Origin of the sequence: Flavobacterium sp. KACC 22758 (assembly GCF_028736135.1) — a bacterium.
GTDB classification, from domain to species: domain Bacteria; phylum Bacteroidota; class Bacteroidia; order Flavobacteriales; family Flavobacteriaceae; genus Flavobacterium; species Flavobacterium johnsoniae.
In genome coordinates, this window is sequence record NZ_CP117878.1 from 4,554,835 (window position 1) to 4,670,177 (window position 115,343).

Here is a 115,343-nt window from a genome sequence, read left to right on the forward strand (position 1 = left end):
CTTTACCGTCTTTAGAAGGAAAATTAACTTCTAATGCTATCAGAGTTCCCGTACCCAATGGTTCTTTAGTGGTTTTAAATTTAGAGGTTAAAAAAGCAACATCAATTGCTGGTATCAACAAAATCATGAAAAAATATGCTCTTGAAGGAGAACTGGTAGAGCAGATAAAATATTCATTGAATAATGAATTAGTTTCATCTGATATTGTTGGAACTTCGGCTCCATCTATTTATGACAGCAATGCCAGTATTGTTTCAAAAGATGGAAAAAATATTGTACTTTATATTTGGTACGACAATGAATATGGTTACAGTCATCAAGTTATTCGTTTAGCAAAATATATTGCTAAAGTAAGACGTTATACTTATTATTAATTCACAACCAAACTAACTTTTTTCTAAAACCATCAGGATATCCTGGTGGTTTTTCTTTTCTTTAAATAGGAAGCACTGTTGTACTCTTTACTTCTGAAATGACAAAAACGGTATTTATTAAAGAAACCTCAGGCAGAACCGATAATTTTTTTTGATGAAAATAATGGTAACTTTCCATGTCAGGAATTATAATTTTCAGCATATAATCGAAATTTCCTGAAACATAATTACATTCTACAACTTCAGGAAGATTCAAAATCGACTGATTAAAGCCTTCTGATGTATCATAAGTTTGTTTTGTCAGCGTAACCTGGCAATAAACTGTCAAATTATTTCCAAGTTTTTTCTTGTCTAAAAGTGTCACATATTTTTCGATAATACCATCTTTTTCAAGGCGTTTCACTCGATCATGAACTGGTGTTAAAGACAAATTTATTTTGTTTGCAATGTCTTTTAAAGTGTAATGTGCATCTTCCTGTAAAAGACGTAAGATTTTTTTGTCAATTTCATCTAAAGCCATAACGAAAACGTTTTATTAAAATTAGTATGATTTAGTCTTTTTTTCTTTTTAAAGAATAAAATTCACCTTTAAACAGAATATTTTTCTGTAAAATTAAAAAATAAAATAATATTTTCTTATTTATTATACGTTAAACCATAATTTATTCTCTATCTGTAGATTTGTAAAACAATTTCAATAAAAACAAAAAAATATAACAAAATGATAATAGGTGTTCCTAAAGAAATAAAAAATAACGAAAACAGAGTTGCCTTAACTCCTGCAGGTGTTTCTGAAATGAAAAAACATGGACATACAGTTTATGTTCAATCTACTGCTGGTTTAGGAAGTGGTTTTGCTGATGCAGAATATGCTGAAGCTGGTGCAGTTGTTTTACCAACTATTGAAGAAGTTTATTCTATTGCAGAGATGATCATTAAAGTAAAAGAGCCAATTGCTTCTGAATATCCATTGATCAAAAAAGATCAATTATTATTCACATACTTCCACTTTGCTTCTTCAGAAGAATTAACGCATGCAATGTTAGAAAAAGGAGCTGTTTGTTTAGCTTACGAAACTGTAGAAAAAACAGACAGAAGTTTACCATTATTAGTTCCAATGTCTGAAGTTGCCGGTCGTATGGCAATTCAACAAGGAGCAAAATACCTTGAAAAACCATTAAAAGGAAGAGGAATTCTTTTAGGAGGTGTTCCTGGTGTTCCGCCTGCAAAAGTATTAGTTCTAGGTGGAGGAATCGTAGGAACTCAAGCTGCAAAAATGGCTGCTGGTTTAGGTGCGCAAGTTACTATTATGGATTTAAGTTTACCACGTTTACGTCAATTAGATGACATTATGCCTGCGAACGTAAATACAGAAATGTCTAACCACTATAATATCACAAGAGCAATTAAAGATGCTGACTTAATTGTTGGAGCTGTTTTAATTCCGGGAGCAAAAGCACCTCACTTAATTACTCGCGATATGCTTAAATTAATGCGTCCAGGAACTGTTGTTGTTGACGTTGCTGTAGATCAAGGTGGATGTATTGAAACTTGTACTCCTACAACTCACGAAAACCCAACTTTCATTATCGATGATATCGTTCACTACTGTGTAGCTAATATGCCGGGAGCTGTTCCTTACACTTCTACATTAGCTTTAACAAACGCAACTTTACCATATGCTGTTCAATTAGCAAACAAAGGGTGGGAAAAAGCATGTGCTGAAAATGAAGAATTGAAAAAAGGATTAAACGTAGCTAATGGAAAAATCCTTTACAAAGGAGTTGCAGAAGCTTGGAACTTACCTTTTAACGAAGAAATAGTATTAGCAAACGCATAGTGCTAATACTTAAATAAGTGCTTACTAAGTCACTATTACAAAGGCTTTTCTTAATTGAAAAGCCTTTTTTTATGGCATAAAAAAAACCTGCCATCAAGACAGGTTTTTCATTATAGTATACTTTTTTATTTCTTATTATCTAAAACTTCAGTCATAACTTTTGCTTCAGTTCCATTTGGGAAAGTAACTTTAATCTTTTGTGCTATCGTTGGAGCAATTTCCGTAATGGCTTTTTTATCGTAAGACTCTCCTTTCTTAATATTCCAACCGTAGAAAATAGCTGGAACATGTGTATCATAGCTGTAAATTGTTCCGTGTGAGGTTCCTGTTGGAGTATATTCTATCATACCTGGTTTATCTACAATAACTAAATCACCATTTTGTGTAACATCGTAACCTTTTGCAACAAAATTAAGAGCATAATCATTTCCTGCATTAGCTAAAACATCCTCTTCTGTGTACACTTTTTTAACTTGTGGCTGCGTAATTAAAAACTCTTTAAAAGCCTGTTTTACTTTTGAAAGTTCTAATCCTTTCTCTTTAATAATTTGTTTATTGAAGAAAACATTAAAATTTGAATAATTTTGAATTAAATCCACTCCAAAAGTTTTTGTAGAAAAATCCTGAAGAGTTTTCTTAACTTCTTTTGAAGGATAATTATCCACATTATACTTATGATCTTTTAAATAAATTACATTTTCTGCACCTGCGTGATCTGCTGTTAAGAAAAGCAAATAATTTCCTTTACCAACCGTTTTATCAAGATAAGCTAAAAAGTCAGCAATTGTCTGATCTAATCTCAAATAGGTATCTTGAAGTTCCATTGATCTTGGTCCAAGCAAATGGCCAACGTAATCTGTAGAAGAGAAACTAACAGTAAGGAAGTCTGTAATATTATCTTTTCCTAATTCCTCCTTCTCGATTGCTCTTTTAGCAAATTCAGCCAGCAAATCATTCCCAAAAGGGGTGGCACGGATAACTCCGGCATCATTTTTCTCATACATTGATTTTAAATCATATGGAAAAACTGGTGCAGTACTTCCATATAATTTTCCTTCATATGGATTATTATCTGGAAGACTTTCATTGTAAACCGAAGCAGGTTTGTACAAATCCCATCCTTTATTAATATATTTTAAGTAGTTTTTTTCATTATTGAACTCAGTAACCCAGTCAGGCAGTTTATCACCATAAAAAGTACTAGAAATAAATGAACCTGTTTTACTGTACCAAAATGCCCAATTAGCAAAATGACCAGCCGGTAATATAGCTCCACGATCTTTTAAGCTCATTCCAATCACTTTTCCATTAAAATTGGTAGCCATTCTAACTTCATCTGTAATCGTTGTACTTTGAAGATTTTTAGGAGACATTGCACCTTCTTCCGCAGTACCGTCTCCTACAGTTTTAACTCCTGCATCATCGGTACAATACATTTCTTTTCCAAGAGTTCTGCTGAACCATTCATTACCAACAATTCCATGAGTAGCTGGTGTTGTACCAGTATAAATTGAAGCATGTCCAGGAGCAGTGTAAGTTGGCATGTAATTGTAATGCATATTCTGGAAAGTAAATCCATCATTCATTAATCTCTTAAAGCCGTTTGGAGAAAAATCATCAGAAAATCGATATAAATATTCCATTTTCATTTGATCGACAACTATACCCACAACCAATTTAGGACGTTGTTGTGCACTCAAACTTGTGATAACAAAAAGTGCCAACAGTAAAATACTTTTCTTCATGTTTAATAAAATAATTTAAACACAAAAATACTCATTCAAGTTCTAAAATTCTAAAGTATCTATACCTAAGACAGACAATTGACTATAATTTAACAAAAATTGAACGCTACATCTTCCTAAACATAAATTATCAGAAGATTTTAAAACTTTATAATAGAAATAATTTGGTTTTATTTCCCTTCTGGTGAGCTATATTAAAAACCTTTTCTGTGGTTTCAGCCACAGGAAATCCTCTTATATATTATGATTAAATTCGAGCAGTATTTAAAAAGGTTTACAACCGGCAAAGATTTTGGTTTTTAACAAAAACAAAAAATCCCCATCAAATAAATGATGAGGATTCTTAAAAGAAAGGCGACGACATACTCTCCCACAAAACTGCAGTACCATCTGCGCAGGCGGGCTTAACTTCTCTGTTCGGGATGGGAAGAGGTGAGCCCCGCCGCAATAACCACCTTAAGGTTTTTAGTAATTAGTGCATAGTAATTAGTGCTTAGACTCTTTACTATTTACTTTTAACTAGTTACTGCTCTTGCGTCGAGCAAATATTTTAACATACTGAGATAAAGAAAAGTAAGTTTTTGTTTTAGAAAGTTTCCTCCCGAGCCTTTCGGCCCGGGAAAAGGGTGTACATAAGCTTACGGATTATTAGTACTACTCGACTATGACATTACTGCCTTTACATCTATAGCCTATCAACGTGGTCATCTTCCACGATCCTTAAAAGAAATCTCATCTTGTGGTGGGTTTCGCGCTTATATGCTTTCAGCGCTTATCCCTTCCCAACGTAGCTACTCTGCGGTGCCCCTGGCGGGACAACAGATACACTAGAGGTTAGTCCAATTCGGTCCTCTCGTACTAGAATCAGATCCACTCAAATTTCTAACGCCCGCAGTAGATAGAGACCGAACTGTCTCACGACGTTCTGAACCCAGCTCGCGTGCCACTTTAATGGGCGAACAGCCCAACCCTTGGGACCTTCTCCAGCCCCAGGATGTGACGAGCCGACATCGAGGTGCCAAACCCCCCCGTCGATATGAGCTCTTGGGGGAGATCAGCCTGTTATCCCCGGCGTACCTTTTATCCTTTGAGCGATGGCCCTTCCATGCGGAACCACCGGATCACTATGCTCTACTTTCGTACCTGATCGACCTGTATGTCTCTCAGTCAAGCTCCCTTATGCCATTGCACTCTACGCACGGTTACCAAGCGTACTGAGGGAACCTTTAGAAGCCTCCGTTACTCTTTTGGAGGCGACCACCCCAGTCAAACTACCCACCAAGCACTGTCCCCCGCAGCACGGGGTTAGGCCTCAGATAAACAAAGGGTTGTATTTCAACAATGACTCCACAACGCCTGGCGACGCCGCTTCATAGTCTCCAACCTATCCTACACATCATTTATCCAAGGTCAATACTAAGCTATAGTAAAGGTGCACAGGGTCTTTTCGTCCCACTGCGGGTAAACGGCATCTTCACCGTTACTACAATTTCACCGAGCTCATGGCTGAGACAGTGTCCAGATCGTTACACCATTCGTGCAGGTCGGAACTTACCCGACAAGGAATTTCGCTACCTTAGGACCGTTATAGTTACGGCCGCCGTTTACTGGGGCTTCAATTCAATGCTTCTCCGAAGATAACATCTCCTCTTAACCTTCCAGCACCGGGCAGGTGTCAGGCCCTATACTTCATCTTACGATTTTGCAGAGCCCTGTGTTTTTGATAAACAGTCGCCTGGACCTCTTCACTGCGGCCCTGATTGCTCAGGGCGACCTTTCTCCCGAAGTTACAGGTCTATTTTGCCTAATTCCTTAGCCATGAATCTCTCGAGCACCTTAGGATTCTCTCCTCAACTACCTGTGTCGGTTTACGGTACTGGTACTAATTACCTGAAGTTTAGAGGTTTTTCTTGGAAGCCCTTAGGCGCACTATCTCTTTGTCCGAAGACTCCGAGTACTATCGTATTTCACCAGTTCCTGCGCATTTTACTACAGGACCTATAGCTAGGTACTTCAACGAACTATTCCGTCAGTTCGCGGCGCTTTCATCACTCCGTCACCCCATCACAGTAATTAGTAGTACGGGAATATTAACCCGTTGGCCATCGACTGTCCCTTTCGGGTTCGCCTTAGGACCAGACTAACCCACAGCTGATTAGCATAGCTGTGGAAACCTTAGTTTTTCGGTGTGCGGGTTTCTCGCCCGCATTATCGTTACTTATGCCTACATTTTCTTTTCTAACCAGTCCAGCCCTCCTTACGAAAAACCTTCAACCCTGTTAGAATGCTCCCCTACCACTTGCAATTACTTGCAAATCCATAGCTTCGGTAATATGCTTATGCCCGATTATTATCCATGCTCGTCCGCTCGACTAGTGAGCTGTTACGCACTCTTTAAATGAATGGCTGCTTCCAAGCCAACATCCTAGCTGTCTGGGCAGACAAACCTCGTTCTTTCAACTTAGCATATATTTGGGGACCTTAGCTGATGGTCTGGGTTCTTTCCCTCTCGGACTTGGACCTTAGCACCCAAGCCCTCACTGTTAGTGAACATTATACAGCATTCGGAGTTTGTCAGGAATTGGTAGGCGGTGAAGCCCCCGCATCCAATCAGTAGCTCTACCTCTGTATAACTTTATAACCAACGCTGCACCTAAATGCATTTCGGGGAGTACGAGCTATTTCCGAGTTTGATTGGCCTTTCACCCCTACCCACAGGTCATCCGAAGACTTTTCAACGTCAACCGGTTCGGTCCTCCACTGTGTGTTACCACAGCTTCAACCTGCCCATGGGTAGATCACACGGTTTCGCGTCTAACACTACTGACTAAAGCGCCCTATTCAGACTCGCTTTCGCTGCGGATCCATACCTGAAGTACTTATCCTTGCCAGCAGCGTTAACTCGTAGGCTCATTATGCAAAAGGCACGCCGTCACCCCACGAAAGGGCTCCGACCGCTTGTAAGCGTATGGTTTCAGGATCTATTTCACTCCGTTATTCACGGTTCTTTTCACCTTTCCCTCACGGTACTGGTTCACTATCGGTCTCTCAGGAGTATTTAGCCTTAGCGGATGGTCCCGCCGAATTCAGACAGGGTTTCACGTGCCCCGCCCTACTCAGGATACCACTATCTATTACATTTATTACCCATACGGGGCTATCACCCTCTATGGCGTCACTTTCCAGTAACTTCCGGTTCTGCATGCATAAAATGTCGTGGTCCTACAACCCCAGCACTGCCGTAACAGCACTGGTTTGGGCTAATCCGCGTTCGCTCGCCACTACTTACGGAATCACTTTTGTTTTCTTCTCCTCCGCCTACTTAGATGTTTCAGTTCAGCGGGTTTGCCCACCTATCGGTGTGCTATATCTTCAATATAGCGGGTTGCCCCATTCGGATACCTGCGGATCAATCTGTGTGTGCCAGTCCCCGCAGCTTTTCGCAGCTTATCACGTCCTTCATCGCCTCTGAGAGCCTAGGCATTCCCCATACGCCCTTATTTTGCTTATTGTACCAATCTTGTTACTTAAAACAAGACCGTTTTTTTTTGTTTTTGTTAGTTATAACAAAAACGCTTTCTACTTTCTTATTATTTTCTTATCTCAATATGTCAATGAACTTTAACAATTAATAATTATCAATTGATAATTGCCAATTATTTTGTGGAGAATAACGGAGTCGAACCGTTGACCTCCTGCGTGCAAGGCAGGCGCTCTAGCCAGCTGAGCTAATCCCCCAATCTAATTATGAATTGTGAATTATGAATTAGGAATTATTTGTAATCCGTAATCTTTCAACTCTAGAATTTCCTTCTTTTTAAGCTTTTCAGTCTTTTTAATTAGCAATTAACAATTATTAATTGTCAATTCTTAAAAAGTAGTCCCGGGCAGACTCGAACTGCCGACCCCTACATTATCAGTGTAGTACTCTAACCAGCTGAGCTACGAGACTCTGTTTTACTTAATTTTTATCATTTTTTTTAAATTAACAGCAAGAGTAATACAATCTAAAATTCAAAACCTTTAAATTTCATCTTTTTTCCCAAGCGTGCATTACTGCTAACACCCAGGCTCTAGAAAGGAGGTGTTCCAGCCGCACCTTCCGGTACGGCTACCTTGTTACGACTTAGCCCTAGTTACCAGTTTTACCCTAGGCAGCTCCTTGCGGTCACCGACTTCAGGCACCCCCAGCTTCCATGGCTTGACGGGCGGTGTGTACAAGGCCCGGGAACGTATTCACCGGATCATGGCTGATATCCGATTACTAGCGATTCCAGCTTCACGGAGTCGAGTTGCAGACTCCGATCCGAACTGTGACCGGCTTTATAGATTCGCTCCTGGTCACCCAGTGGCTGCTCTCTGTACCGGCCATTGTAGCACGTGTGTAGCCCAAGGCGTAAGGGCCGTGATGATTTGACGTCATCCCCACCTTCCTCACAGTTTGCACTGGCAGTCTTGTTAGAGTTCCCGACACTACTCGCTGGCAACTAACAACAGGGGTTGCGCTCGTTATAGGACTTAACCTGACACCTCACGGCACGAGCTGACGACAACCATGCAGCACCTTGTAAACTGTCTTGCGAAAGATCTGTTTCCAAATCGGTCAGTCTGCATTTAAGCCTTGGTAAGGTTCCTCGCGTATCATCGAATTAAACCACATGCTCCACCGCTTGTGCGGGCCCCCGTCAATTCCTTTGAGTTTCAAACTTGCGTTCGTACTCCCCAGGTGGGATACTTATCACTTTCGCTTAGCCACTGAACTTGCGCCCAACAGCTAGTATCCATCGTTTACGGCGTGGACTACCAGGGTATCTAATCCTGTTCGCTCCCCACGCTTTCGTCCATCAGCGTCAATAAACTGGTAGTAACCTGCCTTCGCAATTGGTATTCCATGTAATATCTAAGCATTTCACCGCTACACTACATATTCTAGTTACTTCCCAGTAATTCAAGTTCAGCAGTATCAATGGCCGTTCCACCGTTGAGCGATGGGCTTTCACCACTGACTTACTAAACCGCCTACGGACCCTTTAAACCCAATGATTCCGGATAACGCTTGGATCCTCCGTATTACCGCGGCTGCTGGCACGGAGTTAGCCGATCCTTATTCTTACGATACCGTCAAGTCCCGACACGTCGGGATGTTTCTTCTCGTACAAAAGCAGTTTACAATCCATAGGACCGTCATCCTGCACGCGGCATGGCTGGTTCAGACTTGCGTCCATTGACCAATATTCCTCACTGCTGCCTCCCGTAGGAGTCTGGTCCGTGTCTCAGTACCAGTGTGGGGGATCTCCCTCTCAGGACCCCTACCCATCGTAGCCTTGGTAAGCCGTTACCTTACCAACCAGCTAATGGGACGCATGCTCATCTTTCACCGTTGTGACTTTAATTATAAAGTGATGCCACTCCATAATACTATGAGGTATTAATCCAAATTTCTCTGGGCTATCCCTCTGTGAAAGGCAGATTGCATACGCGTTACGCACCCGTGCGCCGGTCTCTAGCACCGAAGTGCTATACCCCTCGACTTGCATGTGTTAAGCCTGCCGCTAGCGTTCATCCTGAGCCAGGATCAAACTCTTCATCGTATATTTTAATATTATATCTCGACAAATATCTATCGGTTCATTTCGAATCTTTCGATTCTATTACTCTTATTTCTTTTGTTCTAACATCTCTGTTAAAACGGCTGTCAATTCAATATGTCTACGAACGTAATTTCTTTGTCTTTCGCTTATCTCTCAAAGCGGGTGCAAAACTAAAACTTCTTTTTGTTTCTCGCAAGAAAAATTTAAAAAATTTGAAACTTTTTTTTTCGTCTCTGTTTTTCATCTTTTCCTGCCAGTCTCTCAATGAACTTTCCGTGTTTTGCGGGGTGCAAATGTAAAAAGCATTTTCAAATCCCACAAGCTTTTTCGAATCTTTTTTTTGAAAATTTCTTCTCTTTTAATTCGTATTGCCTGTCAGTATTTCTGTGAACGTTTTTCGCTGTTGCGGGTGCAAAAGTACCACCTTTATTTACATTTACAAGCCTTTTCCTTATATAATTTCAATCTTTTTTGAAACTTTTTCTTAACTAACTCATAACAGCCTCTTTACATCTTAAACTTTTTTGAATAGCTGTGAGGTTTTTCTTGGTTTAACTGTGGATTTCGTATTTTACACGGGTTCGGGTTTGCCGATTTTACGGAGTTTTCAGCTTTTCCATCTCTTTTTATATGATTCTTGATCCTTTTAATGGCGCCTTTCCATCTAAAAGCTTCTTTCGGAAACCGATGCCCTAGCCCCGATAGAAGCGGAAATCCTTTTTGTGGCGGGGTTCGCCACAAAAAGATTGAAGCGGATAGCGGGATTTAGCTCCTAAAAATCATAATACCATACTTATATATGTATACACAAAAAAACAAACCCGACAGGTTTTCAAAAACTATAAAGCTAAAACTAGAATTACCCTTATATATAGTAGAGCAAAAACTATACTTATATATAATAGAGTAAACTTGTACATATATATTGTATGTATTTTTGTAATCATGTATATTTGCATTCACAAAATTATAAACAATGATCAAGATTACTTTACCCGATGGGTCAATTAGAGAGTTCGCTCAAGGCGTAACTCCAATGGAGGTCGCTAAAAACATTAGCGAAGGTTTTGCAAGAAATGTTATTTCTGCATCTTTTAATGGTACAACTATTGAAACCGAAACTCCATTGACGACCGACGGTAATCTTATTTTATATACTTGGAATGATGCTGAAGGTAAAAAAGCTTTCTGGCATTCGACTTCGCACGTAATGGCGCAAGCTCTTGAGGAATTGTACCCTGGAATTAAATTAACTCTTGGGCCTGCAATTGCTAATGGTTTCTATTATGATGTAGATTTTGAAGATCAGAAAATTTCTGAAGGTGATTTCAAAAAAATTGAAGACCGTATTCTTGAAATTGCAAGAGGGAAGTTTGATTTTAAAATGCGCCCTGTAACTAAAGCGGAAGCGCTGGAAATGTACAAAGACAATGTTTACAAGACTGAATTGATTTCAAATCTTGAAGACGGAACTATTACATTCTGCGACCACTCGACTTTTACTGATTTATGCCGCGGTGGACATATTCCAAACACTGGAATCATTAAGGCTGTAAAAATCATGAGTGTTGCTGGTGCTTACTGGAGAGGTGATGAGAAAAACAAACAATTGACTCGTGTTTACGGAACTTCTTTCCCTAAACAGAAAGATCTGACTGAATATCTTGAACTTCTTGAGGAAGCAAAACGTCGTGATCACCGTAAACTTGGAAAAGAGCTTGAATTATTTGCTTTCTCTCAAAAAGTGGGACAAGGTTTACCATTATGGCTGCCTAAAGGTGCTGCTTTAAGAGAACGTTTGGAGCAATTTTTAAAGAAAGCACAAAAGAAAGCTGGATACGAGCAAGTAGTTAGTCCGCATATTGGTCAAAAGGAACTTTATGTTACTTCTGGTCACTACGCTAAATATGGAGCTGATAGTTTTCAACCGATTCACACACCAGCTGAAGGAGAAGAGTTTTTATTGAAACCAATGAACTGTCCTCACCACTGTGAGATTTACAATGTAAGACCTTGGTCTTATAAAGATTTACCTAAACGCTACGCTGAATTTGGTACTGTATATAGATATGAGCAATCTGGAGAATTACATGGTTTAACTCGCGTTAGAGGGTTTACTCAAGATGATGCGCATATTTTCTGTACTCCAGAGCAATTAGATGAAGAGTTCAAAAAAGTAATCGACCTTGTATTGTATGTATTTGGTTCATTAGGTTTTGAAAACTTTACTGCTCAGATTTCATTAAGAGATCAAGAAGATAGAGAAAAATATATTGGTACTGATGAGAACTGGGAAAAGGCAGAAAATGCTATCATCAATGCCGCAAAAGACAAAGGCCTTAATACTGTTGTAGAATATGGTGAAGCTGCATTTTATGGTCCGAAACTAGATTTCATGGTAAAAGATGCATTGGGAAGACAATGGCAATTAGGAACAATTCAGGTAGATTACAACTTACCTGAGCGTTTTGATTTGACTTACAAAGGCGCTGATAATGAATTACATCGCCCTGTTATGATTCACAGAGCTCCTTTTGGATCTATGGAACGTTTTATAGCAATTTTGCTAGAGCATACGGCAGGAAATTTCCCACTTTGGCTAATGCCTGAACAAGCTATTATCTTGTCTTTGAGCGAGAAATACGAAAATTATGCTAAAAAAGTTTTAGATTTGCTAGAAAATCACGAAATTCGCGCCCTAATTGACAACCGAAATGAAACTATCGGTAAGAAAATTAGAGATGCAGAGATGCAGAAAATTCCATTTATGCTTATCGTTGGTGAGGAAGAAGAGAAAAACGGAACGATTTCTATTCGTCGTCACGGACAAGAAGGGAAAGGTAATATCACAGTTTCTATCGAAGAATTTGCTTCGATTGTAGACGAAGAAATAAAAAAGACATTAAAAGTATTTACAGTTTAACTTAAATTAGAAAGTCATAGCAATAAAAAGTAACAGAGGTTTTCAACCTCGAGTAGAAAAAAAAGATGCGCACAGAATAAACAATCTTATTCGTGTTCCTGAAGTACGTCTTGTAGGTGAAAACATTGAACCTGGGGTTTTTAAAATCGCTGACGCGTTACGTTTAGCTGACCAATTTGAATTGGATTTAGTTGAAATTTCGCCAAACGCTGAACCGCCGGTTTGTAAAATCATGGATTACAAGAAATTTGTTTACGAACAAAAGAAGCGTGATAAGGCATTAAAAGCTAAATCATCTCAAGTTGTAGTAAAAGAAATTCGTTTTGGTCCTCAAACAGATGAACATGATTATGAATTTAAAAGAAAAAATGCTGAGAAGTTCCTAAAAGAAGGAGCTAAATTAAAAGCATTCGTTTTCTTTAAAGGTCGTTCTATCATCTATAAAGATCAAGGACAAATTTTATTATTACGTCTTGCTACTGATTTAGAAGAATATGGTAAAGTTGAAGCTATGCCGGTTCTAGAAGGAAAGAGAATGATTATGTTCATTGCTCCGAAGAAGAAAAAATAAAACAGTTTGCAGTCACAGTTTTCAGTTTTCGCACTGTAAACTGAAAACCGAGACTGACAACTAAAAAAATAAGTAAGTAAGAATAAATTAAAACACTAGGAAAAATGCCTAAAATGAAAACTAAATCTAGCGCTAAGAAACGTTTTAAAGTTACTGGCTCTGGAAAGATTAAAAGAAAGCATGCTTTTAAAAGTCACATCTTGACTAAAAAATCTAAAAAACGTAAATTAGCTTTGACACACTCAGCGCTAGTTCACAAAACTGATGAGAAAAGCATCAAACAACAATTAAGAATTATCTAATTATAAGTCAAAAGTTAGAAAGTCATAAAGTTTAAAAGTCAGTATCTGACTTTAGACATTTGACTTTAAGACATTAGGCTGAAGATTTTCTTTAGGTTAAAAAATTATTTATATAACCTTGGAGTATGGCTTTCAAGTTCCTTTGATTCAATTCAGGACGCCTGCTACAAAAACACATTAAAATTATGCCAAGATCGGTAAATTCAGTTGCTAAAAGAGCAAGAAGAAAAAAAATAATGAAGCAAGCCAAAGGTTTCTTTGGAAGACGTAAAAACGTTTGGACAGTTGCTAAGAACGCGGTAGAGAAAGCAATGAGCTACGCTTACCGTGACAGAAAACAGAATAAAAGAAACTTCCGTTCATTATGGATTCAACGTATTAACGCTGGAGCTAGATTAGAAGGAATGTCTTATTCTCAATTCATGGGGAAAGTTAAAGCTAACGGAATCGAATTGAACCGTAAAGTTCTTGCAGATTTAGCTATGAACCACCCAGAAGCTTTCAAAGCAATACTTAATAAAGTAAAATAAACGTTTTATAAACTCAATTTAGATTACTTACTTATCATAAAGAAACCATTCGTTAATTCGAATGGTTTTTTGTTTTTATAATAATCTGTTTTACCTTTAAACTTCTTAAAAACAATTATTAAATGCTCACTCCTCTTTTTGATCATATACAGAAATTTATAACACTAGAACCTTCAGAAATTGATATTTTAGAATCATGTCTGGGTGCCACTAAAGTCAAAAAGAAAGAGCACTTATTACAGGAAGGACAAGTTTGCAATACCTTATATTTTATGTTAAAGGGCTGTATGCGCCAGTACATCATAAATTCTAAAGGAAGCGAGCAGACACTGCAGTTTGCAATTGAAAACTGGTGGATTACTGATTATTTGAGTTATCATAACCACATATCATCCAGTTTTTACCTGCAGGCCGTTGAAAATTCGGAAGTGATAGCTATTGATAAAACTGTTTTTGAAACACTCTTAATTGAAATTCCGAATCTGGAGAGGTATTTCAGAATCGTTACTCAAAAAAGTTTTGGCGCTATGCAAATGCGAATTAAGTACTTATTTACAATGTCAGCCGAAGAAAGGTATCATCATTTTAATGATCATTTTCCTGAATTTGTACAGCGTGTTCCACAATATATGCTTGCCTCCTATTTAGATTTTTCTGCTGAATTTATGAGTAAAATAAGAGCCGGTAAAGTCTGATTTGAATTTCTTGAAGTAGTTCAAGTTTTTGAAAGCATACATTATTGACCTTTGTAATGAACTTTTAAAACATATAAAAATGAAATCAAGAATCCTTATCCCAAACGTTGCTCCAGAAGCTTATAATGCTTTATTAAACCTGGAAAAATATATCTCATCTACTTCATTAACTCCTGTACACAAGGAATTAATTAAAATACGTGCTTCTCAAATAAATGGCTGTGCTTATTGCATAAATATGCACACTGCTGATGCAAGAAAATATGGAATTTCTGAACAGAGAATATACTTAACAAGTGCCTGGCGTGAAGCTGATGTTTATACGGAAGAAGAGAAAGCAATCTTAGCTTTAACAGAACAAGTAACTTTAATCAGCAATCATGTTTCTGATGAAGTTTATCAAGATGCAGCTCGTTTATTTGATGAAAAATATCTTGCCGAAATTATTCTGGCAATCATTACAATTAACTCTTGGAACAGATTAGCTATTACAACAGGTTTGAGAGCCGTATAATTGCTTTATAAGTATAAATTTACAACATTAGAAAACTTTAACAACCCTCCTCTGTGAGGGGTTGTTTGTATATAGCTGTAAATGAACATTAGTAAAATTAGAAAATTAACGATTTTGCAAAAACAGGTATTTATACTCTTTCACAGGAATTCAGATTTTTTATTTTTGGCACATGATGTTAAGAAATGTCCATTTTTACTGCTTTCAAGCTATTATTTTAGTTCTTTTTTCATGCCAAAAAAAGGAACCTAAATTTGATGCTTCTAACAATGAAAAGCCAAAAATTGCCGCCTTTGTAAAAAAAGCAGAGTTTTTTATTGATAAGAAAAAAACTGATAGTGCCTTCTATTATTATAATGAAGCAAAATCAATCTGCGATCCGTTAACATATCCTGACACATATGTTGTCACCCTAAATTCTATGGCCGTTATACAGCAGAATCAAAATGATTTTGTTGGCAGTAAAATTACACTAAAAGAAGCTCTGCCTTTTTTAACACTCATAACTAATTCTAAACATATTTGGGATACTTATTCAGTTTTAGGGGTTAATTACTTAAACACATATCAATTCAGAAAAGCTGAGAAATATTTCAAAAAAGCTTTAGAACTAAATATTGATGAGTTTACAAATATTGAATCACAAAAAAATATAGCCGAAGTTTTTATAGCCGAAAACAAACATCAAGAAGCAATACAGATTTTATTATTACTTATAGATAAAAAGGAAGTAAAAGATAACCAAAAAACTCATGCCGAGATACTCGACAGAATTGGATATTGTTATTACTTATCAGGCAATTCTGCAGCATATGCTTTTTTAAATGATGCATTACAAATACGAGCACAGCTAAAAGATCCTCTTGAAATTGCCAAAAGCAATTACAACTTAGCTCTTTTTTATAAAAACAAAAATCCTCTTTTGGCAAAAAAATATATGAAAACAAGTTATGAGAAATATATTTTGGCTAAGAATGTTGATGGGAGGCTTTCTGCACTTAAACTCATAATGAACAACAGTCAGAATACAGAACTCAAACAGCATTCAATTAAATATATAGATTTAGTGGACAGCATATATGAAGTGCGCCAAAAAGCGAAAAACTTATTTGCTAAAATCAAGTATAACTCTAAGAAAGAAAAAGAAGAAAATCTGATACTTAAAACCAATAAAGCAGAAAATGAACTGCAATTAGAAAAACAAAAAATAAGAAATATCATTCTATATCTTATTATTCTGCTAAGCCTAAGTTTGATTTTAGTATTGTATTTCTTTTTAACTTCTAAAGCAAACAAAGATAAAATAGAGGCCAGTTATAAGATTGAAACAAAAATCGCAAAGAAATTACATGATGAATTAGCAAATGATATCTATCATACGATGGCTTTTGCTGAGCATAAAAATCTTTCGCTTGCAGAAAATAAACAGCAGTTATTAAACAGTCTTGATGCTATTTACTCCAGAACAAAAGACATTTCTAAAGAGAATAATTATAAAATAACAGATGAAAACTATGTTTCTCATCTAAAGAAAATGATTTCAAGTTTTAACACGCCTTTTATTAATATTATCATAAATGGCTTAGATTCTATTTTCTGGGAAGATATTGATCAAAATAAAAAGAAGACGATTTATAGAATACTACAAGAATTACTTGTAAACATGAAGAAACACAGTAATGCATCTGTAGTGGGAATCAATTTTAAAACAGCCAAAAAGGATATTATAATTCATTATTATGATAATGGAAAGGGTGTAGACAATCAAGATATTATTTTTAAAAACGGCTTACATAATATCGAAAATCAAATTCTCCATTTTAAAGGAGAAATGCAAATAGATTCGGCAGCAGGTAAAGGATTTAAATTAACTTTTAAGTTTTCTCGATAAATGAGTAACAAAAGTTTTTTTATTAATCATTCCATGAAGTCTTTGTATATAGGCTTAATCCTTATCTCATTTATTGGAGCGGTTTTTTTTATAAATCCCAATGAGAAGACAGTTGAGAAAAAAAGGAAAAAGAAATATCAAGCAATAGAACTTGATAGACTTATAGAGAAAGCTGATAAATATTATGATGAAGAAAAATTAGACAGCTCTTATTATTTTTATAATAAGGTTTTGCCACTGTATGATCCAGATATTGATTATACAAAGTATGTTTATACACTGTCTTCGATGGCTGAAATACAAACGCTTATTGGTAATTTTATTGAAAGTGAAGAATTATTGACAAAAACCCTTCCTTATTTAAGTAAAATTAAAGAGCCTATTTATGCCCGAAATGTTTACAGTAATATGGGAATAAATTATTATAATACTTATGATTTTGAGAATTCCCTTTTTTACCATACAAAAGCATTAAAATTACCTGGCACACCCTATAAAAAAGCAATTGTTTTAAACGATATAGCTCATGTATATATGGGACAAAACCGTTACGATATTGCCGCTGAAATACTAGAAATGCTGACTGCAAGAAAAATAGTTTATAAAAGAGAACCTCTGCTAAGTGATTATTTTTATGCTTCCATGCAGAACAGTCTTGGAGTCTGTTATTTTAATTTAAAAAAACCTAAAGCATTAGATCTTTATCTTAAAAGTCTGGCAACCAATTTACAGGGAAGTAATAAGTTCATATTGCTTAATAATTATAAATCTCTTTCTGATTATTACTTGGAAAATAATCCAGAGCTTGCTTTACAGTACGCAAAAAAATCCTATGAAACAGCAAGGGATGTAAATGCCAACAGTGCCAAAATGGAATTACTTGCTTATTTAATAAAACTTAGTAAAGGATCAGAGTTAAAAAAATATACTATAGATTATATAAAACTAACTGACAGTGTAATTAATTCTAGAAAATCGGCTAGAAATCAATTTACAAACATCAAATATTACTCAAAAATAAATAAAGACGAGAATTTACACCTTAAAGCAGAAAAAGCAGAAAACGAACTTAAACTTCAACAGCATAAAACCAGCAATATAATTTCGGGGGTAATAATAATTTTTATTTTAATATTGTCCATCGTACTTAGTTTTTACTTATCAATAAAAGGGAGGAAACAAAAAAACAATGCCATACAAGAAAGTGAAACCCGGATTTCTAACAAATTACGCAATGAACTTTTAAATGAAGTTCAGAATGTTTTAACGTATGCAAAAAATAATGATTTAGAAGCTGCTGATAATAAAAATCAATTATTAGAAAGTCTCGAAAAAATCTATTCTCAAACCAGAAATATCTCAAAGGAAAACAGCGATATTATAACTGATAAAAGATACAGTTTGATATTGAAAAATATGATAGCTGCTTTTAAAACAACAGATACAAATGTTTTTACAAATGGCCTTGCTGATATTAACTGGATTAAAATTGATAAAAATAAAAAAATAATTATTTACAGAGTCATTCAGGAACTACTTGTAAACATGAAAAAACACAGCAACGCAACGCTTGCCGGAGTTAATTTTAAAGACAACAAAAAAAATATTCTTATAAATTATACAGATAATGGTAAAGGTGTTAACATCAACCAAGTATCTAAAAGTGGTCTTCAAATAATAGAGAATCGTATTTTAAATGTAAAAGGTGAAATTCAATTTGAATCAAATCCCGACAACGGATTTAAAATATCAATTAAAATTCCTTTTTAATATGAAGATACTTGAATTTATAAAAAATAAAACTTTTCTAAAGTATCTTATGTTTTTCCTGATTATACTTTTAATTGGGGTAGTATTACTTTATCAGCTGCATAGAAACCAGGTAATAATTATTCAACAGATTAAAAAAAACAATTCTGTTGAAATCGATAAAAATATAACTGAAGCTGATCGCTTATTTGACCAAATTAATTACGACAGCGCATATTTCTTTTATAAAAAAGCAATTGCACTTTGTGATCCTATTGATGATTATGCAGATGATTATGTCTATTCTCAATTATCTATAGCAAATTTACATCAGAACACAAACAACTATACGGCATGCGAAGAAGCTTTATTAAAAGTTTTTCCATATTTAAAAAAAACAAGCAAACCTAAATACACTTATAATACTTATACGCTCTTAGCTTACAACTATTTCTTTACATATGACAATAGTAATGCTCTGTTATACCACAGAAAAGCATTAAGACTTGCAGCAACAGCATACAAAAAATCAGTAATCATAAATGACATTGCCTTAGTTTACTTAAGACAAAATAGATATAAAGAGATAATAGATGCATTGGAGCCATTAGCCAGAATAAAAATTAAACACGAAACTGATTCTACAAAAACCGATATTAATTATTCCTTATTATTAAACAACCTGGGATTTTGTTATTTCAAGCTCGGAAATCCAAAAGCATTAGAATATTATAAAAAAAGTCTGAAGATACAGGAAAGATTAAAGTCAGATTATGAATTAATGAGCACCTATTCCAGTATGGCTATGGTTTATGCCAAAACCAATCCTAAATTATCTAAAATATATACCGAAAAACAATATCAGTCTGCCTGCAGGGCAAAGTCTGCATCATTTAAAGCAAATACCTTAGGAGATTTAATTAGAAAATCTGAAGGAAAAGAACTTAAAAAATATTCTAAAGCATACTTAAAAATAATTGACAGTATATTATCTACCAGAAAGCAAGCAAAAAATCAATTTTCAATAATTAAATACGAATCTAAAACTGATAAAGAAGAAAATCTAAAACTCAAAGCCGAAAAAGCTGAGAATGAACTGTTATTACAAAAGCATAAAAATAGAAATATTATATCCTATATCGTTATTACTTTCACGATAGCTGTTCTTTTACTTTTACCACTCTACTTATTTATAAAAGGAGAAAAAGAAAAAAAAGAAGCTGTTTTTGAAAGTGAAATGAGAATTTCTAAGAAACTGCGTAATGAATTGACAAATAAGGTACATCATGCATTGATTTTTGCACAAAATAAAGATTTAGAAAACTATGAAAATAAAAATCAGTTTTTAATAAAATTAGATGAAATATATTCTCAAACCAGAAACATTTCCAGAGAAAATAGTCCTATTGTAACAAATGAAAAGTACGATTTAGGTTTGAAGGAAATGATATCAGGTTTTAAAACTCAAAATTTGAATTTATTAGTAAATGGTCTTGATACTATAAACTGGGATAAAATTAATAAAATCAAAAAGATCATTATTTACAGAGTATTACAAGAGTTGTTTTACAATATGAAAAAATACAACGACTTGACTTTGATCGTATTATCATTTAAAATAGTCAATAAAAATATCGTAATTACCTACAGCGACAACAGTTCTAAAACGCAAAATGAAAGAATAACTTTAAAAAAAGATCTTGAAAATGTGGAAAACCGTATTAAAACCACGAATGGAACTCTTAATTTTGGCAATTATACAGAAAATGGTTTCAAAATAAGTTTCACATTCCCATTATAAAACAAGTAATATGTTTAAGAAAGTTTTAGTTGCAGAAGATTTAGATAGTATTAGTATTGCAGTTGTTCAAGTTCTCGAAGACCTTAATATTCCTGTTATTGACCATGTTAAATATTGTGACGAAGGTTTATTAAAAGTAAAAAAAGCATTAAACGAAAAAGTACCATACGATTTACTTATTACTGATTTATCTTTTAAGACTGATCATAGGAAAGCAAATATTGAAAGCGGTGATGAATTAATTGAAGCAATTAATAAAGTGCAGCCTGAATTAAAAAAAATTGTGTTTTCAATTGAAGATAAATCGTATCGCATTAAAACTCTTTTTGATGAGTTAGGAATAAATGCATATGTATCTAAAGGAAGAAATAGTATTCAGGAACTAAGGTCTGCTCTTGAAAAAACTTTTAAAAACGAAGAAAGAATACTTTCATCTGATTTAAATTTTAGTTTCAATGATAAATCACTAATAGAAATTGAATCTTATGATATCTCTATTCTATCACTTCTGGCAAAAGGTTACATATTAGAAAACATTTCAAATGAGTTTAAAGAAAAATCGATTACACCGAATGGAACCAGCAGTATAGAAAAACGAATTAACAAATTAAAAATATATTTTAAAGCAAATAACAATGTGCACTTAATTGCCATTGCAAAAGACTTTGGTCTGGTGTAGAGTTTAACACATGTGTTACGGTTTCCCGTAAGGAAATTCTCTTACATAGATTTAAGTTTGTATAAATTATTAACTGATGAAACCTAAATATAAGTTTGATCCCATTACCAAGATCAACACACCCAACAATAGAATTATTATGAAAACTATGCTTCTTTGTCTTTTTCTTTCTGTAAGTTTTGCTTTTGTTTCTGAGAAAACAGGCTGGCTTGACATTGATTGGAAACTAATTTGTATCCCGGCTCTTCTGGTTTTGCAAATTATAATTATTGGAACAGCTCTAAAAAACAGGTACAAGAAACATTAATTGTAAGTAAGCAGGAAAATAGAAATCTATATGCTATATTTGGATTTTAAAATTTAATGAAAAATAGTACATTTTATTTCCTTTTATTCCTTCTTACTTCATTCCAAGCCTTTTCTCAAACCAAATTTATTTCCTGGAATTTAGAAAACTTTGGAAAATCTAAGTCTCAAGCCTCTTTAAGTTTTATTGCAAAAACGGTACAAGAATACGACATTATAGCTATCCAAGAAGTTGTTGCCGGATACGGAGGCTCACAGGCAGTTGCAAAACTTGCTTCAATATTAAACGAAAAAGGTTCAAAATGGGATTATACAATAAGTGATCCCACAAGTGGAAACAGTTACAAAAAAGAGCGCTATGCTTTTATTTGGAAAACAAGTAAAGTAAAATTGAAAGGCAAACCCTGGCTGGAAAAAAAATATCACTTAGAAATAGACCGGGAACCTTATTTTGCAACCTTCGAAGTAAACAAAAAACTGGTTACGCTTGTTAATTTTCATGCTATAACAAAAAGTAAACAGCCTGAAACTGAAATTAAATACTTCAAATTTCTTCCGCAAGAATATCCAGATCTAAATCTGGTTTTTACAGGCGATTTTAATTGCCCCGAATCACATACCGTTTTTAATCCATTAAAAAAAATGGGGTATATTTCTGTATTTCAAAAACAAAAAACAACTTTAAAACAAAAATGTAAAGCAGAAATTTGTCTTGCCTCTGAATTTGATAATATTTTTTACAAATCAAATACGTTAAAACCTGTTAAGTCAGGAGTTGTTTTATTTTATAATAATTACGATTCACTTCAGGAAGCCAGAAAAATATCAGATCACATTCCTATTTGGTTTGAGTTCTTTTTAAATTAAAACTATGTTTTTAATTTTTTCTTTTTGGCAGCAGGAAATAAAACGTTATTTAAAATTAAACGATATCCCGGAGAATTAGGATGTAAATCCAGAACTGTGGGCGGATCACCAACCTGATGTTGAAAATCTTCAGGATCATGACCTCCAAAAAAAGTAAACATTCCTTTTCCTTTTTCGCCATGAATATATCTAGCTTCACCATTAAGTTCACAAGTTCCCATAACCAGAACATTGGATTTTATCAATGTTTCATTAAATGAAGTAGTCTGTCCCATAAAACCTTTTACCAATTGAGTATGGTTTTGACATAACATACTAGGAATAGGATCCCATTTTGCAGAATATTCCATTAAAGTAAAATAATCTTTTTCCATAGGAACTCTGCGTTTTCCGGTCATATCAATATCCGAAAATTCATAAACTTCCGGTCTTCTTTCTAAAATAAAATCTTTAAAGGCAAAAGAGTTTCCATAATTTAATTTTGCCTGATAGTTAGATTCACTTGGATCACCATCAAACATAGTTTCGCAAATATCAACTCCATCTGCAGCTAAGGCAATATCAAAACTATCTGTGGCAGAACACATAGCAAACATAAAACCGCCTCCAATAACAAAATCTCTAATCTTTTTTGCTACGGCTCCTTTTTCCTGCGAAACTTTAGAATAACCAAGTTTTGCTGCTAAAGCTTCGGAATCTCTTTTTTGTTCAATATACCAAGGTGTATTTTTATAAGCGGCATAAAACTTACCATACTGACCGGTAAAATCTTCATGATGTAAATGCAGCCAGTCATATAATAATAACTGGTCGCTCAAAACTTCTTCATCATAAATAGGCGTAAATGGAATTTCGGCATAAGTCAAAACCAACGTCACGGCATCATCCCACGGTTGTTTTCCTTTTGGTGTATAAACAGCAATTTTTGGTGCTTTTTCAAGAATTACAGATTCCATATTTTGTGACGGACTCGAAATATCATTTAAAAGAGAGGCTTCTTCAGTATCCGAAAGTACTTCAAAACTAACGCCTCTAATTTTACATTCTTTTCTTATTTCCTCAGCATCAGGCAATAAGAATGAACCTCCTCGATAATTTAACAGCCAGCTTGCTTTATAATCGCGGCTTAAACACCAATATGTTATTCCGTATGCTTTTAGATGATTTTGCTGTGTAGTCTCATCCATTGGAAGTAAAATAAAAGATGCCTTCGTTTGTAATGAAAATACCAGCAAAAAAATATACAGTAAACTCTTTTTCATCAAAAAAATATTTTAGTAAAGATAATGAGGAAGTCATTAAAAACATAACCGATCCAAAGGTTTTGCCCTAATGCTGTACGTTAAAGTTTTACGTTGGTAAAATTGACCATACTTTTCGTAAAAACAGGTAAAAACACCTGTTTTTGTACTATTTTTTCTACTTACATTTGAAATCCTTAATCTAAATAACCGCCATAAAAAAACAACAGTCATGAAGTTTAATGAAAATAATCATCAGCCTAGAGGTTTAAATGTAATGCAAAAAATTGGTCTTGGAGTTCTTGTAATTACTATTGTAGCTTATTATGTTTTATCTATTCAGTTTTTAACAAGCGGAAGTTAAAGCGTTAAAACTGCTATTTCATTTTGAATAGCATATACCACTAAACCGGCAATATTTCTTGATTCTGTTTTAAGAAGTAAATTATTTCGATGCCCTTCAACTGTTCTTGGACTTAAAAAAAGATGTTCAGCAATTTCTGAAGTTGTTTTTTGCTGACAAATAAGCTGTAAAATTTCTATTTCTCTTGGAGAAAGAAAACTTGTTTCCAGATTTCCTTTTGAATTTTTTGAAGAAACTATTGTTTCCTGAATAGTCTTCAAAACACTTTCGTTATAATAAAATCCTTTTTTATTAACTTCATTAATGGTTTTAATTAAATCTTTTGGAGTTGTATTTTTAATTAAATAGGCAACAGCGCCAACCTGAATCATATTGGCAATAAAAGATTTTGAATCGTAACTGGTAAGTGCAATAATTTTTATTTCAGGGAAAGATTTCCTAATTATTTTTGTTGCTTCAACGCCGTTTAAAACAGGCATTTTTAAATCCATGATAATAATATCTGGTTTAATTTCATTTTCAAGAAGTTTATTTACGAGGTCTTCTCCGTTTGAAGCTTCAAAAACAATCTCAATATTATCTTCCCTCTGCAATAAAAAAGCTATTCCTTTCCGGAATAAAACTTCGTCGTCGACTAAAGCTATTTTGATAATGGCATTCATTTTTTACGTTTTTGGTCGTTTGGTATATCGAAAATACGAAATATGAATCAAAAAAAGCTATTTTGCCTTATTTTATTGATGTAAAATTCGCTTTTTAACTTAAAATGTAAATATAACTTCAACTCCTTTTCCTTTTTCAGATTCAAAACTGATCGTTCCATCTAAGAAAGAAATACGGCTGTTGATGTTTTTCATTCCCAATCCTCTGTAATTTTCAAAATCTTCGCTGTCAAATCCTACTCCATTATCTTTATAATAACAGGTATTTGTTCCTTTGTCTTCTTTAAAATTAATCCAGATTTCATTAGACTTTCCATGGCGAAGAGAATTATTCATTAGTTCCTGCAAAACTCTAAAAACATGCAAATGACGATCGATTTCTTTATCATCAAAATCAAGTTCGTTTTTATAATAGGTTTTTACCGATTTACTACTCTCAAATTCCCCGCATAATTCTTCTATACCTGCATGAAGTCCAAACTTTTCGAAAACCGGAGGCAATAAATTATGCGCAATTTTCCTTGAGTTTTCTAAAGCTTTTGCCGTTAAATTTATAATGTTGTCTGTAATTTCAGTTGTTTCAGCTTCTGTTAAATTTGGCGCTGACAACAAGTGTGTATTTAGAGAAACAATATTAAGTTTAGAACTAATATCATCATGAAGATCCTGAGCAATACGTTTGCGTTCTTCTTCTTGTATCTGCAAAACAGCATGTAACTGTTCTTTTTGATACTGAAGTATTAAATCTTTCTTTTCTAATTCTTTTTGAATGATTTTTTTTCTTGAGAAATAGAAAAATACGATCAGTACGACTGAAACGATTATAAAGAAAAGTGATATATATAATATTATAGCGACAAGCTCTTTTTCTGGTATTGAGTGGGTATTCATATCAAATTTATTTCAAGGTAGTTTTATTAGGTGAAAATGCTTTTTTTGAAAAACTTTTTATCCATTCGAACAAAATAAAAAATTGATAACATAAAACTAAAAAGCTGTTTAATATCCAGGTTAAAAGCTTGACATCATCACTCAAACCTATAGAAAGATTTCCAATTAAGTACAATACTGTACTCGCTAATAAGTAAAATATGAGACCTACACTTATATAATAATATGTTTTATCTTCTGTAAGCATATTATAAAAGTGAAATAGAGCAAAAACCACAATAAGCAGATTGGTTAAGATAATTTCAAATAAATTAAACTTAAGAAATACGCTTGAATTCATACAAAATTGTATAGCTAAAACTAATAATGCAGTTATTAAACTAATTTTAATAAACATTTTTTGGCTTTTAACATTTGTCAGCGAGTTGTAAAACATTCCAAGCAGCAACATTTGTCCAGCAAAAAACATATTGACAACTACCAAATTAGTCATTCCTAAATGGTATAATAATTCCATTGACAATTGCATCACAGTTGAAAAAGCTAAATAGCAGAGAAGGAAAACATTAGCTTTTTCCTTTCGGAAAAAGCTATATGAGTAGGCTATTAAGTTTACTATTAAAACAAAATATGTAGAGTACACTAAAATATCAATCATTTTATATACTTTATAATATTTTAGAATTAAAATGGCGGACTAGGACGTATTCCGTCATAAACTACTTCTTCAGCATCATCTGCTGCAGATTTAGCCATATAAGAAGAACCTTCTCCGTAAACATCAATGTATTTACCAGTTTCCTTATCTAATCTAGCTCCAACAAAAAGTAAGGTTCTTTCGTCTTTGTCATTAATAGCAAGACATGCACGTACAACCTCAGTTTCAAGTTTTAAAACTTTTTCTAAAGTTTCTCTTGGAATTAAAAAAGATTTTACTTTGGTTTTAGGATCTTCGATGGTGGTGTCATCTTGATACCTTTTTTCCCACTCTTTGGCTATACCCAAAGGAATCAGAACTGCGTCTGGAAAGGCTTCTTCGCTCATAGTTTTTTTAAAATTTAATATTAGTTAATTTGTTTATGGTCTAGCGAAACTACCGAATTAATTTTTATGTAAGAAATATTATGGGGTAAATTATAGATTCGATTATGTAATTAATTAAAATAAAAAAAACCTTTGAAAGAACATACTTACAAAGGTTTTTATTAGGATTTTTATTCTGATTAAAACGGTACATCACTATCATCATCATCGTCATTCAGGTTACTTCCAAATGCTTCATTGGCTGATGGCAGATTTTTAGTAATAAATGGATTATCCTCGTGATTCATTTTTGAAGGTAAATCATCATAACCTCCTGTAAAATCTTCAAGGTTGTCAAACTTACCTAAGTGTCCTAAGAATTTTAAACGAATATTTTCCAATCCACCATTACGGTGTTTGGCTATAATAAACTCTGCCTGTCCTGCAGTTGGAGATGCCTCATCATCATCCCATTCTTCAATTTTATAATATTCTGGACGGTAAATAAATGATACAATATCAGCATCCTGCTCAATCGCACCAGATTCACGAAGATCCGAAAGTAACGGACGTTTACTTGATCCACGGGTCTCAACCGCACGCGATAACTGTGAAAGTGCAATTACCGGAACGTTTAGCTCTTTTGCCAGTGCTTTTAAGTTTCGGGAAATAGTCGAAATCTCCTGCTCACGGTTTCCTCCTCCTTTACCATTCCCTCCGGCAGTCATTAACTGCAAATAGTCAATAATAATTAATTTGATTCCGTGCTGCGATGCCAAACGACGGCATTTTGCACGTAAATCGAAAATTGAAAGCGAAGGCGTATCATCAATAAACAATGGGGCTTTTTCTAAATCTTTTACTTTAGTACTTAACTGCTCCCATTCGTGTTTTTCTAATTTTCCTGTTCTTAATTTTTCAGAAGACAATCCTGTTTCCGAAGAAATAAGCCTTGTAATTAACTGAACCGAAGCCATCTCCAGAGAGAAAACTGCCACCGCATGTCCAAACTGAATGGCAACGTTTCTTGCCATCGAAAGTACGAATGCGGTTTTACCCATACCCGGACGTGCCGCAATAATAATCAAATCCGAAGGCTGCCATCCCGAAGTTACTTCATCTAATTTTTCAAATCCGGTTGCAACACCACTCAAACCTTCTTTTCCTGCAATTTCTTCAATACGTTTTTTCGCCTGAAGAACCAAACTCTGAGCAGTTTCAGAACTACGTTTGATATTTCCCTGTGTTACCTCATACAATTTAGATTCGGCTTTATCCAGCAAATCGAATACATCTGTAGTTTCGTCATAAGATTCTTCAATAATTTCTGAAGAAATTCTAATCAAACTTCTTTGAATGAATTTTTGAAGAATAATACGTGAGTGAAATTCGATGTGGGCAGAAGATGCAATTTTCTGCGTTAACTGAATTAAATAAAAATCACCTCCTGCTAATTCTAATTTTCCGTTTTTCTTTAATTGTGTCGAAACTGTCAGCAAATCTATGGGCTGTGTTTCTGTAAAAAGCTGCAGAATTGCTTCAAAAATATGTTTGTGCGCATCTTTATAAAAAGCATCTGGCTGTAAAATATCAATTACATCATCTACCCCTTTTTTATCAATCATCATTGCACCAAGCACAGCTTCTTCTAAATCAAGAACCTGCGGAGGGAGTTTTCCTTTTTCGAGATTAATTATTGTGGTTTTATCGACCTTTACGGGGTTTACATTCTTGAAATTTTCCATATAGCGAAAGTAACAAAATTTAAAAAAAAATTGCTATCTAGTTATAACTATTCAGTTGTTTATAAATATGTTTTTTTTGTTGATAACCAAAAAAAAATCCGAAACCGCAGGGCTTCGGATTTATAATCATTAAATATGAATTTACTCTTTATACTCGCCCATATTACTGTATTTGTCCATTCTCTGGGCAATCAAGTCGGCTGTTGATAAGTCTTTTAATTCATTATATCCTTTAGTAATGTAATCCGCTACTGTTTTAAAAGTAGTTTCGCGGTCGTAGTGCGCTCCGCCAAGTGGTTCTGGAATTACATCATCAACTAATTTTTGTTTTTTCATGTCAGAAGAAGTCAGTTTTAAAGCTTCAGCTGCACGTTCTTTGTACTCCCAGCTTTTCCATAAAATAGAAGAGCATGATTCTGGAGAAATTACAGAGTACCAAGTGTTTTCTAACATATAAACTTTGTCTCCAACACCAATTCCTAATGCTCCTCCCGAAGCACCTTCACCTACGATAATCGTAATGATTGGCACCTGCAGACGAACCATTTCAAAAATGTTTCTGGCAATAGCTTCTCCCTGCCCTCTTTCTTCAGCTTCTAAACCTGGATATGCACCCGGGGTATCTACTAAAGTAAGAACCGGAATACCAAATTTCTCTGCCATTTTCATTAAACGCAAAGCCTTACGGTATCCCTCTGGATTTGCCATACCAAAATTACGGTACTGACGTGTTTTTGTATTGTAACCTTTTTGCTGCCCGACAATCATAAACGACTGACCGTTTATTTTACCTAAACCGCCCACCATTGCTTTATCATCTTTAAAGCCTCTGTCTCCATGAAGCTCTAAAAAAGTATCGCCGCAAATTGCTTTGATATAATCTAAAGTATAAGGTCTGTTTGGGTGTCTTGACAGTTGTACTCTCTGCCAAGCCGTAAGGTTTTTGTATATATCTTTCTTAGTCTGTTCTAATTTTTTATTGATTTCCTTGCACGTTGGTGTTACATCAACGTCAGATTCTTTTCCAATAATAACGCACTTTTCTAACTGTTCTTCAAGTTCTTTAATTGGAAGCTCAAAATCTAAATATTCCATGTATTTTTGAATTTTGTTTGTAAATCGAACCGCAAATATAAAAATATTATATCATTGGCGAAGTTAATTGTTATTTAAAGTATAAAAATGCAATTTAAAAATAAGTAAACTATTACAAGTTTTCCTTCTTGTTTTGATAATGTTTAAAAACACCGTTTAGAATAACTGTTATGATAATTATAACGGCGCCTATGTAAAATTCGACACTCATTTTTTCTTTTCCTCCTAAAATAAAATAAGCCAAAACGATCCCGTAAACAGGTTCTAAGTTCGTTGTTAGCATTACTGTATAGGGTGTTAATCGCTGCATTACTTTTACAGAAGCCGTAAAGGCATAAGCTGTACAGATTGAAGCCAAAATCAACAATAAAACCCAGTTATTTAAGGACATTTGGAAGAAATCTGCTGTAAATTTTCCCTGAAATAAAAAATAAATCGTAATGAAGAAAACTCCCGCTCCAAATTCATAAAAAGTAATAACCGAAGGTTCGTGATCTGAGATTAATTTTCCATTCATTAAAGTAAATAAAACGCCTAAAATGATCGCTGCCAAAGCATAATAAACTCCCGTAAGATATTTTATTTCAACCTGAAGAATCAGTCCCAAACCTGCAATAATAACAAGTCCGAAGAAAACTTCATACCAAAGTACTTTTCGTCCGTAAAATAACGGTTCTAATAAAGAGGCGAAAAATGCTCCTAAAGAAAATATAGAAAGGGTGATTGAAACATTAGAAACATGAATTGCCTTAAAAAAGAAAATCCAATGCAATGCAATCAATAATCCAACAAAAATCAATTTAAAAAATTCCTTTACAGGAACCTGAAAAGACTGCTTTTTAAATGCAATAAATCCGCCTAGAAAAATCATGGCGATTAACATTCTGTACCAAACTAGATTATCGGCATCAATGGTAATTAAAGCACCCAAAATGGCTGTAAAACCCCAGATAAAAACTATTAAGTGAAGATTTAAATAACTTTTTAAATTATCGTTTCGCATTACGTAATAAATAAACGGCCAAAATTCCGAAAACAATATTTGGGAACCAAACAGCTAATAAAGGTGAAAAAGTAGATTTTTCGGCAAGTGTACCGAAGATTTTATCAAAGAATACAAATGAAAATGCAATAGCAATTCCAATAGCAAGGTTCATTCCCATACCGCCGCGGCGCTTCATTGAAGAAACTGCTACAGCAATAATAGTTAAAATAAAGGCTGAAACCGGCACACTGTATTTTTTGTACAGAACCACTAAATAAGTATTAATATTTCCAGAACCTCTTTTTCTTTCTTTTTCAATAAAATCAATTAGTTTTCCCAGAGTCAGTGTTTCTGCGATATAAACAACAGGAGTCAAATCTGCAAGTTCAAATTTAAAACCTACATTTTTCTCAGGAGCTTTTTCAATAACATCATTCAAATCTCCAACTGTTCTTTTTGTATAATCGTATAAAGTGTATATTTTCTTTTTTGGATCCCATTTTATACGACTTGCAGTTATTTTGTATGTTAATTTTTCTTTTTCAAAATGCTCTAAAGTAAAATTAAAAGCTGTCTTTGACTCTTCATTAAAACTATTTACAAAAATAAAATCGTGATCGTTAATTTGTCTAAAAACATTGGTATTTTCTCCCCGCATGAGCTGTTTACCATTTCCTTTTAAATACGTGTACCTAAAATTATTAAATCCTTCACTAGCCGCAGGCACAATAAAAAATCCCATTAAAAGCACAAAAACAGAAACAATCGATGCACCAATAATATAAGGACGCAAGAAACGCGTAAAAGAAATTCCGGAACTTAAAATAGCTATAATCTCTGTATTATTCGCCAGTTTTGAAGTAAACCAGATTACCGATAAAAACAAAAAAATTGGAAACAGTGAATTGGCAAAATAAACTGTAAAATTGTAATAATAGATCGCAATTTGTGTAAACGGAATTTTGTTTTCCAGCATTTTATTTACCTTTTCCGAAACGTCTATTACAATTCCAATTGGAATAAATAACAAAATCATCACCGAAAAAGTGGCTAAATATCTTTTTAAAATATACTTGTCTATTATTGTTAACATAACAAAGTTTAATCGATTATTTGTTTAACCGTTTAACCGAATAAACGATTAAACAAATTAACGCATTTTATAGTCTTTGACTCATATTTTTAACCATCATTTCTTTCCATGGTCTAAAATCGCCCGCTAAGATATGTTTTCTAGCTTCACGAACCAACCACATATAGAAACCAAGATTATGTATTGTTGCAATTTGTTTTCCTAAATATTCATTTGCAGCAAACAAGTGACGTAAATATGCTTTTGAATATTCTGTATCAACAAAAGTATGCGCCATTTCGTCAATTGGAGAAAAATCTGCTTCCCACTTTTTGTTCTTTATATTTATTGTTCCGTTTGCTGTAAACAACATTCCGTTTCTTGCATTACGCGTTGGCATAACACAATCAAACATATCAATTCCTAACGCAATATTTTCTAATATATTTATAGGAGTACCAACTCCCATTAAATAACGAGGTTTATCTTCAGGAAGAATTTCGCAGACAACTTCTGTCATGGCATACATTTCCTCAGCAGGTTCACCAACAGAAAGTCCGCCAATTGCATTTCCCTGCTGGCCAGAATTAGCAATATATTCTGCTGACTGGCGGCGTAAATCTTTATAAGTACTTCCCTGAACGATTGGAAAAAACGTTTGTTCGTAACCGTATTTATAAGGAACTTTTTCCAAATGATTAATACAACGGTCCAACCAGCGGTGCGTCATGTGCATAGAACGCTGTGCATAACGGTAATCACAAGGATAAGGCGTACATTCATCAAAAGCCATAATAATATCGGCTCCAATCGTACGCTGAATTTCCATTACATTTTCTGGCGTAAAAAAGTGATATGAACCGTCAATATGCGATTTAAACTTCACCCCTTCTTCCTTAATTTTTCTATTTGAAGAAAGAGAATATACTTGATATCCTCCAGAATCGGTCAAAATATTACGATCCCAGTTCATGAATTTGTGCAGTCCGCCTGCCTTTTCAAGAATTTCAGTCTGCGGACGTAAATATAAATGGTAAGTGTTTCCTAGAATAATATCCGGATTTATTTCTTCTTTAAGCTCACGCTGATGCACACCTTTTACAGATGCAACCGTTCCAACCGGCATAAAAATAGGCGTTTCAATTACGCCGTGATCAGTAGTAATACTCCCCGCTCTTGCTTTCGACTGCGGATCTTTTTGTAATAAATCGAACTTCATTTGTTTCTTTTTTCAGTCGGCAAAGATAATCTAATTTCACGGAAATTTAATTAATTAGATTATTTGTCAATTATAAAATTGAGTTAATTCGAAAACAACATAAAAGCTAAACTTCAGAAATTTTTAAATTTGAGTAAAATCTATTAAAAATGAAATGTAATGCTGTCAGACAGAGTTCAGCCAAGGTCTTCACACAGTATATCCGCAACAATAAAAAATCAAATGAATTTAGCTCAAAAACTTGGATATCCCGAAAATGCCAAACTATTAATTATTCATGCTGATGACGCCGGATTATCACATTCAGAAAATCAGGCTACAATAAAAGCACTTCAAAAACGGATCTGTAAACTCTTATAGCATTATGGTTCCTTGTCCGTGGTTTTACGAAATGGCTGAATTTGCTAAAAACAATCCGGATTTTGATTGCGGTATTCATTTAACTCTGACTTGCGAATGGGAAAATTACAAGTTTGGCCCCGTCCTTCCTATTTCCGAAGTTTCTAGCTTAGCAGATCAAAACGGTTATTTTTATAAAACCAGAAAAGATTTTAAAGACAACGCTAAACTTTCTGAAATTAAAAAAGAACTTATTGCTCAAATTGAAAAAGCGCTGCAATTTGGCATTCAGCCCACACATCTTGATTCACATATGTGCAGTGTTGGTGTAACACCATAAATTTTAGATATTTATAGAGAATTAGGAAAAACATACAACTTACCGGTTTTCATTAATAAAGGTTTTGTAGAATCTATAAGTTTATCTGATAAACAATACAATTTTGAAGACACTCTTTTAGCTGATAATCTTCTTATTGGATATTATGCAGATTTCGAAAAAGGTGAACTTAGAAAATCATATGAAAAAGCCTTAGACAATATTATTTCGGGATTCAATGTTTTCCTGCTTCATCCTGCATATGATGATTTTGAAATGCAGGGAATTACGGTTAACCATCCTAATTTTGGTTCAGAATGGCGTCAAATAGATTTTGATTTTTTCACCAGCGATGAATGCAAAGCAAAACTTAAAAAAAATAACATTCAATTAATTACCTGGAAAGAAATCTCTTCCATTAGATGAATTTATATTGATGCGAATACTATAAGATTCTGATTTTAAAAATATAAGAACTCAAACCATAGATTTCATAACTTTATTAAGAACATTTTAAATATAGAAATCATGATAAACTCAGAAGATAAATTAGATGACATCAAGGATGAAAAAATTGAAAAAAACCTTGAAAACATGGATTACCCAGCAAACGAAGATATTTACAATCAAGAAGAAAGATTAGAAGATATTGACCCTCAAGATATTTCCGGAGAAAGAATAATTAACAATGACAATCACGAATGGAAACAGAACAGTGATAAAATTGGCAACGATTTAGATGTTCCAGGTTCTGAACTAGACGACCAGCAGGAAGACATTGGTTCTGAAGATGAAGAAAACAACTATTACAGCGAAAGCGATACGAATTAAAAAGTATATCAATTTCGAGAATATTTTTTGCCGCAGATTAAACGAATTCAGTTGATTTCTAAAATCATTTAATTCATTTAATCTGCGGCAAAATTTTTATATGCAATTATCAACTTCTTGTATTTTTTCCAAATCTGATAAAAAAAGAGCAAAAAAATTTAACAATTGAAACAAACTAAAGCAGAAAATCATTTGTCTCCCCACAAAATATCCGTTACTTTTGCTACAGTTTAAAATTTTACATATAAAATGAAGCCTAACACACAACAATTAAGCGATTTAACGATCCAAGTAAGAAGAGATATTCTTAGAATGGTACATGCTGTAAACTCTGGACACCCAGGTGGTTCTTTAGGTTGTACTGAATTTTTGGTAACACTATATCAAAATATAATGGACCGCAAAGAAGGTTTTGATATGGACGGAATTGGAGAAGATTTATTTTTCCTTTCAAACGGACACATCTCTCCTGTCTTTTACAGCGTTCTAGCACGCAGCGGTTATTTTCCAGTTTCAGAATTAGCTACATTCAGATTATTAGATTCTCGTTTACAGGGACACCCAACTACTCACGAAGGTTTACCTGGAGTTCGTATTGCGTCTGGCTCATTAGGACAAGGTTTATCTGTAGCTCTTGGAGCAGCGCAAGCTAAAAAATTAAACAAAGACAATCATATTGTATATAGTTTACACGGAGACGGAGAATTACAAGAAGGTCAAAACTGGGAAGCTATTATGTACGCTTCTGCTAAAAAAGTAGACAACATTATTGCAACAATCGACCTTAACGGAAAACAAATCGACGGAACAACAGATGAAGTTTTACCAATGGGAAGTATCCGCGCTAAATTTGAAGCTTTTGACTGGGATGTTTTAGAAATTAAAGAAGGAAACAGCATTGACGCTATCATCGCTGGTTTAACTGATGCTAAATCAAGAACAGGAAAAGGAAAACCAGTTTGTATTTTATTACATACAGAAATGGGTAATGGTGTAGATTTCATGATGCATACTCATGCATGGCACGGTAAAGCACCAAACAATGACCAATTGACTAGTGCTTTAGCTCAAAACGTTTCAACTTTAGCAGACTATTAAAAAGTACTCAGTTTCAGTGAACAGTTTTCAGCTTAGAAACTTAGTCACTTAGAAGCTTAGCACCTCAAAAGAAATAAAATGAAAAAATACGAAAATACAGGAAGTAAAGATACTCGTTCTGGTTTTGGAGCGGGAATGACTGAACTAGGTCAAAAAAATGAAAATGTTGTAGCATTATGTGCTGACTTAATTGGATCATTAAAATTTGATGATTTCAAAAAAAATCACCCAGAGCGTTTTTTCCAAATTGGAATTGCTGAAGCAAACATGATTGGAATCGCTGCAGGTTTAACAATTGGAGGAAAAATTCCATTTACTGGAACTTTTGCTAACTTCTCTACAGGAAGAGTTTACGATCAAATTCGTCAATCTGTTGCTTATTCAGATAAAAATGTAAAAATCTGTGCTTCTCACGCTGGTTTAACGCTGGGAGAAGATGGTGCAACTCACCAAATTTTAGAAGATATCGGATTAATGAAAATGCTTCCTGGAATGACAGTAATCAATACTTGCGATTACAACCAGACTAAAGCTGCTACAATTGCATTAGCAGACCACCACGGACCGGCTTATTTACGTTTCGGACGTCCAGTTGTAGCGAACTTTACTCCAGCTGACGAACCATTCGTAATTGGAAAAGCAATTTTATTAAACGAAGGAACAGATGTTACGATTATCGCAACAGGACACTTAGTTTGGGAAGCTCTTATTGCTGCTGAAGCTTTAGAAGCAAAAGGAATTTCTGCTGAAGTAATCAACATTCACACTATTAAACCTCTTGATGAAGAAGCAATTCTTAAATCGGTTGCTAAAACAAGATGTGTAGTAACTGCAGAAGAGCACAACTACCTAGGAGGTCTTGGAGAAAGCGTTTCAGGCGTATTAGCTTTAAACAATCCAACTCCACAAGAATTTGTTGCTGTAAAAGACAGTTTTGGTGAATCTGGAACTCCTGAGCAGTTAATGGAAAAATACAAATTAAACAATCAAGCGATTGTTGAAGCTGTAGAAAAAGTTATCAAAAGAAAGTAATCTTTTCACACATACAAAAAAGCCTCGAAACTCAAATTTCGAGGCTTTTCTTTTTTCAGCCCACATCACAATCAATTGAATTCACAATTCACCAGCAAAAACAATTGAATGTAAGTTTTTAAGGATTGAAAAATGTCATAAAAAAACCTCGAAATTTGAGTTTCGAGGTTTTTTATTCTATTTATTTCGCTCCTTAATTCTTTTTATAAGGATATGTATTATCTAAATGAATTCTTTTTCTTCCTGCAGCTAAATAATCATCTTCGACAAACTTTCTAGGATTATTAATAGATTCAGGTAAATTAGGATTTGTTAATTCTCCTGTTGGTCTTCTAGGAATACCATATAATTCTGTTTCATCATAATTTGGCGTCGCAGGATTATCAGAAACAGGATTGTATGGATAATATTTACTCACACCACCCAAAAATTCAGTTCCAGTAGGTTTTGTAATTTCAAAAAGAGTAGAATAACCGTCACCGTCATCATCTGTATCTAAGAAATCTGCTATACCGTCTTTATCTGTATCATCATCATATTGATTTGCAGGAGGAGTAGGATATTTTGTGGTATTTCTAAAATCATATACATATCCATCTCCATTAATATCTTCTTCAAAATCAAAAACACCGTCTAAATCATGATCCAAACGAGTTAAATCATATAATTTAATGCTGAAAATTAAAGGAGAATAAGCCGGGATCGCACTTGCTCCCGAACCATAATAACCTAAACCAGAAGGAATAAATAATACACCTGCACCAAAATTTTCATATTTCATACTGCCGTCAGGTTTCATTGTAGTTGTACCTGTTTTAAATTGAGGAAAAGCCTCGCTCCAGCCAGTAATCGTACCATACAAATCTAATGCATTAGTTGGAAATAAAACCTGCTCAAAAAACGTTGTTGACAAATGTTCTGCCTCAGTATCTGTTTTTGCAACGCGAGTTAAATACTCACCTCTGTATGATGTAAATGCACCGTCAGTATTCATTGGCGAAGTCCCGGTACCTTCTCTCAAAACCAAATAATACATTTGATATACAATACCATGCAAAGGCACTTGTCTTTTTAACAGCTTTGGAAATGTTGGACTATTAAGGTAAGACATTATTGAAGGCTGTGTTGAAGGATCAGTAATTTTAGTAAATGTAACATCCTGATCAGTTTGTTCTCCCGGAGCATTTGTTACTGTTATAAAATAGGTATTTAAATATTCTTCAATATTTGCATTATCAGTATTATATTGTTCTTGATAATCTCTTAGAGGCACAATCTCTTCATCATCATCTTTTTTATTACAAGATACAATTGCAAGTCCTGCGAGTAATAAAACAAAATAATATTTAAATTTATTCATTATTGTTAATTTTTTAGGTGCGCAAGATACAATATTGATTTATTTTTGTAAAGAATTTAACTTGGATTTTAGAAAAATTATGAGAATAGATAAATACTTATGGTGCGTTCGTTATTACAAAACCAGAAATATGGTAACCGAAGCTTGTAAAAAGAACCAAATTACTGTAAACGGGCTAGTTGCAAAACCATCAAAAGAGGTTTTCCCTACTGACAGAATTACCTTTAGAAAAGATCAAATTACACAAATTATAACGGTATTAGATATTCCTGAAAGCCGTGTAGGTGCAAAACTCGTTGATATATACCGAAAAAATGAAACACCGCCGGAAGCTTACGAACATTTAGAACTACTGAAACTTTCTAAAGAGCATTACCGTAAAAGCGGAACAGGAAGACCAACTAAAAAAGACAGGAGAGATATCGACGATTACGGAAATGATTTTATTGACGAAGAAAACGAAGATGAAATTTAAATTTCAATTCAAAAATCTGAATTCTACAATCTAAAATCTAAAATTGTAATCGTATTTTAGCAAAAAAAATAATCATGAGCAAAAACATCATCTTAACAAATCAGGAAATCGAACACAAAATAAAACGTATCGCTTATCAAATCTACGAAACCTTTGTTGACGAAGAAGAAGTTGTAATTGCAGGAATCGCATCTAATGGTTCTGTTTTTGCTCAAAAACTGGCAGAATCTTTACGCACAATTTCAACATTAAAAGTTTCTCTTTGCGAAGTTAAAATTGACAAACAAAACCCACAGTCCCCTATTCAGACTTCTTTAAGCAAAGAAGATTATAAAAATAAAGGACTTGTACTGGTTGATGATGTATTAAACTCAGGAACTACTTTAATTTATGCTGTCCGCCATTTCCTTGACGTTCCGCTTAAGAAATTCAAAACAGCAGTACTTGTTGACAGAAATCATAAAAAATACCCTGTAAAAGCAGATTTTAAAGGAATCTCTTTATCAACTTCTTTATTAGAACACGTTCAGGTTGTTTTTGATGAAAATGGAGACAATTATGCTTTTCTAAGCTAAAATATCCAAAATATCCTGAACCGTTTCGTCAATTGTTCTATTATCAACTGCCACTTTGTGCTGTGCGTGGTTATAATAAAAACTTCTGTCGAATAAATGCTTTGCGATAAATTCTTTCATTTCGTCTTCGTCCATATTAGCAATTAAAGGACGTTTACTTTTATTATGTACCAATCTATTATATAAAGTATCAATAGAAGCTTTTAAATAAACCGAAACAATATCGTCTCGCTGCAATAATAAATGATTATTAGCGTAACATGGAGTTCCTCCACCCAAACCTATAATAGCATTTTCTGAAGATTGAAGTAATTCAAGAAACATTTCGTGCTCTAATTTTCTAAAATAGATCTCTCCGTGCTGCTCAAAAATCTCTTTTATCGACAAATTTGCTCTTTTTTCGATACAGATATCCAAATCTAAAAACGGAATTTGGGTGATTTTTGACAAATTTTGGGCAATTGTAGACTTTCCGCAGCCCATGTAACCTAACAATACAATTTTTTTCATATTAATAAAACCTTATAAACTAAGCGATTGGAAACTTTTCCAAAAAAAAGACAAATTTATGATAAAATTGCTTGGAAACTTCAAAAAAAACTCCTTATATTTGCACCCGCATTCAAGGAATTAAATGACTCGATAGCTCAGTCGGTAGAGCACATCACTTTTAATGATGGGGTCCTGGGTTCGAGCCCCAGTCGGGTCACAAATTTTGTGATTAACAAATTAAATTTCTTGAAAGCAATGACTCGATAGCTCAGTCGGTAGAGCACATCACTTTTAATGATGGGGTCCTGGGTTCGAGCCCCAGTCGGGTCACAAAAGGTCGGGTAATTTATTTTACTCGACCTTTTTTCTTTATCGGCCATGTGGAGAAACGGTAGACTCGCCATCTTGAGGGGGTGGTGCTCGCAAGGGCGTGAGGGTTCAAATCCCTCCATGGTCACTTGACGGGACAAAGCAGAAAATCTGCTTTGTCCCGTTTTTTTTGCCTTTAAGATTCTCCCTTTATACTTCCTGAAAGTTTTAAACAGTAAAAACAACCTTCAGAAATTAGAGATTTAAAAAGAAACAAAATACCACAAAGCAGATATAATATCTGACAAAAAGATATTTTGCAGGATATTTTTTTATCTTTGAAAATCAGATTTTTTCAATCTGTACGGCTTTTATCTTTGAGCCTTTAGAAAATATATACTCATTATGGAACAAAAAATACATCAAGGAAGAAACGTAAAACGTTTTAGAGAAATGCTTAACATAAAACAAGAAGCTTTAGCGTATGATTTAGGCGAAGACTGGAGTCAAAAGAAAATTTCTTTATTGGAGCAGAAAGATGTAATTGAGGATAACCTTTTAAAACAAATTTCTGCAATATTAAAAATTCCGATGGAAGCTTTTCAGAATTTTAACGAAGAACAAGCGATCAACATTATTTCTAATACTTTTGATAATGGAGCTTTTTTAAATACAGGTTATAGCCCTACATTTAATACCAATCCAATCGACAAAATAATTCAGCTTCATGAAGAAAAAATTGCTTTGTATGAGAGGATGTTGAAGGAAAAAGACGAGATGATGCAAAGACTTGAGAAACTAATCAAATAAATAATTCAGAAAATTAGGACTTCAAATTCTGCACTTTTATTTTTACAGAAACATATTCTACTGCATAATAAGCACTTACAACTACAATCAAATTTATTATTAAAATCATTGCAAAAAAAGGTGCTATAAACTAAATAAAGTACTTATATTTGCACCCTCATTCGAGAAAACAACAGACTCGATAGCTCAGTCGGTAGAGCACATCACTTTTAATGATGGGGTCCTGGGTTCGAGCCCCAGTCGGGTCACAAAAGGTCAAGTATTTTTTACTTGGCCTTTTTTTTTATTTACTACTTTTCCTTTCATACTTTTTTTGATTTTATCACTTACACTTCTATTGTGAAAATCAGATGAAAAAATTCAGATCCAAAAATCCTCTTACAAAAAAAACTTTCTTATTTTCGTTTAGAAATAATTAAACCACTAATCCCAAATTAGTCTTATGAAAAACCTACTAGTACTATCATTTATTATGATAAGCTTTTCGTCGTGGTCACAAACCGCAGCAATTTATTTTAACAAAGCTTTTAATAAAGCTGCAGCCGGAAATTACAAAAGTGCAATCGCCGATTACACAAAAGCCATCGGCAAGGATTCTAAATTTGTTGAAGCTTATCAAAATCGAGGCGTTGCAAAATTCAAACTAAACGATTTAAAAGGCGCCATGTCTGATTTTAACAAAACAATCGAATTAGACAACATGAATGCCGATGCTTTTACAGGCCGTGCCAATGTAAACTTTAAACTATCAAACTTTAAAGAAGCAATTAGTGACTGCACCTCTTGTCTTGATTTAAACCCAAGAGACTATGTTGCCTACAACTTAAGAGGTTTGGCTTATAACAACATTGGAGACAAGAAAAATTCATGCAAAGATTTTTCAAAAGCAATCGAATTAGGAAGCCAAAGCGCCATAAAAAACAGAAACTCATTTTGTAAATAACCAAACGCAAAAAACAAGCAAAAGCAATCTGTAAAACTTTATTTACAGATTGCTTTTTTTATGCGCCAAAAAATCTTTCAAATCATTTTATTAGTTAATAATTTTAAAGTTAAAAACGACGTAACCCTCTAGTAATCTATGATTTTTAACAAGTTGCGAGGGTTTTTTGAGATTTTATTTTACTTTTGTTCACTTAACCAAAAAAAATGATAAACAATATAAAAACTGTTTTCAGTATAAAAGATCTTGAGAATTTATCCGGAATTAAAGCACATACAATTCGTATTTGGGAAAAAAGATACAACATCCTTGAACCAATGCGTACCGATACTAATATCAGGCTTTATAACCTGCAGAATTTACAGAAACTTTTAAATATTACTTTATTACACGAATACGGTTATAAAATTTCTAAAATCGCAACTTATCCCGAGGAAAAGATCCCTCAATTAGTCCGCGAAATCATATCAAAGAAAAATTCTCAAAATTATGCCATTACGTCTTTTAAAATGGCGATGATGAATTTTGACCAGGAATTATTTTTCAACACTTTTGACTGGCTTATTTCTGAGAAAACATTCAAAGAAGTTTTTAAAGAGCATTTTTTACCACTATTAAAAGAATTGGGATTGTTATGGCAGTCTGAAACCATAACTCCTGCAAATGAACATTTTATGAGTCATTTGATCAAACAGAAAATCTTAATTTATACCGAAAGCCTGCAGATTCAGAAACCAACAAAAACCGACAGAATTTTCGTGCTTTCTCTTCCGTTAAATGAAATTCATCAAATTGGTTTATTGTACCTTCAATATGAAATTTTATCAAAAGGATACAAAACTATTTATTTAGGCGAAAGCATGCCTATCGAAAACTTACAGGATTTAACCAAACATTTTGAAAACATCACTTTTGTTTCGTTTATGACCATACAGCCGGATCGAAGTGTTATTAATCAATATGTAAAATCGATGGGACAAAAACTACTTCAAAAAAACAATGAAGTATGGCTTATGGGCAAAATGGTTGAACATATCGACAGAAAAAATTTACCCGAAAGAATCCGAATTTTCGATTCTATGGAAGAAACAATGGAAACAATTTAATTACTTTGTTTAAAGTTTTTGTATATTTGTTAAACAAATGACAAAAACAATCTCCATAATAGGATCAGGCTTTTCTTCGTTAGCCGCTTCATGTTACTTGGCACAACAAGGGAACAAAGTGATTATTTATGAAAAAAATCTAACAATTGGAGGCCGTGCCCGACAATTTAAAAAAGACGGCTTTACATTTGACATGGGACCAAGCTGGTATTGGATGCCCGATGTTTTTGAGCGATTCTTTCAGGATTTCAACAAAAAACCTTCAGATTATTATGAGCTTGTAAAACTCAATCCGGCTTATCGGGTTTATTTTGGCATAAATGACTTTATCAGCATTTATGATAATCTTGCAGCAATCAAAAATACATTTGAGGAAATTGAAAAAGGAAGCGGTCAAAAACTTGAAACCTTTATCAATCAAGCCAAAAGCAATTACGATATTGCTATAAAAGATTTGGTGTATCGTCCCGGAGTTTCTCCGCTTGAATTGGTTACGAAAGAAACTGCCCTTAAACTCAATCAGTTTTTAGGAAATGTTAGTGCTGATATTCGTAAAAAATTCAAAAACAAAAAACTGATTCAAATTCTTGAATTTCCGGTTTTGTTTCTCGGTGCAAAACCAACCAAAACACCTTCCTTTTACAATTTTATGAATTATGCCGATTTCGGTCTTGGAACCTGGCATCCCAAAACGGGAATGTTTGATGTTATTCGCGGCATCGAAAAATTAGCTTTGGAACTTGGCGTAACCATTAAAACCAATTCGCCAATCGAAAAAATAATTGTTGAAGACAAAACCGCAGCAGGAATTGTTATTAATGGCGAAATCATAAAATCTGATATTATTTTAAGTGGAGCCGATTATCAGCATACCGAGACTTTATTAGAAAAAGAACATCGCGCTTATTCTGATAATTATTGGGAAAGTAGAATCTTCGCTCCTTCTTCGCTCCTGTTTTTTATTGGTTTCAATAAAAAAATCGAAAACATTTCGCATCACGCCTTATTTTTTGATACCGATTTTGATCAGCATGCAATTGATATTTATGATAAACCAAAATGGCCCAAAGAACCTTTATTCTATGCCAATTTTCCATCCAAAACTGATTTGACTTGTGCGCCAGACGGAATGGAAACCGGTTTTTTCTTAATTCCGCTTGCACCCGGAATTGAAGACAATCAATCACTTAGAGAAGAATATTTTGAAAAAATAATCACTCGTTTTGAACAACTTACAGAACAAGAAATTAGAAATAATATTATCTTTAAGGAATCATTCTGTAAAAATGATTTTGTACAACATTATAATGCGTACAAAGGAAATGCTTACGGAATGGCCAATACTTTATTGCAAACGGCTTTTTTACGGCCAAAACTAAAAAGCAAAAAAGTTCATAACTTATATTTTACAGGACAATTAACTGTTCCCGGCCCAGGTGTTCCCCCTGCGTTAATTTCTGGAAAACTAGCCGCTGAATTAATTCAAAAATCTTTAAGATCTTAAAAAAATGAAATCACTATTCGACGCCGTTTCTTTTAAATGCAGTAAGCTGGTTACCAAAAACTACAGCTCTTCTTTTTCAATTGCCGTAAAAATGCTGTCGCCAAGCATTCGCGACGCTATTTACAGCATTTACGGATTTGTTCGTTTTGCCGATGAAATCGTAGATTCTTTTCATGATTATGAAAAAGAATACCTGATTGATGATTTCGAAAAAGAATATTATAAAGCAATGGAATTAGGAATCAGCCTAAATCCTATTCTGAACTCTTTTCAGCATACTGTAAAAGAATATAACATCACCGACGATTTGGTTCAGGCATTTTTAAAAAGCATGAAACTCGATTTGATTAAATCAACGTACAATACCCAAACCGAATATGCTGATTATATTTACGGTTCTGCGGATGTTGTGGGCCTAATGTGCCTGAAGGTTTTTGTTTCGGGGAAAGAACAAAAATACGAACAGCTAAAAGAAGAAGCCATGCGTTTAGGATCTGCCTTTCAGAAAGTCAATTTTTTGAGAGATTTAAAAGATGACAGCACGATTTTGAACCGGGCATATTTTCCTGGAATCAACCTCAGCAATTTCAATGAAGATTCAAAAGAACAAATCATCAAAGAAATTGAAGAAGATTTCCGTATTGCTTATCAGGGAATCGTAAAACTGCCAATCGAAGCCAAGTTTGGAGTTTATACAGCTTATGTTTATTATAAAAAATTACTCAAAAAACTAAAAAATACGCCGTCGCATGAAATTGGAAATGCCAGAATCAGGGTTTCTAATTATACAAAAGCCGGGCTTTTGGCGCAGTCGTTTGTTACTTATAAATTGAAGCTGGTTTAATTTTTTTTAAACACATAGAAACATAGTTTTTATTTTATCTGAAAGAATATCAAAAGAAACTGGTTTCTAGCACATAGCGTTCTATGTGCGTTTATGCAAGTGAAACGCCTTTTGCAACAATTAATACTATGTTTCTATGTGTTTAAAAACAAAAAAACTTTTAGAGTCAATCTTTTATAATCTAAAGCTAAACTCAAAAAAAATAAAGTCATAATTTTAATTTACAACATTTATAAAAATGATTTCTTTTTTAATCTTTATAGGCGTTTTTCTGTTTATGGAATGTGTCACCTGGCTTACACACAAATATGTAATGCACGGTTTTATGTGGTATTTTCATTCTGACCACCATCAGCCGAAATACGAGGATACTTTTGAGCGCAACGACATTTTCTTTGTCATTTTTGCCATTCCCAGTATTCTTTTATTTTATTTTGGTGTTCAGGGCGGATTCAATTATTTGTTTTTCATTGCCTGCGGTGTTACACTTTACGGAGCTTGTTACTTTTTAATTCATGATGTTTTGATTCATCAGCGTTTTAAATGGTTTAAAAACACTAAAAACAAATACCTTATTGCACTCAGAAAAGCTCATAAAATACATCATAAACATTTAGGCAAAGAAAAAGGAGAATGTTTCGGAATGTTGTTTGTACCGTTTAAGTATTATAAAATGTAACTTGATTAGTAACATTTACAACAACTGATTTATGAAATTATACAAAATAGCAACCGTTCAATATGTAAATACCAGCGTTGAAGACTGCTGGGATTTTTTCTCCAGTCCAAAAAACCTGCAGACCATTACGCTTGATAACATGAATTTTGAAATTAAAGATTTTGACGATAAACGAATGTATCACGGACAAATTATAACCTATACTTTAAGGCCGCTTTTAGGAATTAAAATTTCCTGGGTTACCGAAATTACGGCTTGTAAGGAAAACGAATATTTTATCGATGTACAGCGTTTTGGCCCGTACAAATTATGGCATCACAAACACTTTTTTGAAAAAACTGCCGATGGCGGCACCAAAATGACTGACATAGTGCATTACGCACTCCCGCTTGGAATTTTGGGAAGATTAATGAATCTGTTAGTAGTAAAAAATAAATTGAAAACTATTTTCGATTTCCGTCATAACAAAATCGAAGAATTGTTTAATTCAAAATCACAGCCAAAGATTATTCAAATTAACGCAGAGCAAAAAAGTATATAATTTTTTATTTTTTAAACACATAGAAACATAGTTTTCATTTCGCAGAAAAAGGCGTTTCACTTATCAAAAATACACATAGCTATGTGTTAGAAACCAGTTTTTTTTGTTCTTCTGCAAGAAAAAATAAAATCTATGTTTCTATGTGTTTAGAATTATTCACAATACAAAATACTCGTCAAGCGAAAACTACACAATGACAAAACAAAAAGTTTCCTTTTTCTGGTTTAGACGCGATTTGCGTTTAGAAGACAATACCGGATTATTTCATGCTTTACAATCTGATCTTCCTGTAATTCCTTTATTTATTTTTGATGAAGATATTCTGGACAATCTGCCTAAAAATGATGCCAGAGTGAGTTTTATATATGATTCACTTCAAAAAATAAACAATGAATTAAATACTTTTGAATCTTCAATTTTAATTAAAAAAGGAAAAACAAAAGAAGTATGGAAATCACTTCTTTCAGAATTTGACATTCAAAACGTATTTTTTAATAAAGATTACGAACCATTTGCCATCAAACGTGACACGATAATTTGTTCTTTTTTAAAAGAAAATAACATCGAATGTTTTTCATTTAAAGATCATGTAATCTTCGAAGAAAAAGAAATAACAAAAGCCGACGGAAGTCCCTACACCGTTTATACTCCATATAAAAATAAATGGCTTGAAAAATATCACTTTCTAGGAACAGTTCCTGAATGTGACTCAAGTTCGCTGCATTCAAATTTTGCCAAAACCAAATTCTCATTTCCTGATTTGACGGAAATTGGTTTTAAAAGAAGCACTATAAAAGTCCTGCCTCACAACTTAACACAAATTGCCAATTATAAAGAAACACGCGATTTTCCTGCTTTAGACAGTACCTCTTACCTTTCGCCGCATTTACGTTTTGGAACGGTAAGCATTCGCAAACTGGTAAACTGGGCAAATGGAAAAAATCAAACTTTTTTAAGTGAATTAATCTGGAGAGAGTTCTTTATTCAGATTCTTTTTAGTTTTCCGAATTGCGTAAACCATAATTTTAAATCGGCTTATGACGGAATTCAATGGCGAAACAACGAAGAAGATTTCAAACGCTGGTGTTCTGGAAACACAGGCTATCCAATGGTCGATGCAGGAATGCGTCAGCTTAACGAAACGGGTTATATGCACAATCGCGTTCGTATGGTTGTGGCCAGTTTTTTATGCAAACATTTATTAATTAACTGGCAATGGGGAGAAGCTTATTTTGCCGAAAAATTACTAGATTTTGAATTGGCTTCAAACGTAGGAAACTGGCAGTGGGCAGCAGGAACTGGCTGTGATGCTGCGCCTTATTTCAGAGTTTTTAATCCTGAAATCCAACAAAAGAAATTTGACGAAAAAGGAAAATATATCCGTAAATGGATTCCAGAATTTGATTTTGGCTACGCAGAACCAATGGTAGATCATGCTTTTGCAAGAGATCGTGCGATTGCAACTTACAAAGCGGGGATTTTGAAATAAGTTTTATTTTGTTTCAGGTTTCAGGTTTCAAGTTTTTACTGGACGCTTACCCGCAATCTTGTCATCTCGACGAAAAAAAAACTTTGACAAAGTTCAATACATAAAGTCATTGCGATGAACGAAGCAACCACATTATTAAAATCACTAAAGTGAGATTGCTTCGTTCCTCGCAATGACTAGTACTTCAAATAATTATCAACCACGATTTTCGCTTTCAAATCGAACATTAAATTATAAAGTCCGAAGAAAGTGCGGTTCATGTAGATAAAATGTTTTGAACCACGGTTACCGTTCATTTTTTTCAGATTGGTATCTTCGGAGAAACGTTTTCCTAATTCGGCGATAGCGTTAAAAAAAGTTTCATCGGCAAAATCGAAAGTTTCGTTTTGAAAAGGTCTTGTAAAAAGCGACAACAAATCATGAAACATATCTGTAAAATATTCTACTTCTGCCGGCGTATCATCTGGACGAAGAATTTCTAATTCGAATAACTTTTTATTAAACAGTGCTTGGTCGGTAATCACATTTTTGTTAATCAACTCAAAATACGGAGTATAAAAATCTTCAGGAATTTGTTTCATACAACCAAAATCCAGAGCAATTAACTCATTTTGATCGTTAACCAAGAAATTTCCCGGATGCGGATCGGCATGAACTTTTCGAAGAACATGAATTTGGTACATATAAAAATCCCAAAGTGCCTGCCCTATTTTATCGCCCACTTCCTGATCTGTATTTTTAGCTGTAAATTCAGAAAGATGAATTCCTGTCATCCAATCCATCGTAATGATTTTCTCTGATGAAAACTCTGGATAATAATTCGGGAAAATGATATTTTCTATTTTACTGCAGGCATCAACTACTTCCTGACTTTGTTTTAATTCAAGTAAGTAATTCGTTTCTTCGATTAGTTTGTCTTCAACTTCTTTAAAATATTTATCAGAATCTTTTCCCTGAAGGTTAAACATTCGAATTGCGATTGGTTTTACCAAAGCCAAATCTGAAGAAATACTATTGGCAACACCTGGATATTGAATTTTAACGGCTAGTTTTTTATCATTTTTCTTAGCCAGATGAACCTGACCAATACTCGCTGCGTTTACCGAATTTGGGTTGAATTCATCAAAAATTTCATAAGGTGTTTTACCAAAATTACTTTTAAAAGTTTTTAAAACCAAAGGTGCAGAAAGCGGCGGAACTGAAAACTGTGACAAAGAGAATTTCTCTACATACGCCTGAGGCAGAAAATTCTTGTCCATACTTAACATCTGCGCGACTTTAAGGGCGCTTCCTTTTAAGCTTTTTAGTCCGTCGTAAATATCTTCGGCGTTATTTTCGTTTAGTTTATCTCGGGTCAAATCTGGATTTACTACTTTTTCGGCATAATGCTTAATATAGTTTACTCCAATTTTTGCTCCGGTTTGAACCAGTTTTCCGGCTCTTTCTATTTTTGAAGTTGGAATATAATCGATCGTTTTCATTGTCTGCTGTGTATTTTTTCTTTAAATAGAAATTTTCCAAAATCTATTAAATGATTCATTGGCGCTACATTCATTAATTCAAATGAAGCATTAACTGATTTCTCGATAAAAATATCTGTCTTTTCAAATCCGGCTGATTCATCTTCCATCCAGAATTTAATCGTAAGCATTAATTGCAGCCAAGCCGACTCCTGAATAGCTTTTTCCTGAAACTTCTGAAATTTTTCCTGCTCCAGTCTGTAATCATCAGTCAGGATTTCTGAAACATAATTTTTAAAGCTTTCACGAAGTGTAGTCAGCTGTACAAAATTTTTAAGCGGATTTCTGTCTGTTTTAAGCGTCTGCAAAACATAACTTCTGTTTGCTGTTAAAACTTCAAAGAAAGTAAAATAGAAACTCAGCATTTTATTCTTCATATCATACTGCTGATATTCTTCATTTGTGTGAAGTAAATTGACTGTGTTTTCAAAAAACAGTCGGAATATTTCTTTTTCTAAACCTTCAAGTGTTCCAAAAAAGGAATAAAAATCGGCTTCGGTAAAATCATTTTCTTTAGCAAAATGATAAACCGATTTTGGTTTTTGGTCTTTTTCTAAAACGTGATCCATATATAGTGAAACGATTTCATCTTTGGTAATTACCTTTTTTTTAGCCGCCATTTTATTAAAATTTAGAATTTGCCATAAAGGTAAACATTGTTTAAGTACCTTTACTTATCCTTAAACAATATACACTGTTAAATATATTATAAACTATTATGGCTCAAAATGTTCTATTAACAGGCGGAAGCGGTTTTATTGGAAGTTACCTCACAAATCTTCTTATTGGAGCCGGATTTACTGTATCAATTTTGAGTAGAAACAAAAAAGAAAGCACGGATACAGTTACTTACTATAAATGGAATTTAGATAAGGACTATATTGAAGAAGAAGCTGTCCTTAATGCTGATTTTATAATTCATTTAGCCGGAGAAGGAATAGTTGAAAAACGCTGGACAAAAAAACGAAAAAAAGCGATTATAGACAGTCGTGTAAAACCTATCAATTTAATTTTTTCTGTTTTAGAAAAAAACAATAAAAAGCTAAATGGTTTTATATCAGCTTCGGCAATTGGAATTTATGGCGCAGTAACAAGTCATAAAGTTTGTACAGAAGACGCGCCGCCTGCAGATGATTTTTTAGGAACCACTTGTCAGATATGGGAAAATGCAGTTGATAAAATTGAAAAATTAGGAATTCGAACTGTAAAAATCAGAACCGGGATTGTTTTAGGTAAAGATGAAGGTTTTTTAAAAAAACTGAATCCGAGTTTTAAGTCTGGTTTTGGCGCTGCATTAGGAACCGGAAAGCAATATCTGCCATGGATTCATATTGAAGATTTATGCCAGATTTATTGCAAAGCGGTTACAGATGACCAAATGCATGGCCCGTACAATGCTGCTGTTACTGATAATACAACTAATGCTAGATTTTCCAGATTATTAGCTTCATTATACGGATATGCAATATGGCTTCCCAAAGTTCCTCCTTTTGTTTTGAGAATTGTTTTAGGCGAAATGAGCAAAGCTGTTTTAGAAGGACAAAGGGTGTCATCTGAAAAAATACAAAGAACAGGTTTTGAATTTCAATTTACAGATTTAGAAAAAGCATTAATAAGCTGTATTCATTAAAGTTTTATTTTAATGTCAGATATTTTTTTTCTTCTCCATTTTGTACAACACCAAGTAAATTAGTATTGGCTGTTTTCGAAATTTTATTGGCAACGACACTTGGTATGGCGATATTGAAGTCTGAAACTGAAATAGGATAATTGCAGGAAATTTGTATTCCTTCAGGAACTCGCTTAATTAAAGCTTTCATTTCGATTATTTTCGATTTTCCATGAAGATAAAGTTTCCCTTTTACATCGTATTCTTTTTCAAGTCCGTCAACATCTTTTAAGTCAAATTTTTCGATTTTCCCTTTAAAAACAGATTTAGGATAACGATGGCTTTCAATATAATTTTCATTAAAATGTTCCTGCATTAAATCCATTTTAAAACGAAAATCTTTGATAACAACCGTACAGATTAAAGTACTGGTTGAAGGTTCAAGAACAATAGTTCCGAGCTTATTTACCGCTTTTACTTCTTCAAAAAAAGGAACAGAAGCTTCAAAATTTACAATTGCTGCAGTTGTTTTAAATTTATCCTGAGCAAGTAATGAAAATGCGGTAAAAAGTAAAATAAGTAATGTAGTTCTTTTCATAATCGTCAGCAGTTAAACAATTATGTCATTCTATTTAATTTTAAGAAGAGAAAAAACTGGCCTTTAAAAAAACAGAACGGCAGTACTCCGTGAAAAAATCCTGTAACACATTGATTACACTTAAAGTTACGAAATTTCTATATGCAAAGTTCCCGAACTAATGCTAAATATTTGTGAATATTTTTGTTTGTGAAATGCTTATTGTGAGATGTGAAATGAAATGTCCCTACGGGACAAAATATGGGCTGTAATTTTAAATTTTTTCTACCGATATTAAATTCCTAACGGAATATGTATATCGGCAGAAAATAATAATGTATAAAATGTATATTTTCTATGTTTTAAGAATGTACCGGCGTACAAATTTCCAATAAAAAACCATCCGTATCTCTTACATACGCTACAACTTGTCCCCAAGGTTTTTTCTTTGGTTCTGATACTAAAACGGCTCCAAATGAAGTTGCTTTTTGTACCAAATGCCCAACATCGTCTGTTATAAAAGCCAACTCAATTGCAAAAGGTTTATCTTCTAAACTGCTTTCCAGAAAACCATCTTCTAAATTTTGAGTTCCCAATTTTTTTGATGCAAACGAAATTGTGGTTTCTCCTGTGTTTAATTCTCCGTAATCGTTATCAGGACTTATAAATTTCCTCTCAAATTCAAATACGTTTTCATAAAACTCTATTGATTTTTCTACGTCTTCGACGTACAAAATTGTATATCCAAATTTTACCATGTTTTCTTTTTTTTTTTAAATGTACTCAAATAAAGATAGGAAAATTTAGCTGATTTCTAAAAGCACATTGTATTTATCTAAACTCGCTAAGTCCTCGATTGAGTTTACGGTCGTAATTTTTTCGTGTTCTTCGATTTCCTTTCTAACTTCAATATGTTTGATTGCTTTTCTAAAACGTCGTACTTCTTCGAGATTAGATAAAATAAGTCCTGGAACCTGAACGCTTTTTCCATCTTTATCTTTGGCTACCATTGTAAAGTAAGAAGAGTTACAGTGCTTTATGACTCCGGTCTGGATGTTTTCTGCTTCTACACGAATACCCACAATCATGGAACTTCTTCCTACATAGTTTACAGAAGCTTTCATAGTTACTAATTCTCCAACTTCTATTGGTTTTAAAAAGTTTACGGTATCTACAGAAGCCGTTACACAATAATTACCGCTAAATTTTGATGCAGAAGCAAATGCAATTTGATCCAGCAATTGCAGAATATATCCTCCGTGTATTTTACCGCTGAAATTGGTGTGCGAAGGCAGCATTAATTCTGATATACTAATTTTTGATGATGAAACGGGTTTGTAATCTGCAGTCATGTTTGTTTTGTTTTTGGAAATTTCTATAATTATTATTTTAAACACATAGAAACATAGTTTTTCAATGTCGTTAAAGGCGTTTCACTTGCATTAACAATCCCGAAGCTTCGGGACTATATATTAGAAACTAGTTTCTTTTTTAATTCTTTCACATAAAAAAAATCTATGTTTCTATGTGTTTAAATGTTTTTTAATTCAATAATTCGGTTTCATCAGAATTTAAAGCTCTGTTGATAATATTTTCAGGAAGTGATTTTTTGGCTTTTGCTCCCATTTTTTTCAATTTTTCTACGCTTGTAATAAGGTTTCCTTTTCCGTCGACCAATTTGTTCATGGCGTTTTCGTACTCTGTTTTTGTATCTTTTATTTTGTTTCCTATTCGAACCAAATCAGTTACAAAACCTTCAAATTTATCGTATAAAGCCCCGGCTTGTCTGGCAATTTCAAAAGCATTTTCCTGTTGTTTCTGGTTAGCCCACATACTGTCAATTGTTCGCAAAGTAGCTAATAATGTACTTGGGGTTACGATTACAATATTTCGGTCGAAAGCTTTTGTATATAATGTCGAATCTTCGTTTAAGGCAATGGCAAAAGCGGGTTCTATTGGAATAAAAAGCAAAACAAAATCCGGGCTTTCCATTCTATATAAATCATGATAATTTTTGTTTCCGAGTTGTTCTACGTGACGTTTTATCGACAAAACGTGTTCTTTCAGCAAATCGATTTTCAATAAATCAGATTCTTCGTTTACCCATCTTTCATACGCAACAAGAGAAACCTTAGAGTCAACAATCATTTTCTTTCCATCGGGTAAATTGATAATCACATCGGGCATAACACGATTTCCTTCTGCATTTACAAAACTCTGCTGTACTTCGTATTCACGGCCTTTTTCTAAACCTGATTTTTCGAGAACTCGTTCTAAAACTAATTCGCCCCAATTACCCTGCATTTTACTGTCGCCTTTTAATGCTTTGGTTAAGTTTAGGGTTTCTTTACTCATTTGTGCGTTCATCTCGCTTAAACCAATAATCTGCTGACGGAGTGCGGCATGATAATCAATACTTTCTTTATGAGTCTGATCTACCTTTTGTTCAAATACGTGAATTTTATCCTGAAGCGGTAACAGAATATTTTTCATGTTTTCGCTGTTCTGCTCTGTAAATTTCGCCGATTTTTCTTCAAGGATTTTATTGGCAAGATTTTCAAACTCTTTGGTAAATTTTTCCTGCAGTTCGTTTATTTCGGCTTTCTGCTCTTTGTGGCGTTCCCATAAGTTTTCAAAATCAACTTCTTTTTTAGAAAGCTGAATTGCCAGACTGTCTTTTTCTGTTCTGATGCTTTCTTTTTCAGAATTGGATAATTGAAACTGTTTCTGAAAATTGTTTCTTTCAATCTCAAACTGTTCTTTTTGCTGCTGTAACTGATTGGTATTTGCATTGAGCCTTTCTTCCAAAGAAACTTTCTCCGACTGAAATTTAGCCGAAAACAATATTTTTCCTAAGTAAATACCTAAGAACAAAGCCACTACAAAAGCTATTAAATATGGAAGAAAATCAAACATAACTAAGTTTTTATTAAGTAAAAGTACGCAATAATACGTAGTTCGTGATTCTAAAAATTAAAATTTCACGAATTAGTATAAGTTCGAAATTAAACAAACAATCTAAATAAGATTTACGGAAATCCTTAAAAAAATATTTTTTTACGCAACCTTTTTATAAGACGTTCATCTACATGATATAACCTATTAAAATTTTATCATGAAAAAATTAATGTTGAGCTTATTTATAGCTTTTGGATTGAATGGATGCTCGCTTAATAACGACGATTATAATGTAAGCTGTGGAAACGATGTGGATGTATCTTTTACAGGTTTTCCTCTTTTATGTAATTATAGTGTAAAATCACTTCCAAATAACCCGACTGCTTATGTACTGGAGTCACAAGAAAAAATGGATACTTATTTTACAAAACATGAAAATACTTGTTCTGTGGCAAGCGATCCTAACATTGATTTTAGTAAAAATTTATTGGTTGGAATTTTTGCAGGTGCAAAACCTACAAGCGGTTATGCCATAAAAATAACTTCAATGGTAGAAAACAGCTGCCAGATTACCATTAACTTTTTTGAAAAAGCACCTCTTGCAGGCGAAAACATCACTCAGGCTCCAACTTATCCATCAGATTTTATCCTGATCCCAAAAACTAGTAAACCTATTTATTTTAACAGAACTAACGAAAGTGCTGATAATATTATAATTGGAAGTTTTGGCACTACTAATTCTTTCTTCCAAATCAATGATTATAACATTTTGACTTTTCAGAATGTAGTAACTGGTAAATATGATTTCAGCCAATATAAATATTCTCAAAAAGCAAAAAGAAGCGAATATACTTTATTCTCAAAAAGCATTCCTGCTGAAATTACTGCTTTAAAAGGTCAGACTAAAACTTACGGTGCTCCTGATTCACAAGGTATCTACTTTGAATTACGCAAAGGAATTGATGTTACTAAAGTTTTTATCGACAATACCGACACAGCAGATCAAAGCACTGAGGTAAAAGCATTTAAAAAAGCGATTCAGGATAAAATTACAAGCTTAAAATAACAGCAGTATGAAAAAGCATTTTATATTTTTAATTGTTATCACTCTTTTTTCTTCGGCATATTCATTAGAATCTACAACTGAAGGTGCGGGCTCGATTGTAAACACTTGGATATGGGAAAAATCAATTGGGAGCGGTTCTAATCCTTATACGGTAACGCCTAAAACTATTGGGTTTACAAAAAAGGTAATTTTTACTCCGGAAGGAAAAGTTATTACGTATAAAAACAATGTTGAAATTAGAGTAAGCAATTATCAAATAGAAAAAGGCCTTGGTTTTTTAGATCAGGCAGAGCATGACTTAATTACTTTTGAAGGGAAAACATATATCATAGAAAACCTTGATAATCAAAACCTAACAATTACAAGTAATAATGCTGATCCTGTTCGAACTATCTACAAAAGGTAGTTTTATAACCTTATAAAAACTATTTTTGCAAAACCAAAAGCAACCATTTTCTTGAAAGACAATTTAGAAAAATATATTAAGCTGTGCATGAAAAATGACAGAGAGGGACAACTGAAAATTTATCAGTTGTTCTCTCCTGTTTTATATGGTATATGCCTTAAATATATGAAGAATGAAGATGATGCAAAAGATGTTTTTCAGGAAGCCTTTGTGATTGTTTTTCAGAAAATAAGCCAATATAAATTTGAGGGAAGTTTTGAAGGATGGCTCAAACGGATCTTTATAAACAAACTCATCGAGACTTTAAACAAGAAGAAAAAAGAAAGTTTCTTTTTGGATGTTTTTGATCCGGATACAGATTTTGTTGAAGAAGAAGAACTCGAAGTACTCCCAATAGAACAAGAAAAATTACTGGAATATATACGGGATTTACCAGATCAGTACCGAACGGTTTTTAACCTGTATGTTTTTGAAAAAATGAAGCACAAAGAAATAGCCGATTTATTAAAAATCTCAGAAGGAACATCAAAATCAAATTTAAATCGGGCAAAGCACATTTTGCAAAAAAAAATATTGAGCATAAAAAATTTTAAGACGGCATGAAGAAGCACAAAATAGAAGATATTTTTTCATCAATGGAAGACTTTTCGAGTGTTCCGCCTCCTGAATTATGGAGTCAGATTGAAGAAAAACTAGACAAACCTAAAAAGAAGAAGAGAGTTATTCTTTGGTGGTCGGCTGCTGCATGCTTATTATTAGGCTTAATGCTTCCATCTGTTTTACATTTTTCTTCTAGTGATAAACAGACAAACCCAATTCAAAATAACACTTTAGAAAACAACAGCATTGTACTTGATCAGAAAGAAAACAATACCGAAAAGACAAATAAAAATACTGAACGTTCTATAGAAAACGACATCAATAATCAATCAAAAAACAACAATCAAATTTCATCATCAGAAGAAACAATAAATCAATCCGAAAATCAATTAAACAAAACGCAGCAAACAGAAACAGTTGGCTCCGATTCTCAAAACAAATTGAATAACAATTCATTTGCACCAAAATCAAACGGGACAAAAAACAGTTTAAACAATAATACAACTGTAGCTGAAAAATCATTAACACCTGTAAAAGAAAACAAATTCAATCCGGATTCTAAAAATCAGTTTTCGGGCAGTAAAAATGGTCAGTCTAACCAGACTGTTGCAGAAAAAACCTATGTTCCTGCTAAAGAAAATGTATTTAATGCGGCTTCTAAAAATCAATTTTCTGGTAATAAAATTGGAAAAACAAATCAGGCAGTAGCCGAAAAAACATACGCTCCTGCTAAAGAGAATGCATTTAATCCGGCTTCTAAAAATCAATTTTCTGGTAATAAAACCGGGAAAACAAATCAGGCAGTAGCCGAAAAAACATTTAGTCCTAATCAGGCTGATCGTTTAAATTCGGCATCAAAAAGTCAGTTATCAGACATTGAAAAAAGAAACGCAGATAAGGTTCTTGCGGAGAAAACATTTAATGCAGGAAAACAGAATAAATTTAATGCAGGTCAGAAAAATCAAATCTCTAATTCAATTTTTGAAAATATTCCAAATTCAAAAAACAACAATACTATTGCGTTTACAGGTTCAAATTCTGGTTTAAATGGAAATCAAAATGCTGTAAATTCTAATAAAGAAAAACAAAACATTCAAAAAACATCAACTGATAAAAGCATTGCAAGTGTTCAAAAAGACAATTCGAAAGGAAATACTGCTTTTACAAACGTGAATGTTTTAACTAAAAAAGATTCTGCACAGCTGGCTGAACTTCAAAATCTGGAAAAAGGAATTGTAACTCCAGAAGAAGAGAAAAAGAAAAAAGAAGACAAACTGCTTTCTAAAGCTGATAAATGGGCTTTACAAGTTTTTGCCGGAGTTGCAAATTCTGAAAACTACAGCAAAAACAAAACTTTAGGAAATGTAAACGATTCTAAACAAAGTAATTCATACGGTGTAAAAACACAGTATAAAATCAATAAAAAATGGGCCGTTGCTTCTGGATTTAAAATTAATGAACTTGGGCAGAGTGTTGCCAATGTTTCGTATTACAATGCCAAAAACAGTGCTCTTTTTACACCGGTTGATTATTTTGCTCAAAGTGCAGGTCCAACACAATTTACCAGTGATGCTAATTATGTACTGGTTTCAAATAATGCAAAGGAAGCAATAAACAGCAGTAATATTCAAACTGGTAATTTAGATCAGAATTTGCGATATCTGGAAATGCCTTTGGAGGTTTCGTATTCGATTTTTAACAGAAAGAAAACAAGCATCAATTTAAATACCGGGGCTTTTGTTGGTAAATTAATTTCGAATAATGTGGCTTTAGACGGTACTTCTATTGGCGAAAATATAAACGCAAATGATTACGTGTATGGTTCTACATTAAGCAGTACGATTCAGTATCGCGTTTACAAGAAAACAAATGTCTTTGTAGAGCCGGCTGTAAATTATTATGCAAATCCTTTAAACAGCCAGTCTTTCAATCAGTTTCAATGGGGATTAAATTTTGGTTTGAATGTTAACTTTTAATGAGGTTATTTTTTCGTAATTTCGAAAAATACTTCACTTAAAATGACTTTTAAAAACAATTGGAAAAACTTAAGTCTTCCTAAAAATTTACTTACTGCCAAAGAATTAGTTTATGACATCTGCGGTTTTGAATGTTCTGAACCTCAACCCGAAAAGGAAAGTCAGGAATATGATGCGTTTGATTTTAAAATCGGCGAAAGCCAGATTAAATTTAGATCTGCCAAAATTACGCCCACAAAAACGGGTCAGTTTGTAACTTTATGGAAACGCAATATAAACGGCATAATTGAGCCTTTTGATTATAAAGATGACATCGATTTTGTTATTGTAAGTGTTCAAAAAGAGGATTTATTGGGACAGTTTATTTTTCCAAAAGAAATTTTACTGAAAAAAGGTGTTTTTACCTCAGAAACTAAAGAAGGAATAAGGGCAACGAGAGTTTATCCGCCTTGGGATGAAACAACGAGTAAACAGGCTCAAAAAACACAGAAATGGCAATTGGACTATTTCTTATCTGTTTCTGACAAAACAGACTTAAATCGCGCGAAACATTTGCTTGACAAAAAATAATAAAAAAACAAAAAAGGCAGTTCGAATTGAACTGCCTTTTTTTAATTAATATAATCTTAATTAATTCTTTAAGATTTTGTTTTTGTATACTACATTATTGTTTTCTGATAAAGTGTAAATGTAAAGTCCTGAATTTAAATTGCGTAAAGACATTACAGTTGTATTTACTTCTTCACTGCTTTGAATATCAATTGGATTTCCTAAAGCACGTCCGTTTAAGTCGTAAAGTCTTAATTTAAGATTTTTACTTTCGTTTGTTTTAACTGTAAAATTAATTACGTCTGATGTAGGGTTTGGATATGCTTTTACGTAAAATCCGTTTTTAGTTCCAAGATCTGGTGTCGAAAGTACATCTTGTTTCAGGTTGAAACGGGCAATTACCGGTCCGTGATCTGAAGTTGTCGTTGTGTAATTTGTAATATCATTACGAGGATCATAAACTGCAATTGACTCATTAATATATTGATCGAACAACTCATTAGAAATTGTAATATGATCTAAAAATCCTCCTGAACTTAAAAAGCTGTAAGCACCTGCCTGGCTGATTTCTAAAGTAAGGGCTTTATAATTGTTGGTATCTGTAACAAAAGATTGATAAGAAGATGGTTGTCCAGCAATAACAGAAGCTTTTACATCGTCATTATAATCTCCTAAAAGAACGATGTTAGAATTTCCATAATAAGTATCTAAACTATCTTTAAGAACCTCAACATCATATTTACGCATATTGTATCTTGAGATATCAGTTCCGCTGTTAGCTCGCGCGTGAAGGTCTACAAATTTGATTTCATTTTTCACTCCGTTAAGGTTCGTTTCTAAAGTTACCATATATGGCAGACGTCCCGAAGAAAAGAAATTACTGTTAGTTCCCGGATAATTCGTTAACAATTTAGTTCCGTTACGTAATTCATCGTAGAATTCTTTAAACATGACACGAGTATTCTTAAGAGTAGTTGTTTTTGTATCATAAATTACAACTAATTTCTGAGGCGGATAGTTAGGATCTGAAGGATTAGTCTCCCATGAATATGACCAAGATGTAGAAACTACTTTATTAAATGATTTACCATTTACATTCATTTGTGTAATTAAATCATCAATAGCCGCATCGCTCGAAATTTCCTGAACTACATACACATCAGCATCTAATTTGTTTATTACTTTAACTGCATTTTGCATTTGTAAAGCTTTATCAGCCGGACCGTAAGCAGAGGTTGGCGCACCAAAAAACTCCATGTTGTATGTAACTACATCAAAAGTATCTGATTTTGGAAGAGAAGAACCTGTTAAAGAACCAATTTGTTTGTTTAATGAAGTTCCTGTAACTGTTAAAGTACCAGAAATTTTTAATTCTTTTGTTGTTGGAGCAAATTTCGCATAAAGTGTTTTTCCTGCAAAAGCATCTGCAGCAGAAACCACTACAGTTGTTCCAAATGAAATATTATCTGCAGATATTTGGTATGAAGCCGGAGCAGTAATTGTAATGTCTCCATATCCTTCTGCTTTAAAATTGAAAGATTGTGAAGCAGAAACGGTATTCTGATCAACAACTCCAAAATCTAAAACAGGATTTGAATCTACATAACCTGCTTCGTCTGTTATAGCATAATCATCAAATGACCATTCAGAAGCATTATTAGTACCGCCCGCAGTAGTTTCGTAAACCCAAGCTAAATAAGTATGATCTGTTTTATAAGCATTTAACTTAATATATTGCGATTGTACATAATTACCTGTACTAGTTGGAAATTTACCATCAATATCTGTCCATGTAGCTGTATTTGGATTACTTACACCATCATAATCAGTAGAAACTTTTAATTTTAGACCTGGTCCTGCATAAAACTTACGAGAGTAAAAAGATAACAATGGAAAGTCTCCAAAAGTATTTAAACGTAATTTTGGCGAAATCAACCAATCTTGACTTGCTCCGCTGTCAGAGTATCCATTCATTAAAACCGCACCAGTTCCAGAATTTACGTTTCTAGCGGTATTAGTATATACCCATTTGTTTGTTGGTCCTGAGACATTATATTGTGTCCAGCCGCTGTTTGTTAAAACATTAGCATCATTAAATCCTTGTACATAAGGATTAATACCTATTCCTGTTACTAAAACTGTTTTAGTAACGGCTCCTGTTGACTCATGTGTAATTTGTCCAGAGAAACTGCCAGCAGCCGTTGGTGAGAATTTCACATAAACTGTTTGAGCTGCATTTGAAGCAAAATCTGCAGGAACAAATGTTAATGATGATAAAAATGTATTATTATCTTTAGAAATAGTAAAATCTGCCGGAGCCGTTACTATTATATCATTCGTAAGATTATCAGCGCTGATTTGGTAACTTTTATTTACTGCATCCTGATAGTTTGCCTCAGAAAGACCTAAATCTAATGAAGTTACGGTTGTTGATATTAAAGGCGTTGCAACACTTGCTGTAGTAACATCTACTTTACTTACTGTAGTCTGCACATTATCATAAGGATCTTCTGAAATAGAAAAGACAGAATAAGCAGTATTTAAAGTTAATAGTGTAAATGTTTTTGAATATTCCTGAGCTGGATCAGTTATATCCAAGAAACCAGATTGTAAAGCAGTATTTCCTGTGGCATCTTGTCCAGCTTTTATTTGAGCAATAGTTGGTTCTGCACTTCCGCCAGGAAGCAAAACATAATATGTTTTTCCAACTTCATCAATTTTATTAATAAAATCAAAACTTGAAGATAAAATATTAGCCGTTTTAGGATAACCAGCCTCAGTAATAGGAGCTGTATTATCACTTCTAATGTCAATATTGTCTATTGCAAATGATGGGCGCGCTCCTGTCGATCCAGAAAATTGTCTCGCAATCCATCTAATCTGTACTACAGACTGATTATCACAATCCGAAGGTAATGTCACTTTTTTTCTTTGTGGATTTTGTGGTGTTGTAACACCTGTTCCTGTCTGAAGAACTGTACCGCTTAAATATTCTGTATTAGCAAGTGTAATAAAAGGTCCTGACGTACCAACACGATATTGTAATGACATTTCTAAAATACGATTATTTGAGCTTGTTCCATCAAAAGGGTTACGAATTACCATTGCATCGTATCTAACCTGTATTCCTGTCTGTCCAACACTTGATAAAGCAAAACCAATCGCTAAATCAGCACTTCCTGTATCCAAAAATCCAATTTTTCCATTGTAATTATGCACGTTACCACTATTAATTGAAGCTGAACTGTTTGCTGTCAAATTTTTATCACCAATCAGTGCCGTACTATATGTTGTAGCCGGAGCCGTTGCTGTAGCAGCCCATCCTTGAAATCCAGCAGGATAAACTGTTGAACCTGCTGCCAACCCATCAAAATTCTGAGTATAAGGCAGCGATTGTGCTGTTGGCATTGTTATCTGTGCACTTAGCGTAAAGCAATAAAAAAAACCTAAAAATGTCATCAAATGACGAAAAGAGTAATTGTTTTTCATACGTTTTTATAATAGAGTTTTTAGAATTCAAATTTATCTCGTTTAAAGTTAAGAGAATATTGTAAAACCATAAAGTTATTGTAAGGTAATTTATAAACATATGTCATAAAAAATCAGATTTTTAGCTTTTAATTTTCATTATTCTCAAGTATAATGCGTTTTCTAAGCTTTTTCTGTTATAGTAGTTTTTTACATACAATATTTATATTTAACAAGAAAAAACTTTTTATTTATATAAATATCGCTTTCTACAACAAAAAAAGCTGCCTCAAAAGAGACAGCTTTTCGTAAATTATTTAGTACAGAAATTAAACTGCGGTATAACCACCGTCGGCAATAATATAGCTTCCTGTTGTGAAAGACGATTTTTCAGAACTTAAAAAAGTTACCAGTTCGGCAATTTCTTCTGCAGTTCCTAAACGGTTCATTGGCGCTTTTGCGGCAACGGCATTCATGGCATCATTATTTAAATTATCTTTTAGCAGTGCCGTTTCTATATAACCCGGACCTACAGCATTGCATCGAATTTTTTTCTGAGCATATTCTGCCGCAATATTTTTAGTTAAACCTACTACTCCATGTTTCGAAGCCGTATAAGCCGGACTTAATGGTGCCGCTACCTGACCGTGAATAGAAGCTATGTTAACAATGCTTCCGCCGCCATTTTTTTCCATTTGCTCAAGCTGATAACGACAAGCATAAAACACACCGCTTAAATTAAGTGCAATTACACGATCCCAGGCTTCGGGTTCGTATTCTCCGGTTGGTTTTGCAGGACCGCCCATTCCGGCATTGTTACAGGCAATATCCAATCGGCCGTATTTTGAAACAGTCACCTCAACCATGTGTTTATTATCACTTGCACTCGACGAATCTCCTTTTACAAAAAAAGCTTCTCCGCCGCTGGCTTTTATAACTTGTACGGTTTCTTCCCCGTGTTCAACATTAATATCCGAAACTACAACTTTTGCTCCTTCTCGAGCGTAGGCTTCTGCTACTGCGCGTCCAATTCCTGAACCGCCTCCAGATACAAAAGCTACTTTATTTTCTAAAAGTGCCATTTTTTATATATTTATAAATTGTATTTTAAATTTACGAAGATATCATGTGCCGACCATGAGAAAAACCGAGTTTAAAACAAGATTAAGACTTTATCACAATCAAATGTTATTTCACATTAAAATCACGTAAATCTGATCATTTTTTCTTATTTAATTATCTTCATCTAATTTCATATTTCCCCTATCTTTATGATTATCCGGATGCGAGTTTGGATAACGATTTGGTGTAATATCAGAATTACGGTCTTTATTCTCTACCGTTTTTTCAGCTTCATCATCAGATGAAACACCTCGGTTTGCGTTTGGGTTATTCGGATTTACATCATCTTTGACTTTTTGAATATCTTCGTTCTCATTTCGGGCTCTTTTCACAACTTCTTTATTTCCTTCAGCATCTGTTACTACCTCTTTTTTCAAATTGGCATCATCAGCTTTTCCGTCATGTGAAATATTTTTTCCTTTCGTTTCATCTATATCTTTTTGCGCTCCATTTATCTTTTTAGAGCCTAAATTATTAGTTTCCATATCCTTATTATTTTGAGTTTCTATATTAATATTACGAATTCTAAATTTTAAAAGGAAATGGTTTAACATTGCTTTTAGTTTATAAAGCAATTTCATAACTTTAATTAAAATCTTATAACCCTTCTCTTTATCAAACCTTTAAACCCTAAAACCAATGAACTTTTTTAAAATCAAAACCAGCTGGTCTAATGCCGAATTTATTTTAATAAAACTGTGTATGGCTTCTGCCTATATTTTTATTGGAAGCTGTTTTCATGATTTTTTCGAAAGTTATTATACCATACTTCTGGTTATATTCGCAATTACAGCAATCTGGTTTGTATATGAATGGCTGAAAAAAATGAAGACAAAAAACGAATAATCGATTACCTGATTTACTTTAATACTTGCAGAACAACACTATCTTTGCAAAAAATTAAAACATGCATCGACACTTCATTCTTTTTAAACCTTACGGCTATTTGAGTCAATTTATTTATGAACTGAAGAGAAAGAAAAAGCTTTTGGGCGAACTGCACGATTTTCCCGAAGGAACAATGGCAATTGGAAGATTAGATGAAGATTCTGAAGGTTTGCTTTTGCTGACAACTGATGGAAAAGTAAGCGAGCAGATAAGAAGCAAAAAAGTTGATAAAGAATATTATGTTCAGGTCGACGGTATAATTACGCCAGAAGCCATCGAACAACTACAAAAAGGAGTAGAAATTGGTTTTGAAGGCGGCAAATACAAAACAAAACCCTGCACTGCTTTTACTGTAACCGAAATTCCTGATTTTGGACCAAGAGCCAAAAAAATCAGAGACGAGCGTCACGGTCCTACTTCCTGGGCTTCTATTACTGTAAACGAAGGAAAGTTCCGCCAGGTTCGAAAAATGACCGCTGCAGTTGGTTTTCCTACTTTACGTCTCGTTCGTGTTCGAATAGGAAACGTATATTTGCAAAACTTAAAAGCAGGAGACGTTTTAGAAGTAAACGATTTCCAAATAAACGATTAAACGAATTAACAAATAAACGATAATGCTAAACGTAGTTCTTGTAGAACCAGAAATACCAAACAATACCGGAAATATTGGAAGATTGTGCGTAGGTACAGAAAGCCGGCTTCATTTAATTCATCCTTTCGGATTTGTAATTAATGATAAAAACCTTAAACGTTCGGGTTTGGATTATTGGGTGCATCTTGATGTAACCGAATATCAGAATGTTGAAGAATGGATCCAGCAAATTCCAGATCACTCCAGAGTATTTTTGATGAGTTCACATTCTGAAAAATCATATTTAGAAAATGAATTTCAGGATGGCGACTGGCTGGTTTTTGGAAAAGAAAGCGTTGGTTTGAGTGCAGCATTTATGGCTCGATTTGAAAATCATTTAACAATCCCAATGTCACCGCTGATTCGCTCTTTTAATATTGCAAATTCAGTTGCTTTTGTAGTTGGTGAAGCTAAAAGACAGATTGGACTTAAAAAGGTTTAATCGTTTATTTGTTTAACTGGTTAATCGAGAAATTAAGTTACGATAAACTTTCCTTTTTCGGCATCAAAAATTATATGTTCATCTTTGAACAAAGCTGCAAAACTTCCGTTTGAAATTAAATTACAAGGTTCGTCCTGCACAACATTTTCAGGAGTCATGACGATCATTTCGTCGCTTAATTGAATTGCCAGATCAATATCGTGTGTAGAAAATAAAATACATTTTTGAGTTTCCTGAGTTAGTTTCTTCAGCAATTTAAATAATGAAACTTTGTGCAGTAAATCTAAATGTGTTGTTGGTTCGTCCAGAATAATGAGCGGTGTATCTTGTGCCAAAGCGCGAGCTATTAAAACCTTTTGTAATTGTCCGTCGCTTATTTCGTAATGTTTTTTATGAGAAAGATGTTCTACTTGTGTCAACTCCATTGCTTCCTGAACTTTTTCGATATCAACTTGGGTCAAAGTTCCAACCCAATTGGTATAAGGCTGTCTGCCAAGTGCCACTAATTCGAAAACCGAAAGATTACTCGGCGGCAGTTTTTCGGTTAAAACCAAACTTAAATTCTGCGCTAAATCCAAAGGTTTATAAGCAGAAACAGCTGTATCATTCAAATAAACATTTCCTGATAACGGATGCTGAATTCCGGTAATCGTTCGCAGTAAAGTCGATTTCCCAATTCCATTTGCACCAATTAAAGAGATCAGTTTTCCTGACTTCAAATTTAAATTCAAATTCTCAGCAATAGTCACAGTTGCTTTCTTGGATTTATATCCAATAGTTAAGTTTGAAGCTGATAGAATATTCCTCATCGCATTTTTCATTTAAACACATAGAAACATAGGTTTCTTTGTCTTATTAGAAGGAATTTAAGATTTACTTGTAAATCAAACATAGCTGAGATTAAAGTTTTGGCAGCAATCTGAAATATTCATTTACAAGTGTTTTTTGTCCTTCTTTAAAAATATTAAAACAATTAAAATTAATTATAATCCCTTTTGGTGCTTTTAAAAGTTTCATGTAGGTCAACAGTTGAGCTTGGTGAATCGAATTTATTTCGGAAACTGTTTTTAATTCTACTACTAAACAATTTTCAACAAACAAATCACATCGAAAATCTGTAGCTAATTCCTTATCCTTATATATTATTGGAACTCTCAGCTCTGTGAAAAAATTTAATTTTCTTTGTGAGAGTTCTTCTTTCAAACATTGATGATAAACATTTTCCAGCAATCCTTTACCAATTATTTTATGGACTTCTATTGAAGCACCCAAAACTTCATAAGTTAATTCATCTAAATATTTTTGAGTAATCATTAATTCTTTAATTGAAATAAAAACTATGTTTCTATGTGTTTAAAAAATTAAAGATACAAATTATTTGTAGGTTTTTACTGAAAATTTCTTTTCCGTACTAAAAGCCAAATTACAACCGGCGCACCAATTATAGACGTTATGGCATTTATTGGAAGCGTTACATCAAATCCTGGCATTTGCGAAACAATATCACAAAACAACATTATAATTGATCCAAAAAATAAAGTGCTCCAAAACAAAATAGTATGATTACTCGTTTGAAAAGTCAGTTTTGCAATATGCGGCACAGCTAAACCAATAAAAGCAATTGGCCCGGCAAAAGCCGTAATCGCTCCAGATAAAATACTGGTTGCAAATATGATAATCAATCTCGCCTGATTAAAATTTAATCCCATGCTTTTTGCATAGTTTTCTCCTAAAAGTAAAGCATTTAAAGGCTTGATACTTTTAGCACTTAAAAGCAGGCCAATTCCAACACAAAAAGTCAAAATTCCAATTGTTGACCACGAAAGATTTCCCAAGCTTCCCATTGACCAAAATGTAAACTTCTGCAATTGTTCTGCCGTACTAAAATACGTTAGAACACTTACAATTGCAGTTGTAAAACTTCCAAACATTAATCCCACAATTAAAATTGCCATTGTGTCGCGCAGTCTTTGAGAAACTACTAAGACCAATAATAAAACCAATGTACTTCCAAATGTCGACGCAATTACAATTCCGTATGACGATAAAGCAATTATACTTAAAAACGAAGGCAGAAACCCAGCGCCTAAAATAACAAAAGCAACACCTAAACTTGCCCCGGAACTCAATCCTAAAACATAAGGTCCAGCAAGCGGATTTCTAAAAAGCGTCTGCATTAAAAGTCCGCTGATCGACAATCCAGTTCCAACCAAAACTGCGGTAATCGCTTTTGGCAGGCGATAATTTATAATGATGTATTCCCAAGTCGATTTTGCTGCATGTCCGCCGGTTAAACTTGAAAAAACATCTTTTAACGGAATCGTAACGGATCCTAAACTAATGCTCGCAAAAAACATCAGCAAAAGTCCTAACGCCAAGATGACAAATAAAATGGTATTTCGTTTTTTGTCTGCCAATTTAATTCAGTTTTGATGCAAAAGTAAATTCGTAGCTTGGCAGTAAATCAGGGTGAAAAATTTTGATATAATCTTTTAAAACTAAATCCGGACGACTTGGCGCTAATTCATAATAAACCGTTCCTCCTGTCGCTCCCAGTTTTCCTTCAAAACTATATACATTTTTATTTTTAAAAGCATCAAATTCTCCATAATGCGGATTTGCCTTTTGCAGTTCATCCAGACTTTTAAACGAGCCCGAAGCAATCCATATATTCGCCGTTTTTGCTTTATCCAGAACTTTTTCAAAAGATAAACCTTCACTTCCTGTTCCTTTTAAATCTGCCCATAAATAATTAGCATGAGCATCTTTCATAAACTCAGCAACCCAGCTGTTTCCTTTGGCAACGTACCAAACATCTTCATACATAGATCCGTATAAAACGGTAGAGTTTACTGCTTTTTCTGCTGCCAGTTTTTTTGCCTGCTCGTAACTCTGAACAATTTTATCAAACAATTCTTTTGCTTTTTCTTCTTTACCAAACAAAGCTCCATAAAGTTTGATCCACTCTGCTTTTCCAAGTGGAGACTGTTCCATCCAGTCGCCCTGAATTAAAATATTCAATCCGCTTTTCTTTAAGTTATCAAGCATTGGGTTGTTATTATCAACACCAAAAGTCACAATTAAATCTGGCGATAATTCTATTAACTGTTCAATATTTAACTTTTCATTCTGTCCAACGTTTTTCACAGAACCTTTATCAATTAAAGCTCTGGTTTTTTCAGACGAAATATAATCAGTATGCGGAAAACCAACGAGCTTGTTTTCTACTTCCAGCATTTCTAAAAAAGGAATATTAGTGGTTGAAGTTACTACAACAGATTCTAACGGAACCTGAATTGCAGTATAAGCCTGTAAACTATCCGGAACTTTTGCTTCTTTTTCTTTTAAAACATATTTGAAGTCCTTATTCGCATTAGGCCAGGGATTTGAAACCGTAACTACTGAATAATCGTCATATTTTACGATCGAAAGTCCAGATGCATATTCGATACTGTTTTTTGCAGCATCTGTTTTTGCTACTTCGCTCGTTTCGTTCTTCTTACATCCGAAGAGGATAAAAAAAGAAGAAATAAAAATCAATTTAGGGAATAAATGTCTCATATTTTACGTTTTCGAAAGGAACAAAGGTAAAGCATTTTATATTTTTTTTACTTACCTTTATTCTTACAAAAACAACAAATTGTATCTTTACATTTATGAATACCACAAAAATTAAAATTTGCTCAAGCTGCGAATCAGAATTCAGCTGTGGAGATATTTCGGTTGAAAGTAAATGCTGGTGTAATGACTACCCACCTATTTTCAATCTTTCTGAAGGAGCGGACTGTTTATGTCCTGTTTGCTTTAAAGAAGCCTGTGAAGACAAAATCGATGCTTATATCGAGACTATTACTCCTAAAAATGCCCTTAAAAATAAAGCCATATCTTTACCCCAAACAACTAAACTAATTGAGGGAATTGACTATTATATTGAAAATGGCAACATGGTTTTTAAAACCTGGTATCATCTAAAACGCGGTACTTGCTGTGGAAACAATTGCAGGCATTGCCCTTATTAAAAATTATGAGTGTTGAGTTACAAGTTTAAAACTTCGCATAACAAAACTCATAACTTATAATTCATAACTCATAACTAAAACAAAAATGATTTACCTAATTACCGGCGGCGAACGATCAGGAAAGAGCACTTATGCACAAAATCTGGCATTACAGCTTTCTGATTATCCTATGTATGTGGCAACGGCCAGAAAATGGGATTCAGATTTTCAAAACCGAATCAATCGTCATCAACAGGAAAGAGACGAACGCTGGACAAATATTGAAAAAGAAAAATATGTCAGCGAAATTGATTTTTCAGATAAAGTCGCTTTAATTGACTGTGTAACGCTTTGGCTTACCAATTTCTTCGTAGACAATAAAAATAATGTTGAATCAAGTTTAGAAGAAGCAAAAAAAGAATTTCTATCGATAGCAAATCAAGAAAATGCAACGTTGATTATTGTGACCAACGAAATTGGAATGGGTGTTCACGCTGCTACCGAAATTGGCAGAAAATTTACAGAACTGCAAGGCTGGATGAATCAGTTTCTGGCTTCAAAAGCAGATGAGGTAGTTTTAATGGTTTCCGGAATTCCGGTTAAGATAAAAGGTTAACCATCGCAAAAATCAATTTCAATTGCAAAAACCAATAAACAAATTCTAAACTTTTAAATTCCAAATTCCAATATCGCGGAGTATCTTTACATAAAGAGTAAAATTGATATTGAATTTTGTTATTGATATTGATTTTTGAAATTGAAAAATTATGAGCCATTTAGACGATATATTAAAATCACGCCGCGACACCCGCCATTTTACTACCGATGAGGTTCCTGATGAAGTCATTCAAAAAGCTTTACAGGCCGGACATTGGGCGCCATCTGTTGGACTGACCGATGCGACACGTTATTATATCATTAAATCGGATGCTGTTAAAAGTGCGATCAAGAATCTATTTTTAGATTATAATAAAAAAGCAGAAGAGCTTACTGATAATCCGAAACAGAAAGAACTTTACAAATCGCTAAAACTCGAAGCTATAGAAGAAGCGCCAATTGGACTTATTATTGCTTACGATCGCTCGGTTTTAAATCAGTTTACGATTGGAACCATTGGCAGTAATGAGGCTGTGAAGTTCAGTTCAGTTTGTGCTGCGCAGAATATTTGGCTTTCACTAACAGAACAAGGTTACGGAATGGGCTGGGTTTCAATTTTAAATTATTTCCAGTTTAAAAAAATTCTTGATTTACCCGAAAATATAGAACCGCTTGGTTATTTCTGCATTGGAAAACCTGCCACAAATTACGGCAATCAGCCCATGTTACAGCAATTACACTGGAAACAAAAATCTGAAACTGCAGATTGCAAAGAAATCAATGAAATTCATCAAATCAATATTTCAGATTTCGATTTAAAAAAAGAAAACAAAGCAGATCCTAAAACTGATTTCGCTGCACTTTTACAAGAAAAAATAGATTCAAAAACCAAACCTCTTGGTTCACTTGGGACATTAGAAACTTTGGCTTTTCAAATGGCATCTGTTTTTGAAACTTTAAATCCGAAAATTATAAACCCTAATGTTGTTGTTTTTGCAGCAGATCACGGAATTGCCAATCATGGCGTAAGTGATTATCCGCAAGATGTAACGCGCCAAATGGTGAATAATTTTCTGGATGGCGGTGCTGCAATAAATGTTTTCTGCAAGCAGAATAATATCGAATTATCGATTGTAGATTCGGGCGTAAATTATGATTTTCCAACAAATGCTAAATTAATTAATGCCAAAATAGCCAAAGGCACACAATCTTTTCTTCACGCTTCGGCAATGAGCAAAACTGAACTTCAATTGTGTTTTGAAAAAGGAAAATCTATTGTAGAAAATATAGCCAAAACGGGTTCTAACTGTATTGGTTTTGGTGAAATGGGAATTGGAAATACTTCTACAGCTTCTGTCTTAATGAGTCTTTTAATGGGTTTCCCTATCGAAGAATGCGTTGGAAAAGGAACGGGAATTAACAACCAAAAACTGCTCGAAAAACAAAATATTCTAAAAAAAGCAATGGAAAATTATTCTGGTGAAGCCGAATTAAAACAACAACTTGCTTATTTTGGAGGTTTTGAAATTATGCAGATGGCAGGCGGCATGTTGACAGCTTTTGAGAACAAAATGCTGATTCTTGTTGATGGTTTTATTTGCAGTGTGGCTTTTTTAATTGCTTTTAAAATAAATCCCAACCTAAAAAAAAATGCCATTTTTTGTCATTGTTCTGCCGAAAAAGCACATTTAAAACTGCTGGAATATCTTGAAGCAAAACCCATTTTAAATTTAGATCTGCGTCTGGGAGAAGGAACCGGCTGTGCAGTTGCTTTTCCTATTTTAAAATCGGCAGAAGCTTTTTTGAATGAAATGGCTAGTTTTGAAAGCGCGGGAATAAGTAAGAAATAACTTTCTATTTTTAATTCAGAGTTTATACCTTTGAATTAATAAGTTGAAATTATTTTAAAAAATATGCATGCCTTTTACTAAAGTTTATATTCATTGTGTTTGGAGTACAAAAAATAGATTCCCATTTTTAAATTCGACTGATCTTCGCCAAAAAGTTTGGTATCATATAAAGGAAAATGCATTAAAAAAAGAAATATATCTTGAATATATTAGTGGTTATTCTGATCATTGTCATTGTTTAATTTCGTTGGGAAATAATCAAACCATTCAGAAAACAATACAATTATTAAAAGGTGAATCTTCATATTGGATTAATAAAAATCAATTAACTAAAGAAAAATTTGAATGGCAGGATGAATATTTTGCAGTATCAGTATCAGAATCTGTAGTTGACAAGGTTAGAAATTATATTAAAAATCAAGAGAATCATCATAAAAAGAAAACATTTCAAGAAGAATATGATGAATTTATAACGAAATTTGGTTTTAAGCATCCTTAGAAATTTGGCTAAAGCCCAGAAAATGCTAATTCTTTTTTACCTCCAGATAAATCTGGAGGCAATTAATTTTATACATTAGTTTTTATTTTTTGAATATTCTACCGTCAAAAAGAGTATTGGCAATAAATAAAATCAATTGACAACATCTTTAGATGTTGGAACAAAATAAGTGCCTGTAAAAAGGGCTTTAGCCAAACAATCATAATCTAAATGAAAAAAGAACTACATATTTTTTTTACTTGTTTAATGTTCTACACCAGAATTCCATGTCCAAAAAACATCGATCATAATCCTGATTATTTAAATAAAGCCACACGATATTTCCCTTTTATTGGCTGGATAGTAGGCACAATTTCATTTCTGGCTTTTTATCTTTTCTCATTATTTCTTTCAACAGAAACAGCAGTGATTTTTTCAATTATTATTTCGGTTTTAACTACCGGTGCTTTTCACGAAGACGGATTTGCAGATGTCTGCGACGGATTTGGCGGAGGATGGACTAAAGAAAAAATCCTCACAATTATGAAAGACAGCGCCATTGGTGCTTATGGAGCAATTGGTTTGGTTTTGCTTTTTCTGGTAAAATTTAAACTGCTTTCAGAATCCATTTCACTTTTTACTCACAGCATTTTTCTGGTTTTCCTTTTATTTATTTCTGCACATTCTTTAAGTCGTTTAGCAGCGATAAGTATTATTTTTACACATGAATATTCTCGCGATGATGCTTCGAGTAAAAGTAAACCAATAGCAAAAAACCACAGCTGGAGAGAAGTTTTGGGTTCATCTTTCTTCGGATTAATTCCGTTATTAGCACTCTCCTATTTCAATTATAAAACTCTTTTAGTAGTAATTCCGGTTTTTATTACCCGATATTTTCTGGCTCGCTATTTTCAAAAATGGATTGACGGCTACACAGGCGATTGTCTTGGCGCCACACAGCAGGTTTGTGAAGTTGTATATTATTTAAGTATTCTTTTCATATGGAAATTTATCTAGTTCGTCACACCGAAACGATCTGCGAAAAAGGAATTTGCTACGGACAATCGGATGTTGATATTGCTGCGCCTTTTGCCGAAATATTTGATAGAATTATATCTGAATTGCCATCTCAAGCTCTAATTTTTTCAAGCCCGTTAAAACGTTGTTCTATTCTGGCAAAACATATTCAAAAAAATACAAACGCTATTTCTTATCAGGAAGATGACCGCTTAAAAGAAATGAATTTTGGTGACTGGGAATTAAAACCCTGGGATGAGATTCCGCCAGAAGAGTTAAATCCTTGGATGGAAGATTTTGTAAATATTCCCGTTTCAAATGGAGAATCATTTACAGAATTACATTCAAGAGTTGGCAGCTTTTTAGCTGAGCAGATTTCAGACCTTAAACACCCTGTAATTATTGTAGCTCATGCGGGTATCATACGAAGCATTTTGTGCCATCAAACTTCACTGCCTTTAAAAGAGGCTTTTCAAAACAAAGTTGATTTTGGGGAAGTCATAAGAATTGAACTATAATCTGGCTATTTGTTTGATTATTTGATTATAAAAACAACACATATTTGAATTATCAGTATTTTTAACTTTATATTTGCACAAAATTAAGGTTGTGTTTTGATTAGCACATTAAAAAGGGAATCAAGTAAAATCTTGAGCTGTACCCGCAACTGTAAGCTTAGTTCTAAAAAAGAATGATTGTTGTAAACTGCAAAACCACTGCTCGCTACCGCGAATGGGAAGGTAAACAACAAGACGCAAGCCAGGAGACCTGCCTTTGTAACAAATATCGAGCTCTCGGGAAAAAGAGTGTAGAAATTATGACTTTAAGAATACGTTTTGCTTTTTTTCTTTTGATGTTGTGCCAATTTATATGGGCGCAGAGCGATTCTATTAAATTAAAAGAAGTTGTAGTTTCTGATGCTAATCTTAAGAAATACTCTACTTCACAGTCTGTTCAGGTTTTAAACGATTCAATTCTCGACAGAAACCAGCCTTCTTTAACCTCTCTTTTAAATTTTAATACTGTTATTTATTTCAAAGAAAATGGACTCGGAATGACTTCTGCCCCATCTTTTAGAGGAACAACAGGCGCACAGACCGCTGTTATCTGGAATGGTATAAATATAAATTCACAATTTTTAGGTCAGGCCGATTTTAATACTATTGGAACGAGAGATTTTAATTCTATAACAGTAAAAGCCGGAGGTGGAAGTGTTTTGTACGGAAGCAGCGCTATTGGCGGAAGCATTCACCTTAACAATGATTTACTTTTTAAAAACGAATTTTCTAATCATGTTTTTTTCAGCGCTGGAAGTTACAATACATACAGCGCAAATTACCGCACTATAGTTTCATCAGATAAATACAGCTTACAGGTCAGTATTTCAAGAAACAGTTCTGATAATGATTTTAAATATCCTGGCAATTCAGACGAAAGAAACATTAATGGCCAATATTATAACACAAGTATGAATACTACTTTTGGTTATAAAATCAATGCTAATAATACTTTAAAAGCTTACAGCCAGTTTTACGATTCAGAACGTCACTTTTCTTTAACATCACCAAATGCCTCAAAAACAAAATACAACGATTTTAATACTCGTAATTTATTAGAATGGGAAAGTCAGCTGGGGCGTTTTACATCTAAACTCCGAGCTGCACATATTGGCGAATCTTATAAATATTTTCCAAGTATTACCTCCAATAATTTTACTTACGGAAAAGTTGAAACTTCTATCATAAAATACGATTTAGCTTTTGATGTAAATGATAAAATCAAATTAAACTCAATTGTAGACTACAGCCGAAACAAAGGATACGGTTCGAGTATTGATAATGTAAAAAGAGAAGTCGGTACAGCCAGTCTGCTTTTGCATCATTTGTTAACTGAAAAATGGGATTATAACGCCAGCATTCGTCAGGAAATTACAGACAACTACGGTAATCCTTTTCTTTTTTCATTTGGAACAAAATATGATTTCACCAGTTTTTACCGTTTGAAATTCAATGCTTCAAAGAATTTTAGAATGCCTACCTATAATGATTTGTTTTGGGAAGGAAGCGGTAATCCTAATTTAAAACCCGAAACCTCTTATCAGGCAGAAATTGGCAATGAATTCTTTAGAAAAAACTTTACTTTATCGATCACTGCTTATTATAATTCTATTAAAGATTTACTGCGCTGGGTTCCGGCTGAAGGAGGCGGTGATATATGGACGCCTGAAAACACAGATAAAGTGAGAGCCTATGGGGCAGAAGTTCTTGTAGAATGGAAACCAAAATTTGGGCAAAATAATTTCACAATCAACGGCACGTACGCTTATACAGTTTCAGAAAGCCGGCAGCTAATTAAAAACGAATTAATCTACAAACAGTTAATTTATGTTCCTTATCATAAATTAACAGGCTCTGTGGCTTACAACTGGAAAAAGCTGTCTTCTTACTTTCAATACCTCTATAATGGAGAAGTTTACACTACTCCTTTTAATAATCGTGCATCAAGAATTAAAGATTATGATGTTGGGAATATTGGTGTCGATTATGATTTTGGAGCAAAAAACAGTTACAAAATTGGATTTCAGGTTTTAAACCTGTGGAACGAAAATTATCAACCCGTAACAAACAGACAAATGCCGGGTAGAAATTATACTATATACATAAACCTTAATTTTTAAATTTCATGAAAAAATTTAACAAACTATTTTTAACTGTGCTTATAAGTTCGGCATTTTTTGTGTCTTGCAGCAACGATGATGACAATAACGATGAGCCGCGCGGCGATTATGAGAATGGAATTTTTATTGTTAATGAAGGTAATTTTGGAAAAACCAACGGAACTATTTCTTATTTATCAGATGATTTGAGTATCGAAAACAATGTTTTTTCTTTAGTTAATCCTGGTAAAATTACTGGAGATACTCCTTTATTTATTGGTTTTAAAGATGATGCAGCTTATATAGTGGTAAACGGATCAAATAAAATTGAAGTGGTTAACAGATACACTTTTAAAAGCATTGCTACCGTTACAGCTAATTTAAACAATCCAAGATTTATTGCATTTGCAAACGGAAAAGGATATGTAACAAACTGGGGTGAAGGAAGCGATCCTGCTGATGATTATGTAGCAGTTTTAGATCTTACTACTAATACAGTTACTTCTTCAATTTCAGTAGTTGAAGGTCCGGAAAAAATCATCGAAAATGATGGTAAACTTTATGTAGCACACAAAGGCGGCTGGGGACAAGGAAATTCATTAACAGTTATCAACTCTGCTACAAATACGGTTGTTACAAATTTTGTAGTGGGAGATGTTCCAAGCGACTTAGTAAAAGACAACGGAACTTTATATATTTTATGTAACGGAAAACCATTCTATGCAGATGTTGAAACTGCGGGAAAAATTGTAAAAGTGAATTTAAGTACTAATACTGTATCATCAACATTAGATTTTACAGGTATAACACATCCGGGATTCTTAGATATCGAAGACAGCAAAGTATATTATACTATTGGAAACAATATTTATTCTATGGCCGCTAATGCGACATCTTTACCAGCAACAGCGTTATTTAAAGCTGCTGATGTTACAAATCTTTACGGTTTTGCAGTCGAAGACAATAAAATTTATGCAGCCGATGCTATAAACAACCAAGATCCTGGAGAAGCATACATTTATTCACTTACAGGAACAAAAAACAAATCATTTACAGTAGGAATATCTCCAAATGGTTTTTACTTTAACGATTAATTCATTTTTGAATTTATGGTTTAAAAAAGGCTTTCATTTCTGAAAGCCTTTTTTTTATTTTAAAGTTTTTATAAACTCTCCGGCATTACCGTCTATGTACATTTCGTTTCGTAATCCGTTGATTTTTTTAGAATCACTTATATAAGGTAAAACTAAACCGTGATCATTCTGCACTTTTTTAGCTGCTGCTCCCGTAATTTTAGAAATTGCCATATTTAACAACGGTTCAGCAGTATCTCCTAAAACTCCATAACTGCGTAAATATTCTAGCTGAACATACGTAGGAACTAAACCTTGTGTATAATCTCCAAAATCTGATGCATTTGAGATTTTAAATACCAAAGGCTGCATTGCATATTTATGGTTTGGATTCACGTTTCTTTTAGTGAAAGTAGGCGAATCATAAAGTGTAACCGATCCAACATTTTTACCTGTAGTCGTTTCTCCAATCTGAACTACATTAATATAAGGTTTTAGTCCATTTATAATCAATTCACTTGCCGATGCTGTACTAGAAGTTGTTAAAATATAAACTGTCGATAAATTTAAACTGTTTACCGGAGTGCCATCAATATCTTTTACAAATCGTTCATTTAAAACTTCCAGATCATCAGCAGTCATACCTGCCATTTGTTTGAAATTATATTGTCTTTTCGAAAATATTTTTCCTTCAAACTGCCCTGTAATCATACTTGCCAAACGTGTAGAAGTGCGTACAGAACCTCCTCCGTTATATCTTAAATCCAAAACTAAATCTGTTGCCCCTTCATTTTTAAATCCCTGAAAAGCCTGATTTAATTTGCTGTCATATTCAGCATAAAATCCATTGTACATTAAATAAGCAATTTTATGCCCGCCGGTATTGATTACTTTGTTTATTAAAATTGGATTTTCTTCTAAAACAGTTTTAGTCAATGCAACTGATTTTCCATTTAAAACAAAAGCTGTTCCATTGTAATCTGCAAAATCTAAAGTATAACTATCCGGGTCAACTAATAATGATTTATAATTTGAAACCGTCAGTTTTGTTCCGTTTACACTCGTAAAGAAATCTCCTCTTTTGATGGCTTTTGAAGATGCATCAGAATTGGGAATAATGTAACGAACATATCCCACAACATCATTTGAACCTTCTGCAACTCTGGTAAGCCTGAAATCAACTCCGTTATTTTTTGTAATACCTCCTAATTCCTGCTCTAAAACAGTATAATCTGAAACGATCCAGCTGAAACGATCAATCGCATTACTTGGATATTTACTGACTGGTTTATTTAATAAATCCTGAAATAAGTCTTCAGGATTTGAATATCCTTCTAAATAAGAATTTAATTCTTCCTGAGAACTGAAACGATCATCTGCTAAATTAGCTACATCACCCTGCCACAAATAAAGCTCGTTTAAGCCTTTCCACACAAAATCATTCACTTGCAATTGAGCAGGAGTTCTCACATCGTCCTCATCCTCACAAGATTGCAAAAAGAATGATAACAGACACAAAAACAGTATCGATTTTAAAATTGGTTTCATAAAAGTAGGTTTCGGTATTGTATTAACGTAAAAATACTACCTTTAGTTTTAAGTATTATTCTTTTTTGCAAAAAAAATTACATTTATGTTGTAACAAATATAATTGTGCCTCGTCTTCACTATATAAGCTAACGAATAACCTTTTAATTTATGAACCAGAATGTGTTTATAGAATTAGTTAATCCTTTCAAAGACAAAGTGTTTCGTCTGGCAAAAAGATTGCTTACCAGTACCGAAGAAGCTGAAGACGCAACTCAGGAAGTAATGGTAAAATTATGGAACAAAAAAGAGAATCTTGACGCTTACAATAATGTTGAAGCTTTGGCGATGACCATGACAAAAAATTATTGTTTAGATCAGTTAAAATCGAAAAGAGCAGGAAATCTTCAAATTGTACATAACAATTTTACAGATCGGGAACCGCAATTAGACCGAAAACTGGAGGATGCAGATAGTTTAGAATGGGTTGGAAAAATTATAAGCCAGCTGCCGGAACAGCTTCAAATATTAATTCAGCTGCGGGATGTTGAACAATATGAATTTGAAGAAATTGCGAAAATTGTCAATATGAACGAAACCGCAATAAGGGTAGCACTTTCGAGAGCAAGAAAAAAAATAAGAGAATCAATGGTAAATGCACACAGTTATGGAATTAGATAAAATAGAAAATATATTAGAAAAATACTTTCAGGGAGAAACTACTATTGCCGAAGAAAATCAATTAAAAGAATATTTTTCTTCACCAGATGTTGCGCAGCATTTGGAGCAGTACAAACCTATTTTTGGTTATTTCTCTCAGGTAAAACAACAAAAATCAACGCAGGAAATACCACTAAAAACTAAGAGACGAAATGTGGCGTGGCTATCAATTGCAGCATCAATTGTTGTTTTACTAGGAATTGGAACCTATTTGTTCATGAGCCAAGAAAATACAGCTCCGGTTGTGGCGCAGTCAGAATTAGGAACCTACGATGATCCGGAAGAAGCTTTAAAAGCTACGCAAAAAGCTTTATCCCTATTATCGAGCAATGTTAATGTAGGTATTGAAAGTGTACAATACATTAACGAATATGAACAATCAAAAAACAGAATTTTTAAACAGTAAATTAAAACACACAAAAATGAAAAATTTCATCATAACACTAGTTTTCGCATTCGTTACCCAAGCTTTTTATGCACAAGGTGCTTTTGACAAATTTGATGGTCAGGACGATGTAACATCAGTAATTGTAAACAAAAAAATGTTCGATTTAATGAGCAAGGTAAAGGTTGATGCTTCTGACAAAGAAACGCAGCAATATATCAATCTGATTAAAAAATTAGATTACTTAAAAGTGTTTACAACTAAAAATCCTAAAATCGAAGCCGACATGAAAGCTTCTGCAGATAAATACATCAAAACTGCAGGTTTAGAAGAGTTGATGCGTGTAAACGACAGCGGTAAAAATGTCAAAATAATGGTAAAATCTGGAGCAAGCGACACTCAGATCAAAGAATTGCTAATGTTTGTAGACGGAGCAAAAAATGACGAAACTGTTTTATTGTCTCTTACAGGGAACTTTGATTTAAACGAGATCTCTGTACTAACAGACAAAATGCAGCTTCCTGGCGGTTCTGACTTAAAAAAAGCTTCTAAAAACAAAAAATAATCATGAAAGTTAATGTTTTCACCACAGCCATTTTAGCATTACTAACTTTAGTAAGCTGTAATTCTGAACCTTCACTGCAAAAGTATTTTGTTGAAAATACTGATAAAAAAGATTTCATCTCTGTTGATGTTTCGTCTGATATTTTAAATTTAGAAAAAACAAAACTTTCAGCCGAGCAAAAAGAAGCTGTAAACTCATTTGATAAAATGAACATCTTAGCTTTTAAAGCGACAGATAAAAATCAGGCAGAATTTGAAACGGAACGTAAAAAAGTTACGGCGATATTAAAAGATCCTAAATACCAGGAACTAATGAAATTTGGTTCTGGAAAAGATGGAGCATCAATAAGTTATGTTGGCTCAGATGAAAACATTAAAGAATTTGTGGTTTTTGCCAATAAAAAAGAAAATGGCTTTGCTGTAGTTCGTGTATTAGGAAAAGATATGAACCCGAATAACATTATAACGCTTATGTCAGTTTTAAAAGAATCAAAAATTGACATGGAGCAGTTAAAACCATTGCAGCAATTAATTAAAAAATAGACTTTTACTTACTTTATAAACAACTGAAGCTCCATAACTGGAGCTTTTTTCTTATATATATTTGAAAGATTTTACTGAACAAAACAATGAGTATTTATTTTGATATGAATGCAATTTAATTATATTTGCAACTTACCAAAATAATAAATTATGATACAAAAAACATCAAATGCCTTTATCGCAGCATCTTGGGTTGCTCTTGGAGCCGGAACAATCGGTTTTATTGTTGGACTTGCCAGAGCTGAAATGCTGTTAAACGAAAAAGGATATTATTTCACTGTTTTAATGTTCGGACTTTTTGCTGTTGTTTCTTTACAAAAAAGTGTTAGAGACCGACTTGAAAAACTTCCGGTAACCGATATTTACTACGGAATCTGCTGGTTTGGAACTTTATTATCAATCGTTCTTTTAGTTGTTGGATTATGGAATGCAACAATTTTACCAAGCGAAAAAGGTTTTTATGCATTTGCATTTCTATTAGCATTGTTTGGTGCTATTTCTGTGCAAAAAAACACCAGAGACAATATGAGCTTTGGTCAAAACGAATAAAAGTTTTAAACCTATTAAAATAAAAAAGCTCCAATAAAATTGGAGCTTTTTCTTTTATAGTAGAATCTGAGATTATTTACTCAAATACATTTTTCTTCTAGAGTACAATTCGTAGAATTGATCATCTTTTAAGTCATCAATAAACAAGATGCTTTCTCCTGTTGATTTCATTTCTGGCCCTAACGCTTTGTTTACGTTCGGGAATTTACTGAAAGAGAATACCGGCTGTTTGATTGCATATCCGTTTAATTGCGGGTTGAAATCAAAGTCAGTTACTTTATTGTGACCTAACATTACTTTTGTAGCGTAGTTTACATAAGGTTCTCCGTAAGCTTTTGCAATAAACGGAACCGTTCTAGAAGCTCTTGGGTTTGCCTCGATAATATAAACTGTATCATCTTTAATTGCAAACTGGATATTGATTAAACCAACCGTTTTTAAAGCTCTTGCAATTTTATGTGTATGATCTTTAATTTGCTGCATTACAAATTCTCCTAAGTTAAAAGGAGGCAATGTTGCGTTACTATCTCCAGAGTGAACACCGCAAGGCTCAATGTGCTCCATAATTCCGATGATGTACACATTTCCGTCTGCATCACAAATTGCATCTGCCTCAGCTTCGATTGCTCCAGCTAAGTAGTGATCTAGTAATAATTTGTTTCCCGGAATTGCTTTCAACAAATCGATTACGTGTTCTTCTAATTCTTTTTTGTTGATTACAATTTTCATTCCCTGACCTCCTAATACGTAAGAAGGACGAATTAAAAGCGGGAAATCTAAAGTATCTGCTAATTTAGAAGCTTCGTCAGCTGTTTCAGCGATTCCAAATCTTGGGAAAGGAATGTTTAACTCAGTCAATAAGTCCGAGAATCTTCCTCTGTCTTCTGCTAAATCAAGTGCGTCGAAACTAGTTCCGATGATTTTTACTCCGTATTTAGAAAGTTTATCAGCTAATTTAAGAGCTGTTTGTCCTCCTAACTGAACAATCACACCTTCTGGTTTTTCGTGCTGAATGATATCATAAATATGCTCCCAGAAAACAGGTTCGAAGTATAATTTATCCGCTGTATCAAAGTCAGTAGAAACCGTTTCAGGATTACAGTTAATCATGATCGTTTCGTAACCGCATTCTTTAGCCGCTAAAACTCCGTGTACACAAGAGTAATCAAACTCGATTCCCTGCCCAATTCTGTTTGGTCCGGAACCTAAAACGATAACTTTCTTTTTATCTGTTACGATACTTTCGTTGTCAACAAAACGCTCTCCGTTTCCTTTTTCAATTTCAGCCTCAAAAGTTGAGTAGTAATAAGGAGTAAGTGCTTTAAACTCAGCCGCACAAGTATCAACCAGTTTAAACACACGGTTGATTTTTTGTTCCATACGCAAAGTGTGCACTTCACTTTCTAAACAATTCATCATGTGAGCTAATTGTCTGTCTGCAAAACCTTTTTGTTTCGCTTCAAGCAATAATTCTTTAGGGAGATCTGTAACTTTATAGTTTGAGATTTCTTTTTCTAAAGTGTAAAGCTCTTCATATTGTTTTAAGAACCACATATCGATTCTTGTAATTTCATGAATTGTACTCAACGGAATTCCCATTGCGATTGCATCATAAATTACGAAAACACGATCCCAGCTTGCGTGAGTCAGTTTATCGATAATTAATTCGTAATCTTTGTATCCTTTTCCGTCAGCTCCTAAACCATTTCTCTTAATCTCTAAAGATTGAGTTGCTTTGTGAAGTGCTTCCTGGAAAGAACGTCCAATTCCCATAACCTCACCTACAGATTTCATCTGAAGACCTAAAGTTCTGTCTGAACCTTCAAATTTATCGAAGTTCCAACGTGGTATTTTTACGATTACGTAATCTAAAGTTGGCTCGAAAAGAGCCGAAGTAGATTTTGTAATTTGATTTTGTAATTCATCTAAATTGTATCCTAAAGCTAATTTAGAAGCAATTTTTGCAATTGGATATCCAGTTGCTTTTGATGCCAAAGCAGAAGAACGAGACACACGAGGGTTAATCTCGATTGCTACGATATCTTCTTTTTCATCTGGCGAAACTGCAAATTGTACGTTACATCCTCCCGCAAAGTTTCCGATACTTCTCATCATTAAGATAGCGTAGTCACGTAATTTTTGGAAAGTTGTATCAGATAATGTCATCGCTGGCGCAACAGTAATCGAATCTCCAGTATGGATTCCCATTGGGTCCATGTTTTCGATAGAACAGATAATTACAACGTTGTCATTTTTATCTCTTAAAAGCTCTAACTCGTACTCTTTCCATCCCATTAAAGCTTTATCAATTAAAACCTCGTGAATTGGAGAAGCTTCTAGTCCGCGTGTTAAAAGCTCATCAAAATCTTCTTTTTTGTAAACCACTGCTGCTCCTGTTCCTCCTAATGTAAACGAAGGACGAATAACAAGCGGAAAACCAAATTCCTGAGCAATTTCTTTTCCTTCAAGGTAAGAAGTAGCTGTTTTTGCAGGTGCAGTTGGTACTTTTATTTTTTCTAAAAGCTGTTTAAACTGCTCTCTGTCTTCAGTAATATTAATAGCATTTACATCAACACCGATTAATCTTACTCCGAAATCCTGCCAGATTCCTTTTTCCTCAGCCTCTAAACACAAGTTCAAAGCTGTCTGTCCTCCCATTGTTGGTAAAACAGCATCAATTTGCGGATGTTCCTTAAGAATTTCAATAATCGATTTTGTCGTTAAAGGTTTCAAATAAATATGATCCGCCATAGATGGGTCGGTCATAATTGTCGCTGGATTCGAGTTAATCAAGATAACCTCAATTCCTTCTTCACGAATCGAGCGTGCAGATTGAGATCCCGCATAATCGAATTCGCAAGCTTGGCCAATAACAATAGGTCCTGACCCTATTATTAAAACTGATTTTATTGATGTGTCTTTAGGCATTTTGTATGTATTGTGTAGTTATTTACGATTTAAAAAACATATCTAGTGCGTTATAAACTAGAAAGTTGGGATATTTTTTACCGACAAGGTATAAAAAAAGGCGATACTAAAAAAGTAATCGCCTTATGTATGTTTATACAAACATTATTTTTTGTGTCTAGGCTCGCTAGAAACAGTTAATTTATGTCTTCCTTTTGCTCTTCTACGCGCTAGAACTTTTCTTCCATTCGCAGAAGCCATTCTGTCCATAAATCCGTGCTTATTTCTTCTTTTTCTTTTCGATGGTTGAAATGTTCTTTTGCTCATTGCTTTGTATCTTTAAAAATGGTATCTATTAACTCGTTATTTGGTTTTGGATATCGTTATTCAAAAACCGAGTGCAAATATACAAAGACTTTTTTTTCTGGCAAGCAGTTTTATAAAAATATTTTTAATTCCTTTTACTATCTTTGCAATCACAAATTTACATTAATTATGTTTCACAAAAATATTAAACTTATTTTGGCCGGACTTCTTGTAGTGGCGGGCATTTGGCAATTTACAGAAAGTAATATCGGAAATGGAATCTTTCTTATATTATTGACTGCAATTCCAATTTTTCTTTATTTTAAAAACGAATTTATCCTCTTAGCCTTCCTTAAATTAAGAAAACAAGACTTTGAAGGTGCAAATAAATGGTTATCATATATCAAAAATCCGGAAGGAGCATTAGTTAGAAAACAACAAGGATACTTAAATTATTTACAAGGTATCATGTTATCGCAGACTAACATTAACCAGGCTGAAAAACATTTCAAAAAAGCAATTGAGCTTGGATTATCTATGGATATGGATCTAGCAGTAGCTAAATTAAACCTTGCAGGAGTTGCAATGTCACGCAGAAGAAAGCTTGAAGCTACTAATTTATTAAACGAAGCTAAGAAATTAGATAAGCAGGGAATGCTGAAAGAGCAGATTTCTATGATGAAAGAACAAATGAAGAAAATCTAATTTTTTTCATTTTCAATATATCAAATCCCAAATTCCTAAGGAGTTTGGGATTTTTTATTTTAGATTTTTTTCAGCCGTCTGTCAACTTTTACAAAGTTTCAAACTGAAAACTGCGGCTGAAAACTAAAAAAAATCAATCTTCTAATATAATAGAAGGCAGATTTTCATTAAGCCATTTATATTTATTGAGAATCATAATATGTGTACCGCCTTTTACCACAATACAACTGTTGATGTATTTTATTGGAAAAACTTCGTCTTTGTCACCGTGAATATGAATTACGTTTTCATCAACTTTATTTCTATCCCATAAAATAACTGATTCTACAGCCCATTGCAAATAGTTAAGATCTCTAACCGCTAAAAACTTCTCGTATAACTTAATACGTTTATTTACTTTTTCTCCAAAAGAATATTTCGCCAGACTTTCGATATTTAAAATCAACTTCATCGGAATCAGCTTGTAGGCTTTTGTAGTTTTTCCGATTTTCATTCTTTTTGGGAATTCAATATTACTTCTAACACTAGAAATAATAATAACTTTTCGAGCCTGAATGTGTTTTGCGATTTCCTGAACTAAAATCCCCCCAAAAGAAACTCCAACCAAAACAGGATTGTCGTGTTTGATTTTTTTAGAAATTCTAAGCGCATAATCTGATAAAGCTTCTTTTGGATGCGGAATCTCCCATTCTAATAAACACATTTCAAAAACAGATTCATCTAACTGAATTCTTTCAAAAATTGCCGGACTTGCCGCCAAACCGGGCATAAAATATACTGGAATTTTACTCATTTGTATGAAAAGGGATTATAATTGCGAATTTTAATTTCAAAATAATTTTACTTTTTTAATGATATGCACAGCAAATCTTACACCATTCTTACATATTAAAACAAATTAAACTACAAAAACAAAGCAGTTTCAAAAACTAGTCCAAATCTTACTTAAAATACTTCAATATTGAAAATCAAATGATTAACTTTGCAATCCAAATTACTCGCATTTAAATATCTTTTCCAAAGATTTTATTTGTTTATTTTTTATCGTTCTTTTTCTAATATTTTATCCACCCCAAAAACATGACAAATATGGAACCTGCTGAAACTATGGAAATCAAAGACAATACCTTTGCCAGACAATTTGAAACCGTAGTCCCTGAGGGATTATTAAGCGTTGAATATTCTTTTCAGGAAAAGAAAATCTTTTTAACCAAAATCAACACACCCGAAAACTTCGAAAACCAGTCTGTAATTGACACTTTACTTAAAAACATTATGGAACTAAGTACAGAAAAAAATTTCAGAGTTGTGCCGATTCATCCAAAAATCGCAGCATTTTTCAAAAAAAATCCAAAGTACAAAGAATTATTGCCGCCGGGAATCAGAATTTAAAAATAATTTATTACCCAAAGCCATAATCCGCCAATTCCCATATAAATAAAAAGCATTACGAGTCCGGTTACTAAACCTTTGACCCACCAGCTTTTTAAATCGACATATCCGCTTCCGAAAAAAACGGGAGCCGGACCATGTCCGTAATGGGTTAATGTTCCGTAAATTGATCCCATAAAACCAAGCATAAAGGCCAAAAGCAATCCCGGAATACCAAGTGAAACCCCAACACCCAAAAGTGCCGCATACATTGCCGCTACGTGTGCCGTTGCACTTGCAAAAAGATAATGGCTGAAAAAGTACACTAATATAATTATTGGAAATGCCATCTGCCAGCTCAAACCTCCAATTTCGGCTCTTACAACATTACTAAACCAGCCGATAAATCCAAGTTCGTTAAGCGAACTTGCCATCATTACTAAAACCGAAAACCATACAATAGTATCCCACGCTCCTTTTTCGGCTTTTACATCATCCCATGTTAAAACTGAAGTAAGCAATAGAATTACCAAACCAATAAATGCCGTTGTCGTAGCGTCTATAGAAAACAAATCGCCTGTCATCCAAAGAAACAAGAGAATAAAAAACGTTAAAAGCATCATCCATTCGTTACGGGTAATCGGCCCCATTTCTTTTAATTTCTGCATGGCAATCTGCGGTGCATCTCCAGTCTTTTTAAGTTCTGGCGGATATATTTTATAGAGCACAAAGGGAATCACAAAAAAAGCACACAATCCCGGAACAATCGCTGCAGCTGCCCATGACATCCAGGTTATTTTAATTCCTAAATTAAGCGCAAACTTCTGACACATTGGATTACTTGCTGTTCCGGTAAGAAACATTGATGAAGCTATTAAATTCATATTATAGCAATTCAAGGTTAAATAAGAACCTAATTTTCTATGTGTTTCCGGCTGATCCGGCACAGAACCAAAACTCATTGACATCGATTTCATTATGGGATAAATAATTCCGCCCCCTCTTGCCGTATTACTTGGCACAGCAGGAGCCAAAACTAAATCAGCAAGACCTAATCCGTAAGCCAATCCAAGAGAGCTTTTTCCGAAGATTCGAATAAATAAAAAAGCAATTCTATTTCCTAAACCAGTTTTTATAAATCCTCTCGCAATAAAAAACGAAATCCCGATAAGCCAGATTACTTTATCGCCAAATCCTTTTAAGGCCAGCGTAATTGATTTTCCAGGATCGCCCGGTGCCAGAACCTGCGTAAAAGCCGTTAAAGCAATTGCAATCATACACATCGTCCCCATTGGAGCCGCTTTTAGAATAATTCCTAAAATAGTGGCCACAAAAATCGCAAACAAGTGCCAGGCTTCAATAACGACTCCATTTGGTGCAGGAATAAACCAAATTGCAATTCCAACAGCAAGGGTAATCAGAGTTTGAGGAATTTGTACTTCTTTCATAATAATTTAGATTTATATTAAAACTAAAGTCGGAGTTGTAACTGAATCAGGAATAATTCATCATTATAGGTTGATGTATCCGGGATATTTTTATCAAAACGGTCAATTTCAAACCCCATTTCAATTCTTCCTGTATAATTTTTTCCAAATTCAAGACTAATCATAGGTGTATAAGTTTGTCTGACATTTGAATTTACTTTGTAACTAGGATTAAAAGTTTCGTAACGACATGATAGTTCTAATGCCGTTAGTTTTTTATAATTTACCACATATCTCAAATTTGGCAGAAAATAAATCCCGCGCATTTGATAATTGGAAACATCACCTACTCTGCTTTCGGCTGGCAGTGAAAAATATAAATTATGGTTTGTTCCTTGTTTGTATTCAATTTGAAGATCAAAAGTAAATCGGTCTGTTAGTTTAAAATCGCTGGTTATATCGGCTCCAACTGCAAAAACATCTTCTTTAAACACTTTTCCAATACCACCATTTAAACCCAGATTTATTTTATACTCTTTAGACAATTCAAAAACCCATCTTGTAGAATATTGTTTTCCGTTATCTTTATCCATTTCTACGTTTTTTCCATTTCCGTTCAAAACTGAGACAGCATAACTAACCGGAATTTTTCCAATATCAAAAGATCCGGTTGCCGAAGCCCCAATTTGAAAACTGGTCCAGCCGTTTTTTCCGAATTCATAATATTGATTTGAAAAGTCAAAAGATTTGATGATATCTACAGGAACAAGCTCCTCAATTCCAAATGCCGGACGAAACTGCCCTCCGGTCAAAGCAATATATTTATTGAAGGTATATTTTCCATAAGCGTTTTCAAGAACTTTTCCTTTAGTATCTGATTTAAAATCGGCTAAGTTTACCAGAATTACGACTTCTGTAGCTTCACTTAACCTGGTATTTAAGCCAACACGCATTCTTTTAATATCAAAAGACTGCTGGGTAACATCTCCAGTAGAATGATGTACTCCTAGAACATCAACATTGTCGCCAAAACTTTCCAGATATCTTGCCTGTAAAAGTCCCTTTAGCTGATATTGAGGATATTTTATCTCACTTTCGGTTTTTTCTCCAGCGTTTACATCGCCCTGAGCATGCAGAAAAAATGGAGTTATAAAAAAGAGAAAAATAATCGGAACTAGTAGAATTTTACTCATAGACTTCAAATTAATAAAAATATTAGTTTCTTATAACTGAATTCAGAATCAGCACTATCCTTTTTGAAGATCAAAAAGTTAACTACCTATAGTCGACACGAAATGAAGTACTAAAATAACAAAAAAAATAGAAGTGTTGTAAAAAAAGTTGCATTAAAATAATGTTATTAAAACAAAAAAAAAGCACAAGAATGAACTTGTGCTTTTTGATCTATATGTATTTAGACTCTATTTTTCTATTTCTCTCATAGAATCCATTTTCTTGTGAGCAAGAAAACCTGCAACATCTTCAAAATGTTCTTTTACTCTTTTATTTCCAAATTCAAATACTTTAGTTGCTAATCCGTCTAGGAAATCACGGTCGTGAGAAACCAAAATTAATGTTCCGTCAAAATCACGCAATGCATCTTTAATAATGTCTTTTGTCTTCATATCCAAGTGATTCGAAGGCTCATCCAGAATTAATAAATTCACTGGTTCTAACAACAATTTAATCATTGCCAAACGTGTTTTTTCTCCTCCGGAAAGCACTTTTACTTTTTTAGTAATATCATCTCCCTGAAACATGAAAGCTCCCAAAATATTTTTGATCTGGGTTCTGATATCTCCAACCGCAATACTATCGATAGTTTCAAAAATAGTAGCATTTTCGTCTAATAAAGCGGCCTGATTTTGAGCAAAATATCCTATTTGTGCATTATGTCCAATTTCAACGCTACCTGAATCAACGCCGATTTCTTTCATAATCGCCTTAATCATGGTCGATTTTCCTTCTCCATTTTTCCCAACAAAAGCTACTTTCTGTCCGCGTTCGATTACGATGTTTGCATCTTTAAAAACCACATGATCTCCATACGATTTTGACATTTCTTTTACAACAACCGGATATTGTCCTGAACGTGCTGCCGGCGGGAATTTCAAACGTAATGCAGATGTATCTACTTCATCAACCTGAACGATTTCTAACTTTTCAAGCATTTTTACACGAGACTGAACGGCATCGGTTTTTGAGAACGTTCCTTTAAAACGGTCAATAAAAGCACGATTTTCAGCAATCATTTTTTGCTGTTCGTCATACGCTTTCTGCTGATGAATACGACGGTCTTTTCTTAGCTCTAAATAATGAGTGTATTTTGCTTTGTAATCATAGATTCTTCCCATTGTAACCTCGATAGTACGGTTTGTAATATTATCTACAAATGCTCTATCGTGAGAAATTACAACAACTGCTTTAGCCTGATTCAATAAGAAATCTTCTAACCATTGAATACTTTCGATATCCATGTGGTTGGTAGGCTCATCCAGTAAAATTAAATCTGGCTTTTGCAAAAGGATTTTTGCTAATTCGATACGCATTCTCCATCCTCCTGAAAATTCTGAAGTCTGACGTGTAAAATCTTCTCTTTCGAATCCTAAACCAACTAAAATTTTCTCAACTTCAGCTTCGTAATTTATTTCTTCAATAGCATAAAATTTTTCGCTTAAGTCAGAAACTCTTTCGATTAATTTCATGTATTCATCACTTTCATAATCAGTACGAACGGTTAACTGTTCGTTGATTTCGTCAATTTCGGCTTTCATTTTAAAAATATCACTGAAAGCTTTTGATGCTTCTTCCATAACAGTTGCGCCGTCTTCAGTAAGCAAATGCTGTGGTAAATAAGCAATTACAGCTTCTTTTGGTGCAGAAATACTTCCTGTAGAAGGTTTATTTACACCTGCAATTATTTTTAAAAGTGTCGATTTTCCCGCACCATTTTTACCCATAAGGGCAATTTTATCATTTTCATTAATAGCAAAAGAAACATCGCTAAAAAGTGTAGTTCCACCAAATTGAACCGAAATATCGTTAACTGTAATCATTTGTGTTTGTGAATTTTGTTTAATCGGTTAATCGTTTATCTGACTACCCGTTTTTTTCGTGCTGCAAAGATAGATTTAATTAGACAATGTCCAATTTGATAATTAGATAATTTTGAAAATGTGTCAATTAGACAATATCTTTTTCGACGCAGATAAAAGGATTTTCACTGATTCTCTTTTTTTAACTTCCTTCTCAAAAATCTTTTTAATCTTTTAATCTGCGGCAAAAAAAGAAGCGTGATTGTTTTTAAATCTACTTAGATTTCTCAATTTTAAAATTTTAATCTTACCTTGTATATAAATTTAAAAATCAGCAAAATATGAAAACGAAATTAAAACTAGCTGTTTCCTTAATTGCAGGATTACTATTTGGACTTTCTGCGAATGCGCAAAAAACTGTAATCAAAAAAGAAGCTTTACCCGCAAACGCGCAGACATTTTTAAAAACACATTTTGGATCGAAAAAGCCAAGCTATATATTAGAAGACAAAGAAATCCTTTCAACAGAATACAAAGTTCAATTTGACAACCAGATTGAAATTGAATTTGACAAAAAAGGAAACTGGAAAGAAGTTGACGGCAAAAATTCTAAAATTCCGAAATCTATTATTCCTAAGAAGGTTGCTTCTTATATAAAAGAAAACTTCCCGAAAGAAAAAGTAACCAAAATAGAAATTGAATCTTCGGGATACGAAACAAAACTAACGAATGGTTTAGAATTAAAATTCAGCTTAAAAGGGGATTTTATTAAGATTGATAAATAAGTAAAATTAGAAAATGTGTCAATTAGGAAATTAGAAAATTCTCTAAAACCTTAAAATAACAAAACCCGACAGGTTTCAAAAACCTGTCGGGTTGTAAAATTATCTAATTTTCAAATTGACTAATTATCTAATTAGTCTTTTCTCCATTTTTTAGTTTCTTCAAAAATATGTTCTAAGATTGCCGCTTCTGTTTCGTCGAAATCAATATTTCTTCGACTCATAACTAATCTTGCAGTTTCAAAAGCTTTTTTTGTTACATAAGTTGTAAATCCCGCTGCACCGCCCCAAGAAAAACTAGGAACAAAATTACGAGGAAAACCAGATCCAAAAATATTCGCGCTTACACCAACTACGGTTCCTGTATTAAACATCGTATTGATGCCGCATTTACTATGATCTCCCATCATTAAACCGCAAAACTGAAGTCCGGTTTTAGCAAAACCTTCTGTTTCGTAGCTCCATAATTTCACTTCTTCGTAATTGTTTTTTAGGTTTGAGTTATTCGAATCAGCTCCAATATTACACCATTCGCCTAAAACAGAATCTCCTAAAAATCCTTCGTGCCCTTTGTTTGAATTCGCAAAAAGAACTGAGTTTTTAACCTCACCGCCTATTCTGGATCCTGGCCCAACAGTTGTTGCTCCATAAACCTTAGCCGACATTTTTACCATTGCATTTTCGCATAAAGCAAAAGGCCCGCGAATAACGGTTCCTTCCATAATTTCTGTATTCTTACCAATATATATAGGACCATTCGAAGCATTTAAAGTTACAAACTCCAGTTTTGCTCCTTCTTCAATAAATACATTTTCTGGCGCAATAACATTTACGCTTTTAGGAATAGGCTGTGATTTTCTGTCTTCTGTTAAAAAAGCAAAATCGGCACGAATGGCAGCATCATTCTTTGAAAAAATATCCCATGTATGTTCAACTGTCAGACATTCTTCATTGTACTGAATAATTTCGTACGTATCAAAATCGACTTCTTCCTGGTTTTCGGTTGTAAAAAAAGCAATTACATCATCGCCTTTAAAAATTGCCTGATTCTCTTTTAAATCAGAAACTAATTCTGCAAGCGCATCATTTGGCAAATACGCTGCGTTTATCATTACGTTCTCTTCCATTTCTACCATTGGGAATTTGGCAGAAAGATAGTCTTCTGTAATAGTTGTTATAGTAGAACCTAAACGAGCCTCCCACTTTTGACGAATTGTCATAATTCCGATTAAAATATCTGCAACTGGTCGTGTAAAAGTAAAAGGTAATAAAGCATTCCGGACGGGACCGTCGAAAAGAATGTAATTCATAAATTTAATTTAATGTGTTAAAATTTGATTTGGTTACCGAGACCAAAGTTACAAATATTTATTTTTTACATTAATCATGTTTATATGTAAATAGCCGCGAATTTTCAATTTTCATTCATTTAGATTACGATTATTCACCAAATCCTATTAGATTTTGATTTCGTATACCAGAACACAGCCAGTGGTTTCAACCGCTGGAAAGCAATGTATCTAAAATGTACTCATGGTTGTTGAAACCACAGCTATAGTTAAAATAGAAATTTCTTAACCTATTAATAATTTGCAAAAAAAAAGCCTTCCAAAATTGGAAGGCTTTTATATATTTTAAACAGCTATTATTTTTTAGCGTGTTTTGCATATTTAGTTTTGAATTTATCAATACGTCCTGCAGTATCGATAAGTTTAGATTTACCAGTATAAAAAGGGTGAGATGTTCTAGAAATCTCCATTTTTACAACTGGATACTCAACTCCGTCAACTTCAATTGTTTCTTTTGTATCTGCAGTAGATTTAGTGATAAAAACGTCATCATTTGACATGTCTTTAAATGCAACTAATCTGTAATTTTCTGGGTGAATTCCTTTTTTCATCTTTCTTTTTATTTATTGTTTAGAACATTTTTATTTTGAAGCTTTTCCATGGTTAGAAAAAGGTATAAACAAACAATGCTCTTTTTTGTTTAAAATTTTAATTAATTTTGAGTGTGCAAATTTACAATTCTTTTTTAATAAACAAATACTTAGCTTACTTTTTTTTAGTTAAATTCAAAAAGCTTTTTTTCTCATCGATGTATATTGGGAATTGCTATATTTGTGGATTAATTTTAAAACATATAGAAATATGATTAATGAAGTTATAAAAAAGAATGGTATTGCGTATGGTGTAATGATTGGAATTGCATCTGCATTGGTTACTGCAACTATCTATGCTATTGATTTAAACTTGTTTACTGCATGGTGGATGGGATTAATAGGCATCGCAATCAGCATTACAATCAGCATCATTTTACTTTCTAAAACTAAGAAAGAATTAAACGGTGTTTTTCCTTTTAAAGATGCTTTTACCACTTATTTTATAGCAGCAGTAGTTGGTATTTTAATTTCTACTTCTTTTAATATTATCTTATTTAACGTTATTGACCCGGGTGCAAAAGACACTTTAAGCGACATAATGGTAAAATATACTGCAAACATGATGCAGAAATTTGGCGCTCCGGCTTCATCAATCAACGAAGCTATTGCTAAAATGAAACTAACAAATCCTTATTCGACTCTTGAATTATTAAAAGGATCAGTTTTTGCTATGGTAATCAGCGCAATTTTCGGATTAATTTTCGCAGCATTTTTTAAAAGCAAAACTACTCAAGAATAAAAATTATAAATGAATCTATCTATACTTATACCGCTTCTAAACGAGGAGGAATCGCTTAAAGAACTCTATTCATGGATTATTAAAGTGATGCAGTCTAATAATTACTCTTATGAAATCATTTTTGTAGATGATGGAAGTACAGATGATTCTTGGAATATTATTGAAGGTTTCTCTAACGAAAATCCAAATGTAAAGGGAATTCGTTTCATGAAAAATTTTGGAAAATCGCAGGCTTTACACGCAGGTTTTGCAAAAGCAAAAGGTGATGTTATTATTACTATGGATGCTGATTTGCAAGACAGTCCGGATGAAATTCCTGAATTGTACGAAATGATTACACAACAAAAATTCGATTTAGTTTCTGGCTGGAAAAAGAAACGTTACGATTCTGTAGTGGCTAAAAACATTCCTTCAAAATTATTTAACTGGGCAGCCAGAAAAACTTCAGGTGTTGAACTTAACGATTTTAACTGCGGATTAAAAGCTTATAAAAATACTGTAGTTAAAAACATTGAAGTTTCGGGCGAGATGCACCGCTACATTCCGGTTTTGGCAAAAAATGCCGGTTTTGGAAAAATTGGTGAAAAAGTAGTAATTCATCAGGCACGTAAATACGGCGAAACCAAATTTGGAATGGAACGCTTTATTAACGGATTCCTTGATTTAATTACGATTTGGTTTTTATCAAGATTCGGAAAAAGACCAATGCACTTATTTGGCGCTATTGGTTCTATCATGTTTATTATTGGTTTTTTATCTGCGGGATATATTGGTGTTTCGAAATTATACCATATGTACAACGGAATGAAATACAGCCTGGTAACTAATAACCCTTGGTTTTTTATAGCTTTAACAACAATGATCCTGGGAACTCAGCTGTTTTTAGCCGGATTTTTAGGAGAAATTATCTTAAGAACCAAAAACAACGAAGAACGTTATAAAGTATCACGAGAGGTTAATTTTTAAAAACATTTTCTCCAATACTTTATCAAGGAGAGACAAAAAAATTAAAATGATAGCAGGAAATAACTTCCAAAATTTCTCTATCTTTAATTAAAATATTAAAAAGAAATTTGAAATGAATATTGCACCTAATATATTAAACGCAGTAAACGAATGGCTTACGCCGACATTTGATCAGGAAACACAGGCAGCTGTAAAAGAATTAATGACTACTTCACCAAAAGATCTTGAAGAAAGTTTCTACAAAAATCTGGAATTTGGAACCGGAGGTATGCGCGGTGTTATGGGCGTAGGAAACAACAGAATCAACAAATACACACTTGGAAAAAACACTCAGGGATTATCTGATTATCTGCATCAGGTTTTCCCAAACGAACCTTTAAAAGTTGTTATTGCTTACGACTGTCGTCATAACAGTAATACTTTAGCTAAAGTTGTTGCCGATGTTTTTTCTGCAAACGGAATTCAGGTTTATTTGTTTTCAGATTTAAGACCAACTCCTGAATTATCTTTTGCACTTAAATATTTAGGATGCCAATGCGGTATTGTTCTAACTGCATCACACAATCCGCCAGAATATAACGGATACAAAGTATACTGGCAGGACGGCGGACAAATCGTTCCTCCGCAAGACGGAGAAATCATTAAAGTAATTGAAAACTTAGATTACGATAAAATTAAATTTAACGCAAACGAAAGCTTAATTCAGTATATCGATACTGAGATTGACAAAGCGTTTATAAAATCATCTATAGAAAACGCAAGTTTTAATACTCCAACTGAAGCCAAAGACAATCTTCACATTGTTTTTACTTCACTGCACGGAACTTCTATAAAATCAATCCCGGATGTTTTATCACAGGCAGGCTACAAAAATGTACATATTGTACCAGAACAGGCCGTTCCAGACGGAGATTTCCCAACTGTAAAATCTCCAAATCCGGAAGAACCTGAAGCCTTAACAATGGCTTTAGCTTTAGCCGATAAAACAAACTCTGATATCGTGGTTGGAACAGATCCTGACTGCGACCGTTTAGGTGTTGCTGTTAGAAACAACGACGGTAAAATGATTTTGCTTAACGGAAACCAGACTATGGTTTTAATGACTTCTTTCCTTTTGAAACAATGGAAAAAAGCTGGAAAAATTAACGGAAAACAATTCGTTGGATCAACAATCGTTTCGACTCCAATGATGATGGAACTGGCAACAAGTTACGGAGTTGAATGCAAAGTAGGCTTAACAGGATTTAAATGGATTGCTAAAATGATCAAAGATTTTCCTGAACTTGAATTTATCGGCGGTGGTGAAGAAAGTTTCGGATTCATGGTTGGCGATGCTGTTAGAGATAAAGATGCTGTTGCCGCTACTCTATTGATCTGCGAAGTTGCCGCTCAGGCAAAAGCAGCAGGAAGCTCTGTTTACAAAGAACTTTTACAACTTTATGTAGAAAATGGTTTCTATAAAGAATTTTTAGTTTCATTGACTAAAAAAGGAATGGAAGGTTTAGAAGAAATCAACCAGATGATGGTTAATTTACGTCAGAACCCATTAAAAGAAATCAACGGACAACGTGTTATTATGGTTGAAGATTACCAATCATCAACTGCATTGAATTTATTGACAAACGAAGAATCTTCGATGAATATTCCAAAATCAAACGTATTGATTTATTATACAGAAGACGGTTCTAAAATTTGCGCAAGACCAAGTGGAACAGAACCAAAAATTAAATTCTATATAAGCGTAAATGCCGAATTAGAATCAATTTTAGATTTTGATGATGCTGAAAAATTCTTAGACGAAAAAATCCAGAATATTATTGCAGATATGCAATTGAAATAAACTGTATTTCAATATATACTAATTGTTTAAAAACAATTAAAAGTTAAAAACCCGGATTTACATATACAAAATGCAAATCCGGTTTTTTGTTTTCAAAACCCACCTTTATTTTTTAAGGATGTTTTTTATATACTGCCTAATATTAACTTAATAAAGTGTTTTCCTTATTTTTACTTTTAAAGAAACTTTTTTTATAAAAAAAAGCAAAAAGAAATTGAAAACAATCCAATTGGATTAAATTTGTGCAGTAAAATTTAAATGACAAATTACGTTAACACGCATTAAAGAGTCATTACCCAAAAAACAATATCAAAAAAAATAAATGAGTAATTTCAAAAAAATAGTTCCTTTTATATATCCGTATAAAAAATACGCATTCTTAAATATCTTTTTTAATGTTTTGTATGCTCTTTTCAGCACACTTTCTTTTGTTGCTTTAATACCAATGCTTCAGGTTTTATTTGACCAGACAAAAGAAAGAAAAGTAAAACCTGTATACGAAGGCATTTTAAAACTTCAGCAGTACGGAGAAGACTATTTGAGTTATTACATAACAACAACAAAAGGCACTCATGATCCCGGCTACATTTTATCTATAATGGTAGCGATTATAATTTCGATCTTTTTATTAAAAAACCTAGCCGATTATTTAGCTATGTTTTTTATCACTTTTTTACGAAATGGTGTTTTAAAAGATATGAGAAATGCTTTGTATAAAAGAACATTAGAACTTCCGCTGGCATTTTATTCTGAAAAAAGAAAAGGAGATGTTATTTCGAGAATTTCAGCAGACGTAAATGAGGTTCAGAATTCCTTTTTAGCAATTTTGGAACTTATTGTTAAAGAACCGCTGACCATTATTTTTACCATAACAACAATGCTTATTATCAGCACGAAGCTGACAATATTTGTATTTATTTTTATTCCAATTTCCGGTTATATTATTTCATTAATTGGAAAACAGCTAAAAAAACAATCTACAAAAGCACAAGAAGAACAAGGTACTTTTTTATCCACTATCGAAGAAACCGTGGGAGGATTAAAAGTGGTAAAAGGCTACAATGCTGAAGGCTATTTTAATACTGTTTTTCAAAACTCTACTGAACGTTTTTTTAGTTTATCAAACAAAATAGGAAACCGTCAAAACTTAGCTTCTCCAGCAAGTGAGTTTATGGGAATTACCGTAATCGCTATTCTATTATGGTATGGAGGACAAATGGTTTTGATTGATAAAACATTGAGCGGTCCTTCGTTTATTGCTTACATGGGGTTAGCTTATAATATTTTAACTCCTGCAAAAGCCATTTCTAAAGCTTCATACGGAGTAAAAAGAGGAAATGCTGCTGCTGAACGTGTTCTTGAAATATTAGAACAGGAAAACACAATTACATCAAAAGAAAATGCAATCGAAAAAACATCTTTTGATTCTATTATAGATGTGCAGCATGTTAATTTTAAATATGAAGAAGAAACTGTTTTAAAAGATTTTTCGCTTCAAATTAAAAAAGGACAGACCGTTGCACTTGTCGGCCAGTCTGGAAGCGGTAAAAGTACAATTGCCAATTTGCTGACTCGTTTTTATGATGTAAATGAAGGTTCAATTTCTATTGACGGAATCAATATTAAAGACATGAACCTGCAATCACTTCGCAGCTTAATGGGATTGGTAACACAAGACAGTATTTTATTTAATGACACCATCAAGGCAAATATTTCTTTAGGAAAATTAGATGCAACTGATGATGAAATTATCGAAGCTTTAAAAATTGCCAACGCATATGAGTTTGTAAAAGAACTGCCTCTGGGGATCTATACTAACATCGGAGACAGCGGAAATAAACTTTCTGGCGGGCAAAAACAACGTTTATCTATTGCCCGTGCTGTATTGAAAAATCCGCCGATAATGATTCTCGATGAAGCAACATCAGCATTGGATACAGAAAGTGAAAAATTTGTTCAGGTTGCGCTCGAAAACATGATGCAGAACAGAACATCGATCGTAATTGCCCACCGACTTTCAACTATTCAAAAGGCAGACGTTATTGTTGTAATGCAAAAAGGAAAAATTGTAGAACAGGGAACTCACGAAGAACTGATTGCACACAACGGAACTTACAATAAATTAGTAACGATGCAGTCTCTAGAGTCATAAGATTCAAACATACTTATCAAATAATCTGCACAGATTAAGGAAATATTAAAACTTAGTTTAATTTCTTTAATCTGTGTTTTATTTTATAACTTTAGGATAGTTAAAGATTGAAATTTAATTCTTTCAGAAAAATGTATCTTAACAACCCCAACATAAAACTTCCGGACGATCCTGATACTATTGTTTGGAAATATCTTGACTTATCTAAATTTTTAGATTTACTGCTTTCAAAGAAACTTTTCATGTCTCGTTCTGACAAATTTGAAGATCAATACGAAGGCACTTTCAGCGAACCTACATATGAGGAGATAAAAAAACTGGCTGTAGACAATCCTGAATTTTTAAATTACTACAAAACACACCGCGAAAAAGTAGCCATTAGCAGCTGGCATATTAACGAATATGAATCTTTTGCCATGTGGCAGATTTTCACAAAAAACAACGAAGGTTTAGCCATTCAGTCTACTATTGGAAGACTGCAGAAAGCAGTAAGACCGGAAAACAATTTTGACCAGTATATTGGCGAAGTCAATTACATCGATTATAAAAAAGAATATATTCCGTTTGATGATTTGTTCTTTCCCTTTTTATTTAAAAGAAAAAGTTTTCAATACGAACGCGAAGTCCGTATTCTTACCGATACTTCAAAAAGCGAAATCAAACTAAACGACGGCTTAAAAATCAATGTTGATATTAATCAGTTAATCGAAAAAATCTACATTCACCCAAAATCTGAAAACTGGTACAAAAAACTGGTAATCGAATTGGTAGAACGTCTGGATTTTGGTTTTGAAATCGAAAAATCAGATCTGGAAAGCGATATATTGATATAAAGGTTCTGAGGTTCTGAGGTTCTGAGACACTAAGATTCTAAGTTTTTCAATCTTTGTGCATAAAAATAAAACCCTGCTGAAATATAATTTTCAGCAGGGTTTTATATTATAATATTCAAGGAAATCCTAATTATCAAAAGCTAAAAAAACTTAGAATCTTAGCACCTCAGAACCTTAGCATCTTTAAATAGGTTTATAACTTTTCACTTCCCATTTTTTAGAAGCTAAGTCAATATAATTATAGTGCAGGACATCATTTTTATCGAATTGACCATTTTGGTTGGTATCTTCAATTGTTCTAAAATACAAGCGGTTTTTAGATTCAATTAAGTTCCAGTCAACTAATTCTTGAAGATCAGCTGAGACTTTTGTAAAATTTTCTCCGCTGATATTACTTAAATACAAAGTTTTAATATCACTGGTATCAATTTTACCATCTTTATTAGTATCAGAATCTGTTAAGGTATAAACCATTACTTTATTCTGAGTTTTATCTGCAACTGTTTTTAAATAAGTAGCCGTCAAAATCAAAATAGGTTTATCAGAAAGAGCATGAATAGAATCTGAATCGACTTTTTGAAACTTCAGATTTTGAAGGTAACCTGTAATTTCATATTCGCCTAAATTAGAAATTGTAAAACTTACATCGTTTACACTAGAAGATCCAAAACGGGCTTTTGAACCTCTTTCAAAAACTCTTAAATCTCCAACAGGATGAATTAAGTAATCAGTACCTTCCATTTGAATTGGCAGATCTGCAATTTCAATTTGAGTAGTATCTGCTTTTGTAACACTTACTTTGTTTGATACATCGTAACTTACTTTTGGCTTTTGAACTTCTTCGCGGCAGCTAATTAATGTTCCTATAATTGCTAAGGCTATATATTTAGAGTACTTTTTCATCGACAAATTATATTCAATTATCAAATATACTATTTTTGATTGTAATTTTGGTTTTTATTGAATTTTACTATGACAAATTAAAAGTTACAATCTCGCATTCAGTTTTATATTAAAAACCCTCGAAGTCATATAATTTGGAATCGCATACTGGTTTTTAGAATACACATCGCGCACCCATGTATTGGTTATGGCATTTTGATTATTAAAAAGATTAAAAATTTCTACACCAAGCGATAATTCTTTAAAGTTTTTCAGCCAGCTTGTTTTAGAACTCTGTGTACTGGCATCAACAAAAACCTTAGCAAAACCAATATCAGCTCTTCTGTAATCATTTAACCTGTTTTGATATAAGTACGGATCAGAATAGGCTGGCGCACCGCCTGGCAGTCCTGTATTGTAAACCAAATTCAAATACAATTTTACACTGGGAATATTCGGCATATAATCCTGAAACAACATTGCAAATTTCAATCGCTGATCTGTCGGTCTGGCAATATATCCTTTGTTTTCGTAATTTTCTTCGGTTTTTAAATACCCAAAACTCACCCATGATTCTGTTCCCGGAACAAATTCGCCGTTTAATCTAAAATCCAATCCTTGTGCGTAAGCTTTTGCATTATTATTAGCAACATATCGAATGCGGACATTATCTATCGAATACACATTTACGTCTGAAAGCGATTTATAATACACTTCTGTAACCCATTTAAATGGGCGGTTCCACATTTTAAAATTATAATCGTTGCTCAAAACTATATGAACTGCTTCCTGGGCTTTTACATTTGGGTTTACGACACCGTCCAGATCACGAAGTTCTCTATAAAACGGCGACTGATGGTACAATCCTCCAGAAATTCTGAAAACCATATCCATATCCCAATCTGGCTTTATGGCAAATTGTGCTCTCGGACTTACTACAACTTGATTTTTACCTTCTTCTGAAGCACCCGAAACTTTCCAGCTCTGAAAACGTGCTCCAAGATGGTACCAGATTTGGCTTGAACCCAATTGAGATTGTTTATTCCACTGTGCATATCCAGAAAACCTATTAATGGTATTGAAGTTTGTGGCGCGAATATCCTGATATGGCAACAGCGGGCCTGTATATGGCGTATACGGCTGATTGTTTTCCGGAAGAATAACTAACGGCGGATTAATAGAAAATCCAGCCGAATCGATCATCTCCCACTCTACAATTCTGTCGCGAATAGACTCTCTGGTATATTTCAATCCAAATTCAAGCTGGCTTTCCTGCCATTCTTTAGTCCCCTTAAGTTCGACATTAGCAATTAAAGCATCTAAATCATTTCGCGCATGATTTAGCTGAGAGCCAATTCCGCGGGTAAAATCTATTGACGATGCATTATTTGGGTTTTCTGTATCAATATTTCCTAAACGATATTGGGCTAAAATATCAAAATGTTCTTGTTCTGTTGTATGAAATAAAGAACCAATAAATTTTAAAGTCAGCGAAGGCGAAACTTTATATGTTGTTTTTAGAGCACCAAAATAAGTATCATATTGGTCTTTTTCCTGACCCTCATAATAAACCGCAAGCGCCATTGGCTGATCAATAGTTCCAAATTTTGTTTCGCGTGTTAATGGCTGATACAAATATTTATTCTGCGAAATATTCCCCAAAAAGCTCATCTGCCATTTTTCAGAAATATCATAATTTACATTCGTTTGAATATCGGCAAAAGTAGGCGTATAATTGGTTTGTGTATCCTGACTGTTTACAAGCAGACTATTATTTCGGTAACGAACTCCGGTAACGGCTGACCATTTTTTATTTTTTGAAACTAAATCTACAGAAGCGCTTCCGCCTAAAAAACTCGCTTCCAGCGAAGCGCCAAACTGTGTTGGTTTTCTATACGTGATATCTAAAACAGATGAAAGTTTATCTCCAAATTTAGCCTGAAATCCTCCAGCCGAGAAATCTACATTTTGAACCAGATCAGTATTGGTAAAACTCAAACCTTCCTGTTGCCCTGAACGAATTAAAAACGGACGATACACTTCGACTTCGTTTACATAAACTAAATTTTCATCGTAATTACCGCCTCGAACAGCATATTGCGTACTCAATTCATTGTTTGAATTTACGCCCGGAAGTGTTTTTAGAATATTTTCTATACCGGCATTTGCGCCAGGAATCTTTTTAATTGTCGCAGTTTCTACAGTTGTAATTCCCTGAACCCGTTTTCTGTTTTTGGACGAAACAAAAACTTCACCCATTTGTTCCTGCGAATTATTCATTACAGGATTAAAAACAAAAACTTCATTTGGCTTTAAACTTACTGTAAGGCTGATCATTTTTAAGGAAATATGCGTAAAAATAATCGAAGCTTTTTTATTTGAAATTACTTCAATATCAAAAAAACCATTTACATCAGATTGTGTATTATTTTTTCCTGAAGTTATATTGACATTAGAAACAGGATGATTTTCATTATCTAAAATAATACCTTTTACATGAGCGTTTTGAGCAAATGAAATACAAGTAAAGCACAAGAAAAGTAAAGCGAATATTAACTTGTTTTTATTCAAAGATTTGGGATTTATTTTTGACTTCTAAAAAAATGAGTTTCAAAGATAGTAGAATTTCCTACATTATCAACCACTTCAATTTTTAAAAAGTTTTCACCCTCTGTTAAATATTGATCATCAAAAGTATGTGTAATCTTTCTGCTTTTATTTTCATACTCAAATAAAACCCAGCTTCCGTTTAAATATCCGTTATAAGACTTTATTCCAGAGAGAGAGTCGCCAATTGTAAATTCAATTTTTTTCTGATCACTGATCCATTTTCCTTCTACTGGTTTTGTAATTTTTATAACAGGCGGAATAGTATCCAGCACTAATCCATACGGCCCTAATATTTTTGCTTTGGCTGTAAAAACGTCACCTTTTCTAATAGTTCCGTTATAACTCGTTCCTTTTCCAATATAAAGTTTATCTCTCAAAGATTCTGGATACAGCGTATCTTTTATCGTAATTGTAAAATTAGAATGTACCGGAACAGTATCGTCATGAATATAAACTTTGTTATTGCGAACATCAAAATTCATATTAAAATCTTCATAAAAAGTTCCCGCCGGAAAGAAAACTGACATATTCCCTTTTTCGAAATTTGTATCTCTGTTGTATTTTACAAAATATTTAGACGCCGAAGGTTCTGCCTGCACAAGCGGTGTTGCAGTATCATATTCAATTGGAACGGTAATTGAATTTTGGTTTCCAAAATAATCAGAAACTTCAATTCTATACGACGAAGCCAGATTGGGCTGAGCCGAAATAATTCCTCTAAGCGAATCTGTTTTAATGATACTTAATGCAAAAGGCGTTTTCATAAAAAGCTTCTGAACACGCTGACTTGTTTTTTTATATCTCGGATAATCGATAAACGCATTGATGTAACGCATTTCATCAAACGAATAGGTGTTAAACTGATAATTGTAATTCTGGTTTCCGTTTAAAAAAGTTGAAACATTAAAAACTCCGTTTTTATTATGAGAAACATCATCAGTATCAACAGCATTAATCCCAAAACCAATTTTTCCGTTTGTTTTTACTTTTCCTGCCAAATAAGTCCCGTCTTTTTGAAGTGTCATATTAACCAGCAGAGGCTGTTTTGACTGATTAACTGTTGCATTATCTAACGGATAAACATATAAACTTGATAAAGTTGGTTTTTTAGTATCTTTTATATTTTGGTCAAAGCCAAAGAAAATTGGGTTGATTACAAATTCTGTTTTAGAGTCACGAATTTCAAAATGAAGATGAGGCCCTTCTGAAGATCCTGTATTTCCTGAAAGTCCAATTAACTGCCCTTTTGTAACCGGAAGCTCATTTGGTTTTGGAAACATTTCGATTTCATATGCTTTTTCTTTGTAATGGGTTTTCTTTACGTAATCCAAAATTGGCCCAACAGGTGTCTGCAAATGTCCGTACACAGAAGTATAACCATTTGGATGCGTAATATAAATGCATTTTCCGTTTCCAAAAGTCGAAATTTTGATTCTTGACACATAACCATCAGCAACCGCGTACACATTTAGCCCTTCTCTTTGATTCGTTTTTAAGTCAAACCCGGCATGAAAATGATTGGGTCTTAACTCGCCAAAATTACCGGAAAGCTGCATTGGAATATCAAGCGGCGGACGGAAATAGTCTTTAGGATATTGGGTTTGAGCGAATATAAAATTACAAATCAAAAGGGTAAGTACAGAAAATCTCATAAGCAACATTTTTGCTAAGATAAGCAAAAAAAAAGCAATTAAAGCAAGAAAAAAACTACAAATATACAATTCATTGAATTACATCTATTTATCTATTTTAATGTAAAAAATTCGATAAAAAATTGCATTAATAAAAAGGAATATTAACTTTGTAGGATTAAGTAATGAATAGGATGTATAATGAGTGTAATTGCAGAAATAATTGATACTCTTGAATATAAAGTCGAAAAGCTTTTTGAAAAATCAAAAGGCCTGGAGAAAAATAATCAGGAATTACGATTAGAACTAGCCAAAGCTGCGCAAATTATCCAGAAACAATCTGAGGAAATGGAAGCTTTGAAAAAGCAATATGAAACACTTAAGATAGCCAATTCGTTACTTGGCAGCGACAATAACAAGAGAGAGACAAAGCTTAAAATAAATTCATTAATTCGCGAAATTGATTACTGTATAGCGCAACTATCAGATTAACAACATGGACGGAAAGCTTAGAATTAAAATATCAATTGCAGACCGTGTTTACCCACTTACGGTTGAACCCGCTCAGGAAGAAGGCCTTAGAAGCGCCTCAAAAAAAATTGATGCCATGATTAAGCAATTCGAAGAAAGCTACGCAGTTCGCGATAAACAAGATGTTCTGGCTATGTGTGCATTACAATTTGCATCGCAGGTGGAACAAAAACAAATCGATAACGCAATCGATGGCGAAGAAACTATCGAAAGAATTAAAAGATTAAATTCGCTTTTAGATCAATATCTCGAAAATTAAACGTTCTTTACAGAAACTAAGATACTGCCTACATTAGTTCACAATTGGTAAACTCAACACTAACAATTTAGAATGAGCAAATCGTCGCTACTATAGTATGCCCAGCTTTGACCGGGAAACTTGAACAGTGAGTTAGCTCAAAACTTGTCTTTACGAGTTTATTCAAGCAATTAATGTAGGCTTTTTTTATATATAAACCCTAACAAACATGGACATCATAACGATCATTATTGGTATTGTAGGTATTGCGGCAGGTTTTGCAATAGCTAAAATTATCGAGAAAAGTAATATTTCAAACCTAATCAAAAACGCTAAAAAAGAAGCAGCTTCCATTTTAAAAGATGCTAATTTAGAAGCCGAAAACATAAAAAAAGATAAAATACTTCAGGCAAAAGAACGTTTTATCGAGTTAAAATCTGAACACGAGCAAGTTATTTTAGCACGCGATAAAAAAGTGGCCGAAGTAGAAAAAAGAGTGCGTGACAAAGAATCTCAGGTTTCTAACGAACTTTCGAAAGCTAAAAAAGTCAATGACGAGTTTGAAGCTAAAACTGCTGAATACAACAACAAAATTGAAGTTCTGGATAAAAAACAAGCCGAAGTAGACAAATTACACAAAAGTCAATTACAGCAGCTTGAAGTTATTTCCGGACTATCTGCAGAAGAAGCAAAAGAGCAATTAGTTGAAGGTTTAAAAGCTGAGGCTAAAACCAAAGCTATGTCTCATATTCAGGAAACTATTGAAGAGGCAAAACTTACTGCACAGCAGGAAGCTAAAAAAATCATCATTAATACTATCCAAAGAGTTGGAACTGAAGAAGCGGTTGAAAACTGTGTTTCTGTTTTCAACATTGAATCTGACGATGTAAAAGGACGTATTATTGGTCGTGAAGGTCGTAACATTAGAGCTCTTGAAGCAGCAACCGGAGTTGAAATCATTGTTGATGATACACCAGAAGCCATTATCCTTTCTTGTTTTGACCCGGTTCGTAGAGAAATTGCACGTTTGTCTTTACACAAATTAGTAACTGACGGACGTATTCACCCAGCAAGAATTGAAGAAGTTGTTGCTAAAACAGCAAAACAAATCGACGACGAAATTATCGAAGTTGGAAAACGTACTGTAATCGATTTAGGAATTCACGGTTTACACCCTGAATTAATTAAAGTGGTTGGTAGAATGAAATACCGTTCTTCTTACGGACAAAACTTATTACAGCACTCTAGAGAAGTTTCTAAACTTTGCGGTATCATGGCAGCTGAATTAGGCTTAAATGTAAAACTGGCAAAAAGAGCAGGTTTACTTCATGATATTGGAAAAGTGCCGGATACAGAAAGTGATTTACCACACGCATTATTAGGTATGCAGTGGGCTGAGAAATACGGCGAGAAAGACGAGGTTTGCAACGCAATTGGAGCTCACCACGACGAAATCGAAATGAAATCATTATTATCACCAATCGTTCAGGTTTGTGATGCTATTTCAGGAGCAAGACCAGGAGCAAGACGTCAGGTTCTGGATTCATACATTCAGCGTTTAAAAGACCTTGAAGATGTAGCTTACGGATTCAGCGGTGTTAAAAATGCTTATGCAATTCAGGCTGGTAGAGAATTACGTGTAATCGTAGAAAGCGAAAAAGTTTCTGATGACAATGCTGCAAACTTATCATTTGAGATTTCACAAAAAATTCAAACTGAAATGACTTATCCAGGTCAGGTAAAAGTTACTGTAATTAGAGAAACAAGAGCAGTTAATATTGCAAAATAATTACGCTCTCGATATTATATAAAAAAAAGGCTGTCAACACGACAGCCTTTTTTATTGCTTTTTGTTTTAAAGATCATTAAAAACGATTTTAAAACTCGTTCCTACTCCAACCTCACTTTCTACCGAAACAGTTCCTTTCATCGCCTCTATTTGGTTTCTGGTAATATACAAACCAATCCCCCTTGCTTCCTGATGCTTGTGAAAAGTTTTATACATGCCAAACAACAAATCACCGTATACTTTTAAATCGATTCCTAAACCGTTATCTGTAATTTTTAATGATTTATAACCCTCTGGTTCAATTCCAAAATCAAAAACAATAACAGGTTCGCGGTCCGGATGTGCATATTTTATCGCATTCGTTGTAAAATTCAATAAAACACTCTCCAGATAAGCCGGATTAAAATTAATCGTTAAATACTGCGGTACATTATTTACAATCGTAACTTTCTTTTGATTGTCATAACCTTTTATAGTCGAAATTGTTTTTTCAATGTATTCGTGAAGCTTTAAAGGCTCAACGGCAATATTAATATTACTTTGTGTTTTTACAATTTGTGTTAAATTAGAAATAGTTTCATTTAAATCATTCGAAACTGTACGAAGATGTTCTAACATTTCTGTAACGGTTTCTTTATCACCATCAGCATCAATAAAATCTAAAATTGATTTTATATTTCCTGCCTGTGTGTTTAAATTATGAGAAACAATATGCGAAAAATTCAACAGTCTGCTGTTTTGATCACTGTACAGTTTCATTGTTTTTAAAAGCTCTAATTCTTTTTCTTTTTGAGCCGAAACATCTGTATGGGTTCCAATTACACGTAATGGTTTTCCGTTTTCATCTCTTTTAATGACTTTCCCTCTATCCAAAATCCATTTATAATTACCGCTTGAAGTCATTACACGATGGTAATTTTCATAATATGGAATTTTATTATCAAAGTGCTCCCTGATATCTGAATAATATTTTGGCAGATCATCCGGATGCACGATTTTATCCCAGCGTTCAGGATCATCAAAAATATCTGTCGATTCTAGTTCTAAAATTTTAAGTGAAAGTGAAGAGTAAAAAACGTTATTGGTTACCATATCCCAGTCCCAGATTCCGGCAGTAGATGCTTCAAGAGCGAACTGAAAACGTTCTTCAGAAATACGAAGTTTTTCTTCTTTATCTTTTAATTCCGTAATATCAGAAATGTGTCCAAAAAAACTCACTCTGTTTTCAGGAGACAATTCTGTTTTTGCAGAAACCTTAAACCAGCGAAGTCCTTTTTTAGGCAGAACAGCCCTAAATTCAATCTGCCAGGGTTCTATTTCTTTTCTTGCTTTTACTAATGACTGAAAAAAAAGTTCGCGGTCCTGTTCTAAGATTCTTTGGTAAATAGTAAGTTTTATATCGTCAGTGAATTCATTTACAGAAAGTTCAAAAATTTCATCTGCTGACTTACTAACCAAGGGAAAAGTGTAATTATTATCACTGTCAATAATAAACTGAAAAATCAAATCCGGCATTTCAGCAAATAACTTTCTGTAAAAATTATTTATCTCCAAGCAATCCTCATTACTATATAAATCAAAAACCATATATCGCTATTTAAGTAAATAATACTATACTAAAACCGAGCCACTGAATACTCAAAAATCAATGTAATTTATTTGCTTTAACGTAGAATTTTAATACAAGGTATTAATTTTTGATTTAAATATTAACAACCTTTCAAAAAAATTATCTGCGCGGATGGTAGGAATGCATTACTTCTTTTAAGAAACTCCTGTCTAAATGAACATAGATTTCAGTAGTGGTAATCGATTCATGTCCCAGCATGAGCTGAATCGATCTTAAATCTGCACCGTTTTCTAATAAATGAGTAGCAAAAGAATGGCGTAAAGTATGCGGGCTTATACTTTTATTTAAATTTATTTTTACTGCGAGATCTTTTATAATTGTAAAAATCATAGCACGGGTAAGCTGATTTCCTCTCCTATTTAAAAATAAGGTGTCTTCACAGCCTTTTTTTATATTAAGATGAACTCTTACTTCGTTTTGATAGATTTGAATATATTTTTGAGTTAATTTTCCAATTGGAACAAAACGTTCTTTATTACCTTTTCCGGTAATTTTTATAAAACCTTCATCAAAATACAAATCAGATATTTTAAGCGAAACCAATTCAGAAACCCGAAGTCCGCATCCGTAAAGACTTTCCAGAATGGCACGATTACGTTCTCCTTCATTACTGCTTAAATCAATTGCATCAATTAAAGCGTCAATTTCTTTTACAGCTAAAGTATCAGGAAGCTTTCTTCCGGTTTTAGGACTTTCTATTAACTCCAGCGGACTATCATTTCGATAATCTTCAAAAACCAAATAGCTGAAAAAACTTTTTAATCCAGAAATAATTCGTGCCTGAGACCTTGGATTTACTTCTTTAGAAATGGCATATATAAATTGCTGAATAGTTTCATCTGTAATTTTTAAAGGTGAAACTTCAATTTGATTCGTTTCTAAAAAAAGACATAATCTCTCGATATCAAAGCTGTAATTTTCAATTGTATTTTTAGACAAACCTCTTTCTATCCTCAAATACGATTGATAATCTTTTATATAATTATTCCATTTCATATTTACAAAGTAAAACAATTTTGGCCATAAAAAAACCTTCCTAAATTAGGAAGGTTCTAAAATATTAAAAGAGATCTTATTAGAACTTATAAGCAAAAGATAAAGCTAAAACGCTGTTTTTTGCACTGTCATAATAATCACCTTCATTTTCGATATCTGCATTATCTGCAAGAGGAGATAAACCAATTGTATAACGTAAGTTAACAGAAACATTATCTGTAAAATGATAACCAGCTCCTAAATTGAAACCAAAATCTACAGTTTTAAAACCATCTTTAACGTCTTCACCGTTAGATTTTGCAGATAATAAGATTCCAAGTTGTGGACCAGCTTCTACACTAAATTTTTCTACTATGTAATATTTAGCTAAAACTGGGATATTCAAGTAATTTGTTTTAACATCAAAATCTCCGAAAAATGCACCACCATCAAATTTGGTTCCTTGGGTAGAGAACAAAAGTTCTGGCTGGATAGCTAATTTTTCAATGATTTTAATTTCGGCAAAACCTCCAACATGGAAACCTACCAAAGCTTTAGTATCACTAACATCTCCACCTGCCCAATTTGAAAGGTTAAGACCTCCTTTTACACCAAATCTTGTTTGTTGAGCGTTAGCAAAACTAAATGTCATTACTGCAATCGCAGCTAAAATAATTTTCTTCATTACAATTTGTTTTGGGTTATTAATTTTCAAATATAAAAATATTCTTCATAATTCTATATTAGGAATTTAACAAATAAAATAGTAATAAGCCCTTAAATTGTTAAGTTAAAATTAATTGATTTTAAAAAAACTGTACTCTCGCAAATAAAAAAAGCCTTCCTCAAATTGAGGAAGGCCTTTAAAAAACTAACTAAATATCTTATTAGAATTTGTAAACTACTCCAAAAGCTACATCTCTTAAGTCAGTTCCGAAGTTAAAACTGTTAGTTTTCTCAGCTCCATGACCTCCGTTGTTGTTTACATTGTAACCTAAACCAAGCCAAGTAGCTTCGATAGCGAAATGGTTAGATAAGAAATAGCTTAAACCTAAACCAAGATTTGCTCCAACTTCGTTTGATTTAAAATCTCCAGGTTTTACTTTATTATTAGTAAAATCAACACCTGCCTGACCATAAACAGAGAACTGAGAAGCAGGAGTAAAATAATATCTACCAAATGCTCCAACTGTAAAATCATTAGTTTTTACATCTCCAATTTTTGTTGATCCAAAACCTAATTTCGCTCCAATTGCAATATTCTCAGACACAAAATATCCAACCTTTGGCTCAATTACAAATCCGCTTGTTTTTGCATCTCCTTCTTTAGTTGAGTTAACACTTAAAGCTCCAGAAATAAACGCATCACCTTTAGCAAAACCTCCTGTTTGTGCATTAGAAAATGCAAATCCTAATACTGCAATAGCAGTTAAAATAATTTTTTTCATGATTTAAATTTTAATTACAGAGATCAAAACTAAGATTATACTTACTAAAAAAAGTCCAGTAAACGGTAATTGAATAATAAAATAAGACAGAATTGTATTACAAATAATATATTGACTTTCAAGGGATTAAGCAATAAACTCAAAGAATAGACTTAAAAAAAGGTCAAAAAAGTGCGAATTTTAATAATTATATAAAGCCATATATAAACAATAAAATCAAAATAATGTAGTTTTGATTGTAGAATAACATTTAAAAACACCAAACACTAAAACATTTTTTATGAAGAAAATACTTCTAGCAGCTGTATTGTTCATTGCAACAACAACTGCAATCCAGGCACAATTTATACAAATCGGGGTTAAAGCAGGGGTTAACTTTGCTAACCAAACTGGAGGTTCTGACTTCAATGGGATTTCAGTTGATAAAGAAGGTATTACAAGTTACCATGCAGGTCTTGTGGCGGAACTAAAATTATTAGAAAAATTCTCAATTCAGCCAGAGCTTTTGTACACTACACAAGGAGCAGAATACAAAAGTGCTGTACAGGATTTTAAAAATGAAATGGGGTATATCGCTATTCCTGTAATGGCAAAAATCTACATGACTAAATCTCTTAGCTTAGAACTTGGTCCGCAAGCTTCATTCCTTGTAAGTAATAAAAAGGAATTTGATGCTGCAGATCCAAAAACATTTGACTTCTCTCTTAATGCAGGTTTAGGATTAAAAGTAGTTGGAGGTCTTTTTGTTCAAGCTCGTTACGGTATAGGCTTAACAGAAGTTTCAAAAGAAGCTGACTTTAAAAACTCTGTGTTCCAACTTTCGGCAGGATACATGTTCTAAAAGAATATCACATACTTTTATAAAAACCGTTCTATTAATTAGAGCGGTTTTTTTATTTTTACACAACTCAATAACAATTGCAAAAATCAAAAGCAACATCAATATTTCAATAAATAATTTTTAAATATGAAAATCTGCATTATCAACGGGCCGAATTTGAATCTTTTAGGAAAACGTGAACCAGAAGTTTACGGAAGTCAGACTTTTGAAGATTATTTTGAAACGTTGAAACAAAAATTCCCAAACGTTGAACTTTCTTATTACCAAAGTAATATTGAAGGTGAATTGATTGGTAAAATTCAGGAAGTAGGTTTTTCATTTGACGGAATTATTCTTAACGCTGGCGCTTATACTCACACTTCTATAGGTTTGGGCGATGCTATGAAAGCAGTTACAACTCCTGTAATAGAAGTTCATATTTCAAACACGTACGCACGCGAAAGCTTTAGACATCAATCTTATTTATCCGGAAATGCAAAAGGTGTAATTTTAGGTTTTGGATTAAAAAGCTACGAACTGGCAATTCAATCTTTTTTATAATACAATATCACAAACGAAGTCAAATATTTATAAAACAAATCCTACTTTTACTTCGTTGAGTCTTTTAAAGATAGATTACAATTTAACAAATTATTAATAAGCTCATTTTGAAGTTGTTTTATTTTTGTGAGAGAAACCACTTTCATGAAAAACATTACTATACTCGCCTTTTTAATATTTTCAATTTCCAATTTTGCCCAAATCAAAGGAACTGTAACCGATGAAAAGGGAAATCCCCTGCCTTTTGTTTCTATTTTTGAAGAAGGCACCTACAGAGGAACTACTTCAAATGAACAAGGACAATACCAGCTGCAGGTAAAAGAAATTGGAAAAAATAAAATCGTTTTTCAATATCTTGGATTTAAAACCCAGAAACTGATTGTTTCGTCTGATTCTAAAATTCTGACGTTAGATGTAAAAATGCAGGAAGAAAGTTTTGCATTGAATGAAATTGTTATAGATCCAAAAAACAATCCTGCAAATGCGATTATCAAAAACGCCATTGCAAACCGAAAGGAAAACTCCGAAAAAACAGCCCGATTTACAGCCGATTTTTATTCTAAAGGTATTTTAAAAGTAAAAGATCTGCCTAAAAAAATATTAGGCCAAAAAGTGGATCTTGGACCAGATTTATCATCCAATTTAGATTCAACCGGAACAGGAATTTTATATTTATCGGAAACCATGTCTAAAATTTCCTATCAAAAACCAGATAAATTAAAAGAAACGATAATTGCATCCAAAATCTCTGGAAACAACAAAGGCTACAGTTATAATACTGCGGCTTTATCTACTTACGATTTCTATGACAACACTTTAGAGTTTGACATAAACCTCATCTCTCCTATTGCTAATAATGCTTTCAGTTATTACAAATACAAACTGGAAGGCAGTTTTTATGACGATAATAAAAACCAGATTTATAAAATTAAAGTAATCCCAAAACGCGATAAAGAGCCTGTTTTTGAAGGATACATCTATATAGTTGACGACAGTTTTGCAATTTACGCCGTAGATGTAGACATTAAAGGATATAGAGTAAAAAATGAATTTACTGAAAGCATGACTTTAAAACAAAGCTTTAGTTACAATTCAAAAAACAAAATCTGGTCAAAAAATGCACAAACTCTTTCTTTTAATGCAGGTGGTTTTGGAGTGAAATTTTCTGGTCAGTTTAATTACGTTTATTCCAATTATGAATTTCCGGATTCATTTACCAAAAAAACTTTTGGAAACGAAATCGTTGCTTTTGATTTGAATGCAAATAAAAAAGATGACTCGTACTGGAATGAAATACGCCCCATTCCTTTAACACTTGAAGAAAGCGCTGATTATACTAAAAAAGACAGTCTGCAGACCATTAGAAAATCAAAAAAATATACCGATTCTATCGATGCTAAAAACAATAAATTCAAAGTTTTGGATATTCTGGGAGGTTATGATTATAAAAACACTTTTAAAAAATACTCATTTGCATTTGATGGTTTATTAAGCCCGACATCTTTGAGTTTTAATACCGTTAAGGGATTTAATCTTGGGACCGGTTTTTCATTTAAAAAATGGAATGAAGAAACCGGAAAAAGCACTTCAATAAGCACCGATTTTAATTATGGCTTTTCGGATGAGCGTTTACGTATTACTGGTCAGTTCACCCACCGATTTAATACAATTAACTATGCCACAATTTCGGCCTCCGGTGGAACAAAAACAGCTCAGTATAATAGTGCAGAACCTATCAGCAAATTAGTCAATTCTGTTAGTTCTTTATTTTTTAAAGACAATTACATGAAATTATACAATTTGGAATTTGCTCAGGTTAATTACACGCAGGATATTGCAAACGGAATTAATTTGAATGCTAAATTAGCTTACGAACAGCGAAAACCACTTTTTAATACTACTGATTATTCTTTTTTTAAAAGAGATGATTTTTATTCATCAAATAATCCTCTGGCGCCCGATGATTTTAGTACTCCCGCATTCAGCCAGCATCATTTAATGAAAGCCAATCTGAATTTCAGATTTAATTTTGGAAACAAATACATTTCAAGACCAGACGGAAGATATAATTTTAAAGATGAAAAATACCCAAC

Annotated in this window: 108 protein-coding genes, 6 tRNA genes, 3 rRNA genes and 1 riboswitch (2 of these 118 only partly in view); of the genes, 69 read left to right on the plus strand and 48 right to left on the minus strand. The window is 33.5% G+C overall.

Annotated features, from left to right (window positions below; translation table 11 throughout):
* A protein-coding gene (locus PQ462_RS19095) for a glyceraldehyde-3-phosphate dehydrogenase (protein ID WP_274251196.1) crosses the window boundary here: on the plus strand, positions 1-374 show its end. The gene continues 1,075 nt to the left of window position 1, outside the view; only the last 374 of its 1,449 coding nucleotides appear in the window; its start codon lies off the left edge, out of view; it ends in the stop codon at positions 372-374.
* A gap of 61 nt (positions 375-435) precedes the next feature.
* On the opposite strand, the gene PQ462_RS19100 is transcribed toward PQ462_RS19095, so the two are convergent.
* On the minus strand, positions 436-894 hold the full coding sequence (locus tag PQ462_RS19100; RefSeq protein ID WP_274251197.1) for an Lrp/AsnC family transcriptional regulator: 459 nt from the start codon (positions 892-894) through the stop codon (positions 436-438).
* 201 nt (positions 895-1,095) lie between these two features.
* On the opposite strand from PQ462_RS19100, the gene ald reads away from it, so the two are divergent.
* Positions 1,096-2,214 carry an alanine dehydrogenase gene (gene ald / locus PQ462_RS19105; protein WP_274251198.1) on the plus strand — a complete coding sequence of 373 codons (1,119 nt, stop codon included), beginning with the start codon at positions 1,096-1,098 and terminating at the stop codon, positions 2,212-2,214.
* 125 nt (positions 2,215-2,339) lie between these two features.
* Here the strand turns inward: ald and pafA are convergent, their stop codons facing one another.
* The 6 genes from pafA to PQ462_RS19135 all read right to left on the minus strand — a co-directional run bounded on the left by pafA (position 2,340) and on the right by PQ462_RS19135 (position 9,550).
* Positions 2,340-3,959, minus strand: coding sequence for an alkaline phosphatase PafA (pafA, locus tag PQ462_RS19110; protein WP_274251199.1), 1,620 nt, complete (start codon positions 3,957-3,959; stop codon positions 2,340-2,342).
* Between the two features lie 349 nt (positions 3,960-4,308).
* Positions 4,309-4,418 (minus strand): 5S ribosomal RNA (gene rrf / locus PQ462_RS19115).
* Between the two features lie 169 nt (positions 4,419-4,587).
* Positions 4,588-7,471: ribosomal RNA gene (locus tag PQ462_RS19120) — 23S ribosomal RNA — on the minus strand.
* A 152-nt stretch (positions 7,472-7,623) separates the two neighbouring features.
* Positions 7,624-7,697 (minus strand) — tRNA-Ala (locus PQ462_RS19125).
* A 140-nt stretch (positions 7,698-7,837) separates the two neighbouring features.
* Positions 7,838-7,911 (minus strand) — tRNA-Ile (locus tag PQ462_RS19130).
* A 125-nt stretch (positions 7,912-8,036) separates the two neighbouring features.
* A 16S ribosomal RNA gene (locus PQ462_RS19135) occupies positions 8,037-9,550 on the minus strand.
* Together the 16S, 23S and 5S rRNA genes with 2 tRNA genes alongside form the textbook arrangement of a ribosomal RNA operon.
* A gap of 976 nt (positions 9,551-10,526) precedes the next feature.
* Between PQ462_RS19135 and thrS the strand changes: the two genes are divergently transcribed.
* From thrS to PQ462_RS19190, 11 genes are all read left to right on the plus strand, one after another.
* Positions 10,527-12,473: a threonine--tRNA ligase gene (gene thrS / locus PQ462_RS19140; RefSeq protein WP_274251200.1), complete on the plus strand. Its 1,947-nt coding sequence runs from the start codon at positions 10,527-10,529 to the stop codon at positions 12,471-12,473.
* Between the two features lie 16 nt (positions 12,474-12,489).
* On the plus strand, positions 12,490-13,044 hold the full coding sequence (gene infC, locus PQ462_RS19145) for a translation initiation factor IF-3 (RefSeq protein ID WP_373921656.1): 555 nt from the start codon (positions 12,490-12,492) through the stop codon (positions 13,042-13,044).
* Positions 13,045-13,148: 104 nt separating this feature from the next.
* Positions 13,149-13,346: a 50S ribosomal protein L35 gene (gene rpmI, locus PQ462_RS19150; protein WP_011921545.1), complete on the plus strand. Its 198-nt coding sequence runs from the start codon at positions 13,149-13,151 to the stop codon at positions 13,344-13,346.
* Positions 13,347-13,531: 185 nt separating this feature from the next.
* The gene (gene rplT, locus PQ462_RS19155; RefSeq protein WP_008464948.1) at positions 13,532-13,876 is read left to right on the plus strand and encodes a 50S ribosomal protein L20; all 345 of its coding nucleotides are present in this window, start codon (positions 13,532-13,534) and stop codon (positions 13,874-13,876) included.
* Positions 13,877-13,998: 122 nt separating this feature from the next.
* On the plus strand, positions 13,999-14,571 hold the full coding sequence (locus PQ462_RS19160; protein WP_274251202.1) for a Crp/Fnr family transcriptional regulator: 573 nt from the start codon (positions 13,999-14,001) through the stop codon (positions 14,569-14,571).
* Between the two features lie 79 nt (positions 14,572-14,650).
* Positions 14,651-15,085, plus strand: coding sequence for a carboxymuconolactone decarboxylase family protein (locus PQ462_RS19165; RefSeq protein ID WP_274251203.1), 435 nt, complete (start codon positions 14,651-14,653; stop codon positions 15,083-15,085).
* Between the two features lie 172 nt (positions 15,086-15,257).
* Positions 15,258-16,976 (plus strand): tetratricopeptide repeat-containing sensor histidine kinase, encoded by a 1,719-nt coding sequence (locus PQ462_RS19170; RefSeq protein ID WP_274251204.1) that lies wholly within the window; start codon positions 15,258-15,260, stop codon positions 16,974-16,976.
* On the plus strand, positions 16,977-18,746 hold the full coding sequence (locus PQ462_RS19175; protein ID WP_274251205.1) for a tetratricopeptide repeat-containing sensor histidine kinase: 1,770 nt from the start codon (positions 16,977-16,979) through the stop codon (positions 18,744-18,746). It abuts the gene before it with no gap.
* A gap of 1 nt (position 18,747) precedes the next feature.
* Positions 18,748-20,526, plus strand: coding sequence for an ATP-binding protein (locus tag PQ462_RS19180; RefSeq protein ID WP_274251206.1), 1,779 nt, complete (start codon positions 18,748-18,750; stop codon positions 20,524-20,526).
* Positions 20,527-20,536: 10 nt separating this feature from the next.
* A complete protein-coding gene (locus tag PQ462_RS19185; protein ID WP_274251207.1) occupies positions 20,537-21,205 on the plus strand; it encodes a response regulator in 669 nt (222 codons plus the stop codon).
* 363 nt (positions 21,206-21,568) lie between these two features.
* A complete protein-coding gene (locus tag PQ462_RS19190) occupies positions 21,569-22,378 on the plus strand; it encodes an endonuclease/exonuclease/phosphatase family protein (protein WP_274251208.1) in 810 nt (269 codons plus the stop codon).
* 2 nt (positions 22,379-22,380) lie between these two features.
* On the opposite strand, the gene PQ462_RS19195 is transcribed toward PQ462_RS19190, so the two are convergent.
* Positions 22,381-23,640, minus strand: coding sequence for a hypothetical protein (locus PQ462_RS19195; RefSeq protein WP_011921553.1), 1,260 nt, complete (start codon positions 23,638-23,640; stop codon positions 22,381-22,383).
* Between the two features lie 211 nt (positions 23,641-23,851).
* Between PQ462_RS19195 and PQ462_RS19200 the strand changes: the two genes are divergently transcribed.
* Positions 23,852-23,983 carry a hypothetical protein gene (locus PQ462_RS19200; RefSeq protein ID WP_256527431.1) on the plus strand — a complete coding sequence of 44 codons (132 nt, stop codon included), beginning with the start codon at positions 23,852-23,854 and terminating at the stop codon, positions 23,981-23,983.
* Here the strand turns inward: PQ462_RS19200 and PQ462_RS19205 are convergent.
* The 9 genes from PQ462_RS19205 to tgt all read right to left on the minus strand — a co-directional run bounded on the left by PQ462_RS19205 (position 23,980) and on the right by tgt (position 32,675).
* Positions 23,980-24,645, minus strand: coding sequence for a response regulator transcription factor (locus tag PQ462_RS19205; RefSeq protein WP_011921554.1), 666 nt, complete (start codon positions 24,643-24,645; stop codon positions 23,980-23,982). The two genes, PQ462_RS19200 and PQ462_RS19205, sit on opposite strands and share 4 nt — an antisense overlap.
* Positions 24,646-24,744: 99 nt before the next feature.
* Positions 24,745-25,536 (minus strand): sensor histidine kinase, encoded by a 792-nt coding sequence (locus PQ462_RS19210; RefSeq protein ID WP_274251209.1) that lies wholly within the window; start codon positions 25,534-25,536, stop codon positions 24,745-24,747.
* A gap of 7 nt (positions 25,537-25,543) precedes the next feature.
* Entirely contained in the window at positions 25,544-26,194 is a 651-nt protein-coding gene (locus PQ462_RS19215) for a hypothetical protein (RefSeq protein ID WP_121360295.1), read from the minus strand.
* Positions 26,195-26,220: 26 nt separating this feature from the next.
* Positions 26,221-26,580: a hypothetical protein gene (locus tag PQ462_RS19220; protein ID WP_011921558.1), complete on the minus strand. Its 360-nt coding sequence runs from the start codon at positions 26,578-26,580 to the stop codon at positions 26,221-26,223.
* A gap of 179 nt (positions 26,581-26,759) precedes the next feature.
* Positions 26,760-28,304: a replicative DNA helicase gene (gene dnaB, locus PQ462_RS19225; RefSeq protein WP_011921559.1), complete on the minus strand. Its 1,545-nt coding sequence runs from the start codon at positions 28,302-28,304 to the stop codon at positions 26,760-26,762.
* A gap of 141 nt (positions 28,305-28,445) precedes the next feature.
* Entirely contained in the window at positions 28,446-29,399 is a 954-nt protein-coding gene (locus tag PQ462_RS19230; protein ID WP_274251210.1) for an acetyl-CoA carboxylase carboxyltransferase subunit alpha, read from the minus strand.
* Positions 29,400-29,511: 112 nt separating this feature from the next.
* Positions 29,512-30,402 (minus strand): DMT family transporter, encoded by an 891-nt coding sequence (locus PQ462_RS19235; RefSeq protein WP_011921561.1) that lies wholly within the window; start codon positions 30,400-30,402, stop codon positions 29,512-29,514.
* Positions 30,389-31,477, minus strand: a complete 1,089-nt coding sequence (locus tag PQ462_RS19240; protein WP_011921562.1) for an LptF/LptG family permease — start codon at positions 31,475-31,477, stop codon at positions 30,389-30,391. The genes PQ462_RS19235 and PQ462_RS19240 overlap by 14 nt, the downstream gene beginning before the upstream one ends.
* Positions 31,478-31,544: 67 nt before the next feature.
* A complete protein-coding gene (tgt, locus tag PQ462_RS19245) occupies positions 31,545-32,675 on the minus strand; it encodes a tRNA guanosine(34) transglycosylase Tgt (protein WP_179006428.1) in 1,131 nt (376 codons plus the stop codon).
* A gap of 159 nt (positions 32,676-32,834) precedes the next feature.
* On the opposite strand from tgt, the gene PQ462_RS19250 reads away from it, so the two are divergent.
* From PQ462_RS19250 to PQ462_RS19270, 5 genes are all read left to right on the plus strand, one after another.
* Positions 32,835-33,035, plus strand: a complete 201-nt coding sequence (locus PQ462_RS19250) for a hypothetical protein (RefSeq protein ID WP_274251211.1) — start codon at positions 32,835-32,837, stop codon at positions 33,033-33,035.
* Positions 33,036-33,039: 4 nt separating this feature from the next.
* On the plus strand, positions 33,040-33,354 hold the full coding sequence (locus PQ462_RS19255) for a ChbG/HpnK family deacetylase (RefSeq protein ID WP_274251212.1): 315 nt from the start codon (positions 33,040-33,042) through the stop codon (positions 33,352-33,354).
* A gap of 507 nt (positions 33,355-33,861) precedes the next feature.
* Entirely contained in the window at positions 33,862-34,164 is a 303-nt protein-coding gene (locus tag PQ462_RS19260) for a hypothetical protein (RefSeq protein ID WP_011921565.1), read from the plus strand.
* Between the two features lie 249 nt (positions 34,165-34,413).
* On the plus strand, positions 34,414-35,262 hold the full coding sequence (locus PQ462_RS19265; RefSeq protein WP_274251213.1) for a transketolase: 849 nt from the start codon (positions 34,414-34,416) through the stop codon (positions 35,260-35,262).
* A 78-nt stretch (positions 35,263-35,340) separates the two neighbouring features.
* Positions 35,341-36,294 carry a transketolase family protein gene (locus PQ462_RS19270; RefSeq protein WP_011921567.1) on the plus strand — a complete coding sequence of 318 codons (954 nt, stop codon included), beginning with the start codon at positions 35,341-35,343 and terminating at the stop codon, positions 36,292-36,294.
* Between the two features lie 193 nt (positions 36,295-36,487).
* Here PQ462_RS19270 and PQ462_RS19275 read toward each other — a convergent pair whose 3' ends face one another.
* Positions 36,488-37,654 carry an FKBP-type peptidyl-prolyl cis-trans isomerase gene (locus tag PQ462_RS19275; RefSeq protein WP_274251214.1) on the minus strand — a complete coding sequence of 389 codons (1,167 nt, stop codon included), beginning with the start codon at positions 37,652-37,654 and terminating at the stop codon, positions 36,488-36,490.
* A 79-nt stretch (positions 37,655-37,733) separates the two neighbouring features.
* Between PQ462_RS19275 and PQ462_RS19280 the strand changes: the two genes are divergently transcribed.
* Positions 37,734-38,129 (plus strand): RNA-binding S4 domain-containing protein, encoded by a 396-nt coding sequence (locus tag PQ462_RS19280; protein ID WP_011921569.1) that lies wholly within the window; start codon positions 37,734-37,736, stop codon positions 38,127-38,129.
* A 74-nt stretch (positions 38,130-38,203) separates the two neighbouring features.
* Positions 38,204-38,704, plus strand: a complete 501-nt coding sequence (locus PQ462_RS19285; protein ID WP_011921570.1) for a phosphoribosyltransferase domain-containing protein — start codon at positions 38,204-38,206, stop codon at positions 38,702-38,704.
* On the opposite strand, the gene PQ462_RS19290 is transcribed toward PQ462_RS19285, so the two are convergent.
* Positions 38,696-39,214, minus strand: a complete 519-nt coding sequence (locus tag PQ462_RS19290) for a shikimate kinase (RefSeq protein WP_073408848.1) — start codon at positions 39,212-39,214, stop codon at positions 38,696-38,698. The two genes, PQ462_RS19285 and PQ462_RS19290, sit on opposite strands and share 9 nt — an antisense overlap.
* Positions 39,215-39,340: 126 nt before the next feature.
* Between PQ462_RS19290 and PQ462_RS19295 the strand changes: the two genes are divergently transcribed.
* From PQ462_RS19295 to PQ462_RS19350, 12 genes are all read left to right on the plus strand, one after another.
* Positions 39,341-39,413 (plus strand) — tRNA-Lys (locus PQ462_RS19295).
* A 40-nt stretch (positions 39,414-39,453) separates the two neighbouring features.
* Positions 39,454-39,526 (plus strand) — tRNA-Lys (locus tag PQ462_RS19300).
* A 44-nt stretch (positions 39,527-39,570) separates the two neighbouring features.
* Positions 39,571-39,653, plus strand: a tRNA-Leu gene (locus PQ462_RS19305).
* Between the two features lie 257 nt (positions 39,654-39,910).
* A complete protein-coding gene (locus tag PQ462_RS19310) occupies positions 39,911-40,315 on the plus strand; it encodes a helix-turn-helix domain-containing protein (RefSeq protein ID WP_011921572.1) in 405 nt (134 codons plus the stop codon).
* A 175-nt stretch (positions 40,316-40,490) separates the two neighbouring features.
* Positions 40,491-40,563: transfer RNA gene (locus PQ462_RS19315), tRNA-Lys, on the plus strand.
* A 194-nt stretch (positions 40,564-40,757) separates the two neighbouring features.
* The gene (locus tag PQ462_RS19320; RefSeq protein ID WP_073408850.1) at positions 40,758-41,258 is read left to right on the plus strand and encodes a tetratricopeptide repeat protein; all 501 of its coding nucleotides are present in this window, start codon (positions 40,758-40,760) and stop codon (positions 41,256-41,258) included.
* Between the two features lie 206 nt (positions 41,259-41,464).
* Positions 41,465-42,364: a MerR family transcriptional regulator gene (locus PQ462_RS19325; RefSeq protein WP_011921574.1), complete on the plus strand. Its 900-nt coding sequence runs from the start codon at positions 41,465-41,467 to the stop codon at positions 42,362-42,364.
* Positions 42,365-42,401: 37 nt separating this feature from the next.
* The gene (locus PQ462_RS19330; protein ID WP_274251216.1) at positions 42,402-43,868 is read left to right on the plus strand and encodes a phytoene desaturase family protein; all 1,467 of its coding nucleotides are present in this window, start codon (positions 42,402-42,404) and stop codon (positions 43,866-43,868) included.
* Between the two features lie 4 nt (positions 43,869-43,872).
* Positions 43,873-44,712: a phytoene/squalene synthase family protein gene (locus PQ462_RS19335; RefSeq protein ID WP_011921576.1), complete on the plus strand. Its 840-nt coding sequence runs from the start codon at positions 43,873-43,875 to the stop codon at positions 44,710-44,712.
* A gap of 238 nt (positions 44,713-44,950) precedes the next feature.
* Positions 44,951-45,391: a sterol desaturase family protein gene (locus tag PQ462_RS19340; protein ID WP_011921577.1), complete on the plus strand. Its 441-nt coding sequence runs from the start codon at positions 44,951-44,953 to the stop codon at positions 45,389-45,391.
* Positions 45,392-45,422: 31 nt separating this feature from the next.
* Positions 45,423-45,932, plus strand: a complete 510-nt coding sequence (locus tag PQ462_RS19345; RefSeq protein ID WP_274251217.1) for an SRPBCC family protein — start codon at positions 45,423-45,425, stop codon at positions 45,930-45,932.
* Between the two features lie 193 nt (positions 45,933-46,125).
* On the plus strand, positions 46,126-47,421 hold the full coding sequence (locus PQ462_RS19350) for a cryptochrome/photolyase family protein (RefSeq protein WP_274251218.1): 1,296 nt from the start codon (positions 46,126-46,128) through the stop codon (positions 47,419-47,421).
* Positions 47,422-47,597: 176 nt separating this feature from the next.
* Here PQ462_RS19350 and PQ462_RS19355 read toward each other — a convergent pair whose 3' ends face one another.
* Positions 47,598-48,902, minus strand: a complete 1,305-nt coding sequence (locus PQ462_RS19355) for an ABC1 kinase family protein (protein ID WP_274251219.1) — start codon at positions 48,900-48,902, stop codon at positions 47,598-47,600.
* The gene (locus tag PQ462_RS19360) at positions 48,899-49,561 is read right to left on the minus strand and encodes a TetR family transcriptional regulator C-terminal domain-containing protein (protein ID WP_274251220.1); all 663 of its coding nucleotides are present in this window, start codon (positions 49,559-49,561) and stop codon (positions 48,899-48,901) included. The genes PQ462_RS19355 and PQ462_RS19360 overlap by 4 nt, the downstream gene beginning before the upstream one ends.
* A gap of 98 nt (positions 49,562-49,659) precedes the next feature.
* On the opposite strand from PQ462_RS19360, the gene PQ462_RS19365 reads away from it, so the two are divergent.
* Entirely contained in the window at positions 49,660-50,571 is a 912-nt protein-coding gene (locus tag PQ462_RS19365) for a TIGR01777 family oxidoreductase (RefSeq protein ID WP_274251221.1), read from the plus strand.
* Between the two features lie 4 nt (positions 50,572-50,575).
* On the opposite strand, the gene PQ462_RS19370 is transcribed toward PQ462_RS19365, so the two are convergent.
* The 4 genes from PQ462_RS19370 to rmuC form a co-directional block, all read right to left on the minus strand.
* Positions 50,576-51,148, minus strand: a complete 573-nt coding sequence (locus PQ462_RS19370) for a YceI family protein (protein WP_274251222.1) — start codon at positions 51,146-51,148, stop codon at positions 50,576-50,578.
* Positions 51,149-51,489: 341 nt separating this feature from the next.
* The gene (locus PQ462_RS19375; RefSeq protein WP_274251223.1) at positions 51,490-51,885 is read right to left on the minus strand and encodes a VOC family protein; all 396 of its coding nucleotides are present in this window, start codon (positions 51,883-51,885) and stop codon (positions 51,490-51,492) included.
* A 45-nt stretch (positions 51,886-51,930) separates the two neighbouring features.
* Complete coding sequence (locus PQ462_RS19380) at positions 51,931-52,479, minus strand: acyl-CoA thioesterase (RefSeq protein WP_011921585.1); 549 nt, start codon at positions 52,477-52,479, stop codon at positions 51,931-51,933.
* A 190-nt stretch (positions 52,480-52,669) separates the two neighbouring features.
* Positions 52,670-54,043, minus strand: a complete 1,374-nt coding sequence (rmuC, locus tag PQ462_RS19385) for a DNA recombination protein RmuC (RefSeq protein ID WP_274251224.1) — start codon at positions 54,041-54,043, stop codon at positions 52,670-52,672.
* Between the two features lie 199 nt (positions 54,044-54,242).
* Between rmuC and PQ462_RS19390 the strand changes: the two genes are divergently transcribed.
* From PQ462_RS19390 to PQ462_RS19410, 5 genes are all read left to right on the plus strand, one after another.
* On the plus strand, positions 54,243-55,091 hold the full coding sequence (locus PQ462_RS19390) for a protease complex subunit PrcB family protein (protein WP_073408859.1): 849 nt from the start codon (positions 54,243-54,245) through the stop codon (positions 55,089-55,091).
* A gap of 7 nt (positions 55,092-55,098) precedes the next feature.
* On the plus strand, positions 55,099-55,497 hold the full coding sequence (locus tag PQ462_RS19395; RefSeq protein ID WP_121360281.1) for a hypothetical protein: 399 nt from the start codon (positions 55,099-55,101) through the stop codon (positions 55,495-55,497).
* Positions 55,498-55,584: 87 nt separating this feature from the next.
* Positions 55,585-56,100 carry an RNA polymerase sigma factor gene (locus tag PQ462_RS19400; protein WP_011921589.1) on the plus strand — a complete coding sequence of 172 codons (516 nt, stop codon included), beginning with the start codon at positions 55,585-55,587 and terminating at the stop codon, positions 56,098-56,100.
* Entirely contained in the window at positions 56,097-58,073 is a 1,977-nt protein-coding gene (locus PQ462_RS19405) for a hypothetical protein (RefSeq protein WP_274251225.1), read from the plus strand. The genes PQ462_RS19400 and PQ462_RS19405 overlap by 4 nt, the downstream gene beginning before the upstream one ends.
* A gap of 42 nt (positions 58,074-58,115) precedes the next feature.
* The gene (locus PQ462_RS19410) at positions 58,116-58,643 is read left to right on the plus strand and encodes a MepB family protein (RefSeq protein WP_274251226.1); all 528 of its coding nucleotides are present in this window, start codon (positions 58,116-58,118) and stop codon (positions 58,641-58,643) included.
* 60 nt (positions 58,644-58,703) lie between these two features.
* On the opposite strand, the gene PQ462_RS19415 is transcribed toward PQ462_RS19410, so the two are convergent.
* The 3 genes from PQ462_RS19415 to PQ462_RS19425 form a co-directional block, all read right to left on the minus strand.
* The gene (locus PQ462_RS19415; RefSeq protein WP_274251227.1) at positions 58,704-62,111 is read right to left on the minus strand and encodes a T9SS-dependent choice-of-anchor J family protein; all 3,408 of its coding nucleotides are present in this window, start codon (positions 62,109-62,111) and stop codon (positions 58,704-58,706) included.
* A 308-nt stretch (positions 62,112-62,419) separates the two neighbouring features.
* Positions 62,420-63,172: an SDR family NAD(P)-dependent oxidoreductase gene (locus PQ462_RS19420; protein WP_274251228.1), complete on the minus strand. Its 753-nt coding sequence runs from the start codon at positions 63,170-63,172 to the stop codon at positions 62,420-62,422.
* Between the two features lie 150 nt (positions 63,173-63,322).
* Positions 63,323-63,697 (minus strand): hypothetical protein, encoded by a 375-nt coding sequence (locus PQ462_RS19425; RefSeq protein WP_274251229.1) that lies wholly within the window; start codon positions 63,695-63,697, stop codon positions 63,323-63,325.
* A gap of 154 nt (positions 63,698-63,851) precedes the next feature.
* Here PQ462_RS19425 and PQ462_RS19430 point away from each other — a divergent pair, with 154 nt between their 5' ends.
* The 3 genes from PQ462_RS19430 (at position 63,852) to PQ462_RS19440 (ending at position 65,173) form a co-directional block, all read left to right on the plus strand.
* A complete protein-coding gene (locus PQ462_RS19430; RefSeq protein WP_274251230.1) occupies positions 63,852-64,058 on the plus strand; it encodes a hypothetical protein in 207 nt (68 codons plus the stop codon).
* Positions 64,059-64,119: 61 nt separating this feature from the next.
* Positions 64,120-64,692 (plus strand): pseudouridine synthase, encoded by a 573-nt coding sequence (locus PQ462_RS19435; protein WP_274251231.1) that lies wholly within the window; start codon positions 64,120-64,122, stop codon positions 64,690-64,692.
* Between the two features lie 22 nt (positions 64,693-64,714).
* Positions 64,715-65,173 (plus strand): tRNA (cytidine(34)-2'-O)-methyltransferase, encoded by a 459-nt coding sequence (locus PQ462_RS19440; RefSeq protein WP_121360274.1) that lies wholly within the window; start codon positions 64,715-64,717, stop codon positions 65,171-65,173.
* Positions 65,174-65,205: 32 nt separating this feature from the next.
* On the opposite strand, the gene PQ462_RS19445 is transcribed toward PQ462_RS19440, so the two are convergent.
* From PQ462_RS19445 to PQ462_RS19460, 4 genes are all read right to left on the minus strand, one after another.
* Entirely contained in the window at positions 65,206-65,982 is a 777-nt protein-coding gene (locus PQ462_RS19445) for an ABC transporter ATP-binding protein (RefSeq protein ID WP_274251232.1), read from the minus strand.
* Between the two features lie 91 nt (positions 65,983-66,073).
* Positions 66,074-66,487: a GxxExxY protein gene (locus PQ462_RS19450; RefSeq protein ID WP_274251233.1), complete on the minus strand. Its 414-nt coding sequence runs from the start codon at positions 66,485-66,487 to the stop codon at positions 66,074-66,076.
* 74 nt (positions 66,488-66,561) lie between these two features.
* Positions 66,562-67,590, minus strand: coding sequence for a FecCD family ABC transporter permease (locus PQ462_RS19455; RefSeq protein WP_443135205.1), 1,029 nt, complete (start codon positions 67,588-67,590; stop codon positions 66,562-66,564).
* A 1-nt stretch (position 67,591) separates the two neighbouring features.
* Positions 67,592-68,734, minus strand: coding sequence for an ABC transporter substrate-binding protein (locus PQ462_RS19460; protein WP_274251234.1), 1,143 nt, complete (start codon positions 68,732-68,734; stop codon positions 67,592-67,594).
* A 95-nt stretch (positions 68,735-68,829) separates the two neighbouring features.
* Here PQ462_RS19460 and PQ462_RS19465 point away from each other — a divergent pair, with 95 nt between their 5' ends.
* The 8 genes from PQ462_RS19465 (at position 68,830) to PQ462_RS19500 (ending at position 76,863) form a co-directional block, all read left to right on the plus strand.
* The gene (locus PQ462_RS19465) at positions 68,830-69,192 is read left to right on the plus strand and encodes a DUF5522 domain-containing protein (protein WP_011921602.1); all 363 of its coding nucleotides are present in this window, start codon (positions 68,830-68,832) and stop codon (positions 69,190-69,192) included.
* Between the two features lie 85 nt (positions 69,193-69,277).
* The gene (gene cobU / locus PQ462_RS19470) at positions 69,278-69,787 is read left to right on the plus strand and encodes a bifunctional adenosylcobinamide kinase/adenosylcobinamide-phosphate guanylyltransferase (protein WP_274251235.1); all 510 of its coding nucleotides are present in this window, start codon (positions 69,278-69,280) and stop codon (positions 69,785-69,787) included.
* Between the two features lie 151 nt (positions 69,788-69,938).
* The gene (gene cobT / locus PQ462_RS19475; RefSeq protein ID WP_274251236.1) at positions 69,939-71,618 is read left to right on the plus strand and encodes a nicotinate-nucleotide--dimethylbenzimidazole phosphoribosyltransferase; all 1,680 of its coding nucleotides are present in this window, start codon (positions 69,939-69,941) and stop codon (positions 71,616-71,618) included.
* Positions 71,619-71,685: 67 nt separating this feature from the next.
* Positions 71,686-72,117 (plus strand): IS200/IS605 family transposase, encoded by a 432-nt coding sequence (gene tnpA, locus PQ462_RS19480; protein ID WP_274251237.1) that lies wholly within the window; start codon positions 71,686-71,688, stop codon positions 72,115-72,117.
* Positions 72,118-72,327: 210 nt separating this feature from the next.
* Positions 72,328-73,113: an adenosylcobinamide-GDP ribazoletransferase gene (locus tag PQ462_RS19485; protein ID WP_274251238.1), complete on the plus strand. Its 786-nt coding sequence runs from the start codon at positions 72,328-72,330 to the stop codon at positions 73,111-73,113.
* Positions 73,098-73,631, plus strand: a complete 534-nt coding sequence (cobC, locus tag PQ462_RS19490) for an alpha-ribazole phosphatase (RefSeq protein ID WP_274251239.1) — start codon at positions 73,098-73,100, stop codon at positions 73,629-73,631. The genes PQ462_RS19485 and cobC overlap by 16 nt, the downstream gene beginning before the upstream one ends.
* Before the next feature lie 69 nt (positions 73,632-73,700).
* A riboswitch (cobalamin riboswitch) is annotated at positions 73,701-73,903 on the plus strand.
* A gap of 27 nt (positions 73,904-73,930) precedes the next feature.
* Complete coding sequence (locus tag PQ462_RS19495; protein WP_274251240.1) at positions 73,931-75,790, plus strand: TonB-dependent receptor plug domain-containing protein; 1,860 nt, start codon at positions 73,931-73,933, stop codon at positions 75,788-75,790.
* A gap of 5 nt (positions 75,791-75,795) precedes the next feature.
* Entirely contained in the window at positions 75,796-76,863 is a 1,068-nt protein-coding gene (locus PQ462_RS19500) for a YncE family protein (RefSeq protein ID WP_274251241.1), read from the plus strand.
* 54 nt (positions 76,864-76,917) lie between these two features.
* On the opposite strand, the gene PQ462_RS19505 is transcribed toward PQ462_RS19500, so the two are convergent.
* Entirely contained in the window at positions 76,918-78,390 is a 1,473-nt protein-coding gene (locus tag PQ462_RS19505) for a S41 family peptidase (protein WP_274251242.1), read from the minus strand.
* Positions 78,391-78,540: 150 nt separating this feature from the next.
* Here PQ462_RS19505 and PQ462_RS19510 point away from each other — a divergent pair, with 150 nt between their 5' ends.
* The 5 genes from PQ462_RS19510 to yiaA all read left to right on the plus strand — a co-directional run bounded on the left by PQ462_RS19510 (position 78,541) and on the right by yiaA (position 81,130).
* Complete coding sequence (locus PQ462_RS19510) at positions 78,541-79,050, plus strand: RNA polymerase sigma factor (RefSeq protein ID WP_011921612.1); 510 nt, start codon at positions 78,541-78,543, stop codon at positions 79,048-79,050.
* Positions 79,037-79,495, plus strand: coding sequence for a hypothetical protein (locus tag PQ462_RS19515; protein ID WP_274251243.1), 459 nt, complete (start codon positions 79,037-79,039; stop codon positions 79,493-79,495). Before PQ462_RS19510 ends, PQ462_RS19515 begins: the two co-directional genes overlap by 14 nt.
* A gap of 16 nt (positions 79,496-79,511) precedes the next feature.
* The gene (locus tag PQ462_RS19520; protein WP_011921614.1) at positions 79,512-80,039 is read left to right on the plus strand and encodes a DUF4252 domain-containing protein; all 528 of its coding nucleotides are present in this window, start codon (positions 79,512-79,514) and stop codon (positions 80,037-80,039) included.
* A gap of 2 nt (positions 80,040-80,041) precedes the next feature.
* The gene (locus PQ462_RS19525; RefSeq protein ID WP_274251244.1) at positions 80,042-80,581 is read left to right on the plus strand and encodes a DUF4252 domain-containing protein; all 540 of its coding nucleotides are present in this window, start codon (positions 80,042-80,044) and stop codon (positions 80,579-80,581) included.
* A gap of 150 nt (positions 80,582-80,731) precedes the next feature.
* Entirely contained in the window at positions 80,732-81,130 is a 399-nt protein-coding gene (gene yiaA, locus PQ462_RS19530) for an inner membrane protein YiaA (RefSeq protein ID WP_011921616.1), read from the plus strand.
* A gap of 72 nt (positions 81,131-81,202) precedes the next feature.
* Here yiaA and carB read toward each other — a convergent pair whose 3' ends face one another.
* Both carB and rpmH read right to left on the minus strand, forming a co-directional pair.
* A complete protein-coding gene (gene carB / locus PQ462_RS19535) occupies positions 81,203-84,058 on the minus strand; it encodes a carbamoyl-phosphate synthase large subunit (protein ID WP_274251245.1) in 2,856 nt (951 codons plus the stop codon).
* 144 nt (positions 84,059-84,202) lie between these two features.
* Entirely contained in the window at positions 84,203-84,364 is a 162-nt protein-coding gene (rpmH, locus tag PQ462_RS19540; protein ID WP_008464848.1) for a 50S ribosomal protein L34, read from the minus strand.
* Positions 84,365-84,532: 168 nt separating this feature from the next.
* Between rpmH and PQ462_RS19545 the strand changes: the two genes are divergently transcribed.
* The gene (locus PQ462_RS19545) at positions 84,533-85,048 is read left to right on the plus strand and encodes a hypothetical protein (protein ID WP_011921618.1); all 516 of its coding nucleotides are present in this window, start codon (positions 84,533-84,535) and stop codon (positions 85,046-85,048) included.
* A 133-nt stretch (positions 85,049-85,181) separates the two neighbouring features.
* On the opposite strand, the gene PQ462_RS19550 is transcribed toward PQ462_RS19545, so the two are convergent.
* A complete protein-coding gene (locus PQ462_RS19550) occupies positions 85,182-85,841 on the minus strand; it encodes an alpha/beta hydrolase family protein (protein ID WP_274251246.1) in 660 nt (219 codons plus the stop codon).
* A 287-nt stretch (positions 85,842-86,128) separates the two neighbouring features.
* On the opposite strand from PQ462_RS19550, the gene PQ462_RS19555 reads away from it, so the two are divergent.
* Positions 86,129-86,440: a GNAT family N-acetyltransferase gene (locus tag PQ462_RS19555; protein WP_011921620.1), complete on the plus strand. Its 312-nt coding sequence runs from the start codon at positions 86,129-86,131 to the stop codon at positions 86,438-86,440.
* Here PQ462_RS19555 and PQ462_RS19560 read toward each other — a convergent pair.
* The 3 genes from PQ462_RS19560 to PQ462_RS19570 form a co-directional block, all read right to left on the minus strand.
* Positions 86,437-87,867 carry an anion permease gene (locus PQ462_RS19560; RefSeq protein WP_274251247.1) on the minus strand — a complete coding sequence of 477 codons (1,431 nt, stop codon included), beginning with the start codon at positions 87,865-87,867 and terminating at the stop codon, positions 86,437-86,439. The two genes, PQ462_RS19555 and PQ462_RS19560, sit on opposite strands and share 4 nt — an antisense overlap.
* Before the next feature lie 23 nt (positions 87,868-87,890).
* On the minus strand, positions 87,891-89,039 hold the full coding sequence (locus PQ462_RS19565; RefSeq protein ID WP_274251248.1) for a porin: 1,149 nt from the start codon (positions 89,037-89,039) through the stop codon (positions 87,891-87,893).
* 228 nt (positions 89,040-89,267) lie between these two features.
* A complete protein-coding gene (locus PQ462_RS19570) occupies positions 89,268-90,902 on the minus strand; it encodes an ABC-F family ATP-binding cassette domain-containing protein (protein ID WP_274251249.1) in 1,635 nt (544 codons plus the stop codon).
* Positions 90,903-91,222: 320 nt separating this feature from the next.
* Between PQ462_RS19570 and PQ462_RS19575 the strand changes: the two genes are divergently transcribed.
* Positions 91,223-91,666, plus strand: a complete 444-nt coding sequence (locus tag PQ462_RS19575) for a PepSY-like domain-containing protein (RefSeq protein ID WP_011921624.1) — start codon at positions 91,223-91,225, stop codon at positions 91,664-91,666.
* A 131-nt stretch (positions 91,667-91,797) separates the two neighbouring features.
* On the opposite strand, the gene PQ462_RS19580 is transcribed toward PQ462_RS19575, so the two are convergent.
* Positions 91,798-92,973 (minus strand): GlmU family protein, encoded by a 1,176-nt coding sequence (locus PQ462_RS19580; RefSeq protein WP_011921625.1) that lies wholly within the window; start codon positions 92,971-92,973, stop codon positions 91,798-91,800.
* A gap of 335 nt (positions 92,974-93,308) precedes the next feature.
* Positions 93,309-93,563, minus strand: a complete 255-nt coding sequence (locus PQ462_RS19585; protein WP_011921626.1) for a type B 50S ribosomal protein L31 — start codon at positions 93,561-93,563, stop codon at positions 93,309-93,311.
* Positions 93,564-93,813: 250 nt separating this feature from the next.
* Between PQ462_RS19585 and PQ462_RS19590 the strand changes: the two genes are divergently transcribed.
* From PQ462_RS19590 to PQ462_RS19610, 5 genes are all read left to right on the plus strand, one after another.
* Positions 93,814-94,344: a DUF4199 domain-containing protein gene (locus tag PQ462_RS19590; RefSeq protein WP_121360259.1), complete on the plus strand. Its 531-nt coding sequence runs from the start codon at positions 93,814-93,816 to the stop codon at positions 94,342-94,344.
* Positions 94,345-94,353: 9 nt separating this feature from the next.
* Positions 94,354-95,310, plus strand: a complete 957-nt coding sequence (locus PQ462_RS19595) for a glycosyltransferase family 2 protein (protein WP_274251250.1) — start codon at positions 94,354-94,356, stop codon at positions 95,308-95,310.
* Between the two features lie 112 nt (positions 95,311-95,422).
* The gene (locus PQ462_RS19600) at positions 95,423-97,150 is read left to right on the plus strand and encodes a phospho-sugar mutase (RefSeq protein ID WP_274251251.1); all 1,728 of its coding nucleotides are present in this window, start codon (positions 95,423-95,425) and stop codon (positions 97,148-97,150) included.
* 322 nt (positions 97,151-97,472) lie between these two features.
* Positions 97,473-99,302: an ABC transporter ATP-binding protein gene (locus tag PQ462_RS19605; protein ID WP_012022225.1), complete on the plus strand. Its 1,830-nt coding sequence runs from the start codon at positions 97,473-97,475 to the stop codon at positions 99,300-99,302.
* A gap of 131 nt (positions 99,303-99,433) precedes the next feature.
* A complete protein-coding gene (locus PQ462_RS19610) occupies positions 99,434-100,135 on the plus strand; it encodes a hypothetical protein (RefSeq protein WP_073409119.1) in 702 nt (233 codons plus the stop codon).
* 183 nt (positions 100,136-100,318) lie between these two features.
* Here the strand turns inward: PQ462_RS19610 and PQ462_RS19615 are convergent, their stop codons facing one another.
* The 3 genes from PQ462_RS19615 to PQ462_RS19625 form a co-directional block, all read right to left on the minus strand.
* Positions 100,319-101,038, minus strand: coding sequence for a hypothetical protein (locus PQ462_RS19615; protein WP_274251252.1), 720 nt, complete (start codon positions 101,036-101,038; stop codon positions 100,319-100,321).
* An 84-nt stretch (positions 101,039-101,122) separates the two neighbouring features.
* Positions 101,123-103,588, minus strand: a complete 2,466-nt coding sequence (locus tag PQ462_RS19620) for a TonB-dependent receptor plug domain-containing protein (protein ID WP_274251253.1) — start codon at positions 103,586-103,588, stop codon at positions 101,123-101,125.
* An 11-nt stretch (positions 103,589-103,599) separates the two neighbouring features.
* Positions 103,600-105,279: a M23 family metallopeptidase gene (locus PQ462_RS19625; protein WP_274251254.1), complete on the minus strand. Its 1,680-nt coding sequence runs from the start codon at positions 105,277-105,279 to the stop codon at positions 103,600-103,602.
* A gap of 180 nt (positions 105,280-105,459) precedes the next feature.
* Between PQ462_RS19625 and PQ462_RS19630 the strand changes: the two genes are divergently transcribed.
* The 3 genes from PQ462_RS19630 to rny all read left to right on the plus strand — a co-directional run bounded on the left by PQ462_RS19630 (position 105,460) and on the right by rny (position 107,816).
* The gene (locus tag PQ462_RS19630; RefSeq protein WP_073408887.1) at positions 105,460-105,750 is read left to right on the plus strand and encodes a hypothetical protein; all 291 of its coding nucleotides are present in this window, start codon (positions 105,460-105,462) and stop codon (positions 105,748-105,750) included.
* A 4-nt stretch (positions 105,751-105,754) separates the two neighbouring features.
* A complete protein-coding gene (locus PQ462_RS19635) occupies positions 105,755-106,048 on the plus strand; it encodes a cell division protein ZapA (protein ID WP_012022231.1) in 294 nt (97 codons plus the stop codon).
* Positions 106,049-106,256: 208 nt separating this feature from the next.
* On the plus strand, positions 106,257-107,816 hold the full coding sequence (rny, locus tag PQ462_RS19640) for a ribonuclease Y (RefSeq protein ID WP_012022232.1): 1,560 nt from the start codon (positions 106,257-106,259) through the stop codon (positions 107,814-107,816).
* A gap of 66 nt (positions 107,817-107,882) precedes the next feature.
* Here rny and PQ462_RS19645 read toward each other — a convergent pair whose 3' ends face one another.
* The 4 genes from PQ462_RS19645 to PQ462_RS19660 form a co-directional block, all read right to left on the minus strand.
* Positions 107,883-109,403 carry a sensor histidine kinase gene (locus PQ462_RS19645; protein WP_274251255.1) on the minus strand — a complete coding sequence of 507 codons (1,521 nt, stop codon included), beginning with the start codon at positions 109,401-109,403 and terminating at the stop codon, positions 107,883-107,885.
* 142 nt (positions 109,404-109,545) lie between these two features.
* On the minus strand, positions 109,546-110,442 hold the full coding sequence (gene xerD / locus PQ462_RS19650; protein ID WP_012022234.1) for a site-specific tyrosine recombinase XerD: 897 nt from the start codon (positions 110,440-110,442) through the stop codon (positions 109,546-109,548).
* A 79-nt stretch (positions 110,443-110,521) separates the two neighbouring features.
* Complete coding sequence (locus PQ462_RS19655) at positions 110,522-111,106, minus strand: porin family protein (RefSeq protein ID WP_274251256.1); 585 nt, start codon at positions 111,104-111,106, stop codon at positions 110,522-110,524.
* 202 nt (positions 111,107-111,308) lie between these two features.
* A complete protein-coding gene (locus PQ462_RS19660) occupies positions 111,309-111,869 on the minus strand; it encodes an outer membrane beta-barrel protein (protein ID WP_274251257.1) in 561 nt (186 codons plus the stop codon).
* Positions 111,870-112,149: 280 nt separating this feature from the next.
* Between PQ462_RS19660 and PQ462_RS19665 the strand changes: the two genes are divergently transcribed.
* The 3 genes from PQ462_RS19665 to PQ462_RS19675 all read left to right on the plus strand — a co-directional run.
* On the plus strand, positions 112,150-112,710 hold the full coding sequence (locus PQ462_RS19665; protein ID WP_149206324.1) for a porin family protein: 561 nt from the start codon (positions 112,150-112,152) through the stop codon (positions 112,708-112,710).
* Between the two features lie 126 nt (positions 112,711-112,836).
* The gene (gene aroQ / locus PQ462_RS19670; RefSeq protein WP_012022238.1) at positions 112,837-113,250 is read left to right on the plus strand and encodes a type II 3-dehydroquinate dehydratase; all 414 of its coding nucleotides are present in this window, start codon (positions 112,837-112,839) and stop codon (positions 113,248-113,250) included.
* A 144-nt stretch (positions 113,251-113,394) separates the two neighbouring features.
* Positions 113,395-115,343: the 5' portion of a DUF5686 and carboxypeptidase regulatory-like domain-containing protein gene (locus PQ462_RS19675; protein WP_274251258.1), read on the plus strand. The gene runs 541 nt beyond the window's last position; 1,949 of the gene's 2,490 nt are visible here — the first part of the coding sequence; it begins with the start codon at positions 113,395-113,397; its stop codon lies beyond the right edge, outside the window.

What these genes read in the sequence shown, in the direction of transcription:
- PQ462_RS19100 (WP_274251197.1), bottom strand. Translation starts at nt 894, where the DNA reads ATGGCTTTAGATGAAATTGACAAAAAAATCTTACGTCTTTTACAGGAA.
- ald (WP_274251198.1), top strand. Translation starts at nt 1,096, where the DNA reads ATGATAATAGGTGTTCCTAAAGAAATAAAAAATAACGAAAACAGAGTT.
- pafA (WP_274251199.1), bottom strand. Translation starts at nt 3,959, where the DNA reads ATGAAGAAAAGTATTTTACTGTTGGCACTTTTTGTTATCACAAGTTTG.
- thrS (WP_274251200.1), top strand. Translation starts at nt 10,527, where the DNA reads ATGATCAAGATTACTTTACCCGATGGGTCAATTAGAGAGTTCGCTCAA.
- rpmI (WP_011921545.1), top strand. Translation starts at nt 13,149, where the DNA reads ATGCCTAAAATGAAAACTAAATCTAGCGCTAAGAAACGTTTTAAAGTT.
- rplT (WP_008464948.1), top strand. Translation starts at nt 13,532, where the DNA reads ATGCCAAGATCGGTAAATTCAGTTGCTAAAAGAGCAAGAAGAAAAAAA.
- PQ462_RS19160 (WP_274251202.1), top strand. Translation starts at nt 13,999, where the DNA reads ATGCTCACTCCTCTTTTTGATCATATACAGAAATTTATAACACTAGAA.
- PQ462_RS19165 (WP_274251203.1), top strand. Translation starts at nt 14,651, where the DNA reads ATGAAATCAAGAATCCTTATCCCAAACGTTGCTCCAGAAGCTTATAAT.
- PQ462_RS19170 (WP_274251204.1), top strand. Translation starts at nt 15,258, where the DNA reads ATGATGTTAAGAAATGTCCATTTTTACTGCTTTCAAGCTATTATTTTA.
- PQ462_RS19175 (WP_274251205.1), top strand. Translation starts at nt 16,977, where the DNA reads ATGAGTAACAAAAGTTTTTTTATTAATCATTCCATGAAGTCTTTGTAT.
- PQ462_RS19180 (WP_274251206.1), top strand. Translation starts at nt 18,748, where the DNA reads ATGAAGATACTTGAATTTATAAAAAATAAAACTTTTCTAAAGTATCTT.
- PQ462_RS19185 (WP_274251207.1), top strand. Translation starts at nt 20,537, where the DNA reads ATGTTTAAGAAAGTTTTAGTTGCAGAAGATTTAGATAGTATTAGTATT.
- PQ462_RS19190 (WP_274251208.1), top strand. Translation starts at nt 21,569, where the DNA reads ATGAAAAATAGTACATTTTATTTCCTTTTATTCCTTCTTACTTCATTC.
- PQ462_RS19195 (WP_011921553.1), bottom strand. Translation starts at nt 23,640, where the DNA reads ATGAAAAAGAGTTTACTGTATATTTTTTTGCTGGTATTTTCATTACAA.
- PQ462_RS19200 (WP_256527431.1), top strand. Translation starts at nt 23,852, where the DNA reads ATGAAGTTTAATGAAAATAATCATCAGCCTAGAGGTTTAAATGTAATG.
- PQ462_RS19205 (WP_011921554.1), bottom strand. Translation starts at nt 24,645, where the DNA reads ATGAATGCCATTATCAAAATAGCTTTAGTCGACGACGAAGTTTTATTC.
- PQ462_RS19210 (WP_274251209.1), bottom strand. Translation starts at nt 25,536, where the DNA reads ATGAATACCCACTCAATACCAGAAAAAGAGCTTGTCGCTATAATATTA.
- PQ462_RS19215 (WP_121360295.1), bottom strand. Translation starts at nt 26,194, where the DNA reads ATGATTGATATTTTAGTGTACTCTACATATTTTGTTTTAATAGTAAAC.
- PQ462_RS19220 (WP_011921558.1), bottom strand. Translation starts at nt 26,580, where the DNA reads ATGAGCGAAGAAGCCTTTCCAGACGCAGTTCTGATTCCTTTGGGTATA.
- dnaB (WP_011921559.1), bottom strand. Translation starts at nt 28,304, where the DNA reads ATGGAAAATTTCAAGAATGTAAACCCCGTAAAGGTCGATAAAACCACA.
- PQ462_RS19230 (WP_274251210.1), bottom strand. Translation starts at nt 29,399, where the DNA reads ATGGAATATTTAGATTTTGAGCTTCCAATTAAAGAACTTGAAGAACAG.
- PQ462_RS19235 (WP_011921561.1), bottom strand. Translation starts at nt 30,402, where the DNA reads ATGCGAAACGATAATTTAAAAAGTTATTTAAATCTTCACTTAATAGTT.
- PQ462_RS19240 (WP_011921562.1), bottom strand. Translation starts at nt 31,477, where the DNA reads ATGTTAACAATAATAGACAAGTATATTTTAAAAAGATATTTAGCCACT.
- tgt (WP_179006428.1), bottom strand. Translation starts at nt 32,675, where the DNA reads ATGAAGTTCGATTTATTACAAAAAGATCCGCAGTCGAAAGCAAGAGCG.
- PQ462_RS19250 (WP_274251211.1), top strand. Translation starts at nt 32,835, where the DNA reads ATGCTGTCAGACAGAGTTCAGCCAAGGTCTTCACACAGTATATCCGCA.
- PQ462_RS19255 (WP_274251212.1), top strand. Translation starts at nt 33,040, where the DNA reads ATGGTTCCTTGTCCGTGGTTTTACGAAATGGCTGAATTTGCTAAAAAC.
- PQ462_RS19260 (WP_011921565.1), top strand. Translation starts at nt 33,862, where the DNA reads ATGATAAACTCAGAAGATAAATTAGATGACATCAAGGATGAAAAAATT.
- PQ462_RS19265 (WP_274251213.1), top strand. Translation starts at nt 34,414, where the DNA reads ATGAAGCCTAACACACAACAATTAAGCGATTTAACGATCCAAGTAAGA.
- PQ462_RS19270 (WP_011921567.1), top strand. Translation starts at nt 35,341, where the DNA reads ATGAAAAAATACGAAAATACAGGAAGTAAAGATACTCGTTCTGGTTTT.
- PQ462_RS19275 (WP_274251214.1), bottom strand. Translation starts at nt 37,654, where the DNA reads ATGAATAAATTTAAATATTATTTTGTTTTATTACTCGCAGGACTTGCA.
- PQ462_RS19280 (WP_011921569.1), top strand. Translation starts at nt 37,734, where the DNA reads ATGAGAATAGATAAATACTTATGGTGCGTTCGTTATTACAAAACCAGA.
- PQ462_RS19285 (WP_011921570.1), top strand. Translation starts at nt 38,204, where the DNA reads ATGAGCAAAAACATCATCTTAACAAATCAGGAAATCGAACACAAAATA.
- PQ462_RS19290 (WP_073408848.1), bottom strand. Translation starts at nt 39,214, where the DNA reads ATGAAAAAAATTGTATTGTTAGGTTACATGGGCTGCGGAAAGTCTACA.
- PQ462_RS19310 (WP_011921572.1), top strand. Translation starts at nt 39,911, where the DNA reads ATGGAACAAAAAATACATCAAGGAAGAAACGTAAAACGTTTTAGAGAA.
- PQ462_RS19320 (WP_073408850.1), top strand. Translation starts at nt 40,758, where the DNA reads ATGAAAAACCTACTAGTACTATCATTTATTATGATAAGCTTTTCGTCG.
- PQ462_RS19325 (WP_011921574.1), top strand. Translation starts at nt 41,465, where the DNA reads ATGATAAACAATATAAAAACTGTTTTCAGTATAAAAGATCTTGAGAAT.
- PQ462_RS19330 (WP_274251216.1), top strand. Translation starts at nt 42,402, where the DNA reads ATGACAAAAACAATCTCCATAATAGGATCAGGCTTTTCTTCGTTAGCC.
- PQ462_RS19335 (WP_011921576.1), top strand. Translation starts at nt 43,873, where the DNA reads ATGAAATCACTATTCGACGCCGTTTCTTTTAAATGCAGTAAGCTGGTT.
- PQ462_RS19340 (WP_011921577.1), top strand. Translation starts at nt 44,951, where the DNA reads ATGATTTCTTTTTTAATCTTTATAGGCGTTTTTCTGTTTATGGAATGT.
- PQ462_RS19345 (WP_274251217.1), top strand. Translation starts at nt 45,423, where the DNA reads ATGAAATTATACAAAATAGCAACCGTTCAATATGTAAATACCAGCGTT.
- PQ462_RS19350 (WP_274251218.1), top strand. Translation starts at nt 46,126, where the DNA reads ATGACAAAACAAAAAGTTTCCTTTTTCTGGTTTAGACGCGATTTGCGT.
- PQ462_RS19355 (WP_274251219.1), bottom strand. Translation starts at nt 48,902, where the DNA reads ATGAAAACGATCGATTATATTCCAACTTCAAAAATAGAAAGAGCCGGA.
- PQ462_RS19360 (WP_274251220.1), bottom strand. Translation starts at nt 49,561, where the DNA reads ATGGCGGCTAAAAAAAAGGTAATTACCAAAGATGAAATCGTTTCACTA.
- PQ462_RS19365 (WP_274251221.1), top strand. Translation starts at nt 49,660, where the DNA reads ATGGCTCAAAATGTTCTATTAACAGGCGGAAGCGGTTTTATTGGAAGT.
- PQ462_RS19370 (WP_274251222.1), bottom strand. Translation starts at nt 51,148, where the DNA reads ATGAAAAGAACTACATTACTTATTTTACTTTTTACCGCATTTTCATTA.
- PQ462_RS19375 (WP_274251223.1), bottom strand. Translation starts at nt 51,885, where the DNA reads ATGGTAAAATTTGGATATACAATTTTGTACGTCGAAGACGTAGAAAAA.
- PQ462_RS19380 (WP_011921585.1), bottom strand. Translation starts at nt 52,479, where the DNA reads ATGACTGCAGATTACAAACCCGTTTCATCATCAAAAATTAGTATATCA.
- rmuC (WP_274251224.1), bottom strand. Translation starts at nt 54,043, where the DNA reads ATGTTTGATTTTCTTCCATATTTAATAGCTTTTGTAGTGGCTTTGTTC.
- PQ462_RS19390 (WP_073408859.1), top strand. Translation starts at nt 54,243, where the DNA reads ATGAAAAAATTAATGTTGAGCTTATTTATAGCTTTTGGATTGAATGGA.
- PQ462_RS19395 (WP_121360281.1), top strand. Translation starts at nt 55,099, where the DNA reads ATGAAAAAGCATTTTATATTTTTAATTGTTATCACTCTTTTTTCTTCG.
- PQ462_RS19400 (WP_011921589.1), top strand. Translation starts at nt 55,585, where the DNA reads ATGAAAAATGACAGAGAGGGACAACTGAAAATTTATCAGTTGTTCTCT.
- PQ462_RS19405 (WP_274251225.1), top strand. Translation starts at nt 56,097, where the DNA reads ATGAAGAAGCACAAAATAGAAGATATTTTTTCATCAATGGAAGACTTT.
- PQ462_RS19410 (WP_274251226.1), top strand. Translation starts at nt 58,116, where the DNA reads ATGACTTTTAAAAACAATTGGAAAAACTTAAGTCTTCCTAAAAATTTA.
- PQ462_RS19415 (WP_274251227.1), bottom strand. Translation starts at nt 62,111, where the DNA reads ATGAAAAACAATTACTCTTTTCGTCATTTGATGACATTTTTAGGTTTT.
- PQ462_RS19420 (WP_274251228.1), bottom strand. Translation starts at nt 63,172, where the DNA reads ATGGCACTTTTAGAAAATAAAGTAGCTTTTGTATCTGGAGGCGGTTCA.
- PQ462_RS19425 (WP_274251229.1), bottom strand. Translation starts at nt 63,697, where the DNA reads ATGGAAACTAATAATTTAGGCTCTAAAAAGATAAATGGAGCGCAAAAA.
- PQ462_RS19430 (WP_274251230.1), top strand. Translation starts at nt 63,852, where the DNA reads ATGAACTTTTTTAAAATCAAAACCAGCTGGTCTAATGCCGAATTTATT.
- PQ462_RS19435 (WP_274251231.1), top strand. Translation starts at nt 64,120, where the DNA reads ATGCATCGACACTTCATTCTTTTTAAACCTTACGGCTATTTGAGTCAA.
- PQ462_RS19440 (WP_121360274.1), top strand. Translation starts at nt 64,715, where the DNA reads ATGCTAAACGTAGTTCTTGTAGAACCAGAAATACCAAACAATACCGGA.
- PQ462_RS19445 (WP_274251232.1), bottom strand. Translation starts at nt 65,982, where the DNA reads ATGAGGAATATTCTATCAGCTTCAAACTTAACTATTGGATATAAATCC.
- PQ462_RS19450 (WP_274251233.1), bottom strand. Translation starts at nt 66,487, where the DNA reads ATGATTACTCAAAAATATTTAGATGAATTAACTTATGAAGTTTTGGGT.
- PQ462_RS19460 (WP_274251234.1), bottom strand. Translation starts at nt 68,734, where the DNA reads ATGAGACATTTATTCCCTAAATTGATTTTTATTTCTTCTTTTTTTATC.
- PQ462_RS19465 (WP_011921602.1), top strand. Translation starts at nt 68,830, where the DNA reads ATGAATACCACAAAAATTAAAATTTGCTCAAGCTGCGAATCAGAATTC.
- cobU (WP_274251235.1), top strand. Translation starts at nt 69,278, where the DNA reads ATGATTTACCTAATTACCGGCGGCGAACGATCAGGAAAGAGCACTTAT.
- cobT (WP_274251236.1), top strand. Translation starts at nt 69,939, where the DNA reads ATGAGCCATTTAGACGATATATTAAAATCACGCCGCGACACCCGCCAT.
- tnpA (WP_274251237.1), top strand. Translation starts at nt 71,686, where the DNA reads ATGCCTTTTACTAAAGTTTATATTCATTGTGTTTGGAGTACAAAAAAT.
- PQ462_RS19485 (WP_274251238.1), top strand. Translation starts at nt 72,328, where the DNA reads ATGAAAAAAGAACTACATATTTTTTTTACTTGTTTAATGTTCTACACC.
- cobC (WP_274251239.1), top strand. Translation starts at nt 73,098, where the DNA reads ATGGAAATTTATCTAGTTCGTCACACCGAAACGATCTGCGAAAAAGGA.
- PQ462_RS19495 (WP_274251240.1), top strand. Translation starts at nt 73,931, where the DNA reads ATGACTTTAAGAATACGTTTTGCTTTTTTTCTTTTGATGTTGTGCCAA.
- PQ462_RS19500 (WP_274251241.1), top strand. Translation starts at nt 75,796, where the DNA reads ATGAAAAAATTTAACAAACTATTTTTAACTGTGCTTATAAGTTCGGCA.
- PQ462_RS19505 (WP_274251242.1), bottom strand. Translation starts at nt 78,390, where the DNA reads ATGAAACCAATTTTAAAATCGATACTGTTTTTGTGTCTGTTATCATTC.
- PQ462_RS19510 (WP_011921612.1), top strand. Translation starts at nt 78,541, where the DNA reads ATGAACCAGAATGTGTTTATAGAATTAGTTAATCCTTTCAAAGACAAA.
- PQ462_RS19515 (WP_274251243.1), top strand. Translation starts at nt 79,037, where the DNA reads ATGGAATTAGATAAAATAGAAAATATATTAGAAAAATACTTTCAGGGA.
- PQ462_RS19520 (WP_011921614.1), top strand. Translation starts at nt 79,512, where the DNA reads ATGAAAAATTTCATCATAACACTAGTTTTCGCATTCGTTACCCAAGCT.
- PQ462_RS19525 (WP_274251244.1), top strand. Translation starts at nt 80,042, where the DNA reads ATGAAAGTTAATGTTTTCACCACAGCCATTTTAGCATTACTAACTTTA.
- yiaA (WP_011921616.1), top strand. Translation starts at nt 80,732, where the DNA reads ATGATACAAAAAACATCAAATGCCTTTATCGCAGCATCTTGGGTTGCT.
- carB (WP_274251245.1), bottom strand. Translation starts at nt 84,058, where the DNA reads ATGCCTAAAGACACATCAATAAAATCAGTTTTAATAATAGGGTCAGGA.
- rpmH (WP_008464848.1), bottom strand. Translation starts at nt 84,364, where the DNA reads ATGAGCAAAAGAACATTTCAACCATCGAAAAGAAAAAGAAGAAATAAG.
- PQ462_RS19545 (WP_011921618.1), top strand. Translation starts at nt 84,533, where the DNA reads ATGTTTCACAAAAATATTAAACTTATTTTGGCCGGACTTCTTGTAGTG.
- PQ462_RS19550 (WP_274251246.1), bottom strand. Translation starts at nt 85,841, where the DNA reads ATGAGTAAAATTCCAGTATATTTTATGCCCGGTTTGGCGGCAAGTCCG.
- PQ462_RS19555 (WP_011921620.1), top strand. Translation starts at nt 86,129, where the DNA reads ATGACAAATATGGAACCTGCTGAAACTATGGAAATCAAAGACAATACC.
- PQ462_RS19560 (WP_274251247.1), bottom strand. Translation starts at nt 87,867, where the DNA reads ATGAAAGAAGTACAAATTCCTCAAACTCTGATTACCCTTGCTGTTGGA.
- PQ462_RS19565 (WP_274251248.1), bottom strand. Translation starts at nt 89,039, where the DNA reads ATGAGTAAAATTCTACTAGTTCCGATTATTTTTCTCTTTTTTATAACT.
- PQ462_RS19570 (WP_274251249.1), bottom strand. Translation starts at nt 90,902, where the DNA reads ATGATTACAGTTAACGATATTTCGGTTCAATTTGGTGGAACTACACTT.
- PQ462_RS19575 (WP_011921624.1), top strand. Translation starts at nt 91,223, where the DNA reads ATGAAAACGAAATTAAAACTAGCTGTTTCCTTAATTGCAGGATTACTA.
- PQ462_RS19580 (WP_011921625.1), bottom strand. Translation starts at nt 92,973, where the DNA reads ATGAATTACATTCTTTTCGACGGTCCCGTCCGGAATGCTTTATTACCT.
- PQ462_RS19585 (WP_011921626.1), bottom strand. Translation starts at nt 93,563, where the DNA reads ATGAAAAAAGGAATTCACCCAGAAAATTACAGATTAGTTGCATTTAAA.
- PQ462_RS19590 (WP_121360259.1), top strand. Translation starts at nt 93,814, where the DNA reads ATGATTAATGAAGTTATAAAAAAGAATGGTATTGCGTATGGTGTAATG.
- PQ462_RS19595 (WP_274251250.1), top strand. Translation starts at nt 94,354, where the DNA reads ATGAATCTATCTATACTTATACCGCTTCTAAACGAGGAGGAATCGCTT.
- PQ462_RS19600 (WP_274251251.1), top strand. Translation starts at nt 95,423, where the DNA reads ATGAATATTGCACCTAATATATTAAACGCAGTAAACGAATGGCTTACG.
- PQ462_RS19605 (WP_012022225.1), top strand. Translation starts at nt 97,473, where the DNA reads ATGAGTAATTTCAAAAAAATAGTTCCTTTTATATATCCGTATAAAAAA.
- PQ462_RS19610 (WP_073409119.1), top strand. Translation starts at nt 99,434, where the DNA reads ATGTATCTTAACAACCCCAACATAAAACTTCCGGACGATCCTGATACT.
- PQ462_RS19615 (WP_274251252.1), bottom strand. Translation starts at nt 101,038, where the DNA reads ATGAAAAAGTACTCTAAATATATAGCCTTAGCAATTATAGGAACATTA.
- PQ462_RS19625 (WP_274251254.1), bottom strand. Translation starts at nt 105,279, where the DNA reads ATGAGATTTTCTGTACTTACCCTTTTGATTTGTAATTTTATATTCGCT.
- PQ462_RS19630 (WP_073408887.1), top strand. Translation starts at nt 105,460, where the DNA reads ATGAGTGTAATTGCAGAAATAATTGATACTCTTGAATATAAAGTCGAA.
- PQ462_RS19635 (WP_012022231.1), top strand. Translation starts at nt 105,755, where the DNA reads ATGGACGGAAAGCTTAGAATTAAAATATCAATTGCAGACCGTGTTTAC.
- rny (WP_012022232.1), top strand. Translation starts at nt 106,257, where the DNA reads ATGGACATCATAACGATCATTATTGGTATTGTAGGTATTGCGGCAGGT.
- PQ462_RS19645 (WP_274251255.1), bottom strand. Translation starts at nt 109,403, where the DNA reads ATGGTTTTTGATTTATATAGTAATGAGGATTGCTTGGAGATAAATAAT.
- xerD (WP_012022234.1), bottom strand. Translation starts at nt 110,442, where the DNA reads ATGAAATGGAATAATTATATAAAAGATTATCAATCGTATTTGAGGATA.
- PQ462_RS19655 (WP_274251256.1), bottom strand. Translation starts at nt 111,106, where the DNA reads ATGAAGAAAATTATTTTAGCTGCGATTGCAGTAATGACATTTAGTTTT.
- PQ462_RS19660 (WP_274251257.1), bottom strand. Translation starts at nt 111,869, where the DNA reads ATGAAAAAAATTATTTTAACTGCTATTGCAGTATTAGGATTTGCATTT.
- PQ462_RS19665 (WP_149206324.1), top strand. Translation starts at nt 112,150, where the DNA reads ATGAAGAAAATACTTCTAGCAGCTGTATTGTTCATTGCAACAACAACT.
- aroQ (WP_012022238.1), top strand. Translation starts at nt 112,837, where the DNA reads ATGAAAATCTGCATTATCAACGGGCCGAATTTGAATCTTTTAGGAAAA.